At 62.5% G+C, this 114640-nt stretch carries 103 protein-coding genes and 1 pseudogene (1 of these 104 cut by a window edge); 38 read left to right on the forward strand and 66 right to left on the reverse strand.

Annotation, left to right across the window (positions count from 1 at the left end; genetic code table 11):
• Positions 1-74 precede the first annotated feature (74 nt).
• Complete coding sequence (locus tag F474_RS01280) at positions 75-905, forward strand: sugar phosphate isomerase/epimerase (protein WP_097086664.1); 831 nt, start codon at positions 75-77, stop codon at positions 903-905.
• 3 nt (positions 906-908) lie between these two features.
• Here the strand turns inward: F474_RS01280 and wrbA are convergent, their stop codons facing one another.
• The 3 genes from wrbA to F474_RS01295 form a co-directional block, all read right to left on the reverse strand.
• Positions 909-1511, reverse strand: coding sequence for an NAD(P)H:quinone oxidoreductase (gene wrbA / locus F474_RS01285; RefSeq protein WP_097086667.1), 603 nt, complete (start codon positions 1509-1511; stop codon positions 909-911).
• 170 nt (positions 1512-1681) lie between these two features.
• The gene (locus F474_RS01290) at positions 1682-2143 is read right to left on the reverse strand and encodes a PA2169 family four-helix-bundle protein (protein ID WP_097086669.1); all 462 of its coding nucleotides are present in this window, start codon (positions 2141-2143) and stop codon (positions 1682-1684) included.
• A gap of 104 nt (positions 2144-2247) precedes the next feature.
• Entirely contained in the window at positions 2248-3045 is a 798-nt protein-coding gene (locus F474_RS01295; RefSeq protein ID WP_097086671.1) for an SDR family NAD(P)-dependent oxidoreductase, read from the reverse strand.
• A 161-nt stretch (positions 3046-3206) separates the two neighbouring features.
• Here F474_RS01295 and F474_RS22595 point away from each other — a divergent pair, with 161 nt between their 5' ends.
• Entirely contained in the window at positions 3207-3353 is a 147-nt protein-coding gene (locus F474_RS22595) for a hypothetical protein (RefSeq protein ID WP_165830248.1), read from the forward strand.
• Positions 3354-3412: 59 nt separating this feature from the next.
• Here the strand turns inward: F474_RS22595 and F474_RS01300 are convergent, their stop codons facing one another.
• Positions 3413-4342, reverse strand: a complete 930-nt coding sequence (locus tag F474_RS01300; RefSeq protein WP_097086673.1) for a LysR substrate-binding domain-containing protein — start codon at positions 4340-4342, stop codon at positions 3413-3415.
• Positions 4343-4450: 108 nt separating this feature from the next.
• Between F474_RS01300 and F474_RS01305 the strand changes: the two genes are divergently transcribed.
• Together F474_RS01305 and F474_RS01310 are read left to right on the forward strand one after the other, a co-directional pair.
• Positions 4451-5950 (forward strand): sulfatase-like hydrolase/transferase, encoded by a 1500-nt coding sequence (locus F474_RS01305; protein ID WP_097086676.1) that lies wholly within the window; start codon positions 4451-4453, stop codon positions 5948-5950.
• Between the two features lie 47 nt (positions 5951-5997).
• A complete protein-coding gene (locus F474_RS01310) occupies positions 5998-7347 on the forward strand; it encodes an MFS transporter (RefSeq protein WP_097086677.1) in 1350 nt (449 codons plus the stop codon).
• Position 7348: 1 nt separating this feature from the next.
• Here F474_RS01310 and F474_RS01315 read toward each other — a convergent pair whose 3' ends face one another.
• Positions 7349-8152, reverse strand: a complete 804-nt coding sequence (locus F474_RS01315) for an OBAP family protein (RefSeq protein ID WP_371916164.1) — start codon at positions 8150-8152, stop codon at positions 7349-7351.
• Between the two features lie 287 nt (positions 8153-8439).
• On the opposite strand from F474_RS01315, the gene F474_RS01320 reads away from it, so the two are divergent.
• The 6 genes from F474_RS01320 to F474_RS01345 all read left to right on the forward strand — a co-directional run bounded on the left by F474_RS01320 (position 8440) and on the right by F474_RS01345 (position 15813).
• Complete coding sequence (locus F474_RS01320; RefSeq protein WP_097086679.1) at positions 8440-9867, forward strand: FAD-binding oxidoreductase; 1428 nt, start codon at positions 8440-8442, stop codon at positions 9865-9867.
• Positions 9868-9925: 58 nt separating this feature from the next.
• Positions 9926-11008 (forward strand): extracellular solute-binding protein, encoded by a 1083-nt coding sequence (locus F474_RS01325; protein WP_097086681.1) that lies wholly within the window; start codon positions 9926-9928, stop codon positions 11006-11008.
• 56 nt (positions 11009-11064) lie between these two features.
• Positions 11065-12165, forward strand: coding sequence for an ABC transporter ATP-binding protein (locus F474_RS01330; RefSeq protein WP_097086683.1), 1101 nt, complete (start codon positions 11065-11067; stop codon positions 12163-12165).
• Positions 12166-12169: 4 nt separating this feature from the next.
• A complete protein-coding gene (locus tag F474_RS01335) occupies positions 12170-13960 on the forward strand; it encodes an ABC transporter permease subunit (RefSeq protein ID WP_218191666.1) in 1791 nt (596 codons plus the stop codon).
• A gap of 22 nt (positions 13961-13982) precedes the next feature.
• Complete coding sequence (locus tag F474_RS01340) at positions 13983-14900, forward strand: dihydrodipicolinate synthase family protein (RefSeq protein ID WP_097086685.1); 918 nt, start codon at positions 13983-13985, stop codon at positions 14898-14900.
• Positions 14901-14988: 88 nt separating this feature from the next.
• The gene (locus F474_RS01345) at positions 14989-15813 is read left to right on the forward strand and encodes an IclR family transcriptional regulator (RefSeq protein WP_097086688.1); all 825 of its coding nucleotides are present in this window, start codon (positions 14989-14991) and stop codon (positions 15811-15813) included.
• Positions 15814-15840: 27 nt separating this feature from the next.
• On the opposite strand, the gene F474_RS01350 is transcribed toward F474_RS01345, so the two are convergent.
• From F474_RS01350 to F474_RS01360, 3 genes are all read right to left on the reverse strand, one after another.
• The gene (locus tag F474_RS01350) at positions 15841-17103 is read right to left on the reverse strand and encodes an amidohydrolase family protein (protein WP_097086690.1); all 1263 of its coding nucleotides are present in this window, start codon (positions 17101-17103) and stop codon (positions 15841-15843) included.
• Positions 17103-18410, reverse strand: coding sequence for an MFS transporter (locus F474_RS01355; protein ID WP_097086691.1), 1308 nt, complete (start codon positions 18408-18410; stop codon positions 17103-17105). The genes F474_RS01350 and F474_RS01355 overlap by 1 nt, the downstream gene beginning before the upstream one ends.
• Before the next feature lie 175 nt (positions 18411-18585).
• A complete protein-coding gene (locus F474_RS01360; protein WP_097086693.1) occupies positions 18586-19491 on the reverse strand; it encodes a LysR substrate-binding domain-containing protein in 906 nt (301 codons plus the stop codon).
• Between the two features lie 347 nt (positions 19492-19838).
• Here F474_RS01360 and F474_RS01365 point away from each other — a divergent pair, with 347 nt between their 5' ends.
• The 5 genes and pseudogenes from F474_RS01365 (at position 19839) to F474_RS01380 (ending at position 24708) form a co-directional block, all read left to right on the forward strand.
• Positions 19839-20207, forward strand: a complete 369-nt coding sequence (locus F474_RS01365; RefSeq protein ID WP_097086695.1) for a hypothetical protein — start codon at positions 19839-19841, stop codon at positions 20205-20207.
• A 171-nt stretch (positions 20208-20378) separates the two neighbouring features.
• Positions 20379-20888 (forward strand): annotated as a pseudogene (locus F474_RS23115) (MCP four helix bundle domain-containing protein); the annotation flags it as partial.
• A gap of 423 nt (positions 20889-21311) precedes the next feature.
• On the forward strand, positions 21312-22019 hold the full coding sequence (locus F474_RS23120) for a methyl-accepting chemotaxis protein (protein WP_371916167.1): 708 nt from the start codon (positions 21312-21314) through the stop codon (positions 22017-22019).
• Positions 22020-22130: 111 nt separating this feature from the next.
• Entirely contained in the window at positions 22131-22952 is an 822-nt protein-coding gene (locus tag F474_RS01375) for an NADPH-dependent oxidoreductase (RefSeq protein ID WP_097086701.1), read from the forward strand.
• 160 nt (positions 22953-23112) lie between these two features.
• Positions 23113-24708 (forward strand): ABC transporter substrate-binding protein, encoded by a 1596-nt coding sequence (locus F474_RS01380; protein ID WP_097086704.1) that lies wholly within the window; start codon positions 23113-23115, stop codon positions 24706-24708.
• Positions 24709-24751: 43 nt separating this feature from the next.
• Here F474_RS01380 and F474_RS01385 read toward each other — a convergent pair whose 3' ends face one another.
• From F474_RS01385 to F474_RS01395, 3 genes are all read right to left on the reverse strand, one after another.
• A complete protein-coding gene (locus F474_RS01385; protein ID WP_097086912.1) occupies positions 24752-25747 on the reverse strand; it encodes an aldo/keto reductase in 996 nt (331 codons plus the stop codon).
• A 94-nt stretch (positions 25748-25841) separates the two neighbouring features.
• Positions 25842-26768, reverse strand: coding sequence for a glyoxylate/hydroxypyruvate reductase A (locus tag F474_RS01390; RefSeq protein ID WP_097086706.1), 927 nt, complete (start codon positions 26766-26768; stop codon positions 25842-25844).
• A complete protein-coding gene (locus F474_RS01395; RefSeq protein ID WP_097086708.1) occupies positions 26765-27841 on the reverse strand; it encodes a tartrate dehydrogenase in 1077 nt (358 codons plus the stop codon). Before F474_RS01395 ends, F474_RS01390 begins: the two co-directional genes overlap by 4 nt.
• Positions 27842-27942: 101 nt before the next feature.
• Between F474_RS01395 and F474_RS01400 the strand changes: the two genes are divergently transcribed.
• The 3 genes from F474_RS01400 to F474_RS01410 all read left to right on the forward strand — a co-directional run bounded on the left by F474_RS01400 (position 27943) and on the right by F474_RS01410 (position 31851).
• Positions 27943-28854 carry a LysR family transcriptional regulator gene (locus F474_RS01400; protein ID WP_097086711.1) on the forward strand — a complete coding sequence of 304 codons (912 nt, stop codon included), beginning with the start codon at positions 27943-27945 and terminating at the stop codon, positions 28852-28854.
• Positions 28855-29111: 257 nt separating this feature from the next.
• Positions 29112-30149: an ABC transporter substrate-binding protein gene (locus F474_RS01405; protein ID WP_097086714.1), complete on the forward strand. Its 1038-nt coding sequence runs from the start codon at positions 29112-29114 to the stop codon at positions 30147-30149.
• Between the two features lie 10 nt (positions 30150-30159).
• Positions 30160-31851, forward strand: coding sequence for a GMC family oxidoreductase (locus F474_RS01410; RefSeq protein ID WP_097086716.1), 1692 nt, complete (start codon positions 30160-30162; stop codon positions 31849-31851).
• On the opposite strand, the gene F474_RS01415 is transcribed toward F474_RS01410, so the two are convergent.
• Positions 31839-33266: an aldehyde dehydrogenase family protein gene (locus tag F474_RS01415; protein WP_097086718.1), complete on the reverse strand. Its 1428-nt coding sequence runs from the start codon at positions 33264-33266 to the stop codon at positions 31839-31841. The genes F474_RS01410 and F474_RS01415 overlap by 13 nt on opposite strands.
• Before the next feature lie 97 nt (positions 33267-33363).
• Here F474_RS01415 and F474_RS01420 point away from each other — a divergent pair, with 97 nt between their 5' ends.
• The 4 genes from F474_RS01420 to F474_RS01435 all read left to right on the forward strand — a co-directional run bounded on the left by F474_RS01420 (position 33364) and on the right by F474_RS01435 (position 37192).
• Entirely contained in the window at positions 33364-34305 is a 942-nt protein-coding gene (locus tag F474_RS01420) for a LysR family transcriptional regulator (protein WP_097086720.1), read from the forward strand.
• Positions 34306-34440: 135 nt separating this feature from the next.
• The gene (locus tag F474_RS01425; RefSeq protein ID WP_097086721.1) at positions 34441-35145 is read left to right on the forward strand and encodes an HAD-IA family hydrolase; all 705 of its coding nucleotides are present in this window, start codon (positions 34441-34443) and stop codon (positions 35143-35145) included.
• Between the two features lie 59 nt (positions 35146-35204).
• Entirely contained in the window at positions 35205-36488 is a 1284-nt protein-coding gene (locus tag F474_RS01430; RefSeq protein WP_097086723.1) for an FAD-binding oxidoreductase, read from the forward strand.
• An 8-nt stretch (positions 36489-36496) separates the two neighbouring features.
• On the forward strand, positions 36497-37192 hold the full coding sequence (locus F474_RS01435; protein WP_097086726.1) for a cupin domain-containing protein: 696 nt from the start codon (positions 36497-36499) through the stop codon (positions 37190-37192).
• Between the two features lie 24 nt (positions 37193-37216).
• Here the strand turns inward: F474_RS01435 and F474_RS01440 are convergent, their stop codons facing one another.
• The 11 genes from F474_RS01440 to F474_RS01490 form a co-directional block, all read right to left on the reverse strand.
• Entirely contained in the window at positions 37217-37711 is a 495-nt protein-coding gene (locus F474_RS01440; protein ID WP_097086728.1) for an Lrp/AsnC family transcriptional regulator, read from the reverse strand.
• 35 nt (positions 37712-37746) lie between these two features.
• Entirely contained in the window at positions 37747-38433 is a 687-nt protein-coding gene (locus tag F474_RS01445) for a haloacid dehalogenase (RefSeq protein WP_097086731.1), read from the reverse strand.
• Positions 38434-38464: 31 nt separating this feature from the next.
• Positions 38465-39754 carry a 4-aminobutyrate--2-oxoglutarate transaminase gene (gabT, locus tag F474_RS01450; RefSeq protein WP_097086734.1) on the reverse strand — a complete coding sequence of 430 codons (1290 nt, stop codon included), beginning with the start codon at positions 39752-39754 and terminating at the stop codon, positions 38465-38467.
• Positions 39755-39784: 30 nt separating this feature from the next.
• A complete protein-coding gene (locus F474_RS01455) occupies positions 39785-40873 on the reverse strand; it encodes an ABC transporter ATP-binding protein (RefSeq protein ID WP_097086736.1) in 1089 nt (362 codons plus the stop codon).
• Positions 40874-40938: 65 nt separating this feature from the next.
• A complete protein-coding gene (locus F474_RS01460) occupies positions 40939-42402 on the reverse strand; it encodes an NAD-dependent succinate-semialdehyde dehydrogenase (protein WP_097086914.1) in 1464 nt (487 codons plus the stop codon).
• A 30-nt stretch (positions 42403-42432) separates the two neighbouring features.
• On the reverse strand, positions 42433-43221 hold the full coding sequence (locus F474_RS01465) for an ABC transporter permease (RefSeq protein ID WP_097086738.1): 789 nt from the start codon (positions 43219-43221) through the stop codon (positions 42433-42435).
• Position 43222: 1 nt separating this feature from the next.
• Positions 43223-44146 carry an ABC transporter permease gene (locus F474_RS01470; protein WP_097086742.1) on the reverse strand — a complete coding sequence of 308 codons (924 nt, stop codon included), beginning with the start codon at positions 44144-44146 and terminating at the stop codon, positions 43223-43225.
• A 28-nt stretch (positions 44147-44174) separates the two neighbouring features.
• A complete protein-coding gene (locus F474_RS01475; RefSeq protein ID WP_097086743.1) occupies positions 44175-45224 on the reverse strand; it encodes an ABC transporter substrate-binding protein in 1050 nt (349 codons plus the stop codon).
• Between the two features lie 205 nt (positions 45225-45429).
• Positions 45430-46746, reverse strand: coding sequence for an MFS transporter (locus F474_RS01480; RefSeq protein WP_097086745.1), 1317 nt, complete (start codon positions 46744-46746; stop codon positions 45430-45432).
• 70 nt (positions 46747-46816) lie between these two features.
• Positions 46817-47617: an IclR family transcriptional regulator gene (locus F474_RS01485; protein WP_097086747.1), complete on the reverse strand. Its 801-nt coding sequence runs from the start codon at positions 47615-47617 to the stop codon at positions 46817-46819.
• 117 nt (positions 47618-47734) lie between these two features.
• Entirely contained in the window at positions 47735-48142 is a 408-nt protein-coding gene (locus tag F474_RS01490) for a RidA family protein (protein WP_097086749.1), read from the reverse strand.
• 181 nt (positions 48143-48323) lie between these two features.
• Here F474_RS01490 and F474_RS01495 point away from each other — a divergent pair, with 181 nt between their 5' ends.
• From F474_RS01495 to hpaI, 4 genes are read left to right on the forward strand one after another with little or no spacing between them, the layout of a single operon-like run.
• Positions 48324-49211 (forward strand): amidohydrolase, encoded by an 888-nt coding sequence (locus F474_RS01495; protein ID WP_097086751.1) that lies wholly within the window; start codon positions 48324-48326, stop codon positions 49209-49211.
• Complete coding sequence (locus F474_RS01500) at positions 49208-50074, forward strand: fumarylacetoacetate hydrolase family protein (RefSeq protein WP_097086753.1); 867 nt, start codon at positions 49208-49210, stop codon at positions 50072-50074. The genes F474_RS01495 and F474_RS01500 overlap by 4 nt, the downstream gene beginning before the upstream one ends.
• Positions 50071-50889, forward strand: a complete 819-nt coding sequence (gene hpaH / locus F474_RS01505; RefSeq protein ID WP_097086755.1) for a 2-oxo-hept-4-ene-1,7-dioate hydratase — start codon at positions 50071-50073, stop codon at positions 50887-50889. The genes F474_RS01500 and hpaH overlap by 4 nt, the downstream gene beginning before the upstream one ends.
• Before the next feature lie 37 nt (positions 50890-50926).
• Positions 50927-51718: a 4-hydroxy-2-oxoheptanedioate aldolase gene (gene hpaI / locus F474_RS01510; RefSeq protein ID WP_305881874.1), complete on the forward strand. Its 792-nt coding sequence runs from the start codon at positions 50927-50929 to the stop codon at positions 51716-51718.
• A 55-nt stretch (positions 51719-51773) separates the two neighbouring features.
• Here hpaI and rbsD read toward each other — a convergent pair whose 3' ends face one another.
• The 9 genes from rbsD to F474_RS01555 form a co-directional block, all read right to left on the reverse strand.
• Positions 51774-52178, reverse strand: a complete 405-nt coding sequence (gene rbsD / locus F474_RS01515) for a D-ribose pyranase (protein WP_097086757.1) — start codon at positions 52176-52178, stop codon at positions 51774-51776.
• Complete coding sequence (gene rbsK, locus F474_RS01520) at positions 52175-53083, reverse strand: ribokinase (RefSeq protein WP_097086759.1); 909 nt, start codon at positions 53081-53083, stop codon at positions 52175-52177. The genes rbsD and rbsK overlap by 4 nt, the downstream gene beginning before the upstream one ends.
• Positions 53083-54132 carry a LacI family DNA-binding transcriptional regulator gene (locus F474_RS01525; protein ID WP_097086762.1) on the reverse strand — a complete coding sequence of 350 codons (1050 nt, stop codon included), beginning with the start codon at positions 54130-54132 and terminating at the stop codon, positions 53083-53085. Before F474_RS01525 ends, rbsK begins: the two co-directional genes overlap by 1 nt.
• 5 nt (positions 54133-54137) lie before the next feature.
• Entirely contained in the window at positions 54138-55118 is a 981-nt protein-coding gene (locus F474_RS01530; RefSeq protein ID WP_097086765.1) for an ABC transporter permease, read from the reverse strand.
• On the reverse strand, positions 55115-56665 hold the full coding sequence (locus F474_RS01535) for a sugar ABC transporter ATP-binding protein (RefSeq protein ID WP_097086768.1): 1551 nt from the start codon (positions 56663-56665) through the stop codon (positions 55115-55117). Before F474_RS01535 ends, F474_RS01530 begins: the two co-directional genes overlap by 4 nt.
• Complete coding sequence (locus tag F474_RS01540; RefSeq protein ID WP_097086770.1) at positions 56662-57621, reverse strand: sugar ABC transporter substrate-binding protein; 960 nt, start codon at positions 57619-57621, stop codon at positions 56662-56664. Before F474_RS01540 ends, F474_RS01535 begins: the two co-directional genes overlap by 4 nt.
• 189 nt (positions 57622-57810) lie before the next feature.
• On the reverse strand, positions 57811-59253 hold the full coding sequence (locus F474_RS01545) for a short-chain fatty acid transporter (RefSeq protein WP_097086773.1): 1443 nt from the start codon (positions 59251-59253) through the stop codon (positions 57811-57813).
• A gap of 59 nt (positions 59254-59312) precedes the next feature.
• On the reverse strand, positions 59313-60245 hold the full coding sequence (locus F474_RS01550) for an ornithine cyclodeaminase family protein (RefSeq protein WP_097086775.1): 933 nt from the start codon (positions 60243-60245) through the stop codon (positions 59313-59315).
• A gap of 12 nt (positions 60246-60257) precedes the next feature.
• Positions 60258-63665 (reverse strand): molybdopterin-dependent oxidoreductase, encoded by a 3408-nt coding sequence (locus F474_RS01555; protein WP_097086776.1) that lies wholly within the window; start codon positions 63663-63665, stop codon positions 60258-60260.
• 102 nt (positions 63666-63767) lie between these two features.
• On the opposite strand from F474_RS01555, the gene F474_RS01560 reads away from it, so the two are divergent.
• Positions 63768-64697, forward strand: coding sequence for a LysR family transcriptional regulator (locus F474_RS01560; protein ID WP_097086779.1), 930 nt, complete (start codon positions 63768-63770; stop codon positions 64695-64697).
• Between the two features lie 38 nt (positions 64698-64735).
• On the opposite strand, the gene F474_RS01565 is transcribed toward F474_RS01560, so the two are convergent.
• On the reverse strand, positions 64736-65623 hold the full coding sequence (locus tag F474_RS01565) for a LysR substrate-binding domain-containing protein (RefSeq protein ID WP_097086781.1): 888 nt from the start codon (positions 65621-65623) through the stop codon (positions 64736-64738).
• A 115-nt stretch (positions 65624-65738) separates the two neighbouring features.
• Between F474_RS01565 and F474_RS01570 the strand changes: the two genes are divergently transcribed.
• Positions 65739-66485, forward strand: a complete 747-nt coding sequence (locus F474_RS01570; RefSeq protein ID WP_097086784.1) for a sulfite exporter TauE/SafE family protein — start codon at positions 65739-65741, stop codon at positions 66483-66485.
• A 40-nt stretch (positions 66486-66525) separates the two neighbouring features.
• Here F474_RS01570 and F474_RS01575 read toward each other — a convergent pair whose 3' ends face one another.
• Positions 66526-67485 carry an AraC family transcriptional regulator gene (locus F474_RS01575; RefSeq protein WP_097086786.1) on the reverse strand — a complete coding sequence of 320 codons (960 nt, stop codon included), beginning with the start codon at positions 67483-67485 and terminating at the stop codon, positions 66526-66528.
• A 289-nt stretch (positions 67486-67774) separates the two neighbouring features.
• On the opposite strand from F474_RS01575, the gene F474_RS01580 reads away from it, so the two are divergent.
• Complete coding sequence (locus F474_RS01580) at positions 67775-69085, forward strand: sugar ABC transporter substrate-binding protein (RefSeq protein WP_097086789.1); 1311 nt, start codon at positions 67775-67777, stop codon at positions 69083-69085.
• Positions 69086-69124: 39 nt separating this feature from the next.
• Positions 69125-69898: an L-iditol 2-dehydrogenase gene (locus F474_RS01585; RefSeq protein WP_097086791.1), complete on the forward strand. Its 774-nt coding sequence runs from the start codon at positions 69125-69127 to the stop codon at positions 69896-69898.
• Between the two features lie 84 nt (positions 69899-69982).
• Here the strand turns inward: F474_RS01585 and F474_RS01590 are convergent, their stop codons facing one another.
• From F474_RS01590 to F474_RS01620, 7 genes are all read right to left on the reverse strand, one after another.
• Complete coding sequence (locus tag F474_RS01590; RefSeq protein WP_097086794.1) at positions 69983-70573, reverse strand: cupin domain-containing protein; 591 nt, start codon at positions 70571-70573, stop codon at positions 69983-69985.
• Between the two features lie 107 nt (positions 70574-70680).
• Positions 70681-71391 carry a DUF1989 domain-containing protein gene (locus F474_RS01595; protein WP_097086797.1) on the reverse strand — a complete coding sequence of 237 codons (711 nt, stop codon included), beginning with the start codon at positions 71389-71391 and terminating at the stop codon, positions 70681-70683.
• 19 nt (positions 71392-71410) lie between these two features.
• Positions 71411-72643 (reverse strand): M20 family metallo-hydrolase, encoded by a 1233-nt coding sequence (locus tag F474_RS01600; RefSeq protein WP_097086799.1) that lies wholly within the window; start codon positions 72641-72643, stop codon positions 71411-71413.
• Positions 72640-73446 (reverse strand): amino acid ABC transporter ATP-binding protein, encoded by an 807-nt coding sequence (locus tag F474_RS01605; protein WP_097086801.1) that lies wholly within the window; start codon positions 73444-73446, stop codon positions 72640-72642. The genes F474_RS01600 and F474_RS01605 overlap by 4 nt, the downstream gene beginning before the upstream one ends.
• Positions 73446-74096, reverse strand: a complete 651-nt coding sequence (locus F474_RS01610) for an amino acid ABC transporter permease (protein ID WP_097086803.1) — start codon at positions 74094-74096, stop codon at positions 73446-73448. Before F474_RS01610 ends, F474_RS01605 begins: the two co-directional genes overlap by 1 nt.
• The gene (locus F474_RS01615; RefSeq protein ID WP_097086805.1) at positions 74093-74752 is read right to left on the reverse strand and encodes an amino acid ABC transporter permease; all 660 of its coding nucleotides are present in this window, start codon (positions 74750-74752) and stop codon (positions 74093-74095) included. The genes F474_RS01610 and F474_RS01615 overlap by 4 nt, the downstream gene beginning before the upstream one ends.
• A 9-nt stretch (positions 74753-74761) precedes the next feature.
• Positions 74762-75610, reverse strand: a complete 849-nt coding sequence (locus F474_RS01620; protein ID WP_097086807.1) for a transporter substrate-binding domain-containing protein — start codon at positions 75608-75610, stop codon at positions 74762-74764.
• A 520-nt stretch (positions 75611-76130) separates the two neighbouring features.
• Between F474_RS01620 and codB the strand changes: the two genes are divergently transcribed.
• The 3 genes from codB to codA are packed head-to-tail and all read left to right on the forward strand — an operon-like array spanning position 76131 to position 79854.
• Positions 76131-77393, forward strand: coding sequence for a cytosine permease (gene codB / locus F474_RS01625; RefSeq protein ID WP_097086810.1), 1263 nt, complete (start codon positions 76131-76133; stop codon positions 77391-77393).
• On the forward strand, positions 77390-78607 hold the full coding sequence (locus F474_RS01630; protein ID WP_097086812.1) for a PucR family transcriptional regulator: 1218 nt from the start codon (positions 77390-77392) through the stop codon (positions 78605-78607). Before codB ends, F474_RS01630 begins: the two co-directional genes overlap by 4 nt.
• Positions 78608-78609: 2 nt before the next feature.
• A complete protein-coding gene (gene codA, locus F474_RS01635; RefSeq protein WP_097086814.1) occupies positions 78610-79854 on the forward strand; it encodes a cytosine deaminase in 1245 nt (414 codons plus the stop codon).
• A gap of 152 nt (positions 79855-80006) precedes the next feature.
• Here the strand turns inward: codA and F474_RS01640 are convergent, their stop codons facing one another.
• The 13 genes from F474_RS01640 to galB all read right to left on the reverse strand — a co-directional run bounded on the left by F474_RS01640 (position 80007) and on the right by galB (position 94078).
• Positions 80007-81392, reverse strand: coding sequence for a GntP family permease (locus tag F474_RS01640; protein ID WP_097086816.1), 1386 nt, complete (start codon positions 81390-81392; stop codon positions 80007-80009).
• Between the two features lie 468 nt (positions 81393-81860).
• The gene (locus F474_RS01645) at positions 81861-83012 is read right to left on the reverse strand and encodes an iron-containing alcohol dehydrogenase (RefSeq protein WP_097086818.1); all 1152 of its coding nucleotides are present in this window, start codon (positions 83010-83012) and stop codon (positions 81861-81863) included.
• Positions 83013-83025: 13 nt separating this feature from the next.
• Positions 83026-83628 (reverse strand): ANTAR domain-containing response regulator, encoded by a 603-nt coding sequence (locus F474_RS01650; RefSeq protein WP_097086820.1) that lies wholly within the window; start codon positions 83626-83628, stop codon positions 83026-83028.
• Positions 83629-83644: 16 nt separating this feature from the next.
• Positions 83645-84769: a transporter substrate-binding domain-containing protein gene (locus tag F474_RS01655; RefSeq protein WP_097086823.1), complete on the reverse strand. Its 1125-nt coding sequence runs from the start codon at positions 84767-84769 to the stop codon at positions 83645-83647.
• Complete coding sequence (locus F474_RS01660; RefSeq protein ID WP_097086825.1) at positions 84766-86280, reverse strand: amidase; 1515 nt, start codon at positions 86278-86280, stop codon at positions 84766-84768. The genes F474_RS01655 and F474_RS01660 overlap by 4 nt, the downstream gene beginning before the upstream one ends.
• Before the next feature lie 10 nt (positions 86281-86290).
• Positions 86291-86995: an ABC transporter ATP-binding protein gene (locus tag F474_RS01665; RefSeq protein ID WP_097086827.1), complete on the reverse strand. Its 705-nt coding sequence runs from the start codon at positions 86993-86995 to the stop codon at positions 86291-86293.
• Positions 86988-87710, reverse strand: coding sequence for an ATP-binding cassette domain-containing protein (locus F474_RS01670; RefSeq protein WP_097086829.1), 723 nt, complete (start codon positions 87708-87710; stop codon positions 86988-86990). The genes F474_RS01665 and F474_RS01670 overlap by 8 nt, the downstream gene beginning before the upstream one ends.
• A complete protein-coding gene (locus F474_RS01675; protein ID WP_097086831.1) occupies positions 87707-88732 on the reverse strand; it encodes a branched-chain amino acid ABC transporter permease in 1026 nt (341 codons plus the stop codon). Before F474_RS01675 ends, F474_RS01670 begins: the two co-directional genes overlap by 4 nt.
• Complete coding sequence (locus F474_RS01680) at positions 88732-89601, reverse strand: branched-chain amino acid ABC transporter permease (RefSeq protein WP_097086833.1); 870 nt, start codon at positions 89599-89601, stop codon at positions 88732-88734. Before F474_RS01680 ends, F474_RS01675 begins: the two co-directional genes overlap by 1 nt.
• A gap of 10 nt (positions 89602-89611) precedes the next feature.
• A complete protein-coding gene (locus F474_RS01685; RefSeq protein WP_256582770.1) occupies positions 89612-90844 on the reverse strand; it encodes an ABC transporter substrate-binding protein in 1233 nt (410 codons plus the stop codon).
• 667 nt (positions 90845-91511) lie between these two features.
• Positions 91512-92624, reverse strand: coding sequence for a 4-oxalomesaconate tautomerase (locus F474_RS01695; RefSeq protein ID WP_097086837.1), 1113 nt, complete (start codon positions 92622-92624; stop codon positions 91512-91514).
• A gap of 3 nt (positions 92625-92627) precedes the next feature.
• Positions 92628-93344, reverse strand: a complete 717-nt coding sequence (locus tag F474_RS01700) for a 4-carboxy-4-hydroxy-2-oxoadipate aldolase/oxaloacetate decarboxylase (RefSeq protein ID WP_097086839.1) — start codon at positions 93342-93344, stop codon at positions 92628-92630.
• Positions 93341-94078, reverse strand: a complete 738-nt coding sequence (gene galB / locus F474_RS01705; RefSeq protein ID WP_097086841.1) for a 4-oxalmesaconate hydratase — start codon at positions 94076-94078, stop codon at positions 93341-93343. Before galB ends, F474_RS01700 begins: the two co-directional genes overlap by 4 nt.
• 125 nt (positions 94079-94203) lie before the next feature.
• Here galB and F474_RS01710 point away from each other — a divergent pair, with 125 nt between their 5' ends.
• Positions 94204-95406: a LysR family transcriptional regulator gene (locus F474_RS01710; RefSeq protein WP_097086843.1), complete on the forward strand. Its 1203-nt coding sequence runs from the start codon at positions 94204-94206 to the stop codon at positions 95404-95406.
• Here F474_RS01710 and F474_RS01715 read toward each other — a convergent pair.
• From F474_RS01715 to F474_RS01735, 5 genes are all read right to left on the reverse strand, one after another.
• Positions 95403-96674 (reverse strand): gallate dioxygenase, encoded by a 1272-nt coding sequence (locus F474_RS01715; protein ID WP_097086846.1) that lies wholly within the window; start codon positions 96672-96674, stop codon positions 95403-95405. The two genes, F474_RS01710 and F474_RS01715, sit on opposite strands and share 4 nt — an antisense overlap.
• A gap of 57 nt (positions 96675-96731) precedes the next feature.
• Positions 96732-98072: an aromatic acid/H+ symport family MFS transporter gene (locus tag F474_RS01720; protein ID WP_097086848.1), complete on the reverse strand. Its 1341-nt coding sequence runs from the start codon at positions 98070-98072 to the stop codon at positions 96732-96734.
• A 141-nt stretch (positions 98073-98213) separates the two neighbouring features.
• On the reverse strand, positions 98214-99119 hold the full coding sequence (locus tag F474_RS01725) for an NAD(P)-dependent oxidoreductase (protein WP_097086850.1): 906 nt from the start codon (positions 99117-99119) through the stop codon (positions 98214-98216).
• Positions 99116-100420 carry a cation:dicarboxylate symporter family transporter gene (locus tag F474_RS01730; protein WP_097086852.1) on the reverse strand — a complete coding sequence of 435 codons (1305 nt, stop codon included), beginning with the start codon at positions 100418-100420 and terminating at the stop codon, positions 99116-99118. Before F474_RS01730 ends, F474_RS01725 begins: the two co-directional genes overlap by 4 nt.
• 70 nt (positions 100421-100490) lie before the next feature.
• Entirely contained in the window at positions 100491-101786 is a 1296-nt protein-coding gene (locus F474_RS01735; RefSeq protein WP_097086854.1) for an MFS transporter, read from the reverse strand.
• A gap of 224 nt (positions 101787-102010) precedes the next feature.
• Here F474_RS01735 and F474_RS01740 point away from each other — a divergent pair.
• A protein-coding gene (locus F474_RS01740) for an IS3 family transposase (RefSeq protein WP_116562216.1) occupies positions 102011-103161 on the forward strand; the annotation gives its coding sequence in 2 pieces (ribosomal slippage) (positions 102011-102245 and positions 102245-103161; 1152 coding nt in all).
• Positions 103162-103266: 105 nt separating this feature from the next.
• Here the strand turns inward: F474_RS01740 and F474_RS01745 are convergent.
• The 4 genes from F474_RS01745 to F474_RS22600 form a co-directional block, all read right to left on the reverse strand.
• Complete coding sequence (locus tag F474_RS01745; RefSeq protein ID WP_176510719.1) at positions 103267-105450, reverse strand: DEAD/DEAH box helicase; 2184 nt, start codon at positions 105448-105450, stop codon at positions 103267-103269.
• 43 nt (positions 105451-105493) lie between these two features.
• On the reverse strand, positions 105494-106789 hold the full coding sequence (locus F474_RS01750) for an ATP-binding protein (protein ID WP_017135672.1): 1296 nt from the start codon (positions 106787-106789) through the stop codon (positions 105494-105496).
• Positions 106786-109206: a TerB N-terminal domain-containing protein gene (locus tag F474_RS01755; RefSeq protein ID WP_097084243.1), complete on the reverse strand. Its 2421-nt coding sequence runs from the start codon at positions 109204-109206 to the stop codon at positions 106786-106788. The genes F474_RS01750 and F474_RS01755 overlap by 4 nt, the downstream gene beginning before the upstream one ends.
• Before the next feature lie 332 nt (positions 109207-109538).
• The gene (locus tag F474_RS22600) at positions 109539-109691 is read right to left on the reverse strand and encodes a hypothetical protein (RefSeq protein WP_165830249.1); all 153 of its coding nucleotides are present in this window, start codon (positions 109689-109691) and stop codon (positions 109539-109541) included.
• A 448-nt stretch (positions 109692-110139) separates the two neighbouring features.
• Here F474_RS22600 and F474_RS01760 point away from each other — a divergent pair, with 448 nt between their 5' ends.
• The gene (locus F474_RS01760) at positions 110140-111009 is read left to right on the forward strand and encodes an oxaloacetate decarboxylase (RefSeq protein WP_097084242.1); all 870 of its coding nucleotides are present in this window, start codon (positions 110140-110142) and stop codon (positions 111007-111009) included.
• 73 nt (positions 111010-111082) lie between these two features.
• Here F474_RS01760 and F474_RS01765 read toward each other — a convergent pair whose 3' ends face one another.
• Positions 111083-111649 (reverse strand): TetR/AcrR family transcriptional regulator, encoded by a 567-nt coding sequence (locus F474_RS01765; RefSeq protein ID WP_097084241.1) that lies wholly within the window; start codon positions 111647-111649, stop codon positions 111083-111085.
• Positions 111650-111696: 47 nt separating this feature from the next.
• On the opposite strand from F474_RS01765, the gene F474_RS01770 reads away from it, so the two are divergent.
• Positions 111697-112377, forward strand: a complete 681-nt coding sequence (locus F474_RS01770; protein WP_256577683.1) for a glutathione S-transferase family protein — start codon at positions 111697-111699, stop codon at positions 112375-112377.
• Here the strand turns inward: F474_RS01770 and F474_RS01775 are convergent.
• The gene (locus F474_RS01775) at positions 112364-112708 is read right to left on the reverse strand and encodes a gamma-glutamylcyclotransferase family protein (RefSeq protein ID WP_097084240.1); all 345 of its coding nucleotides are present in this window, start codon (positions 112706-112708) and stop codon (positions 112364-112366) included. The genes F474_RS01770 and F474_RS01775 overlap by 14 nt on opposite strands.
• Positions 112709-112819: 111 nt before the next feature.
• On the opposite strand from F474_RS01775, the gene F474_RS01780 reads away from it, so the two are divergent.
• On the forward strand, positions 112820-113497 hold the full coding sequence (locus tag F474_RS01780; protein ID WP_097084239.1) for a GNAT family N-acetyltransferase: 678 nt from the start codon (positions 112820-112822) through the stop codon (positions 113495-113497).
• A gap of 4 nt (positions 113498-113501) precedes the next feature.
• On the opposite strand, the gene F474_RS01785 is transcribed toward F474_RS01780, so the two are convergent.
• Positions 113502-114640, reverse strand: partial view of a protein-disulfide reductase DsbD gene (locus tag F474_RS01785; protein ID WP_097084238.1) — the 3' portion only. Its footprint extends 79 nt past the window's final position; only the last 1139 of its 1218 coding nucleotides appear in the window; its start codon lies off the right edge, out of view — the gene reads right to left on this strand; it ends in the stop codon at positions 113502-113504.

Genomic DNA, 114640 nt, shown 5'->3' on the forward strand with positions numbered 1-114640 from the left:
TCAAAAATTGAGGTTGAATAAATCCAGAACATTGTTCTAAATAAAAGACCGACCCCTTCATTCGAGTCCTTTGCATGACGTCTCGGGTTTTTTCATTGGCAGCCCTGACTGTGCTGGAGCTACCTCCGCCGCAGATGATCTTCGCCGCCGCACAGGCAGGCTACAGCCATGTGGGCCTGCGCCTGGAGCCGGCGACCGCCCAGGAGCATCATTTTCCACTGATGGCCAGCCGCACCTTGCGGTGCGAAACAGCCCAGGCGCTGCGTGACACCGGGGTGAAGGTGCTGGATGTCGAAATTCTTCGCTTGAAGCCCGAGACTGACGTGGCGTTTTTCGAGCCTTATCTAGAGGTGGGGGCCGAGCTGGGTGCCAGCGAACTGCTGGTGGCGGGCAACGATGCAGATCAGGCCCGCCTTACAGCTCGTTTTGCGCAGTTGTGCGAATTGGCCCGCGGTTACGGCATTTACCCCCATCTTGAGTTCATGCCCTGGACCGACGTACCTGACCTGGCCAACGCCTTGGAGGTGGTCGAAGCGGCGGCGCAGCCAAACGGCTGCATTCTGGTCGACGCCTTTCATTTCAACCGCTCGTGCTCTTCACTTGAGCTACTTGAGCGCGCTTGCAAGCAGGCGCCTGAGCGGTTCCGCTACCTGCAGCTCTGCGACGTGCTTGGGCCGGTGCCGGCCAGCATGGATGAAATCCTGCGACAGGCACGGCACGAACGGCGTTTTCCAGGCGACGGTGATTGTGATCTGCAGGGTTTGCTGGCGGCGTTACCGCCGGGCATTGCAATCAGTGTGGAGGCGCCAACGGTGCAGGCACCGCCGCTCACAGCTCAGCAGCGGGCGGCAGTGGGGCTGCAGAAAACACTTGAGGTATTAAGGCGTATCCCTTCGCCTGCCTGACCCTCAGGGGCGGGCCAGCTTCGCCACGATACCCGCTACGTGCGCACCCTGATGGCGGGCGATCTCCAACTCACGAGCATCGGGCTGGCGCGAGCCATCACCGCCTGCAAGGGTCGAAGCGCCGTAAGGGGTGCCGCCGCCGACTTGGGAGATATCGGCCAGCGCGGGGATGCTGTAGCCCAACGGTACGATGACCATGCCGTGGTGGGCGAGGGTGGTCCAGAACGAGGTAATGGTCATCTCCTGGCCGCCCCCGGTGCCGGTGGAAGTGAACACACTGGCCACCTTGCCCACCAGGGCGCCCTTGGCCCACAGCCCGCCGGTTTGGTCCAGGAAGGTACGCATCTGCCCCGCCATGTTGCCGAAGCGCGTAGGGGTGCCGAAGATGATCGCGTCGTAGTCGGCCAACTCTTGAGGCGATGCAACCGGGGCCTGCTGGTCCACCTTGCCGTGAGCCGCGCTGAAGGCGTCGGCAGGCATGGTCTCGGCCACGCGCTTGACCGTGACCTCGACGCCCTCAACGCTGCGCGCGCCTTCGGCGACGGTGTTGGCCAGGGTTTCTACATGGCCGTACATCGAATAGTAGAGAACGAGAACTTTAGCCATCGGTGTGCCTCCGCATCAAGGAAAGGGTACGGAGAAAGGACAGCCAGCCGGGGCTGGAAATTCCGTGAAGATAAAGGCGGGGTTCAACAGCTTTGATAAGAAGGGAAAGGGTTAGAGGCTTAGCGGGCGCTGGCGAGGCATGGCGCCCCGCGCAGTGCCTTAAGGTGATGTTATTTCGCGGCGCGGGCCTGATCGCGCAGGGCTTTGATCTGATCGTGGTTGCGCAGCACGCCGTCGTACTGCTTCTGGATCAAAGCGCGTACATCCGGGGTCAGGTGTTGGTTTTCCAAGGCCTTGGAGTAGCTCTTCTTGGCAACGTCTTCACCGCGCTCGGCTTCATTGAGCAGGGCTGCGTCGTCCTTGCCAGTAATTGCGGCCTTCAGGTCTACCCAGCGGCGGTGCAGGTCGGCGCCAACGCTGGTAGTGGTCTCCGGTTCGCCGCCAAGGCGGGTGACTACGGCTTGCAGCTCGACGGCTGCCGCAGCGGTGTCAGCCGCGCGGCTGCTGAAGACACTGCGCAGATGCTCGTTGTTGGTATGCTCAGCCAGATCTTTGAAGCCTGCTTCACCATCTTTGGAGGTTTCAATCAGGTCGTTCAGTACCTTGATGGTCTCTTTATGGATATCGGTCATAGCATGTTCTCCAGATGGACGGCCCGAGGGCCTTAAAGGCAGCCAAGTGTGGCGCGTCAACGCGCCTGAAAATTTAGGTGCCGCGGCGGGGCGGAAGGTTCAACTCAGTTCTGTACGCTCTGAACCGAGCCGCCATCGACCCTCAAATTGCTGCCGTTGATGAACGACGCCCGTGCCGACACCAGCAGCGCGATGGCCGCCGCGACTTCCTCGGGCTGGCCGCGCCGCTGCTGGACGATCCCGGGCCGTTCCTCTTCGAGAAAGCTCTTGACGGCCTCCTCGAAGCTCACACCCATGTCCTTGGCGCGTTTTTCCATCATGCCGTTGGTCATGCCGGTCTCGATGAAGGCCGGCGCCACTGTGTTGCAGAGCACGCCATGGCGCGCTTCTTTGTAGGAGAGGTTCTTGATGAAGGCACCGAGCCCCGCCTTGGCGACGTTGTACACCGCCTCCTCCCAGTAGGGCTGAACGGCGTTTTCCGAGGTGATGCATACCAGCCGCCCCCAGCCCCGCTCACGCATGGCAGGGATCGTGGCCCGAGCAACGCGCACGGCGCTGAAAAAATCGGTTTCCCAGGCTTCCAGGTAGTCAGCGTCAGTGAGCTCCAGTGGGTCGCCCTTGGCGCCGGTCACGCCAGCGGTATGCACGACGATATCGACGGCCCCGAAACGGGCCTCGGCTTTTTGCACCAAGGCATCGACTTCGGCTTGGCGGGTCATGTCTGCTGCCAGCATCAACACATCGCTGCCCAGGCCAGTGCAAGCGCTTTCAAGCGCGCCCTGCTCGAGGTCGGTGAGCACGAGCTTTACACCTTCCTCTGCCAGCAGCTGGGCGGTGGCCAAGCCAATACCGCCACTGGCGCCGGTGATCAATGCGACGCGGTCTTTCAAACCCAGATCCATGGTGCGAGCCTCTTGTCAGGTGGGTGGCAGATTGCCCTCCCTGTTGAGAGCCAAGCGACGATGTTGGTTTCATTTTTTGAGCACGCGCGCCACGTGGGCGGCTGAACAATTCGGCGGCCATAGCGCTCTGAGTCAATACCTGAGCACAGCGGAGAGTATCTATGAACCCTCGGACCGAAGGCCTGGAAGAGCAGGGGCCAAACCGTATTCCCTTCATCAATGACCCGGACAAGGCCAAGACCGAGCCCGAGCGCGACGAGGAGGTCAACCAAGAGCTGGAAGAGGAAGAGGAAGAGGGTGATCAGTAAGTTCGCGCCGTGCTCATGAGCGCGCAGTGACCTCCAGTACCTCGGTGCGCCGGCGTGCCCTACGCCTGCGCGCATGCCGCTGCGCCAGCTTCCCTCATGGCCGTTCGGCCAGCGCGCCAGGCCACTTCCACGAACCGTCGGATGAGTGCATTTTCCCGCTCGCAATGCCAGGCCAGTGCCATTTCTGCCTTGGGCATTGTGCCCGTCAAAGGGCGGAAGGCGACCTCGTGTGTGTTATGGCGAACCACAGAGGCAGGTAACAAGGTGATGCCCAGCCCCGCGCCCACCAAGCTGAGCATCGACGCCAGTTGGTTCACCTCCTGAACCACACGGGGTTCAATGCCATGCTTGGCGAAGACAGGGTCGAAGCGGCTGCGAATATAGCGGGCCTTCGGGGCGGAAGTGGCGATGAAGGGTTCGAGCGCCAACTGGGGCAGGTCGATCGACTCGCAGCCGGCCAGTGGGTGCCCGGCGGCCATTGCAACTACATAGGCTTCACTGCCCACCAGGCGAGTCCTGAGCCACTCAGGCTGGCGAACTGGCCTCATCAAGCCCACGTCGACGCGCCCGGTTTCGAGCGCTTCCAGTTGCTCGCCCGAGCTCATTTCCACCAGTGACAGCTGCACATCCGGATAGCGCTTGCGATAAGCAACCACGATGGGTGAAAGCACATTGAAAGGCGCCGCATCCACGTAGGCCACGGTCAGCCGGCCGACTTTACCTTCTTGGGCCAGGCGTGCATGCGCCACGGCGTTCTCTACGCTGGCAACGATGCTGCGTGCATGGGCGAGCAGCACCTGCCCGCCTTCGGAGAGCGCCACCGTGCGGCGAGTGCGGTCGAACAGCCTGACGTCAATCTGCCCCTCCAGCCTGGCAATCTGCTGGCTCAAGGCTGATTGGGTAATGCACAGGCGCTTGGCCGCTCGGCTGAATTGCAGCTCTTCAGCCAACACGATGAAGCTGTGCAGGTAGCGCAGGTCGAACCCCATGAACACGCTCACTTATTAGTAAATTTAATTTTTATAGTGGTATCGAGTAGCCACCCTATCAGTAAAGGGCGGTAGGTGCGCCCGCTATCCACTGCAAGGGGCAAACCGATGATTCCAACGCCTTCAGCCAACCAGCGACCCCACGTGCTGTTCATCAGTGTCGATCAGTGGCCTGGCCACCTGTTCGGCCACGCCGGCAACCGTGTGATCGAAACACCGACCATCGATGCCCTGGCCCGCATGGGAGTGCACTTCCCCAATGCCTTTGCCGAGTGCCCGATCTGCATTCCGGCACGGCGCAGCATGATGACCGGTACCTCGCCGCGTGTTCATGGTGACCGTATCTTCCAACCAGCACTGCCGATGCCGCCTTTGCCCACTCTGGGGGCGGTGTTCACCCAGGCCGGTTATCAGACCCAAGCCATCGGCAAGTTGCACGTGTACCCAACCCGGGACCGGATCGGCTTCGAGGAAGCCTGGATCGCCGAGGAGGGGCGCAGCAATCTGGGCGGCGTCGATGACTACGAACTGTTCCTGGCCGAGAACGGCCACCCTGGCGAGCAGTTTCTCCACGGCATGAGCAACAACGAATACAGTTGGCGCCCCTGGCATCTGGAGGAGCGGCTGCACGTTACCCATTGGACCACCCGCGCGGCCGCCACCAGCATCAAGCGCCGCGACCCCACGCGCCCAGGTCTCTGGCACGTTTCCTATACGCACCCGCACCCGCCGATTACGCCATTGCAAAGCTACCTGGATCGCTATCGCCACCGTGAGATGGATGGGCCGGTGCACAGCGCCTGGTCAGCCGACTCCCAGGCGCTGCCCCACGCGCTGAACGTTGCCAAGGGGCTATGGCCCACGCTACCCCCCGAGCAATACGCCGATATGCGCCGCGCCTTCTATGCGCAGTGCACCCACATCGATCATCAGCTGCGAATATTGATCGGTACATTGCGCGAAGAGGGGATCTTGAATGACACGATCATTCTGTTTACCGGCGATCACGGCGACCTGCTGGGCGACCACGGCTTGTTTGCCAAGCGCTACTTCTATCAGGGCAGCGCCCAGGTGCCCATGCTGTTGGTAGGCAGAGCCGGCGACCCGCTCACGCCTCCCGGGCGGGTTGACCACCGGCTGGTGGGGCTGCAGGACATCATGCCGACCCTGCTCGGATTGTGCGGGGTCGACATCCCGGACAGCTGTGAAGGCCTGAGCATGGTGGGTGAACGCAGCAGGCCCTACCTCTACGGTGAAGCGCTGGAAGGGCCGATGGCCTCCCGCATGATCACCGACGGTACCTACAAGCTGATCTGGTACCCCGCCGGCAACCATTTTCAGCTCTTCAACCTCGCCCAGGACCCGCGCGAGGCCCAGGACCTGAGCCAGGCGCCTGCCGAGCAAGAGCGGCTCGAATCACTGAAAAACCACCTGGCGGCCCAGTTGTATGGCTCCGACCTGCAATGGGTGGAGGGTGAGCGCCTGGTGGGGTGCGCTGCGGCGCCTCACGAACCGGGCGTCAACCGTGGCCTGTCTGGGCAGCGAGGGCTGCATTACCCACCGTTGGCGATAACGAGTAACCCGGGCCAGGTGGTCGGTTTCGGTTGATGGGCACCTTGCGGTGCGTGGACAACACTACAAAAAAGGTAAATAAAATGTCCCAGAAGTTTTCGAGCTCCGCCGACGGCAAGCCCGCCACCGCGCTGGCTGACAAGGCCTTCGGCAAAGTGGCGCTGCGCCTGTTGCCGTTGTTGGTGCTGTGCTATTTCTCGGCCTTTCTAGACCGCGTCAACGTTGGCTTCGCTGCGCTGACCATGCGCGAAAGCATCGGCCTTTCCGCCACCGCCTTCGGCGTGGGCAGCGGCATTTTCTTCATCGCCTATTTTCTGTTCGAAGTACCCAGCAACCTCATGCTCCACCGAGTCGGGGCGCGCCGCTGGATCGCCCGGATCATGATCTCGTGGGGCCTTTTGTCCGCAGCCACAGCCTTCGTCTGGGACGGCACCTCATTTTTGGTGCTGCGCTTTTTGCTGGGCGCAGCCGAGGCAGGGTTCTATCCGGGCATCATCTTTTACCTGACACAGTGGTTTCCGGATCGCAGGCGCGCGCAGATCATCGGCATCCTGCTGCTTTCCAACCCGCTGGCAACCATCGTCGGCGGGCCGGTCTCCGGGCTGCTGCTGTCGATGGGCCCACACCACGGGCTGGCCGACTGGCAGTGGTTGTTCATCATCGAAGCGATCCCGGCACTGGTGCTGGGGCTGGTAGTGCTGTTCAAGCTGCCGGATCGAATCGACAGCGTGAAATGGCTGAGCACCGAGGAGAAAGCCGCTGCGCGTGCGGCGCTGGATGAAGACGCTACCCGCCGGGAGGGGGGCGCCAGCGTTTCAGCGAAAGGGTTCTTCCTGCATCCCCATGTGTTGTGCCTGGCGCTGATTTTTTTTGGCATTTCAATGACCAACGCCACCGTGAATTTCTGGCTGCCGCAAATGATCCGTGGCTCGGGTTTTTCATTCACGGCCACCGGCTTCATCGCCGCGATACCCTACATCGGGGCGGTGGCAGCGTTGCTGGTCTGGGGCAAACGCTCCGACCGGCGCCAGGAGCGGGTCTTTCATGCATTGGCGCCCCTGGCCCTGGCAGTGGCCGGGCTGTTGATCACCGCGCTGATCGGAACACCGGTGGCGAATATCGCAGGCCTTACCATCGCCTCGATAGGGTTGTTCGCCGTGTTGCCGGTATTCTGGACGCTGCCGCCGCGCTTCATGGTGGGGGCAGCAGCGGCAGGGGGGATCGCCGTGATCAACTCCATCGGCAACCTCGGTGGGTTCTTTGGGCCTTCCTCGATGGGTTACATCAAGGACATGACAGGCAGTTTCTCCCTGGCGCTACTGCTCGATGTCGCGATGCTGGTGGTCAGCATGGTGACGCTGCTTGCCATGGCCAGGCTCATCCGGGGCCACCGGCCCGCCCAACAGCCGGCTGCTCAACCCGGCGAGCAATGAGCTACTGGCCGGTGGACCGGCTGTTGGTCGCGGGTGAAAGGGCCGGGGCTACCGGGTGGTGCGAAGGTGCCCCGGTTGGGTCCTGGATCTGGATGACCTGGCCATGGGCCCAGCCGTCGGCTGCGGGGTCGGCCGGCGGGATGGCGATATCGGCCCGCGCCGCACGGTTTTTTTCAGCATCCTGCCCAAACCGCAGGTTGCGCTGCGCGACCATGGCCGGGTCCGCCTGGCCATCGGCGATGAACCCCATCATCAGTTGAGGGACGCCCAAAGGCAGCGCCTTGTTCTGGTCGGTATGCCAGGTGTGCCAGGTTTTGCCATAGGTGTGGGCCAGCCGCTGCATCAGCGCATGCTCGGCAGGGGCGGGTATCCCGGGCGCGATCAATTGGCCGGACGACACCTCATAGCCATGGCTGTGCCACATGGGCTTTTCTGCGGCGGGTAATTGCGCAAAAAGGGTTTCGTCGATGATGTACTCAACGCCCATGAGCTTGGCGCTGCGCTGGTTGCCGTCGTAGATCACGCACTGAATCACATCTTCATTGAGAATCGAGCAGTAATGGTGGGCTTCCATCTGCAGGTGCGGGTGGCCGTTGTAGAAATGAAACCCATCCAGGTAGGCATTGAGGGCGTCGATGGGCGGCTTGGCCTGCAACGTCGCGGCACCGGCTTCCAATACCCGGGTAGACAGCGCCTCGGGCGCGCCGGGTGCACGCACGGGGGACTCAGTGGGGCCGCTGGCGCAGGCGCCCAGCAAACTGCAAAACAACGGGGCGCAGGCTTTGTGAAGCGGGGGCATCGGCATGGGTGATTCTCCAAGGGCAAAGGCAGATGACACGCACCTGAACCCATTCGATTGGGCGGATCGACCGCCGGCAGCCCCACGACGCCGAGCGACGGCCAAGCCTGTCGCTCTCGCGTCTGTACACCGGCTGGCTGCCAATGCCGCCACCACTGGTTTACAGCTTGGTAGAGCGCTGGCCCTGCATACCCGTGAGCGACACCGCTAGTCGAATCGCTTGCCAAGCCGTGCAAGCTGCCCATACGATAATTCCAATTACATTAATTGCAATGCGATTAATCGGAGAGCGCATGAGTCTTATCGCAGCGTTGCAAGCCGTGCTGGGCCCCAAGGGTTTGATCACCGACCACGACGCCATGGCGCCGATGCTCGAAGACTGGCGCGGGCGTTATCGCGGCGATGCGCTTTGCATCGCCCGGCCAGCGACCACCGAGCAGGTCTGCGAAGTCGTGCGCCTATGTGCGGCACAGCAAGTGCCAGTGCTGGCGCAGGGCGGCAATACCGGGCTGGTCGGTGGTTCGGTGCCGGCCGGGCAAGGGCCTGCACCTGTGATCATCAACCTGGAACGCATGCGCACGCTTCACCGCATTGACACGGTGAACAATTCCATCGAAGTGGATGCCGGCTGCGTGCTGGCCGCCGTCCAGGAAGCGGCCCGCGAGGCAGGCCGGCTTTACCCGGTAAGCCTCGGTGCCGAGGGCTCCTGCCAGGTGGGCGGCACCATCGCCACCAACGCCGGCGGTATCTCGGTGCTGCGTTATGGCAACACACGGGAAAACGTGCTGGGCCTTGAGGTAGTGCTGGCCGATGGCAGCCTGTGGTCGGAGCTGCGCGGCTTGCGCAAAGACAATACCGGCTACGACCTCAAGCACCTGTTCATCGGCTCCGAAGGCACGCTCGGGATCATCACCCGTGCCGTGCTCAAGTTGCATCCGCTGCCTACTGCCTCGGCAGTGGCTTGGGTAGGCGTGCAGACGGTAGGGCAGGCCACCGAGTTGCTGGTACAAGCGCGGCAGGCCTTTGGCCCGACCTTGTCTGCATTCGAGCTGATGAACCAGCTGCAACTGGACCTGGTGGTCGAGCACGTGCCTGATCGCCGTTCGCCGCTCTCCAGCGCCTTCCCCTGGCACGTACTGATCGAGGTGTCGGACATGCAGGGCGGCGCAGCGCTCGATGATGCGCTGACAGCCCTGCTCGAAAAGGCCTGTGAGCAGGGGCTGGTCGATGATGCCGCGCTGGCGGCCAACGACGCCCAGCGTCAGGCCCTCTGGGAGATTCGCCACAGCGTGTCGGAAGCGAACAAAAAAGCCGGGGTAGGCCTGACCACTGACTGCGCCGTGCCGGCCTCGGCAATCACCGAATTCGTAGAGCGCTCCACCGAAGCGATCGCAGCGCTCGCGCCGACTGCCCAGATCGTTGCCGTAGGGCACATGGGCGACGGCAACATCCATTTCATTCCCTTTTTTACCCACGCGGCGTGGCAGGCATTGCCGGACCAGGCTGCCATCGCCGTGGGCCTGCGCCGTGCAGTGAACGACATCGCCTTCTCCCTGCAAGGCACCTTCAGCGCCGAACACGGGGTTGGGCAAACCTCGTTGGGTGAGATGAGCCAATACAAATCCAGTGCCTCGCTCGCCTTGATGCGCGCCGTGAAAAAAGCGCTGGACCCTGCGGGGCTGTTCAACCCCGGCCGCCTTTTACCGCCTGAGCACAACTAACCATCACCACCGGGCAATCCGGCACACGCCGTGCGCTCGAGCAGAGAGGTCCAGGAACATGGGTAATATCAGCAGCAGTTTTTCCCGCAGGCACTTCATCAAGGCCAGCGCCATCGGCGCGGCCGCGCTGTCGACCGCCGGCATGTGGAACACCGCCCGGGCACAGGGCAAGCGCATCGTGGTGCGAGACGACGGCGGCATTTACACCAAAGCGTACGGTGAGGTGTTCTACAAGCCGTTCCAGGAAGCTACTGGTATCGAAGTGATCGGCGTGCAGGCCAACGCCGAGCCTACGGCGCAGATCCTCAGCATGGTCGACGCTGGTAGCTACACCTGGGACATGGCGAAAATCAGCCGCCCGGCCATTGAACTGCTGACCGCTGGCCCAAAGCGCTACCTGGAGCCACTGAACCTTGCCGGTGACCCGGCCGTCGCTGCGCTACCCAAGCAATACGTGCACGAATACGGTATCGGCACCAACGTGTACAGCACCGTGCTGGCCTATCGCACCGATGCCTTCAAGGGGCGTGCAGCCCCGGCCTCGTGGAAGGATTATTTCGACGTCGCGAACTTTCCCGGCCGCCGCGCCATCCGCCGGCACCCGTTCGACACCATCGAGCAAGCGCTGATGGCCGACGGCGTGCCTACCGGCCAGGTGTATCCCTGCGACCTGGACCGCGCTTTCAAGAAACTCGACCAGCTCAAGAAAGACATCTCGGTATTCTGGACCAGTGGCGCACAGGTCGAGCAGCTGCTGATTTCCGGCGAGGTGGACATGGTGCCCACCTGGGTATCACGCGCCCAGGCCGCCCAAAGCGCCGGGGCACCGGTGGGGATCGTCTGGGAACAGAACATCTGGGGCCTGGACAACTGGTCGATACTGGCCGGCACGCCCAATGCCGACCTTTGCCGGGAATTCATCAAATTCACCCTCGACCCGCAGCGGCAGGCCCAGCTGGTCAAGTATTTCCCCGCCGGCGTTACCCAGCCGGACGCCTTCAAGTACATCGACCCGGAAGTGGCCAAGCAGTGCCCCACCTATCCGGAGCACATCGCCTCAGGGCTGCCCATCGACGCCGCTTACTGGACCAAGCACCAGAGCGAAGCCCTGGACCGCTACAACGCCTGGCTGCTGTCCTGACCGTCGCGGCCCTTGGAACGGGGGCCACCTCTTCACTGTGTGCAAAGGGGCTGCCCATGCCTTCTTCGAGCTTGACGGTCAGGAACCTGGCCAAACGCTACGGCGATTTCGTCGCCCTCGCCAACACCGACCTGGAAGTCGCCGAGGGCGAATTCCTCACGCTGCTGGGGCCTTCGGGTTCGGGCAAGACCACCTTGCTGACCCTGGTCGCAGGGCTTGCACATCCCGATGAGGGCGAGGTGATGATCGGCGACAACGTCGTCACCTTCAGCGCCCCGCACTCGCGTGACATCGGTGTTGTGTTCCAGAACTACGCGCTGTTTCCCCACATGACGGTGCTGGAAAACATCGCCTTCCCGCTGAAGATGCGCCATGTGCCTGACGCTCAAGCGCAAGAGCAGGCGATGGCGGCGCTGAACATGATCAAGCTGCCGCACATCGCCCAGCGCTACCCCAAAGAGTTGTCCGGTGGCCAGCAGCAGCGGGTAGCACTGGCCCGCTGCATGGTTTACCGGCCAGCGATCATCCTGATGGACGAGCCGCTGGGGGCGCTGGACAAGAAGCTACGCGAGCACATGCAGTTGGAGATCAAGCGTATCCACCGCGAGCTGGGCACCACGATCATCTACGTGACCCACGATCAGGAAGAGGCGATGACGATGTCCGATCGCATCTGCCTGATGAACGCCGGCCAGATCGAGCAGTTGGGCACGCCCGATGAGCTGTATTTCCGCCCGCGCACGCTGTTCGCGGCGGATTTTCTCGGTGAATCGAACCTGTTGCCCGCCACCGTGGCAGCCGCAGGCAGTGAGCACGCCCAGGTGCGAGTCGGCAGCGCCCAGGTGAACCTGAACGTCGCCGCAGACCCACGGCTCACCGTGGGCCAGCCGCTGCACATCATGGTACGCCCGCAAAACGTGCGGCTTTTGCGCGCAGCCCCAGCCGACGGCCAGGCCCTGGCGGCGCGGGTCACCGATGTGATGGTGACCGGCAGCCTGACCAAGGTGTACCTGCAAGCCGCCGACAGCCAGTTGCCTGTGCTCGCTGCAGCCTTCGCCACCCGTGCCGAAGGCGAAAGCTATGCCATCGGTGACCCGGCGTGGCTGGCCTGGGAGGCATGTGATGCCGTCGCGATCATCGAACAGGCCGGAGGCTGAACCCATGAGCACTCTCGGCACCCAAGCGTCGAAGGCCACCGTGCGGCCGGCTCGCCGGCCGATGCCCGTCTGGGGCAAGCAGCTGTTGATGCTGCTGCCCTTGCTGACATTGTTGCTGGTGTTTCTGGTCTACCCGGTTGGCCGGCTGTTCTCGCTGAGCTTCTTCAACGCCGACGGCTTTACCCTGGCGGCCTACCAGCAGATTTTCTCCAGCAACCTGTACCTGACGGTACTGGGAATCACATTCAAAATCTCTGTCTACACCACCGTGCTGTCGGTGGTGCTCGGCTACCCGGTCGCCTACCTGATATCCAGCACGCCAGCGCCGTTCAAACAGCGGCTGGTGTTTCTGGTGCTGCTGTCGTTCTGGACCAGCTTTCTGGTGCGCGCCTTTGCCTGGGTGGTGATTCTGGGGCGTAACGGGGTGATCAACCAGAGCCTGATGGGGCTGGGTGTGATCGACACGCCGTTGAACCTGCTTTATGGCCTGGGCGCCACCGTGGCCGGGATGGTGCACGCCATGCTGCCGCTGGCGGTGATGACCATGCTGGCGGTCATGGAAAACATCGATCGTGGCTTGACCAAGGCAGCTTCCACCCTGGGCGCCAAACCCGGAACGGCCTTCTGGACAGTCTATTTTCCGCTCTCGGTACCAGGGGTGGCGGCGGCTACGATCATGGTGTTCATCACCTCCATCGGCTTTTTCATCGTGCCGGCGCTGTTGGGTGGGCGCCACGAAACCATGATCACGCAGCTGATCATCGATCAGGTACAGCAGACGCTGAATTGGCGGCTTGCCGGCGCTATCTCGGTGGTGCTGCTGGCCTTTGTACTGGTGGTGTTCGTCGCCTATGACCGCGTGTTCGGCTTTGCCTCGCTGACCGGCGAAAGCGCCGCCGGCCAAGCTCGGCGGGGTGGCCATGGGCGGCGCTTCGGTGGCCGGCTGCTGGCATTGGCCGGTGCGGTGAGTGACCGGTTGTGCGTGCTGCCGGGCACCAAGCGCAAGGTTTCTGCCAGCGCCCAAGGTGAGGGCTGGGCGCTGAAAGGGTTCGTCTGGACGGTACTGATTATGATCACCTTGCCGGCGCTGCTGATGGTGCCGATTTCGTTCAGTTCGGCAGGCCTGCAATGGCCGCCGTCCGGCATGACGCTGCAGTGGTACCAGGCCATGCTCGGCTCACCGGTGTGGTCGCAGGCACTGGTGCGCTCGCTCACCGTTGCCCTGGGCGCGGGTGTGCTGTCGATGGCCATCGGCGTTCCGGCGGCATTTTTGCTGGCCCGGGCGAACATTCGGGGCAAGACGGCACTGATGGTGTTTTTGCTCTCACCGATCATCGCGCCGCGCATCATCATCGCCCTGGGCCTGTTCTACATGTTCTCGGACCTCAAGCTGGTCGGTACCTCGCTGGGCCTGATCATCGGCCATTCGGTGGTGTGCGTGCCCTACGTGGTGATGACCATGGTGGCGGTGCTGCGCAATTACGATGTGCGCCTGGATGCCGCTGCGCAGAGCCTGGGGGCAAGCCCGGTGAGAACACTGCGCCACGTAACCCTGCCATTGCTGGGCGCGGGCATGTTTTCGGCGTTCCTGTTCGCCTTCGCCACCTCCTTCGATGAACTGACCATTGCGCTGTTTTCCTCCGGAGGCCTGAACGCCACCTTGCCCAAGCAATTCTGGGACGAAGTCACTTTGCAGGTTTCGCCGGTGATCGCGGCGGTATCCACCTGCCTGCTGCTGTTTATTTCTGTACTGATTTTCATCGCTGACAAGCTGCGGCAACGCGCTGCGGCCTGAGCCTTTTCCTGGAGTAAAGAACATGTTGAAAGCACAGGACCTCAAAGGGGTTCTCCCGGCCATCACCACCCATGTGCACGCCGATGACACCATCGACCTCGATGCCACCGCGGCCCTGTTCACCTGGCTGAAGGGGCAGGGCGTGGATGGGGTGATCCCACTGGGCGGCACGGGGGAATATGGCGCGCTGTCGCGACCGGTGCGCAACCGCTACGTCGAGCTGTGCGCGGCCCATGCAGAGGGCCAGATGCCGGTGATCCCGGGTGTGCTGGATACCGGCTATTACGACGCCCTGGCCGCTGGCAAGGATTTCGCCGCAGCCGGCGCCGACGGTCTGCTGGTGATCAACCCTTACTACACCAACCCCACTCAGCAAGGCATTCGCGACTACTACCTCAGGTACGCCGACGAGTCGCCGTTGCCGATCCTGATCTACGAGATTCCCTACCGCACGCGGATCGCCATCGATCCGCAGGTACTCATCGAACTCTCCGGCCACGAAAACATCATCGGCATGAAGGCTTGCAACACCGACATGTACCACTTTCTCAGGGTGGTGGCGGGCGTCGCGGATTCGTTTTCAGTGCTCAGCGGTGAAGACACACTGTTCCCGCTGCACATGGCCGCTGGGGCCAAGGGTGGAATCCTGGTGACCGCGAACCTGCTGCCCAACACTTGGCAGCGCATCTACCAACATGCCGTGGCGGGCGAGGTCAAGGAGGCGGTGGCATTGCACCGTAGGTTGATCCCGATGATGAACCTGGCGTTCTCCGAAACCAACCCGGGCCCGATGAAATCGGTGATGGAGTTGATCGGTGTGAACGCCCCGAAAATGCTTGCGCCGCTGCGCGAGCCGGGTTCGGAACTCAAACAGGCGCTGCTCGAGGAATACCGCACCCTGCTAGCAGGCACCGAGCGGCAAGCGCCTTCGGCCGCCTGAGCAACTCCTACGCCGGCCCTCAACCAGCGGTAGAAAAGCCCGGGGGCCGGTGCCACAATGCGCGTTTATCGTTTCAGGGGTACTGTCGATGGCTGACATTTCGCCAGTGGGTACGCCGCCGGCCGGCGGTAGCCAGGCCGAGGCCGGCCCCAAGGACTCGCCCTTGTTCATCGGCGCCGCTGAAAAGATTTTTCAGGTGCTGCATGCCTTCGATGGCAGCGGCCGGCAGATGCCGCTGTCGGAAATCGCCAAGCGCTCAGGGCTTGGCAGAAGCGCCGCGCAGCGGGTGGTCTATACCCTGGAAGTGTTGGGTTACCTGCGCCGCGTGCACAACAGCCGCGATTACTCCCTGACCGGGCGCTTCCTGCAGTTTTCCTACGATTACCTCAGCGTGCACGAAGTGCTGCAGAAGGCCGCGCCTTATCTGATCGGCCTGAGCGACACCCTTGGGGAAACCGTGAACCTGCAGGAGCTCGACGGCACCGAGGTGGTGTACATCGCCCGCTACCCTGGGCGGCGGGTGATGAACCTGGATTTCATGGTGGGCAGCCGTATCCCGGCGCTGTTCACCGCCTCCGGTACTGCGATGCTGGCGCGTTTGCCCGAGGCAATGCGCGAGCGGGTGATTCAGGGTACCGAGATGCGGGCCATTACCCCGCGAACCTGCACCGACCCGCAGCGGCTGCGCGAGCGGCTGCAGCGGGCAGCCGAAGCAGGCTATGCCTGCGTGGCGGGAGAGACAGTACTGGGTGACATCGCAGTGGCCTGCCCGATTCTCAACGAGCACGGCCTGCCGGTGGCGGCGGTGAACATTTCGGTGCCGGAAACCCGCTGGACCCGGGAGCGGGCCGAGCAGGAGCTGGTGCCCCACGTGGTCATGGCGGCGACGGCGATATCCACGCGCAAGTTCTGAGCGGCGCCGTCACGCGGTGCTTTCCGGTCAACCCGGCAGCACGTTTTTGATGACCTTGCCTGCTTGCAGGATCAGGTCCAGCCGCTCCCCTTGGCCCAGCAGGCAGTCGATGGCGCTGAGCGGGTCGCCATCGACCACCAGCACATCGGCCAAGGCGCCCGCAGCAATGCACCCCAGTTCGCCATCGCGCTCCAGGATATGCGCAGCCACCGAAGTGGCGCTGCGGATCGCTTCCAGGTTGCCCAGCACCTCAGCGCGGATCTTCAGCTCCCACGTCTGGTACTGGTGCATCTCTCCGAGCAGGTCCGAGCCATAACCCATCGGTACGCCGGCCTCGGCAAAGTGCAACAGGGCCTGGCGCCCGGCTTCGCGCACATCGGCGATCTTGGCCAACGACTCAGCCGGCAGGCCAAACTTCTCACCATGCTCGGCCAGCATCTCGTAAGTCACCTGGGTCGGCACTGCGATGGCGCCATGCTCGCGCATCAGCCGCGCGGTGTCGGCATCGGCCAGGTTGCCGTGCTCGATGGTGCGCACCCCGCACTCAACGGCCCGGCGAATGGCCCGCGGCGTGTAGGCGTGGGCCATGACGTAGGTATTGGCGGCCTGCGCTTCGTCGACGATGGCGCGGATCTCTGCCTCGCTGTATTGAGTGTTGGCGATAGGGTCGGTGGGCGAGGCGACGCCGCCGGAAGCCATGATCTTGATCTGGTGAGCGCCTTGCTGAATCTCTTCGCGAACCGCCAGGCGCACGTTATCGACCCCATCCACCACCCGGGCGATGGCGCCTGCCCTGAAGCAGCAGGTGCACGGCTCGGTAGCGAGCAGGGTGCCGCGCGCACGGAAGTCGCCGTGGCCCCCGGTTTGCGACAGCGCCTTGCCCGAGGCGAATATCCGCGGCCCGGCGATCAGGCCCAGGGCAATCGAGCGGGCCAGGGCCCAATCCGCGCCCCCTGCATCCCGAACCGTGGTAAAGCCGCGCTTGAGCATGGCCTCAAGGATCGGGATGGCGCGGTACATCACGATGGCGTTGGGCTGCAGGGCGTTGAGGCCCAGGTTGGCGTTGGAGGCCAGCACGTGGACATGGCAGTCGATCAGGCCGGGCATCACCGTACGGCCCTTCAGGTCGAGCACCTGCGCCCCCGGCTCGGGCGGCTGGCCTGCCGGGCGGACGGCCAGGATCCGCTCCCCTTGAATGACGACCTCCAGCCCCGGCCGCAATTGGCCCTTGTCCAGGTCCAGGACCTTGCCGTTGCGCAGAACAGTGATTGCCATGGCGGTGTCGTTCATCAGTGAGCCTCTTTGAGTACGGCGTGAAACGGGCCAGCAGTGTCCCGATAAAGCAGCGCGCCCGCGGTGCTGATGGCCGCTGCGATCATGATGTAGAAAGCCGGTGCCAGGTTGCTGCCGGTTGTGGCGATCAACCAGGTGATGGTGAAGGTGGCAAAGCCGCCGAACAGCGTCACGGCGAGGTTGTAGGCCACCGACAGGCCGGTGGACAGTACCCGTGCAGGCAGCAGTTCGCTGAACACCGCCAGGATCGAGCCAATGTAGCCGCTGATGCACAGCCCCAGGACCAGCTCGAACACCAGCAAGCTCCCCAGCCCTGGCAATACGTTGATCAGCCAGAACATGGGATACGCGCACAGGAAGATCGCCAACGCCGACCCCAGCAGCCAGGGCCTGCGCCCATATCGATCCGAGAGCCTGCCCACCACGGGCGTGGCGATGACCAGCACCAGCCCGCCCAGCAGCCCGGCGCTGAAGCCCACGTCGCTCGGCAGCTTGAGTACCCGCGTGGCGTAGGAGGGGATGTAGAACAGAATGGCGTAGGTACACACGGTCCACAGCACGATCAGCGAAAAGCTGATCAGCGTTTGCCGGGGATAATCTCGGGCCACCTCACGCAGCGGCGAATCGGGCGCCGGCTCGCCTCGATAGGCCGGCGTTTCATCCATCCGGTGGCGGATGTAGAAGCCCACCGGGCCGATCAGGCAGCCGATGACGAACGGCACGCGCCAGCCCCAGCTTTGCAGCGCCTCAGGGCTGAGCCAGGCTGAGAGCAGGGCACCCAGGCCGGCGCCGATCATTACCGCCAGGCCGATGCTTGATTGAATCCAGCTGGAATAGAAGCCTTTTTGCCCGGGCGGCGCATGCTCGGTGAGAAAGGCCGTGGCACTGCCCATTTCGCCGCCGGCCGAAAACCCCTGCAACAGGCGTGCGAACAGGATCAGCGCGGGTGCCGCCAGGCCGATCTGGGCGTAGCCTGGGGTGATGGCGATGATCAGCGTGCCCAGCGCCATCAGCAGAATGGTGGCTGACAGCGCCGCCTTCCGGCCGCGCTTATCGGAGTAGATCCCCAGAACGATGCCGCCCACCGGGCGCATCACGAAGCCGACGCCAAAGGTGGCCAGGGCCAGCAAGTAAGAGGTCAACTCATCGCCGGTGGGAAAGAACACCTTGGAAATGATGACCGAAAAGAAGCTATAGACAGTGAAGTCGAACCATTCCAGGCCATTGCCGATGACGGTTGCGATCACTGCACGGCGAGCGTGCTGATGGGCGCTGACGCGCGAGGAAACGGAGGTGGCACTCACAGCTTGAACTCCCACTTATGCAGGTGCGGGAAAACGCCCCGCGATCGAGTGAAAGGCAGTGACAGGGTGATTGGAGCCGGCCGGATCTGTCGCCCGGTGAGCCGAGCATAGGCCGGCGGGCTGTGAGGGATAAAACGCTATATGCGTGCATTTGCATGCGCTGAGCGCATGCAAGCTAGGCCTTCAGGGCTTCACTGGCCTCCACCAGCCACTGCTCGAACTGGCGTGCGGTTCGGCTCGGGAGCCGGTCGGCTGGCCGCAGCAGGTAATAGCCCCCAGCCCCATCCACCTGGCTGGCGCAAGCAGGCACCAACGCACCGCTTTTGAGCTGGGCGTCGATAAGCGGCGACCAACCCAGCACGATGCCATGGCCGGCGATGGCCAGGTCGATCAGGATCGGATAGAGGCTCACGGTAATTCGCCGGGGGTTGGCCGGGTACTCGACGCCTTGCAAGGAGAACCATTGGCTCCACGACAACCACTGCCGCTGCCCGTCTTCCACCATCAACAGACGCTCCTGGCCGATATCGCGCGCGCTGAGCCGCCGCCCTTGCAGGTACCCAGGCGAGCAATAGGCCCCGACTTTTTCCTGAAACAGCAGCCGCGCATCCAAGCCCTTGGGTGGGGCAGAACGCATGAAGTAGATACCCAGGTCAATTTCCGCACGCACAAGGGATTCGAGGCTGTCGACCACGCGCAAACGGGCGTCGACCTCGGCAGAACCCGCCACGAAGTCGGCCAGCATCGGCGCAAGCCATAGCCTTGCAACGCCGGAGGAGGAGGCGACCGTGAGGGTCTGTTCATGGGTGCGGGCCATGACCTGGGCCGTGGATTCGGCCAACTGCGTGAGCAGCCGCTGTACGTCGGCTGCGTAGTTCTGCCCAGCCACCGTCAATACGATGCGTTTGTGCTCGCGACGAAACAGCGCTCGCCCAAGAAATTCCTCCAACTGCGCCACCTGCCGGCTGACAGCGCTTTGCGTCAGGTGCAGCTCAACGGCTGCGCGGGAGAAGCTCGCATGACGCACAGTGGCCTCGAATGCAATCAGGTTGTGCAGGGGCGGAAGCGGCTCGATGCGCACGAGAGTGTTCCTTGAAAAGATGGACGCCGAAGAGTATCTGCACGAGGCGAGGTCGGGCCAGACCGTCATCAAACTGCCGGAAGGCGCCATCATTCAGGCACTGACTAACCGGATCCCAAAATCGCTCGGTTAGTGACGCCAGATATTTGATGCCGAAATGGGGCTTAACAATTGTTAAGTTCCACGAAAAGACAACCAAATGCCTTGAAATGAATTCAAAGGCTCAGATTACGCCAGTCGGGCGATCGCCTCTGTGGGGTCATCCTGACCCGAGGTGTTCCGCCCTTTGACACCCGCCGCTGGCCGCTCCTATAAAGCGCTCATCATTTTGAGGGGCAATCGACGATATGGACATCTACACACTCTTTCTCTCTACCGCCCTGAACCTGCATAAGGAGCTGCCCGTACGGGCAGGCCTGACGCTGGACGAATGCCGCACCGCCGCTTTCGCGGCCTTGCAGGAAAACGCCAACTTCGCGCGCTGCCGCCCGGCCGAGCCATTGGTAGGGCCGGTGTTCATTCGGTTGAGCAACGGGCGGACCTTTGAAACCATCCGCCAGCCAGGTGGCAAGGGCTACACCCTGCCTGCCGATCTGATGGCAGATGACCTGGCTCAGGTCTACGGCCAACTCGGAACGCCCTCCAGCGGTGTTCACAGCGAGGCCCATGTGGCTGGGCCGGCCAAAGTCGAGCTGACAGCGACAACTGCTCAGTAAGAGCAAGGTAGCCAGCCGACGCTGCTGCGATAGTGAAGCTCTATTGGCTTGCTTACGAATTTTAAGTGCGCAAACTGAAAGCTCTAGCCTATGATCAGGCGGAATGAAGTGATGGCTCAATAGCATCACTTAGGCCGCCTATCCCTCGCGGGCCCACTGCCGAGCTTTCTCATGAACACACCGCTTTCGCTGGCCAAGCGTATTGGCCTGAGTTTTACGGCCATTCTGGCACTGCTGGTCATCATTACCGCCATCGGTATCCAGCGCGTCAGTTTCATCGACGCCACGTTGAACGACGTCAGCCAGAATGCCGCCAAGGTGCAGCGCTACGCCATCAACTTCCGTGGTAGCGTGCACAACCGAGCCATTGCCATCCGTGACGCTGTGCTGGTAACCACCGACGCAGAACTCAAGCAGCACCTGGCTGAAGTCAAAAGCCTCGAAGCGGCCTATACCGAGTCGGCCACGCCCATGGACCAGTTGTTCGCCCATGCGCAGGTGACCTCTGAGGAGCGCCAGTTGCTTGTTGCGATCAAGGAGATCGAGCAGCGCACCCTGCAATCGACCCAGGCGCTGATCGCCCTGCGCACCGCAGGTGACATACCCGGTGCCCAAGCGTTGTTGCTGCGTCAGACCTCGGCCGATTACAGCGAGTGGCTCAAGCGCGTCAATGCCCTGATCGACTACGAAGAGGCCTCGATCAATGGGAAGTTGGGGCAGGTGCAAACGACCGCTAGCCAGTTCAGCACCTTGATGCTCGTTGCCACCGGCATAGCCCTGGTGCTGAGCATTCTCCTGAGCGTGGTCATCATTCGGTTCGTCAAGTCGACGCTGGGCGCAGAGCCTACCGAAGTGGCCACGGCAATAGAGCGGCTGGCGGCCGGTGACCTCCGGCAAACCATCCTGACGGCGTACCCCAACAGCGTGATGGGCGTTTTGAAGAACGCATTGAGCCACCTGGCCGAGACCATCGAGCAAGTGCGCAGCGCTGCCCGGGAGGTCAACCACTCCTCCAGCCAGCTGTCTTCGACCTCCGCCGCCAACAATGACCATATCAGCCTGCAGACCCGCGAGGCGGAACAGGTCGCCGCCGCCATCACTCAAATGGCGGCCACCGTCAACGAAGTCTCCGGCTACGCCGCTCAAGCGGCCGACGCCTCGCGATTGGCCGATGCTGAAGTCGAAAGCGGTAACCGCCTGGTTGCAGGCACCACCCACGCCATCGAACAACTGGCCGATGCCCTGGTACAGACCACCGGTACCGTCGAGCAGGTGTCTCATCACAGCGAGCAGATCGAATCGGTGATCGAGGTGATCAATTCCATCGCCGCGCAAACCAACCTGCTGGCGCTGAACGCGGCGATCGAAGCGGCAAGGGCAGGGGAGCACGGCCGTGGCTTTGCCGTGGTCGCCGACGAGGTACGGTCGCTTGCCAACCGTACGCAACAGTCGACCGAAGAAATCCGCGAGATGATCAGCACCTTGCAATCGGGGACCGAAACGGCGGCACAGACCATGCGCAGCAGCTGCGAACTGGTCACCCAAACAGTGGAAAAAACCCGCAATGCCCAGCAAGCCCTGGCCCGGATCAGCGAGCAGGTGGGCGCCATCACCCATATGAACGCCCAGATCGCCAGCGCAGCGGTTCAGCAAACCTCGGTGGCCGATGACGTGGCGCAGAACATCAACCGCATCCATGAGTCCACTGTGCAATCGGCGACCGGGTCCCGGGATGTTGCCTCTGCCAGCACCGAACTGACTCAACTGGCGGACCGGCTCACACAGAAGGTGGCGTTTTTCGATGCTGCCTAAGGGGTAGAACAGCAGTGAAACGGCGGCTCGCTGAGGCACATGAAATCTTTTACCCCAGCTATATCGGGGGAGCTCGATTTGCTAGCCTCGGTCTCTTTCCGGAGATCGCACATGACCGCTACCGCCCAGGCCAGGCTGGCCGCCCGCTACGGCGCCGCTGATGGCCCTGCTCTCGAGCAGTGGAACCAGACCCTCGATCAACTGCTCGACCATCGCAGCGTGCGCGCCTTCGCCGACACCCCCTTACCGCCGGGCACCCTCGAATCGCTGATCGCAGCGGCGCAGTCAGCCTCCTCTTCCTCCAACCTGCAGGTCTGGAGCGTCGTGGCGGTCGAGGACGCCGAGCGCAAGCAGCGGCTCTCGGCGCTGGCCGGCAACCAGGCCTACATTCACCAGGCACCGCTGTTTATGGTCTGGCTGGCCGACCTCTCGCGAGCCTCCCGGGTCGCCCAGCAGCGCGGCGTGGCCCTGGAGGCGCTGCCGTACCTCGAAAGCCTGCTGCTCGGTACCATCGACGCCGCGTTGGCAGCCCAAAACGCGGTCGTCGCGCTGGAGTCGCTTGGCCTGGGCAGCGTCTACATCGGCGCCATCCGCAATGACATCGAAGGCGTCGCCCGTGAGCTGAAGTTGCCGCCACAGGTGTATCCAGTGTTCGGGTTGTGCGTCGGCCATCCCTCGGCCCAGCGACCGGCCAAGGTCAAGCCGCGGTTGCCGCAGCGCGCCGTGCTCCACCGGGAAACCTACTGCACCACCGACGAACCCGAGGCGCTGGCCCAGTATGACGAGCGGTTGGGCGCGTTTTATCAACGAGAGGGCATGAAGGCGTCCGGATGGTCGGAACAGGTGGTCACACGGCTGCAATCGGTTGCCAACCTGCATGGGCGGGAGCGGCTGGTGGAACAATTGAAGCGGCTGGGGTTCGGTTTGCGCTGAGGCGAAGGCATAGCGAGGGCCGCGGTAGCGTGACATCAGAGGGCCTATTCCCCGGTGGCAATGGCGCAAGCCCCGCAGGCGTGAACCGCAGCGCTGCAAAGCAGGTCGTAACTGCTAACCTGACGCCCAGCCACCCACCGTTTACAGTAAGGAACCCTCTATGCAGCGCCGTTCAACCGCCGTTGTATTAGCTGCCGCATTGCTCGGCGCCGCGCCGTTGGCCCACGCCGCCAGCACGCTGGTGTATTGCTCCGAAGCCAGCCCCGCCGGCTTCGACCCGGCGCAATACACCTCTGGCACCGAATTCGACGCCTCGGCTGAAACCGTTTTCAACCGCCTGGTGCAGTTCAAGCGTGGCGGCACCACGCTGGAGCCTGGGCTGGCCGAGCGTTGGGACGTCAGCGCCGACGGCAAGGTGTACACCTTTCATCTGCGCGAAGGGGTGAAGTTTCATACCACCGCTTACTTCAAGCCCACCCGCGACTTCAACGCCGACGACGTACTGTTCACCTTCAACCGCATGCGCGACCCTCAACAGCCGTTTCGCAAGGCGTACCCGGCCGAGTTCCCGTACTTCACCGACATGGGCCTGGATCAGAACATCGCCAGCCTCAGCAAGGCCGACGACCACACGGTGGTGTTTACGCTCAAGCAGCCTGATGCCGCATTTGCCGCCGACCTGGCGATGAGCTTTGCCTCGGTTCAGTCTGCCGAGTACGCCGCGCAGCTGTTGGCCGCCGGCAAGCCGGAGCAGCTCAACCAGCAGCCGATCGGAACCGGCCCGTTCGTGTTCCGCCGTTACCAGAAGGATGCGGTGATCCGTTTCGATGGCAACCGCCAGTACTGGAAGCCCGAAGAGGTGAAGCTCGACCACCTGGTGTTCGCCATCACCCCTGACGCCGCGACCCGGTTGCAGAAGCTCAAGACCGGGGAGTGCCAGGTCAGCGGCTATGCCCGGCCGGTCGACCTGGCCGAGGTGAAGAAAGACCCGAATCTGAAGGTGTTGGAGCAACCGGGCTTCAACGTAGGCTTTCTGGCCTATAACACCGAGCACCCGCCGCTGAACGACGCCCGTGTGCGCCAGGCGCTGGACATGGCCATCAATAAGCAGGCGGTGGTCGACACGGTGTTCCAGGGGGCGGGGCAGGTGGCGCAGAACGTGATTCCGCCCAACCAGTGGTCTTACGATAAACGCATCAAGGGCGCCCCTTACGACCCTGAGAAGGCCAAGCAGCTGCTCGCCGCTGCCGGTGTTAAGCCGGGCACCCAGATCGACCTGTGGGCGATGACCGTACAGCGGGCTTCGAACCCCAATGCGAGGCTGTCAGCGCAGATGATTCAGCAGGACTGGGCAAAGGTGGGTATCAAGGCCAGGATCGTCAGCTACGAATGGGGCGAGTACATCAAGCGGGCCAAGGCCGGTGAGCACGACGTTCTGACCTACGGCTGGACCGGCGATAACGGCGACCCCGACAACTGGTTAGGCGTGCTCTACAGCTGTGCTGCGGTAGGTGGCAGCAACTACGCGCGCTGGTGCGACAAAGCCTACGATGCGCTGATCGAGAAAGCCAAGCTCAGCGCCGACCGTAATGAGCGCACCCGGCTCTATGAACAAGCGCAGCAGATCATCCGTGAGCAGATGCCGGTCAGCCCAATGGCGCACTCGGTGGTGTCGCAACCGATGCGCAAGAATGTCGAAGGGTTCATGATCAATCCATTCGGCGTCACCGGCTTCTATGGGGTGAGCCTTAAATAGTGCCCACCCAACCAGGCGCCTTGGGGCGCCCTGGTTGGGTATTTCAGGAAAAACCCGTCACCGGATGGGGCACGTAAGGCGCCTCCAGGCGCTCGACCTCTTGCTCACTGAGCACCACTTCCAGCGCCGCGATGGCATCGCTGAGCTGAGCGGGTTTCGAGGCGCCCACGATCGGTGCCGACACCCCTTGCTTGCCCAATACCCACGCCAGTGCCACCTGTGCCATAGGCAGGCCCCTTTCATGGGCTATCTGCTCGACCACATCGATCACACGCCCGTCCTCGGCCTCCGTGCCCTTATAGAAAGACTGCCCTGAGATATCGGTTTTCGTGCGTTGTGTCTGCTGGCCCTTGGGCCGGGTCAGCCGCCCCCGTGCCATCGGAGACCATGGCATCAGCCCGACGCCTTGATCGCGGCACAGCGGGATCATTTCGCGCTCTTCTTCGCGGTAGAGCAGGTTGAGGTAATTCTGCATCGAGACGAATCGGCTCCAGCCGTTCAACTGCGCGACGTGCTGCGCCTTGGCGAACTGCCAGGCATGCATCGACGATGCGCCAATGTAGCGCGCCTTGCCAGCCCTCACCACATCGTGCAGCGCCTCCATGGTTTCTTCGATAGGCGTGTGATAGTCCCAGCGGTGAATCTGGTAAAGGTCGACGTAATCGGTGCCCAGGCGCGTCAGGCTGGCATCGATATTGGCCATGATGGCTTTGCGCGACAGGCCTTTTTCGTTGGGCTGGGTCGAGCCTTCCCACATGTTGGCCGGGTAGAAGACCTTGGTGGCAATGACGATTTCCTCGCGCCGGGCAAACTCCTTGAGCAGCTTGCCCACGATGGTTTCCGAGGTGCCGGCCGAGTAGCTGTTGGCGGTGTCGAAGAAGTTGATGCCTTGCTCCACCGCGTGCCTGATGATGGGGCGGCTTTCAGCTTCGCCCAAGGTCCAGGGGTGAGTACCGGCATCGGGCTCGCCAAAGGTCATGCAGCCCAGGCACAAGGGGGAAATGTCCAGGCCGGTGGAGCCTAGCTTGACGTAATTCATGGCGTGTTCCTCATCGATCCGGAGCGGTTGGGGGTTGGACAGCGGCACAGGCCTCATGCTCATCCCGATGGGGCAGGCCTTGATCGCGGCAAGCTCAATACCCGGCGTTGCGATCAGCCACACCCAGCATCGGCTCACCTGCCAAGTGCCGGCGCAGGTTGGCCAGCAGCAGGGCGAAGGCGTCTTCAGGCGCGGTCATCGCACCGATGTGCGGCGTCAGCCAGATTCGCTCATCTTCCCAGAACGGATGCTCGGGCGGAGCTGGCTCTTGGCCGAGCACGTCCAGCACGGCGTGTTGCAGCTGGCCGCTGTCCAGCGCCCTGAGCAGGGCGGGCTCGTCGAGGTGGCCGCCACGCCCCAGGTTGACCAGGCAGGCGCCGCGAGGCAGGGCAGCGAACAGCTCATCGCTGAGCATGCCGCGTGTGGCCTCGGTCAATGGCAACAGGCAGACCAGAATGTCGCATTGGCCGAGAAAGGCCGCTAGCTGCTGCGCGCCTGCGTAACAACGCACGCCATTGAGCTGCCGGGTGCTTCGGGCCCAGCCCAGCAACTCGAACCCGAATGGCCTCAGGCGCAGTGCTGCGGCCTGGCCCATCTGCCCAAGCCCCATCAAACCTACCCGCCGCTGCCGCGCGGGGCGTGCGGGCTCCGGCAGCCACTGCCGGCCCCGTTGCTGGCGCAGGTACTGCGGCAACTGGCGGTGCAGGCACAGCACCGCCATGCACAGGTATTGGGCCACTGCCTCGGCAATGTTCGGGTCGAGCATGCGCACCAGTTGCACCTGGGCGGGCAGGGCGGCCAAGGGCAGTTGGTCGACCCCGGCAGAGGTGGCGAACAGCACCTGAAGGTTGGGCAAGGCGCGGATGAGCTCCGGGGTCGTTACCCAGGCCAGCAGCCAGCGCACGTCCTCTGGCGGGCCAATGTCCGGCCAGCGGCGTACCGGAATGTCCGGGGCATGCTCGGCGAACAAGGCCATCCAACGCGCACCGCGCTCGCCCTCGACATGAACCAGCAGCGTCATTGCAAGGCCTGGGCAATCGCGGCCCCTAACGCCTCGGTGGTGCCGGTGCCGCCGATGTCACGGGTCAGCGGCGCTTGCTCCGGGCCTTGGGCGAGCACCGCTTCGATCGCGCGCAGCACCTCGGCCCCGGCTTCAGGGTGGCCCAGATGGTCCAGCATCATCGCCCCACACCAGATCTGCCCGATGGGGTTGGCGATGCCGCGGCCGGCGATGTCTGGCGCCGAGCCGTGCACCGGCTCGAACAAGCTGGGGAAGGTGCGCTCGGGGTTGATGTTCGCCGAAGGGGCGATGCCGATGGTGCCGGTGCAGGCCGGCCCGAGGTCGGAGAGGATATCGCCGAACAGGTTGCTCGCCACGACCACGTCGAACCAGTCCGGGTGCAGCACGAAGTTCGCCGTGAGGATATCGATGTGGTACTTGTCGACCTTCACCTCGGGATACTGGCCGTGCATGGCGGCCACGCGCTCATCCCAATAGGGCATGGTGATTGCGATGCCGTTGGATTTGGTCGCCGAGGTCAGGTGCTTTTTCGGCCGGCTCTGAGCCAGCTCGTAGGCGAACTTCAGGATGCGGTCCACGCCCACGCGGGTCATCACCGTTTCCTGGATCACCACCTCACGCTCGGTGCCTGGGAACATGCGCCCACCGACGCTTGAGTATTCGCCCTCGGTGTTTTCCCGCACCACCCAGAAGTCGATATCCCCGGGTTTGCGCCCGGCCAACGGCGCCTTGACCCCGGGCATGAGCCGGCAGGGGCGCAGGTTCACATACTGGTCGAAGGCCCGGCGAAATTGCAGCAGCGACTCCCAGAGTGATACATGGTCCGGCACTACCTCTGGCCAGCCCACTGCGCCGAAGAAGATCGCGTCGTAGCCCTTGAGGGTGTCGAACCAGTCATCCGGCATCATCTTGCCGTGTGCCAGCCAGTAATCGGCGCTGGCGAAATCGAACCAGTCCCACTGCAGCTGCACCCCATGCTTGCGGGCAGCCGCTTCGATCACTCGCACACCCTCGGGCATCACTTCTTTGCCGATGCCGTCTCCCGGAATCACGGCGATCTTGTACTGGTTCATGGCGGCTCCGCTTGAGTGATTGGAGCTTGAGTATAGGTACAACTTCCGTATTCAATAATGGGCCTGCTGGTTAACCCATTGTTAGATTCGAGTAAACAATCGTGAGCGCAATCGATGACCTGAGTTTCTTCCAGCAGGTGGCAACCCACGCCAGCCTGACCGAGGTGGCCCGGCAGTTGGGGCTGTCGCTGCCGGCGGTTAGCAAGCGCCTGAGCCAGTTGGAGGCACGGCTGGGGGCGCAGCTGGTGCAGCGTACGACCCGCCGGTTGTCACTGACTGCCGAAGGCACGCTGTACCTGGAGGGCGGGCGGCCGATCCTGCGCCAGCTCGAAGCCCTTGAGAATGCCCTCGACCGTCGCCACGCCGAGCTGCACGGGCGCCTGAGAATCAACGCCACCCTGGGCTTCGGCCGCCGTCATCTGGCGGCGGTAGTGTCGAGCTTTGCCCGGCTGCACCCGGCACTTGAACTGCAGCTGGAGCTTTCAAGCGAGCCGCTGGGTTTTGCCGACGACCGCTTCGACCTGGCGGTGTGTATGGGCCCGCCCCCGGACTCGCGCCTGGTAGCCGTACGCTTGCTCGACAACCCCCGCGTGCTCTGCGCGGCGCCAGCCTACCTAGAGCGCCATCGCGCACCGCAGCAGCCTCAAGACCTGGCCCGGCATAACTGCATCGTGCTGCGCCAGTTTGGCAGTGACTATGCCCTGTGGCGTTTCGAGCACGGTGGCCAGGCATACACGCACAAGGTGAGCGGCACCTTGGCCAGCAACGATGGCGAAGTGGCAGTGGGCCTTGCGCTGGACGGCCACGGCCTGCTGCTGCGCTCACGCTGGGACGTGCACGAGCATCTGCAAAGCGGCCGCCTGGTGGAGGTGATGCCCCAGTACACCCCGCCCCCTGCGCATATCCACGCCGTTTACCCCCACAGCCGCCATGTGCCACGGCGTATCGGCCTGTTCGTGACGCACCTGAAGACCATGCTGGCCGAGCGCTTGCCGTATGCCGCCCTGACCTGAAGTTGGGTAGCGCGCTGCACGCCGTGCAGCCGGGCGCGCGCCCTGGATGCAAGCAAATCCGAGCCGAGCCTGATCAAGCGGTGCACCACCGAGGCAATGCCCAGGCAATACCTTGAGGTTATGCCAGCTCTGACTATTGGTGTGTTGTGCAGCGCAGCAGCGCTCGGTTAACGTCCAGCAACGACCGGGCCGCCTCGAAGAAGAGCCCGGGCGGCAAGGCCCTGACAAACCTGCCATAACTCAGAGGATGGTGTGCCATGAAACGCTTGCCCCGCGCCGCAGTGCTCATGTTGTCGTGTCTTTCCACCGCCGTAGTGCCTGCTGCCTACGCCGGGCAGATCACCTTCGTCTCCCAAGGGGGCAGCTATCAGCAGGCCCAGACCCAGGCTATCCTCGACCCCGCCGCCAAACGCCTGGGCATCACCATCGCCCAGGACAGCGCTCCCGACGCCTGGCCCATCGTCAAGGCCCAGGCCGAAGCGGGCAAAACCGTATGGGACGTGATCGACACGCCAACATCCAACTGCATCCGGGGTGGCCGCGAAGGGCTGATCGAGCCACTGGACATGAGCAAGCTCCCTAACGCACAGTCGATTCCCGAGCAGTACCGCACACAGTGGTCGGTGCCTTATGAGTTCTATTCCTCGGTGCTGGCCTACAACACCAAGACCCTGAAAAAAGTGCCACAGAGCTGGGCTGACTTCTGGAACGTCAAAGACTTCCCCGGCTCACGTGCCCTGCGTAACGACCCGATGGGTACCCTGGAAGCAGCACTGCTTTCGGACGGGGTGCCTCCTGACAAGCTCTACCCGCTGGACGTAGACCGCGCCTACAAACGCCTTGAGCAGATCAAGCCCAACATCAGCGTGTGGTGGACCTCAGGCGGGCAATCAGCGCAGCTGCTGGCCGACGGCGAGGTCGACATGCTGATGATGTGGAACGGCCGGGTAAGCGCCGTGCAGAAGGAAAACCCTGACGTTGCCTTCACTTACAACCAGGGCATCTTGCAGAACACCCAACTGTGCATCGTCAAGAACGCGCCAAACATGGCCGACGCCCTGCGCTTCGTCAACGAAGCGATGGCGCCGGACCTGCAAGCCAACTTGCCCAAGTACATCGATTACGGGCCAGGCAACCCGGCGGCCTTCAGCACCGGCAGCATCAGCGCCGAGCGCGCCAAGGAACTGCCCAGCTCACCGGAAAACGCTGCACGCCAGGCCCTGCTGTCGGAACAATGGTGGGCGTCGCCGGCCGGTATCGCAGCCAAGGACCGCTGGCTGAAGTTCGTGCAGTGAGAAAACGCCGATGATCGACTACCTGATCCTCGGTGGCGGCTCGGCCGGCTGCGTGCTCGCCGCGCGCCTGAGTGAACAAGCCGGCAAACGCGTATGCCTGGTCGAGGCCGGGCGCGACATCAGCGCCGCGACCATGCCGGCCGAGGTGCGCAGCCGCTACCCCGGCCGCGCCTACCTGGACCCACGCAACCTCTGGCAGCGCCTGGTCGCCACCTACGGCGCCAGCCTGCAGAAACCGCGCCGCTACGAGCAGGCGCGCCTGCTCGGCGGCGGCTCGGCGATCAACGCCTTGATGACCAACCGCGGCGCCCCGGCCGACTACGACGAATGGGAGCGCCTGGGCGCCGTTGGCTGGAACTGGCAGGCGTGCCTGCCGTACTTCATCAAGCTTGAGCACGACACTGACCTTGCCGGCCCTTTGCACGGCCGGCAAGGCCCCTTGCGTATCCGCCGCACCCCGCCCGAGCGGCTGTCGCCCTTCGTGCAAGGGGTGATGGCAGCCTTGGCACGGCGCGGGCACTCGATTCGCGCTGATCAGAACGGCCCCTGGGAAGACGGTGTGTTCGTGGGTGCCATCGGTGTGAGCGAGCAGGGCGAGCGCATCCCCACGTCGGTGTGCTATCTCACCGACACCGTACGGCAACGCCCTAACCTGGAGGTGCGCACTGGCTGGCAGGCTGACCGAGTGCTGTTCGACGGTAGCCGCGCCAGGGGTGCCGTGCTGGTCAACGAGCGGGGTGAAACTCAGCAGCTTCAGGGCCGGGAAGTGATCCTGTGCGCCGGGGCCATCCATAGCCCTGCCATCCTGATGCGCAGCGGCGTCGGCCCACGTGCAATGCTCGAAGGCTTGGGTATCGAGGTGGTTGCCGCCCGTGAAGGGGTAGGCGCCCGATTGATGGAGCACCCCTCGATCGCGGTCAGCACAGTGCTCAGCCGCCGTGGGCGAACTGCCCACCCCGCCGAGCACCACGAACAGGCGGTATGGCGCTATTCCTCGGGCTTGCCCGGGATCGGCCCGGGCGACATGCATGGGGCGATTCTGTCGCGCTCGGGTTGGCACTCGGTGGGCTACCGAATGGGCACTGTGTTCTTCTGGGTGAACAAATCATGCTCACAGGGGCAGGTGCGCCTGGCCTCGGCGAGCCCTCTGGTGGAACCGGAGGTGGACTTCGCCATGCTCAGCGACGAGCGCGACCTGCAGCGCCTGATGCAAGCGCTGCGCTACGGTGCTCAAGTGCTTCAGGCAGAGGAACTGGCACCGCTGCGAAGCGTGGTGTTCCCGGCCAGTTATTCCCCACGCGTGGCCAAGGTGGCGCAACCGGGCCTGATGAACGCGCTGGCGCGTGGTGCGCTCAGCGTGTTGCTGGATATCGCAGGGCCCCTTCGGGGTGGGTTGGTCCGGCGGGTGATCACTCAAGGGGCCGAGCTGCGCACCTTACTAAGCGACGACAGCGCATTGGCGCAGTTCGTGCGGCGCAATGTCGGTGGCACCTGGCACGCCAGCTGTACCTGCGCCATGGGTGCAACCGATGACCCGACAGCCGTCACCGACTCGGCCGGGCGCGTGATCGGCACTCAGGGGCTGCGAGTGTGCGACGCCTCGCTGATGCCCAGCATTCCATGCGCCAATCTCAACGTGCCGACGATCATGATTGCCGAGCGCATCGCAGCGATGATCGCCGGCACCGATCAGCCGCGATAGCCGACGATGGCCTTGGTTTCGAGGAAGGCTTCCAGCCCCCACTCTGCGTATTCACGGCCGTTGCCCGACTGCTTGTAGCCGCCGAAGGGCGCCATGGGGTCCCAGTTGGGGTGGTTGATGTACACACTGCCCACCCTCAACTGTGCGGCCACTTCCCGGGCGCGCTCAAGGCTTGCCGATTGCACGTAGCCGGCCAGGCCAAAAGGGCTGGCATTGGCGATGCGTACGGCTTGGGCCTCATCCTGGTAAGGCATGATCACCAGCACCGGGCCGAATATTTCTTCCTCGGCCACCGCCATCCCAGGGGTGACCCCGGCAAATACCGTGGGCTGCACGTAGAACCCTCGATCCAACCCCGCAGGGCGCCCCAGCCCGCCGCATACCAGCTGCGCACCCGAGGCCAGGCCGCTTTCTATCATCCGCTGGATGTGCTCGAACTGTCGGCGATTGATGACCGGCCCCAGCACAGTGCCCGCCTGCTCAGGCGGCCCGACACGCTGGTCGAGCGCAGCGCGCCGTGCAATCGCCACCGCCCGTTCGTGGGCGGTAGCCGGCACTAGCATACGGGTGGGGGCATTGCAGGATTGCCCGCTGTTGCTGAAGCAGGCCTGGACACCTGCCACCACCGCGCGCTCGAGGTCCGCATCGTCGAGCAGGATGTTGGCAGACTTGCCCCCCAGCTCCTGATGCACGCGCTTGACCGTGGGTGCCGCCAGCCGTGCCACTTCGATGCCGGCGCGGGTTGAGCCGGTAATCGACACCATGTCGACCTCTGGGTGCGCGGCAAGCGCCGCGCCGGCGCTGGGGCCGTCGCCGTTGATCAGGTTGAACACCCCCGGCGGCACGCCGGCTTCGTGCATCACTTCAGCAAACAGCAAGGCATTGAGCGGCGCCACTTCGCTGGGCTTGAGCACCAAGGTGCAGCCGGCAGCCAATGCCGGCGCTACCTTGCACACCAGCTGGTTGATCGGCCAGTTCCACGGCGTGATCAAGCCCACCACGCCAACGGGTTCCGATACCACCTCGGTGCTGCCCCGCGGCTGGCTGAAGCGAAAGGTCGGCAGCACCTGAAGCAGGGCTTGAAGATGGCGCACGCCAATCCCGGCCTGCCACTGGTGAGCCAGAGCGCGAGGCGCGCCGACCTCCTGCATGATCAGCTCGCCGAACTCATGCTGGCGGCGCTGAAAGATCGCCAGGATGCGCTCGAGCAAGGCAATGCGTTCTGCCAGGGGCGTTCGGGCAAAGCCATCGAAAGCAGCGCGTGCTGCCATTACGGCCCGGGAAACGTCAGCCTCGTTGGCCAGGGCGATCTCGGCCAACGGCGCTTCGGTGGCTGGGTTGATGACGGGGGCGCGCGCCAGGCTGATGGGCGCGACCCATTGGCCACCGATATAGAAGTTCAGGGCGTTGTGCATCGGGCTGTTCCTGAGCGAGGGCGATGGCTGGCAGGATAGGAGCGCACCCACGTACGCAGCAATTTACTAATAGTTGTGCCAGGCATAAACTCAGGTCATGGCTACCCTACGACGCAAGCTCCCCAGTTCAAGCTCACTGTTCGTGTTCGAGGCAGCGGCACGCTGCGGCAGTTTCACCCGCGCAGCAAACGAGTTGTGCGTCAGCCAACCCGCCGTCAGCCGGATGCTATCGCGCTTGGAGCAGCACTTGGGGGTGGCGCTGTTCGAACGCACCCGAGCCGGTGCGCGGCTTACGGAAGAGGGCGAGCTGCTGTTCGCCAGGGTGCAGGAAGGTTTTGCCACCATCGAAACGGCCATCGATGAACTCTCGGTGCGCGCCACCGGGCTGGAAACGGTCACGCTGTCGCTGTCCACCGCCTTCACCACCCATTGGCTGATGCCACGCATGAGCCTGTTCAACCAGTGCTTTCCACAGGTCGACCTGCGCTTTCAACTGATGGCCGGGCGCATCGGCGGGCCGTTGGTGGATGTCGACCTGGGGATGCGTTATTTGCTGCCCGAGGCCGTTCAGCCCGGGGATCTCAAGCTGATGCCGGAGCTCACGGTGCCGGTGTTCACCCCGGCCTACCGCGATGCACAGCGTGCCAGCGGGCAGCCCCCCACGCTGATCCGCATGGACAACCAGGGCCGTGACTGGGCCACCGGCCTGAGCCTTGCGGGCAAGCCGGAGAACACCCTGGTATTTACCGACTACGCCGTAGTGGTACAGGCGGCGTTGCTCGGTCAAGGCGTTGCGCTGGGTTGGCTGAACGTGGTCGCCCATAGCCTGGCGAAGGGTGAACTGTTACCTGCGGCCACACCTGTTACCTGTGCGCCTCGCTACTGTTGCCTGGTCAGCCCAGCCAATCGGCCGCTTCGCCCACTGGTGGCACAGGTGCGCGACTGGATCGCCGAGCAGTTGCAGCAGGAACTGCTGCAGGTGCAGCAAATTTACCCTGAACTCGGTGTCGCCCAGGCACTGGCCAGGGGCTCGGCGTAACCCTCTGCTGGCGTGCGGGTAAAAACAGCAGGTTATGCCCCCCAGGCTGATGCAAACGAAACAATCGATGGTTGCACCGGGCCGATAATGGCTTCGCCCAAGGGGGTATTCCTCAGCCTACTCGCGGAGCGCGTTATGTCATTCAAGCAATTCAAGGCCCTGACCTTTGACGTGGTCGGCACCCTGATCGATTTCGAAGCTGGCATCCTCAACCATGTGCGCAAGGTCGGTGGCGCCGCCGCCAACGCCTGCAGTGACGACGACATTCTCAAAGCCTACCGGGTGACGCGCGCCGCCACCGACTCGGGCTGGTGGCCAGACGATCTGGAGCGCTGCTACCACTTGATGGCTGCCGAGCTGAAACTGCCCGACAGCGCCGAGTTCGCCCGGGGCCTGGCGCTGTCGGTCGAGCAGTTCCCGGCGTTTCCCGATTCGGTCGAAGCGCTCAAGCGCCTGCGCAAGCACTTCAAGCTGGTGGCCACCACCAACTCGCGCATCTGGGCGTTGAACCACATGGCCCGCACCCTCGATGAACCGTTCGATGTGCGCGTAACGGTCGATGACGTGCGTTTCGAGAAGCCTGACCCGCAATTCTTCGCCTACACCCGTGGGGTGCTGGCCACGCAGGGCGTCGTGTTCGAGCAGATCCTGCACGTTGCGCAAAGCCAATACCACGATATCGGTGTGGCCATGCGCCTCGGGTACCAGACCTGCTGGATCGAACGCCGGCACAACCAGAAGGGCAGCGGCGGGACGCTGGAGTCGGAGCACACCAAACCGCACTATCACTTCACCTCGTTGGCGCAATTGGCCGACGCGGTAGAGGCCGAGCTCGGCTGACCCCTTCACCGCCCCGCCAGCCGGGGCGGCCCCTTATTCAGGCTGGCCGGAGGCTGCCCATGGCAGTGAACAGTTTATGGGCGGCCACCGCCCAGGCCGCACCACCGCTCGCGCCGCTCGCCGGCGAGCGGCAGTGCGACGTGGCAATCATCGGCGCCGGCTATACCGGCTTGAGCGCTGCCTGGCACATCGCCCAGAGCGGGCGTGAGCCCTTGTTGCTGGAAGCCAACGAACTGGGGTTCGGTGCCAGCGGGCGTAACGGCGGGGTGGTGTCGCCGAAGTTTCGCGTCGGCTTTTCCGCGGCCATGGCGCGGCATGGCCGGGAGGCCGCGCTGCACCTGTATCACACCGGCCACGCCGCTGTTGATGGCTTGGCCCAGCTGATCGACGAGCTGGGGCTGGACCAGGCGGCCTTGCACCTGGGCGGGCATATCGCGGCGGCGCACACCCCGCGGGCGCTGGCTGGCCTACAGGCTACTGCCGACTGGGTCAAACGAGAAACCGGCAGTGCTTCGGTGCGGTTGATCGACGCCGAGCAAGTGCGCGAGCTCACCGGCGCCACATTGTTTCACGGTGGGCTGCTCACCCCTCATGCCGGCGGGCTGCACCCGCTCAATTTCACGCGTGGCCTGGCCTGGCGCCTGCACCAGCGGGGCGTGGGCATCTATGTGGGCAGCCCGGCGCTGGCGGTGCGGGAGGAGGGTGGGCGGTTCAGCGTGCAGACGCCGGGCGGGCACGTCAGCGCACGCCAAGTGATTTACGCCACCAATGGCTACAGCGACCAGACCCCGGTGACCGCCAGCCTGCATCGGCGGCTGATCCCGTTTCGCAGCGCAATCATCGCCACCGAGCCCTTGGCGCCAGCGCTTTTGGCGAGCCTGATGCCCGGTGGCCAGGTGTGCGGCGACACCAAGCGCATGCTGCGCTGGTTCCGCGTGGTCGGCGACCGGTTGATCTTCGGCGGCCGCGGCGCCTTCGGCCAGCAGGATTCGGCCCAGGCCTTCGACACGTTGCAGCGCAGCATGGTCCAGGTGTTTCCGCAGTTGGCGAGCGTAGCGATCGGGTTCCGCTGGTCGGGGCTGGTGGCAATGACCCTGGACTACCTGCCCCACGCCGGTGAGCTCGCCCCGAATCAGTATTACGCCGTGGGCTACAACGGCGGCGGGGTGGCCATGTCGACGTGGATGGGGGCGCAGCTGGCTGCGATGAGCGCCGGCGAACCGGTGCAGCTCGGCCTACTGGCCGGAAAGGGGTTCAATCCCATCCCGCTGCACGGTTTGCGCGCCCCTGGCGTGCGCCTGGCGGCAGGTTGGCAACAACTGCTCGATGCCGTCGGGCGCTAGAGGTGAGCATGGTCCAATTGCTGCATTACCCCTTGTCGAGTGCCCAGCCCTGCGCCGCGGTGGCGAGCCCCTGGCCCAGCGGCCCGCTGGCCGAAGGCCGCACCTGGCATGCCGCGCAGGCCCAAGAGGGCTGGGGCGCGGGGCGCTGTACGGTCGCTGAGCAGGGCGCAGCCCGAGCCTGGCCATGGTGTGAGGTGGGGGTGGCCGTGGCGGGTGAACTGGTGCTGGGTTTCCAGGGCCGGGAGCTTAGCCTCAACGCCGGCGACGCCTTCGTCATCCCCTGTGGTGCGGCGGTGCAATGGCAGGCTCGCGGGGGGTTTGAGTACGCCTTCATGGCCGTGATGGCACCGCCAGAGCCGGCGCGCGCTCCGTTCAAGCTCGACCTCTCGGCTTCGCTTGAGCCCTGCTCGCCGCCGCCGGCCGATGTGCTGCTGGGGCCTGCCCCCGAGGCCTGGAGCCTGCCGCTGTACGAAGCAGGGGCACTGCGCGTGGGCCTCTGGCAATGCGAGGCATACGCCCGGCGCCAGATGCGCCCGGCCTATACCGAGCTGATGTACCTGCTCGAAGGGGGCGTGCAACTGACGCCCGAGCAGGGCGCGCCGGCGCACGTGGAAGCGGGTGAGGTGGTCGTCGCCCCGGCGGGGCTCGCCAATGCCTGGGTGAGTGAGCGGGCTGTGCGCAAGGTCTACTGCATCTGGGGCTAGGGCGCGCAGCCCCTCTGGGGCTGGCTATCCGGCCGTGCGCACCAGGCTGCGCAACGGGATCGCACTTTTGACCACTGGCGACTTGATCACGATATAACTGAAGTATTTCTCGATGCCGATGTTGCGGTCCAGGATCGACTCCATCAGCTCTTGATAATGCTGGATGCTGCTGCACATGAAGCGCACCAGGTAGTCGTAGCCGCCACTGATCAGGTGGCATTCGAGCACCTCGTCAATGCTGCGGATGCTCGATTCGAACTTCACGAAATCATTGCGCTTGTGATCGCTCAAGGTGATCTCGGTGAACACGGTTACCGAGTTGGCGAACTTGGCCAGGTTCACATGGGCCTCGTAGCCGCTGATGTAGCCGGCTGCTTCCAGGCGCTTGACCCTCTGCAGGCAAGGGCTGGGCGAAAGGCCAACCGCTTCGGCGAGGCTGACGTTGGTCATGCGCCCGTCCTTTTGCAACTGCACCAGAATGTTCAGGTCGATACGGTCGAGTCTTGCTGCGGCATCCATCGTGGTTCCTCGCAAATCGGTCGTTATCACAGCCTTCAGGCGCGCAGCGCCCGTTGATGCGCCTGGGCAAGGTCAGCCAGGCTTGCGTACTCGCAGCGTTTGCCATCGAGCGCCTGGGGCGAATGATTCCAGGGCTGGGCCAGCCCCCGGCTGAGTACGCACACCGGGAAGTCCACGCGCTGCGCCCAAGGATCATCGCGCGCCTGGCTACGCACCGGCAGCAGCTCCGCCCGGCGCAGCCCCAAGCGTGCCAATGCGGCCTCCAGCTCAGCATGCCAGGCATCGTCGGCGAGGCTGACGACCGCGTCGAACGATGCTGTCAGCCGCAAACTCCAGGCCTCGGTGTCCATGGCCAGCGGCGGGGCGATCAGTACCAGCCGGTAGAACTTGGCCAAGTACTGCAGCGCACCGGGCGCGTCTTCGAACATCGGCCAGGCTGCCGTGGAGCTACCAAAGGCCACAGTGGCGTCCCAATCCGGTATCAGATGCAATTGCTGCGCCAGCTGCTGGTACAACCGGCCGTGCAAGGCTGATGCAGTGGTGATGGCCGGGTCCGCGCGCAGGGCTGAGGCCAGCGCGTAATAGGCACCCAGCAGTTGCTCATCGCTCAGCGCCTGGCCAGCCTGCACCGCCAGGGGGCGCAAGCCTTCGAGGATGCCTCGTTCGCGATCTACCAGGGTGCCGATGGCCAGCCCCAATGCTTTGTACTGCGTGACTTTCATCCTTGGCTCCGGTGGCGCTGCAGCGGCGTTGTCAGCAGGTGCTGGCCAGTGCCTCGGCCAGCATGCCGAGGGCTTCATCCAGTTGCGCCTCGGTGGTTACCAGCGGCGCCAAAAAGCGCACGACGTTGCGCTGCACGCCGCATTTGATCACCAGCAGCCCGGCGGCGCGCGCAGCGTCGATCACCGCCTGTGCAAGGGCGGCATCGGGCGCACCGCTGCCGTCACCTGTGACCATTTCAATCGCCTGCATGAAGCCCAGCCCCCGTACCTGGCCGATACGCGGATGCCGAGCCTGCAAAGCCAACAGGCCAGCCTGCAAGCGCACAGCCAAGCGCTCGCCTTGGGCGAGCAGGTCGGTGTGTTCGAACAGCTCCAGCACCGCCAGCGCGGCGGCGCAGGCTACGGCATTGCCGCCGTAGGTTCCGCCGAGCCCCCCGGGCAAGGGCGCATCCATGATGTCGGCGCGGCCCACCACGCCGGAGAGTGGCATGCCGCCGGCCAGGCTCTTGGCCACCGTGACCAGGTCGGGCTGGATACCCGCATGCTGGAAGCCGAACATCTTGCCGGTACGGCCGAAGCCTGCTTGGATCTCGTCGAGGATCAACACGATGCCATGGCGCGTACACCGTTCGCGCAGGCCCTGAAGAAACGCCGCCGGCGCAGGCAGGAAGCCGCCGTCGCCCTGCACGGGCTCCACCAGGATCGCCGCCACCCGGTCCGCAGCCACGTCGGTGGCGAACAGCTCATCGAGCTCGGCCAGGGCCTGCTCGGCACTGATGCCTCGGTAAGCATTGGGGTACACCGAGTGATAGATCTCCGCCGGGAACGGGCCAAAGTTCTGCTTGTAGGGTTGGCTCATGCCGGTCAACGTCACACCCAGCAGGGTGCGGCCATGAAAGCCCCCGCGAAAGGAGATCACCGCCGGGCGGCCGGTATGGCCGCGGGCAATCTTGATGGCGTTCTCCACCGCTTCGGCGCCTGAGGTGAACAGCACGCTCTTGTAATGCTCACCGGCGCCGATCAGGGCATTGAGCCGGGCTGCCAGCTCGATGTAGTTCTCATAGGCCACAACCTGGAAGCTGGCGTGGCTTATCTCCCCAGCCTGGCGCCGAACCGCCTCGACCACCGCCGGGTGGCTGTGCCCGGTGTTGAGCACGCCGATGCCGCCGACGAAATCCAGGTAGCGCGTGCCGTCCACGTCCCACAGTTCGGCCCCTTGGGCACGCGCTGCCACCACTGGGTGGGCGGTGACGATGCCGCGCGACACGTGTTGGTCGCGCAGCGCGAGCAGGCGTTGGGTGTGGTTGATTGCGTGATTCATCGGTCTCTCCAGGTCAAGGGCACGCAGGGCTCAGGCGCCGGCACGCGGTACCACGATGGTGTCTTCGGGGTGCAGGCGCATCAGCAGCGGCGACCCGATCGGGGGTAGGCTGGCGTTGCCTTCGTGATGGCTGGCCTGGCGCAGGCTCACCGTGGGGCCGTTCTCCAGCTCCACGAACACCCGCAGGCTTTCGCCTTGAAAGACGATGTCGGCCACTTTGCCACGCAGGCGGTTCCATTCGGGGCCGGCGGCGGGGTTGTCCAGCAGCAGCTTTTCAGACTGCAAGGCAAGGAACAGCTCGCCGGCAGCCGGCACCGGGCGGCTGGTGCGCAGCGCCACGCCGCCCAGGTGCAGGCCGTCGCTGCCCTGGCGCTGCAGTGGCACCAGGGTGCTTTCACCGATGAAGCTGGCGACGAAATCGTCCGCCGGATGATCGTGCAGCCGGCGCGGCGTATCGACCTGCACCAATTGGCCGCCGCGCATGATCGCGATGCGGTCGCTCATGGTCAGCGCCTCGCGCTGGTCATGGGTGACGTAGATCATGGTCGCGCCCAGGCGCTTGTGCAGGGCCCGCAGCTCAATTTGCATGGTTTCGCGCAGCTGCTTGTCAAGGGCCGAGAGCGGCTCGTCCATAAGAATCAGCTTGGGTTCGAACACGATTGCCCGGGCCAGGGCCACGCGCTGGCGCTGCCCCCCGGAGAGCGCCGCGATGGGCCGCTGTTCGTAGCCACTGAGCTCGACCGTGGCCAACGCCTGGCGCACTCGGTCGGCACTGCGCGCCGCGCTTTCACCGCGGGCACGAAGCGGAAACGCAACGTTCTCGCCCACTGTCATGTGCGGGAACAGCGCGTAGTTCTGGAACACCACGCCGATCTCGCGTTTGTGCGGCGGCATCAGGGTGACGTCTCGTTCACCGAACAGGATGCGCCCGGAGCTGACGCGGATGAAACCGCCAAGGATGCTGAGCAGCGTGGTCTTGCCCGAGCCAGAGGGGCCGAGCAGCGACATGAATTCACCCGCTTCGACCTTGAGGTCGACGTTGTTCAACGCCTTGAGGCTGCCGTAATGCTTGCACACCTGCTCGACGGTGACAGATTCGAAACCCTGGGTGAGGCCCATGGTGGATCTCCTGCGATTAGATGGGTGAAAAATCAAAATGGCTACCTGCTTGGCCGGTGAGGCCCTCAGGCGCCCAACCCGCCGATGTGCCAGGCCTTGACCTCGAGAAACTCGTCCAGCCCATATTTGGAACCCTCACGGCCTGTGCCGGACTGCTTCATGCCCCCGAACGGCGCAACTTCCATGGAGATCACCCCGGTGTTGAGCCCGACCATGCCGAACTCCAGCCGCTCGCCTACTCGCCAGGCGCGGCGCATATCCTGGGTGAAGTAGTAGGCCCCAAGCCCATAGGGGGTGGCATTGGCCAGGGCGATGGCCTCGGCTTCATCGTCGAACGGGAACAACGGCGCCACGGGCCCGAAAGTTTCTTCGTTGGCCAGCAGCATGGCGGCGCTGGCGTTGCCCAATATGGTGGGTTGCACGTACAGGCCGTCGTTGGCCGGCAGCCCGCCGCTGAGCACCTCGGCCCCCTTGGCCACGGCATCGCCGATGTGCCGGGCCACCTTGGCCACCGCCGCGGCGTTGATCAACGGGCCGAGGGTGACCCCTTCGGCCATGCCGTCGCCGACCTTCAGCTCAGCCACCGCCTCGGCCAGGCGCGCAGCGAAGCGCGGGTAGATGCCGCGCTGCACCAGGATGCGATTGGCACACACGCAGGTTTGCCCGGCATTGCGGAACTTGCTCTGCATCACCCCGGCGATGGCCAGCTCAAGGTCTGCATCGTCGAACACGATGAACGGCGCATTGCCGCCCAACTCCAGGCTCAGGCGTTTGACCGTCGCGGCGCACTGGCTCATCAGCAGCTGGCCCACCTTGGTCGAGCCGGTGAACGACAGCTTGCGCACACCGGGGCTGCTCGCCAGGGGCGTGCCGACGCCGGCCGGCAAACCGGTGAGCACGTTGAACACCCCGGCCGGGATGCCGGCGCGTTCGGCCAGCACCGCCAGGGCCAGTGCCGAGAGCGGGGTGAGCTCCGAGGGCTTGACCAGCACCGTACAACCCGCCGCCAGGGCCGGCGCGCACTTACGGGTAATCATCGCGATGGGAAAATTCCACGGCGTGATGGCCGCCACCACCCCCACTGGCTGCTTGAGCACCAGGATGCGCCGGTCGGCGGCCGGCGACGGAATGGTGTCGCCGTAGATGCGCCGCGCCTCCTCGGCAAACCATTTGACGAAGCTGGCGCCGTAGGCGACCTCGCCCTGGGCTTCGGCCAACGGCTTGCCCTGTTCGGCGGTCATGATCAGCGCCAGGTCGTTCTGGTTGGCCATGATCAGTTCGTACCAGGCGTAAAGCAGCCTGGCGCGCTCGGCCGCCGGCACCTCCCGCCAGCGGGCGAAAGCGGCCTCAGCGGCGGCAATGGCACGCTCGGTCTGTGCCGGCTGCAGGGCCGGTACCCCAGCGACTCGGCTGCCGTCGGCAGGGTTGAGCACATCCAGGGTGGCGCCGTCGTCGGCGGTGATCCATTGGCCGTCGGCGTAGGCGCGCTCAACCAGCAGGGAAGGGTCTTGCAACAGGGTTTTCAACATGGTCTGGGCCTTGGCAATCAATGGGGGCGTTCAGCGCTGTTTCTGCCGGCCGGCAAGCATTACCAGCAGCAATGAAGCCAGGATCAGCATCGAGCTGATGGCGGCGATGGTCGGGTCGATCTCGTCGCGCAGGGCCGTGAACATGCGCTTGGGCAGGGTCTGGTTGTCGCCGCCGGAAATGAACAGCGCCACCACGGTTTCATCCAGCGAGGTGATGAAGGCGAACAGCGTGGCGGAGATGACGCTGGGCTTGATCTGCGGCAGGGTTACGGCCATGAAGGCTCGAAAGCGATTCATGCCCAGGCTGCGAGCGACCATTTCCTGGGCCATGTCGAAATTACGCAGGCCCGCCAGCAGGGCGATGATCACGTAGGGCAGGGCGAGCATCACATGGGCCAGCACCAGCCCGGTCAGGGTGCTGATCAAGCTGGCGCGGGCATAGACGAAGAACACCCCGGCGGCGATCAGGATGATCGGCACCATCATGGGCAGCAGCAGAATGATCTGCAGCGTGCGCACAAAACGCAGGGTGGAGTTGTTGATCGCATAGGCCGCTGCCATGCCCATCGGCAGGCTGACCAACGTGGTCGCGACGGCGGTGATCAGGCTGGTGCGCGCCGCCGACATCCACTCGGCGCTGTTGAAGAACGCCTCGTACCAGCGCAGCGACCAGGCCTTGGGCGGAAACTGCAGAAAGCGCGCGTCGGAGAACGACATCGGGATCACGATCAGCACCGGCACGATCAGGTACAACAGGATCGCCGCCACCAGCAGGATGAACAGCACGCGCCCGGGGCGCAGGTAGGTCGGGATGTTCATGTCAGCGCGCACCCAGGATACGTTCGATCGGGATGACCTTGTTGATGGCCCAGAAGATCAGGAACACCACCAGCAGCAGCACCAGGCCTACCGCGCTGGCAGCGCCCCAGGCGTTGTAGAGCTCGACATTGCGCTGCACCAGCATCGACACCAGCACCGTGCGCCCGCCACCGAGCAACTCGGGGGTGATGAAGAACCCCAGGCAGATCACAAACACCAGGATCGAGCCGGCCATGATCCCGGGTGCCGCCATGGGCAGAAATACCCGGCGGAAGGTGTAGAACGGCCTGGCACCCAGGCTTTGCGAGGCTTGCAGCAGGTCCTGGGGAATCTTCTTCATCACCGAATACAACGGCAGCACCATGAACGGCAGCATCACGTGCAGCGTGCCGATCACAGTGCCTGTGACGTTGTGCATCAGCGTCAGCGGCTGGTCGATCAGGCCCAGGTCCATCAGCGTCTGGTTCACCAGCCCGCGCCGTTGCAGCAGCACCAGCCAGGCGTAGGCACGCACCAGCACGCTGGTCCAGAACGGGATGATCACGCAGGCCAGGATCAGGTTGGCCCAGAAGCCGTGCAGGCGGGAAGCGGCATAGGCCACCGGGAAGCCCAACAGAATCGCCAGCACGGTGACGATGAAGCTGATCTTGAAGGTCAGTGCGAAGGTGTCCCAGTAGATCGCTTCCTGGAAGATGCGCAGGTAGTTGGCCAGCGACCAGCCCTGTTCGGTCTGCACCGACTGCACGGCCAGCCAGCACATGGGCACGATCAGCAACAGCGCCACCACCAGCAGGGCCGGCAGCAGCAACAGCAACAGGGTCAGGTGTTCGCGGCGTTCCTCGCGCGCCAGGGCTCGGGCCTGCCCGTCATGCGGGGCGGTGTTGCGGGCCTGGGGCGCGGCGCTGGCGGAATAGGCGTTGGGCATGGCTGCCTCCAGTGGAAAGGTGAGCGGGTTACTTGGCCTGCACGAAGGTCAGCCAGCGCCGCTCGGCCTGCTCACCGGCGTCAGAGGCCCACCACTGAGCCGAGAGCAGTGCCTGGCGGGCCATGTTCTGCGGCGAGGAGGGCAGCTGTGCGGCGCGCTCGGCGGAGATGCTGCCGGTGTCGAAGGCCTTGGGGTTGAGCGGCCCGTAGTCGATGATCTGCGGCAGCGCGGCCTGCAATTTGGCGCTGATGGCTTCGTTGACGAATTTCATTGCTGCCTCTCGGTGCGGGGTGCCTTTGAGCACGCACAGCGAGTTGGTTTCCAGCACGCCCTGGTTGTAATCGAAGGCAACCGGCGCGCCATCGGCTTGCACCGCCGTGATGCGGCCGTTCCAGGCTTGAATCATGTCCACTTCGCCATCAGCGATCAGTTGCGCCGACTGGCCGCCTGAGGTCCACCAGGTCTGGATGTGCGGCTTGATCTGCTCAAGCTTGCGAAATGCTCGGTCGACATCGAGCGGGTAGAGCTTGTCTGGCGCCACGCCGTCGGCCATCAGGGCGATCTCAAGCGTCGGCCGTGGCAGGTTGCGCAGCGAGCGGGCGCCGGGGAAGGCCTGGGTGTTCCAGAAGTCGGCCCAGGTCTTGGGCGCCGGATGGCCCTTGGCGTCGGTGCGATAGGCCAGCACCGTGGAGTAGCTGATGTAGCCGACGCTGTAATCGTCACGCAGCTGGGGCGGCAGTTGCGCGGCGTTGGGCACCAGGGCCGGGTCGAGCTTTTCGAAAAGCCCTTCTTTTTCGCCGCGCAGGCAGTCACCGGTGGGCAGGTCCACCACATCCCAGGTGACCTTCTTGCTTTCGACCTGGGTCTTGATGATCGGGTAGGCCTTCGGTGAGCTGTCCTGGCGCAGGTCGATCTTCAGCGCCTTGGCTGCCGGCAGCAGAATCGCCTCGCTCTGCGCTTGCTGATACGCCCCGCCCTGAGACACGAACGTCAGCTCTTCGGCCTCGGCCACAGCATGAACAGTGCCCAACAGGGCGGCTCCGGCGCAGATCAAGCGTGTGCGGTAGGGTAGCGGCATCGTGGGGGTCACTCCAGCCAGAAAGGGTCGGGCGGGCCGCAGCCATCAAGGCCACGGGGCTGCAGTCAACTGTACCGAGGCTGGGGAGAACGGCGCGGCTGAAGATAGGGGCCAGGGGAGAATTAAATGGGGAATATCGGGGGTGGGGCGGCAGGATGTGCGGTGGGGGTTCGGGCACATCCTGCGGCGGCGGGCGATGCCAGGGTCAGGCTTTTGCCGACTGGCGCTTGAGCAGGATCACCCCGGCCGCCAGCACCATGCAGGTGCTGAGCAGGTAGATGCCTGCCGAGTAGTGCCCAGTGGCGCCCTTCGACCAGCCGATGACGGCCGGCCCCACCATGCCGGCGACGTTGGCCAGTGCGCTGATTGCGGCGATGCCGACTACTGCTTGCTGCCTGCTCATCACCGAGGCGGGAATACTCCAGAACACTGGCATCGCGCCATAGGTGAAAAACGCAGCGAACACCAAGGTGTAATACGCGCCGAACCCGGCCGTGAGCTGAGAAGCGATCAAGCCATAGGCCAGGGCGCCGATCACCAGCGCGCCGGCCACAAAAGCCCGCCGGCGCTGATAGCGGTCTGACAGCCAGCCCAGCATGATCATGCCCAGCGCTCCCACCGCGTACAGGCCGGCCGAATACAGGGCGATGCTGCCGGTGGTGCCGCCAATGGCGTCCTTGATAAGGGAGGGCGCCCAGTAATTGAGCACCACCATCGACATCACGATCGCAAAATACACAAAGCTCAGCGCCAGCGTGACGGGCGAGCGCACAATGGCCAGGGCCTTGCTGGAATGAGCGCCCTGGGCCGGGCCGGCGGGGGCTTGGGCCAGGGCTTGGATCAGTACGGTTTTTTCGGTATCGCTCAGAAAGCTTGCAGTGGCGGGTTTGTCAGCCAATACGAACCAGGCCAGCGCGCCCAGCACCACGGTAATGCCGCCCTCGATGATGAACATCCACTTCCAGCCGCTCAGGCCCTGCCAGCCATCGAAGGCAACCATCAGGTAGCTCGACAACGGGCTGCCGATCACCCCGGCCACGGGTATGCCCAGGGTGAACCAGGCGGTGATCCGCCCACGCCGGGCCGCCGGAAACCAGTAGCTGAGGTAGAGAATCATGCCCGGCAAAAAGCCGGCCTCGGCGATGCCCAACAGCACGCGTGCCAGATAGAACCCTTCGACGCTGCTCACCAGCATGAAGCCGGCCGTGACCAGCCCCCAGAGCACCATGATCCGGGTGAGCGTGATGCGCGCGCCGAAGCGTTCCAGCATCAGATTGCTGGGCACCTCGAACAGGATGTACCCGATGAAGAACAGCGATGCACCCAGGCCGTATTGCGCAGCACTGAGCCCGATCTCTGCGCTGAACTCCAGGTGCGCGATGGCCACGTTGGAGCGGTCGATGTTGCACAGCACATAGCAGATGAACAGAAACGGCAGGATTCGCCAGGCCACGCGGTTGAGTACGGCGCCCTGGGTAGGGGCGGCCGAGCCTGCGAGCTGAGTGTGTACGTTGGCGCGCATATCGAGGGTTCCTCTTGTTATTGGAATGGGAACAGGCAGAGGGTGCGGCGCCGCAGGCCACAGTAGGCGGCTACACGCCCAGTGCCGAAAGCCGCTTGCTGATCAAGGCTGCCTGCCCGGCCAGCACCGCTGCGGTGTGCGCAACCTTCCCGGGCGGCAGGTTACTGGCCACGGCGGCCACGCTCAGCGCCGCGACGATCTCGCCTGAGGGCCCAAGCACTGGCACCGAAAGCGCTGCGGTGCCATGCGTGACGCCCTGCTCGGCATAGACAAAGCCCTGTGCCCTGGCGGCCGAAACTCTGGCTTTGATCTCAGGCGCCGTGAGGTGGCAGGCCTGCAAGCGGGCGTGATCCATCTCCAGAAGCTCGTCGATTTCGCTATCGGCCATCGCGCAGAGCAACACCACCCCGGCCACTCCGACCCCCAACGGCCGGCGCGTACCGACATCGATGGACATCACCTTGATAGGGAAGCTGCCCAATTGCCGGTCGAGGCAGACCGAATCCCGGCCGTGGCGCACGGTGATGAAGGCGGTATCGCCCAAGGTGTCGCTCAACACCTGAAGATGCGGCTCGGCGAGTTTGCGCAGCGGCAAGCGAGAAGGGCGTGCCAGCGCCAGCATCGAAATTTCAGCCCCCACCCGGTAACGGCGGGTTGCGGGGTCTTGCTCGACGGCGTGCTCATCGGCCAAGGCCCTGAGTAGCCGGTGCACGGTCGGGCGCGACAGCCCGGTATGGCGCACCACATCGATCAGGCGCATGCCATGCTCCTGGCCCAGGGCAAGAACCCTCATGATCTGAAAGGCACGGGCCAGTGATCGGGTGGTGGCGGCGCTTTCGCCGGTTAGCGTGGGTAGGTCCTGGGGGCTCATGGGTGCCTCGGCGGTGGGGGCAATGCCGATTCGGCCTGCGCTGGATGCTCATACTGGTAGGGCGCCGCACGCACCGCCAGCGGTTTACGCTGTATTTGTTCCATAGGGTGGAATCTTTCAGGCCTTTTCGCGCTTTGCGTTTTCCATGACCCAGGCGGTGAACTCGCACTGGATGAGGAACTTCGAAGGGGTCGCTGCCTGAAGGGCGTGGCGGGCCGGGCGGCTCTTGGCGTCGGGAAAGAGCTTGAGCCATTGCTCGTTGAGCGGCCCGCGCTGCTCGCGATCCTGTAGCCATACGGTCATCTTCACCACGTCGTCGGGGGTTGCCCCAGCGGCCTGGAGAATCGCCTGCACGTGGGTAAATACATGACGGCACTGCGTGTCGAGGTCGGCGGGCAACTCGCCGGTGGCCGGGTCATTGCCGTTGATGACACCTGACATCAACAGCGGGCCACGGCGGCAAGCCGCCGGGATCGGGTTGGCATGGGCAAACTGCTGCAAATAGATCGCGTGTCGGTTGGGCATGTCGGGCTCCGCAGGGTTGGCTCAGGAGGGGGTGGCCCTATTGTTGGCGGGCGCGCAGGGCGGCCCACAAGCACCAGCGCCGATAAAAGTCCATGCTGCGGAATGAATTGCAAAGGCTGTGTTGTTGAGGGCCAGGTGGCTTCTTACAGTCCAGGCAAGCCCCACCACACGAGCCGCCCCCATGCCAGACTACCTCGCCTTCGACCCCCATCCGCGCCCGCCGGCACCCTTGCCGCCGGGCCTGGCCTGCGACAGCCAATTCCACGTGTTCGGCGACCCGAGCCAATACCCCATCCAACCCGGCGCGGTCTACAGCATGCCTTCGGCCACCTGGGAGGTGGCGCGCGAGCTGCACCGTACCCTGGGCATAGAACGCGGCGTGGTGGTGCAGGCGACCACCTACGGCGCAGACCATCGCGTCGTGCTGGATGCCCTGGAAGGCCTGAATGCCGGGGCAAGCAACAAGCGCTACGTCGGCTGTGCGAACGCGGCGGTGCTGCTGGAGGGCAGCGATGCCTACCTTCAACAACTCAACGACGCCGGGGTAAGGGGTGCGCGCTTCAGCCGGGCAGGGCTGGGGATCAGCTTTGCCCCCAAAGAACTCGACCGTGCACTGGCCCGCATAGCCGAGCTGGGCTGGTATGTGAAAGTGCAGCCCTCGGCCGAGGGCATCGCCGAGCAGCTAAAAGACTTCGAACACCTGAAGCTGGCGGTGGTGCTCGACCACATGGGGCGCGCCAACCCGGCATTAGGGCTGAGCGACCCGAGCCTGGACCGGGTATTGGGCCTGCTCAAGGAAGGCAATTTCTGGGTGATGCTTTCACTGTCGGAAAAAATCTCCAGAACGGGCCCGCCCTGGGATGACGTGATTCCCCTGGCGCAGACCTTGATAGATGCGGCGCCGGACCGCTGCATCTGGGGCAGTGATTGGCCGCACCCGATCTCGCTGAAGCAGCCGCCCAATGAAGGGCTGCTGATGGAGCTGCTGTACCGCTTCGCGCCCGATGCCGCCGCCCTGGAGCGCATCCTGGTGACCAACCCCGCCCGGCTTTTTGGATTTTGCTCATGAAACTGATTACCTACACCCATGAGGGTGCAAGCAAATGGGGCGCGGTCGTAGGCGACGGCGTGATCGACCTGGGCACGCACCTGGCCGATATCGATGGCGTCGCAGGGCTGCTGGGGGCTGGCGCTCAGCTGTTGGCCGCCGCTCGCTCAAGGGTTGAGTGCAGCGCCGCGGACTACCCGCTATCGGCGGTAACGCTGCAGCGGCCGATACCCCAGCCGCGCAAGATCTTCTGCATCGGTGTGAACTACGCCCAGCGCAACGCCGAATACAAGGACGGCAGCGACCTGCCGAAATACCCCAGCATCTTCATGCGCGTGCCGGATTCCTTCTCTGCCCCCGACCAGGCCTTGCTGCAACCCCACGAGTCGCAGCAGCTCGACTACGAAGGGGAGATCGGCATCGTCATCGGCCAGGGTGGCCGCCGCATCCCGCCGGCCCAGGCGTTGGCGCACATCGGCGGGCTTACCTGCGTGAACGAGGGCACGATTCGCGACTGGGTGCACCACGCCAAATTCAACGTAACCCAGGGCAAGAACTTCCACCGCTCCGGGTCATACGGCCCCTGGGTGGTCACCGCCGACGAGTTTCCCGACGGTTACGCCGGCCTGCACCTGAGCACTCGCGTCAATGGCGAGCTGCGCCAGCAGGATACAACCGCCAGGCTGATGTTCGATTTCGCCCAGCTCATCGCCTACCTCTCCACGTTCACAACGCTTGAAACCGGTGACCTGATCGTGACCGGCACACCCACCGGGGCCGGGATCCGGTTCGACCCGCCACGCTTCCTGCGGCCAGGCGATGTGGTCGAGGTCGAGGTGGCCGGCGTCGGCTGCCTGCGTAACCGCGTGGAGGCTGAGCAATGACGCCCGCGCTGACCCCCGAACAGACCACCATGGCAGCGAGACAACTGGCCGACGCCGAGCACAGCCGCCAACAGTGCCGGCAGTTTTCGCTGCAGTACCCGGCCATGAACCTGCTCGATGCCTACCGCATTCAAAGTGCCTGGGTGGAGCAGCAATGCGCCGCCGGGCGCAAGGTCAAAGGCCACAAGATCGGGCTGACCTCCAAAGCCATGCGCCGCGCGGTGGGCATCGACGAGCCTGACTACGGGGTGCTGCTGGACAGCATGTTCTACGAAGATGGCGCTCGGATCCCGACCGAGCGGTTCATCGAGCTGAAAATCGAGGCCGAGCTGGCGTTCGTGCTGCGCAAACCCTTGGCGGGCCCGGCCTGCACCCTGTTCGACGTGTTGGACGCTACCGCCTACATCACCCCGGCACTGGAACTGCTCGATGCCCGCATCCAGCGCAGAGACGGGGAAACAGGCCGCATGCGCGGGGTGCTGGACACCATCAGCGACAACGCCGCCAACGCAGCAATCATCCTCGGCGGCAGGCCATTCAAACCGGACGCCTTTGCGGCCGACGTGCGCAGAATCGGGGCCATCGTCAGCAAGAACGGCGAGGTAGAAGAGACGGGCCTGGCCGCTGGGGTGCTCAACCACCCCGCCAACGGCGTGGCCTGGCTGGCCAACCGGCTGCACCGGCATGGCGTCACGCTCGAACCCGGCCAGGTGATTCTGGCGGGCTCATTCATACGCCCGGTGGATGTGGCCAAGGGCGACACCATCGTGGCGGACTACGGCGAGTTCGGCACGGTCGCCTGCCATTTCGCCTGAGCCGACGGTGCACTGGGCCGTGCAAAGGAGCATCACTGTGATAAACGCATTCAAACGTCGCTTGCTCGCGCAGGAGGTTCAATATGGCCTCTGGCTCGGGTTGGCAGACGCCTACTGCGCCGAGCTGGCGGCTAACGCCGGGTTCGACTGGCTGCTGATCGACGGCGAGCACGCCCCCAACGACCTGCGCAGCACCCTCGGCCAGCTGCAGGCCATCGCGCCCTATGCCGCGCAGCCCATCGTTCGGCCGGTATGCGGCGATGCGGCGCTGATCAAGCAGCTACTGGACCTCGGTGCCCAGACGCTGCTGGTGCCGATGGTAGAAACGGCTGACCAGGCCAAGGCCCTGGTGCGAGCAGTAAGGTACCCCCCGGCCGGCATTCGTGGGATGGGCAGCGGGCTGGCGCGGGCCTCGCGCTGGAACAGCGTGGAGGGCTACGTGCACCAGGCCGATGAGCAGATCTGCCTGCTGGTGCAAGTGGAGAGCCTGGAGGGCCTGGCGAATTTGGAGCTGATCGCAGCGGTGGAGGGCGTCGATGGCGTGTTCATCGGGCCTGCGGATTTATCCGCGGCCATGGGCTACCGAGGCAACCCCGGGCACCCTGCCGTGGTGAGTGCGATCGACGACGCCATCGGCCAGATTGTGAAGGCAGGGAAGGCGGCAGGGGTGTTGACAGCGGACGAAGGGTTGGCCAAACGGTACAGGGCGCTTGGGGCAACGTTCGTTGCGGTAGGGGTGGATACCGCCGTGTTGATGCGCGGCCTGAAAGGGTTGATCGGGCAGTTCCGAGCCGAGGGGGAGGCGGGCGGCACTGGGGCCGGTTATTGAAGGCCTGCTGCGCCCGCCCTTGACTTTCAAGGCCACGGCCGCAGTAGGCCCGCCATCAGAACGTCACCCCCGCCACCAGGGCGATATTGCTGTAGGGCTGGCACTCCCCCGTGCGCACCTGCACCCGGGCCTCCTTGCACAGCGCCTTGAGCGCCACGTGGCTCACCCGCGTGCGCTCACCGAGCACGCCTGCGCTGTGCAGCGCCTCAAGGGTGGCGAGGCCGGGCGGGGCCGCGATAAAAGTTTCTTCGGCAACCACATGGCTTTCGACCTGCATCTCTGCCAACACCACCTGCACGGTCGTGGCGAAATCCGGTACGCCAGGGGTCAGGGCCAGGTCGATGCAGGGTGTGCCGGGCGGTACCGGCATACCGGCGTCACCGATCACCAGCACGTCACCGTGGCCAAGGCGGGCGATAGCGGCGGACAGCGCCGCGTTCAACAGCGGGGTCTTTTTCATTCGGGCAGCTCGTGGCGGTAGGGAATCGAAGGTTGCGCGCCTGCGCGGGTGACTGCCAGGCCTGCGGCCCGTTGGCCGAGGCCGATCGCCTGCGCCAACGGGCGGCCTTCGGCCAGGCCGACGGCGAAGCCGCCGAGGAAGGTGTCGCCGGCGGCGGTAGTATCGACGGCGCGAGTGGGCTTGGCAGGGTAATGCTCATAGCCTTCGGGCCCGGCATAGAGCACCCCTTGTTCGCCCAGGGTGATCAGCACGCGCGCCACGCCCAGGCCGCGCAGGTGCTCTGCAGCGTGCCGGGCGCTGGCCGGGCAGTGCACGGGCAAGCCGGTGAGCAGGCTGGCTTCGGATTCGTTAGGCACCAGGTAATCGACCAGCCCGTACCAGTGGCTGGGCAGCGGGCCGGTGGCCGGGGCAGGGTTGAGGATCAGCGCAGCGCCTTGGTCGCGGGTGCGCTGCAGCGTTGCCTCCACCGTGGCCATAGGCACCTCGAGCTGGGTGATGACCACCTTGGCCTCGGCCAGCAGGGCGGCGTGCTCGGCCAACTGTGCCGGGCGCAGTTCGGCATTGCTGCCGGCGACGATCACGATGGTGTTGCGGCCTTGGTCGTCCACCAGGATGGAGGCGATACCGGTCGGCACGCCTTCGGCGGTGGCCACTGCCGTGCAATCGATGCCCTCGGCCAGCAGGCCGCTGCGCAGTGCATCGCCATAGGCGTCGCTGCCCAGGCACCCGACCATCGCCACCTGCGCGCCGAGCCGCGCGGCGGCCACCGCCTGGTTGGCCCCCTTGCCGCCGGCGGCCGTGGTGAAACCGTGGCCGGCGAGGGTTTCACCGGCGGCTGGCAAGCGCGGGGTCTGCACCACCAGGTCCATGTTCAAGCTGCCCACTACCACAACGCTTGCGCCCATCATTGCTCACCTTCAACAACATGCCTTGCGGCTGTATGGGGCTCAGCACCGTTGGAAAACGCTGGCCCGCTGGTTTCCCGCTGTACCACCTGGGGTGGCAGCGACTGGTGCCCGACACTGAGCTCGGGGTTACGAATACGCGCCAATAGCCGCGCAGCGGCGCGCTCGCCCAGTTGGCCGATCGCCTGGCCGACCGTTGTGAGTGCCGGGTAGAGGTAACGGCTGACCTCGATGTCGTCGAACCCCACCACCGACAATTGCGCCGGCACACGCAGCCCTTGCTCGGCCGCCGCGCGCAGCACGCCGATGGCCAACATGTCGTTACCGGCGAAAATCGCCGAGGGCGGCTGCGGGGCCGCCAGCAGGCTGTGCGCGGCGGCATGCCCTGCGGGCGCGGTGAAGGCGCAGGCCACCACCGGCAGCGCCGGCACCTGCGCCTCGACCAGTGCGCGCTGGTAGCCTGCGGCGCGCAAGCGGGCCGCCTCGGTGGTAGCCGGCCCGGCGATGCAGGCAATCCGTTGGTGGCCGAGTGCCAATAGGTGCCGGGTAGCCAGATAGCCGCCTTGTTCGTGGTCGACCTGCACACGGTCGGCCAGCACCCCTTCCAGAGGGCGGTCGACCAGCACCAGGGGCACCTTGAGCGGCGCCAGTGCCTGGGCAAGGCGCGGGTCGCTGTCCACCGTGGCCACGATCAACCCGTCGATGCGCCGTTCCAGCAGCACGCGCAGGTAGCGCAGCTGCTTGTCGATGTCGTCATCGGAGTTGCAGAGGATCAGGCTGTAGCCGTTTTGCTCGGCGTGATCTTCCACCCCGCGGGCCAGCTCGGCGAAGTAGGGGTTGCTGACGTTGGGCAAGAGCATGCCCAGGGTGCCGGTGGCCTGCGCCCGCAACGAACGCGCCACGCCGCTGGGCACGTAGCCCAGCTCGGCGATGGCGGCTTCGACCTTGCTGCGCACTGCATCGCTGACCGGCCGCGTGCCGTTCACCACGTGTGACACCGTGGTGTAGGAGATGCCTGCGCGCGCGGCGACGTCCTTGATGGTGGCCACTGTGCTTACCCTTTGCGCTTGGCGCGGTAGCTGCGGTAGGTGTCGAGCACCACGGCTACCACGATCACCGCCCCGGTGATGATGCGCTTGGTCGGCTCCGAGGCGCCGACCTGGGCGAGCCCGGCTGCCAGCACCGAAATGATCAGCACGCCGAAGAACGTGCTGATGACCGAACCGCGCCCACCCATCAGGCTGGTGCCACCGATCACCACCGCGGCGATCACCTGCAGCTCCATGCCGGCGCCGGCATTCGGGTCGGCGGCTTCGAGCCGAGAGATCTGGAACAGTGCCGCCAGGCCCGCCAGCGCGCCCATCAACGCGAACACCATCACCTTGTAGGGTTTGGGGTTGATCCCGGCCAGGCGCACCGCTTCTTCGTTGGTGCCGATCGCCACCAGGTAGCGCCCGAATACGGTACGGGTCAGCAGCAGGTGCGCGAGCACGATCACCGCCAGGGCGATGACGAACGAAGGCGAGACACCGGCCGCCCAAGGCGTGGACAGCCAAGCGTAGGCGTCACCAATGTAAGCGGTACGCGAATCGGTAAGCTGGTAGGCCAGGCCTCGGGCCATTTCCAGCACGCCCAGCGACACGATGAACGAAGGGATGCCCCAGGCAACCGTGATTGTGCCGGTGACCGTACCGGCCAGAGCGGCGCACGCCATGCCCAGCAACGCGGCGGGCACAATGCCCCAGCCCAGCCCCAGGGTCGCCACGCTCACCACGGCGGCAGCCAGCGCGAGCACCGAGCCTACCGACAGGTCGATGCCGCCGATGATCAACACGAGCGTCATGCCGACAGCCAGCACCATCAGGTCAGGGATCTGGTTGGCCAGCGTGGTAAAGGTGGCATAGGACAGGAAGTGGCTGCTCAGCGAGGCGAACAGCACCACCATCGCAAGCAAGGCGCCGGCCAGGCCCACATAGGTGCCCAGGCCTTGGCGGGTGCCACTGCGGGTGGCGGGTGAAACGATCGGGGTACTCATTGGGGCAGTTCCTGTAGGGGCGGGGTGGCCTCGCCGAGCAAGGCTTCACGGGCGCGGTAGCCGGCAAAGGCGGCAGCCAGTAGGCTGTCCTGGCTCCAGCTGTCGCGGCTGAAGGTATCGACCAGCCGGCCGGCCGACATCACGCCGATGCGATCGCAGATCAGCATCAGCTCGCGCAGGTCACTGGACACCACTACCAAGGCCTTGCCTTGGCGCGCCAGTTCGCCGAGCAAGGCGTAGATTTCGAATTTGGCACCGACGTCGATGCCGCGCGTGGGTTCGTCGAACAGCAGCACGGTGCAGTCGCGTTCCAGCCAGCGACCGATCACCACCTTTTGCTGGTTACCGCCAGACAGCTCGTCTACCCGCTGCTGCGGCCCTTGGCAACGGATGCGCATGGCGGCGATCTGGCGCTGCGCCAGGCCGTCTTCGGCGGCTGCGTGCATCACGCCGTGGCGCGACACCCGGGGCATGTTGCCCAAGGCCAGGTTGGCGCCGATCGACTGGCTCAGCAGTAGCCCTTCGCCCTTGCGGTCTTCAGTGATCAGCGCAATACCCTGGCGAACCGCCTCTGCCGGGGAACCGATCACCACCGGCACGGCGGGGTCGCCCAGCAGCACCTGGCCGCTGTCGGCGCGGTCGGCCCCGTAGATCAGGCGCAGCAACTCAGTGCGACCGGCACCGATCAGCCCGGAAATGCCGAATATCTCGCCGGCGCGGACGCTGAACGACACGTCGTCGACCTTGCCGCGCCGGCTGAGGTTGCGCACCTGCAGCCGTGGTGCGCCCAGCGGGCGGGCCCCCAGGTCGATGGCGTCACCGACTTCGCGGCCCACCATCAGGGTGACCAGTTCGTCACTGCTGTAGCGGCCGATGGGCTCTATCGCTACCAGGCAGCCGTCGCGCAGCACCGCCACGCGCTGGGCGACCCGCGCCAGCTCTTCGAGGCGGTGGGAGATGTACACGATGGCCACGCCCCGCGCGCGCAGGCGCTCGATCTGCTCGAACAGCAGCTCCACTTCCCGGTGGGTGAGCATGGCGGTGGGTTCGTCGAGCACCAGCACGCGGCAGTCGCCGATCAGGTTACGGGCGATTTCAACCATCTGCTGATGGCCAACGCCCAGGGCCGCCACGGGGGTGTCCGGGTCTACGGCCTCCAGCCCGACCTGCGCCATGGCCTGGCGAGCCAGGTTGCGCAGCCGGCCCCGGGAGATCCAGCCGGCGCGGTGGGGCAGGCGGTCGAGGAAGAGGTTTTCCGCCACGCTCAGGGTGGGCAGTAGGTTGAGCTCCTGCAGCACCATGCGCACCCCCAGCTGCTCGGCCCTGCGCCGGTTGGCAGGGGCATAGGGCTCGCCCAGCAGCTCAAGGCTGCCGGTGGTGGGTTGCTCCAGGCCGCAGAAAATCTTCGACAAGGTGCTTTTGCCTGCGCCGTTTTCGCCGGTCAGGGCCAGCACCTCGCCGGGGTGCAGCTCAAGGTCCACACCGCCCAGCACGGGCTGGGCGTAGGTTTTGCCGATCCCGCGGGCGGTCAGTACCGCGCCGCTCATGGCTGGGTCACGAGTTCAACGGGGGTTTCGATCACGCCGTCTTTGGCATCGACCGGCTCACCCTTGATCAGCTTGAGGGCCGCTTCGATACCGAACACCGCTTGTTTGGCGGCGTATTGGTCTGCCGTGGCCAGCACGCGGCCGTCCTTTAGCATCGGTTTGATGGCATTGATGTTGTCGTAGCCCACCACCTTGACCTGGCCTTGCTTGCCTGCAGCGCGCACTGCCGACACCGCACCCAGCGCCATGCTGTCGTTGCCCGCCAGCAGGGCTTTGAGGTCGGGGTATTCGTTGAGCATGGCCGCTGCCACGGCATTGCCTTTGTCGATTTCCCAGTTGCCCGACTGCACCCCGACGATCTTCATCCCGGCCTGATCCATCGCCGCCTTGAAACCAGCAGTACGTTGCTGGGCGTTGGTGGTGGTCGATACCCCTTCGATGATGCCGACCTGGTCGCCGGCTTTGAGCGACGTCTTGGCCAGGTAGTCACCCACCAGCTGGGCGCCTTTACGGTTGTCCGGGCCTACGAAGGGGATGTCCAGGCCTTTGCTGCGCACCACCGCAGGGTCGAGCCGGTTATCGATGTTCACGACCTTGATGCCCGCGTCGGCAGCCTTTTTAAGTACCGGCACCAGTGCTTTGGAATCGGCCGGTGCGATCACCAGCGCGTTCACCTGTTCGACGATCATCTGCTCGACGATACGGATCTGCGCCGAGGTGTCGGTTTCATCCTTGATGCCGTTGGCGATCAGGCTGAAATCGCCTGGGTGCGCCGCCTGGTAATCCTTGGCGCCGTTTTCCATGGTGCGGAAAAATTCATTGGCCAGCGATTTCATGACCAAGGCGACCTTGGGTTTTTCGGGCTCGGCGGCGTGGCTGGCGGAAAGCGGGAGCAGGGCGCTGGCTGCGCTGAAGGCAAGCGCGGTGAACAGACGGGCAGGGCGTGAACCGTACATGATGATGACTCCGGTATTGTCGTTATTTGGAGCCCGCAAACGTTTGCGAGTTGAGAAACTATGGGTCAAGGGCAGGGGGTTGTCAATTCGGGCGGGAGAGCGCGGCGCGGCTGCAGTGACCAGTAGGCGGGGGGTGAAGAATCGAGCCCCGGTGGCGCAGCACCCGGGGCTCATAGGGCGGATTTCAGCTCAGGGCATCTGCGGCGGCAAGTAGTCCAGGGTCATCGAGAAGAACCAGAGCATGAACAACACCAACGGCAGGTGAACGATCAGCTGTGTGAAGGTGAACCCCACGACGTCCCGCGCCTTGATCCCCAGAACACCCAGCAGCGGGAGCATCCAGAACGGGTTGATCAGGTTAGGCAGCGCCTCGGCGGCGTTATAGACCTGCACCGTCCAGCCCAGATGCACCTGGAGCTGGTTGGCGGCCTGCATCACATAGGGGGCTTCGATAATCCACTTGCCGCCACCGGACGGGATGATGAACCCGAGGAACGCCGAATACAGGCCCATCACCACCGCGAAATTTTCCTTGCTCGCGATCGAGACGAACGCTTCGGCGATGTGGTGGGAGAGGGTAGCGCCGTCACTGCCTGCTGCCTTGGTCATGATGAACGCTATCGCGCCGTACAGCGGGAACTGGATCAGCACGCCGGCGATCGAGGGCACCGAGCGTGCTACCGCGCGCAAAAAGCGCTTGGGCCGCCAGCTCAACAGCATGCCCACGAGCAGGAACAGCAAGTTGTAGGTGTTGAGATTGGAGATCGCATAGATCGGGTCTTTGCTGGTGAACTCGCCCACTGCCCAGGCCGCACCGATCGCCACCGTCACCAGGGTCAGCAACGGGCTGTATTCCAGCCATTCGCCGGGGCGCTTCCTGGGTTCCAGGTCATCGCACGCCTCTGATAAATCGATGCCCATGTCCTGGGCCGTTTTTGCGCGCTCCGGCGAGGGCGTGGAAGCCCAGGCAACCAGCAGCGACACAACGGTTATGACCAAGGCCATGGCGAGCGACTGCCACAGAAAAATGGTCTGGGAGAAGGGGATCACGCCGGTGATGTCGAGAAGGGATTTGGGCAGGCTCGCGGGGTTTGCCTGGATTTGCGCCGCTGCCGAGCTCAGGCCCAAGGCCCAGGTTGCACCCAGCCCCAGGTAAGCGGCGGCACTGGCCGCGCGATAGTCCATGCGTAACGACTCCCGGCGCGCGATCGCCCTGACCAGCAGGCTGCTGAAGATCATGCTGATAGCCCAGTTGAACATTGAGCACGACATGCTCACGAACGCCACGAAAGTCACCGCCCCCCGCGCGGTAGTGGGCCATGCAGCCAGCCGGGTAATCAGCCGGGATGCAGGCGGTGAGACGGCCACCACGTACCCGGAGATAGCGACGACGGCCATTTGCATGGTGAACGGGATCAAGCTCCAGTAACCGTCGCCGAACGCACTGGCGACAGCGCGTACGGAGGCACCGCACGCCAGTGCACCCAGCGCGACGATGATCACCGCGAGCGTGGCGAATACATAGGAGTCAGGAAACCAACGTTCCGACCAATTGGAAACGCTGACTGCAATTCGTTCGAACACCCCGGAACGCTGAGCGGGGACGCTGTTTTGAAGCACGTTGCCTTGCATGGCTGTCTTCCTCTTCTGATGGGCTGGACAGGCAGGAAAAATGAAACCTTGTGTTTTTCTTATGGGTGCTTCGAGTAAACGAGCTGGGCAGCGGCCAAGTCTTCGAGGGCTGTACCTACCGCTTTGAACACGGTGATGCCCTGCGCATCGGTACGGCCGGGGTGCTTGCCCTGGCACAGCGCCGCCAGGTCAGCTCTGACCTGATCTTGCCCAAACACCCCTGCGGCTATCGGGTCGAGCAGATCGCCAGCCTTCATCAGTGCTTCAGGGGTGTCGACGAACACCTGCGTGCCCTTGAAGCAATCGTCGTCAGCTTCTCTCATCTGCGGGGTGAAGCCCCCGATCAGGTCCAGATGGGTGCCTTCGCGCAGCCAGGCGCGCTTGATCAGCGGCGCAGTCGATAAGGTCGCGCAGCTCACGATGTCCGCCTGGCCGCAGGCAGCTTCCAGGCTATCGACGACATGGGCGTCGAACCCCTCGCGGGCCAGCCGCGCGCTCAAGGCATGGGCGCTTTGCAGGTTGATGTCCCAAACCATTACCCGGCCTAGCGAGCGCACGGTGGCGTAGGCCTCTGCCAACAAGCTGCCCACTCGGCCGGCACCGACCACCAGCAGGTTGCGGGCGTCGGGCCGGGCGAGCATGGCCCCGGCCAATGCTGAGGCCGCCGCTGTACGCCGGGAGGTGATCTCGTTACCGTCGATCAATGCCAACGGCGCGCCGTTGGTCGCGTCGTAGAGCATGTAGGTGGAGTGCAGCCCGGGCTGCTGGCGCTGGGCATTGCCGGGATAAACCGATACCGTCTTGATCCCGAAGAATTCAGCGTTCCAAGCCGGCATCAACAGCAGGTTGGCACTTTCGCCTACCGCTGAAGACAAGTCGTGAATATGCCGGAAGGGCACCTGAGCCGGCCTTACGAATGCCTCATGCAAGGCCTCGATAAGGGGCCCGAACGCCAAGGCGGAGCGGGTGTGTTGAGCATCGAAAATCTGCATCGGCATTCTCCATCAAGCATCCAGCGTGAGCACGCTGGTAGGGACCGCCTGGCAAGCCAGGCAGGTGTCATGGGTATCCGGCGCCTGGCCATGCAGGTGAACCACCGAACCATTCCTGATACGCACTGCACAGCTCTCGCATTGCCCGACCCTGCAACCGCTGGGCAGGCTCACCCCCAGCCGTTCGGCAAAGCCAAGCAGCGGGCCGTCCGAGGAAGTCCAGGTCTGGGAGATGCCCGAACGTGCGAATGTCACCTCATAGGCCTGGCCCGGGGCGATCGCGGCAACTGGCGGCGAGCGGAAGGCTTCGAACTGAATGTCGAGCCGGGGGACGCCGGCCGCGATGAGGTCGGCCGTGATGGCTTTCATCATGGCCATCGCGCCACAGAGGTAGATCAACGGGCGGCGCTTGAGCAGCGCGGCGGGGATCAGCGATGCATCGATCCGGCCTTTCTGGTCGTAGGCCTGGCCCTGCACATCCGTTGGCCGTGGCTGGCTGTACAGGTTGACGATCCGCAGCTCAGGCAGCTGGCGCTGCAGCGCTGCCAGGCGCCCCCTGAATGCGTGGCTGGCGCCGTCACGATTGCCGTAAAGCAGCAGCATCGGCGGATGTGGCTCCTCCCGCGCAAGGGATTCGAGCAGGTTCAGAAACGGCGTAATGCCGATCCCCGATGCAATCAGCACCAGCGGGCGCGTGCCGTGAGTCGGCAAGATGAAATTGCCGCCCGGCATGCTCGCCTCGATTCGGTCGCCGACCTTCAGCACACGATGGACGTGCCCGGACATGAGCCCCTCGACGGCCCCACCTGATTCATCGATGCCCTTGGCATGGCGGATGGCGACACTGTAGCCCCGGCGTGCAGGCACTTTCGCAGGCCCGATCAGGGAGTAAGCACGCCGCAGTACGCCTTGCGCGGTCGGCACCTGGAGGGAAATATGCTGGCCCGGGAAAAAATCCGGCACATACCCCGGCTCAGCCGCCTCGATGTGCACTGTCATCACATCCTCCACCTCACGCTGCAGCGCCGTGACGGTAAAGGTTCGCACGCCCGCCCAGCGGCGCAACGCCTGATCCACCCCGGGATCGCGCACCACCTGGCAGCTATGAGCGCGCAGAGGAGAAGACCCGCTGACTGGGTCTTGTCGCACCCCATCGAACAGCGCATTGAGGTTGCTCCCGCCACTGGCGATGGGTAATTCGGCCTGCCCCATGGGCTCGCAGCGCTGCCACCAGCCGTATTCGCCAACGACCACTGCCGGGTGCAGATGGGGCGCGATGCGGGCAATGAAGCGGGCTTGTGCGGTCGGGGTGCTCAGCAGCACGGGGTCGCCGTCATCGATGCCACGCGCCTGGGCGAGATGCGCCGATATCTCCAGCACTGGCTGCAGTGCTTTCTTGCGCAGCGACCCCAGGCTGCGATGCTGGCTATGGCAAAAGTAACCGTTTTTGGCTGAGCTCAGGATCAATGGATAACGTGGGTCCATCGCCACCTCGTCACTGCCCGCCGGGGCCTGGGGCACAGGCGGGTAGCCATGGGCGAGCAGTCGCTCGCTGTACAGCTCGACCAGCCCGGTGGGGGTCTTGAAGCCCTGAGTGCGGGGTTTCGACGAGAACCCCTGCTCCTGATTCTGGGTGGGCACGGCGATGCCCTCGGGCCTGGCGCGCAGCTGCCCGACCGTGAGGCCGCTCGGCGCCAGAAGATGATTCCAGCCCGCCTCAACCGAGCCGCCGAAGAACTGATCGCTCATGCCCAAGCGCTGGGCGAGGTCGATCACCAGGTCGTAGTCGGAACGAGACTCGCCCTGGCTGGGCACCATCTGCTGGCGCAATTGCACCCACTGCTCGGCGCGTTCGCTGATCTCAAAGCCAACGCGCAGGCCCTCGCGCTCCCAAGGCGTATTCACCGGAAGAAAGATGTCGGCATACCGCGCACTAGGAGACTCGAACAGATCACAGTGCACATAGAAATCCAGTTGCTGGAGCGCCGCCCGGCCAAGGTGCGTTTCCGGTTGCGACACCAGCAGGTTGGTGCCGAACGCCATGAGGGTACGGACAGCGTAAGGCTTATGCTCGACGATTGCGGTGTACAGATCGCGCGCGGTGACCCAGCCTTGGCTGGGCGGCCCAAGGGGGCGGTCGGCGATGCCCAAGGCCTTGGCCAGTTGCTCGGGGGCCAGCAGATCGAATGTGCTGATCGGATGAGTAGGAACCTTACCGTATTGCCGGTTGCCCCCGCGTTTGTCGAAGCTGCCTGTCAAGGCATAGAGGCAGGCCAGCGCACGATCGATTTGCGTGGCGTTGGCCTGTTGCCCCACCCCCGACCAAGCATGAAAGGCAACACGCTTCGCGGCGCCGAGCAACGCCGCCGCTTTGCGAAGCGCCGGCTCACTGACCCCCGCCAGCCGTTCGACTTTCCCTGGGCAATACTCGCTACACGCCTTTGCATAAAGCGAAAACGCCGGCTCGCAGCGCAGCCGTATCCCGTCGACCGTCGTGACCGCCTGCGCGGTATACAGCTCGGCGGCGGCCAAGTCTTCAGCGGTGGCACTGGCCGACGGAACCGGTTTCCCGCCCACCCACAGCAAGGGTTCGTCGCCGGGCAGGCCCAGGTCTTTGCTGCGCAGGAAACGCCCATTGTCACTGCGAACGAGCAATGGGGCATTGCTGTGCTGACGTACGAACGCCTCATCGAAGCTTGCGTTCTCGATCAGCAGGTTGGCCAGCCCCATCGCCAACGCCAGGTCCTGGCCGGGCTTGACCTGTAGCCAGCTGGCCGCCTGGCCAGCCAGCGCCGTTTGCCGTGGGTCGGCCACGATCAGCCTGGCACCGCCGGCAATACCCGCCCCGATGGCCTCCGCCTGAGCGAGCCAGGTGTTGGTCGGGTTATGCCCCCACAGCAGGATCACATCAGCATTTCGGTAATCCGCAGCGGCCATGCCGCACCCGAAGGTGAAGGCATGGGCGTGGTCTTTGTGCCAGTTGCAGATCTCGGTGGCGTAGCAGGTGTTGGGGCTGCCAAACAAGCGAATGAAGCGCTCGATCCAGTCGATGCTGTCAGAGAGAGGAGTGCCGCTGGGGGTTGTGACGGCGAAACCTACAGACTCCGCACCGCTCTGCGCCTTGGCCGCCCCTAGCCGCTGGGCGACTTCATCGAGCGCCTCCTCCCAGCTGATCACCTGCCAACCCGGATCCGGATGAGATTTTGGCTGCGTGCGGCGCATCGGCTGCAGGATACGATCAGCGCTGTACACCAGCTCCGGAGCCGCCTTGCCCTTCAGGCACATGGCTTTGCCGGTAGGGTGTGAAGGGTCAGGCTGCACCGAGATCAGCCGGCCGTTTTCCACACGGTTCAGCGTGCCGCAGCGGGAGCGGCAGAGCGTGCAATAACCCGGTTTGTCCAACTCCGATGCATTCGCCATCTTTCAACGACCGGTAGTTCCAATGAGGATGGCCCGATGGTATTACTGGCGAACTCGCCATTGAAAATTCAATGATTCGCTGCCTAGGTATCGGATAAATCGATGCTCCCATCGACCCGCCAGCTTCAGCACTTCATCGCCATCGCCGAAACCGGGCAGGTCTCGAAAGCGGCATTGCTGTGCCATGTCACTCAGTCCTCGATGACAGCGTCGCTGAAAAACCTCGAGGAACAACTCGGCGCAAGCCTGTTCACCCGCCACCATGGCGGCGTGCGGCTGACGGAAGAAGGCGTGCGTTTCCTGCGGCATGCCCAGAAGGTCAATGCGGCATTGCGAGAAGCGGTTTTCTCGGTGTCGGAGCGGCCGTCGTATGCAACCGGGCCGCTGTCGATGGCCGTCACGGAAACCATTTCCGCGTATGTGCTGGCACCGTTGATGGTGAGCTTGAAGCAGCGCTTTGACCACTTGGAATTGAACGTGGTCGAGCTCAGCCGCGAAAAGATCGTGCAGAAGCTGTTGGCCAATGAACTGGACCTGGCCATTGTGCTGGCTTCGAACCTGGCCCCCAGCGAGCTGCAGTGCCAAACCCTGGTGCGGTCGCCCAGGCACCTGTGGGGGCACCCGGACCACCCCCTGATGAGCATGGACCGGGTCACGCTGAGCCAGCTCGCCGATCACGCCTATGTGCTGCTGGATATGGACGACCACGTCACCACGGTTGAGAAGTATTGGGCCGAGGCGGGGCTTCGGCTCACACCTCATTACCGCACCACATCGATCGAAGCGGTCAGAAGCCTGGTCGCCAGTGGCTACGGCGTGGCCGTCCTGTCTGACCTGGTGTACAAACCCTGGTCACTGGATGGCCAGCGCATCATGCGCCGCCCCCTGGCCGATCCGGTGCCTTCGATGGATGTAGGCCTGGCATGGGCCAAGGCCAGGGCGCAGGCACCAGCATTCTTCGAGCTCAAATCATTTCTGGAAAAGTGGTTCAAATCATCGGGTGAACACCCGGGGTTCCGAGCCGGGCCGTGACGGCGTCGTTGGGCTTCGGCGCCTCGGCGACACCGCCCCTACGGCTCCATTGCCAGATGCGCAAGCAGGCTACGCACAGGGGTAGACAGCTCGGCCCAGCTGCGCACGCACACACAAAGGTCTCGTTTTGCCCAAGCATCGCTCAGAGCGCGCACGCGTAGCGCGTGGCGCCGCTTGTAGCGCTTGGCGATGGCTGCGGGAACGATGGCAACGCCCACGCCGTGCGCGACCATTTCGCATACCCCTTCGAAACCGCCCATCCGGATTCGGATGTCCAGTGGGTGGCCCGCCAGCAGGGCATGCTGGTCGATATGATCTTGAAGCGCGCTCCCCGGGCGAAGGCCTACGAAAGGCAGGCCGAGCACCTCTGCAAATGCCACTTGCCGACGTGCGGCGCCCATGGCCGCATCGCAGGCGATCAGCACCAAGTGATCCTGGGCGACCACCTGCAACTGGACACCTTGCGCCTGCACGGCACTGGATACGACCCCGGCCTCCACCAAGCCGGCCGCCACCGCTCGAACGATGTCGGTGCTCGTGCGTTCTTTTATCTCCACGCGCACCTGGGGGCGCTGGGCCAACCAGGGGGCCAGGCGTTTGGGCAGGAACTCCACAATCGCCGCTGTGTTGGCGTAGAGATGAACAGTGCCTCGCGCCCCCTTGGCGTAATCGCCCAGCTCAGTCTTCAGTGCCTCCTGCTGCCTGAGGATCAGGCGGGCGTGGTGCGCAAGGGCTTCGCCAGCTTGCGTGGTGGTCACCCCTCGGGCCCGACGCTCCAGCAGCACCACCCCTGTCGACGTTTCGATGTTTCGAAGGCGTTCGCTTGCCGAGGCCAGCGCGAGGTTGGCCCTCTGGGCGCCGGCAGTGATGCTTCCAGCGTCCACGATGCACAGAAACAGCTGGAGATCTGCTAAGTCCAGACGCATGGTTCACCTTGACCTGCCTTCGGATCAGCCGAAGGCTCGCGTGGGTTTTCCGGATTGTGCATCGGCCCTTGGCGCGATTCAATCGCACCTTCCAGGTTCAGCCAGGCCCGCCCCCATGCATGATCCGATTTTCTACACGCTCGTGCTCATTGGCACCTTCCTCGCTGCCGGGCTGGTCAAAGGTGTGACTGGGATGGGGCTGCCCACCGTGGCCATGGGGCTGCTTGGCACGGTCATGTCACCGGCCGCCGCCGCGGCAGTGCTGTTGGTGCCTTCGTTGGTGACCAACCTGTGGCAGCTGTTCAATGGGCCCTCTACAGTGCGCCTGGTGCGCAGGCTGTGGCCAATGATGCTCTGTATCGCCTTGGGAACAACCGGCGGGTCAGCGCTGTTGGTTGCGGCAAACCCTGCCTGGTCGGGGTTCGGTTTGGGCTCGGCCTTGATCGTTTATGCCGCCTACGCCTTGATGGGGCCCAGCTTGACGGTTTCGTGCCGTGCAGAGAAATGGCTGTCGCCGCTGGTGGGAGGGCTTACCGGAATCGTGACGGGGGCGACCGGGGTGTTCGTCATGCCCGCCGTGCCTTACCTGGGGGCGCTGAGCCTGAGCAGGGATGAGCTGGTTCAAGCGCTCGGGCTGTCGTTCACCGTGTCCACGGTGGCGCTGGCGCTTGGGTTGTTTGGCAACGATGCCTTCAGCATTGCGCAGGTTGGAGTGTCTAGCCTTGCCATAGTCCCGGCACTGGTCGGAATGTGGCTGGGGCAGCGGGTGAGGGCGCGCATCAGCCCGGCAGGCTTCAGGCTGTGTTTTCTGGCTCTGCTGCTGGTGGTCGGGGTCGAGCTGGTTTGCCGGCCGTTTACGTGACGCAGCTTCAAGCCCTGAAACAATGTGTGGCGGCCGCCCGTCACGTCTCTGAAAGGCCTGCCGAACACAGCCACCCCGGATGTACCTCGCCGCGATGCAAACCGGTGGGCGCCACCGTGCGTCGGTAGTCGCTGGGCGTCTGGTTCATTTCATGCCGGAAGTGCCGGTTGAAGTTGGAGACGTTCTCGTAGCCGACCTGGAAACAGATCTCGGTAACCGAGAGCCGAGTCTGCCCAAGGAGGCGGCAGGCGCGCTGGATGCGCAGCTTGCGCATCAGGTCAATGAACCCGTGGCCAGTGGTTCGTTTGAAAAAGCGCGAAAAACCGGCCTCGCTCATTCCAACCCGCTCGGCTATGACCGAGAGCCGCAGATCAGACGTGAGCTCATCGATCAAGTAAGCCAACGCCAGGTTGATGCGCTCAGAACTGCGGGCATCGAGTGACGGCGAATAGCACGGGCTGGCCAGTACGCGCAGGTCACGCTCAGGGGCTTGCGCCAGTGTGCTGAGCAACTCCAGAAACCGTATCAACCGCTGCAAACCTTGGGCCTGGCCAATGCTTTCCAAAAGCAGCGCGGCTTGCCTGGCTGTCGCGCCAATGAACTCGAGGCCCCGCTGCGCCTGGGCGAACAAGGAGCCCAAGGCCGACAGCTCAGGCAATATCTCCTGGACCCTGAGCAGCGCCGCGCCATCGAACTGCAAAACCACATCACGGCCAGCGATGCGCTCACCAGGTGCTAGGTCCCCCATCCAGTCGTGGGGCAGGCCGGGGCCTATGAGCGCGACATGCCCGGCAGTGAAAGGGCCGATGTAGTCTCCAGCCAATAGCTTGCCGCTGCCTTGCCGAATCAGATGGATTTCGTACTCCGGATGATGATTCCAACGAGCGAGCGGGTAGGGGTAGTCATGCTCATACCAACGAAAACTTTGATCAGGGCCCTGCAAGATGACCTCGAGATCAGCGGGCCGGTGCTCGAATACAGCAGCGCGATTGTCAGGCATCGATTGCCCCTTTTTTATGAGTTGTCGGGCGGCATTGCCCCCACGATACGTTCATTCCCCTGAGGATCGATAGCCCATTCACTGTGCCGGATCACTCCGCGAGCATCGCCCGCCGGGGGCGCCTGCGCCATCAAAAAAGTATCGACGCCGCGTTCGCCATTGATTTGAGCCTCCATTTTCAATGGTGATCTAATCGGCCCATGCATTGGCTGCGGTGCGAGTAGCCCCTGCGGGCGATGTTCGACAACAACAATAAGCACTCTGGCCCTACGGCTGGGGGGAGAACCTGATGAACCTCACCAACGCGGTGATTCTGTGCGCGGGCCTGTCATTCACCCTTGCTGGCCAGGCTGCGCAGACGATCACGATCGCAACGGTCAATAACGGCGACATGATCCGCATGCAGCGGCTGGCCAGCCTCTTCGAGCAGCAGCATCCCGACATCAAACTCGATTGGGTCGTACTTGAGGAAAACGTGCTGCGCCAACGGCTGACCACCGACATTGCTACCCAGGGCGGCCAGTTCGACGTATTGACCATTGGCACCTACGAAACGCCGCTGTGGGGCGCCAAACACTGGCTGGAGCCCATGACAGACCTTCCGCCAGCCTACGACGAAGACGATATCTTCCCCTCCGTGCGCCAGGGTCTCTCCGTCAACGGCACGCTCTACGCATTACCGTTCTACGGTGAAAGTACCGTGACCTACTACCGCAAAGACTTGTTCGAAGCCGCCGGCCTGGCGATGCCTGAAAAGCCCACCTGGACGCAGTTGGGCGCGTTCGCTGCCAAGCTCAACGACCCTTCCAGGGGACAGTACGGCATGTGCCTGCGCGGGAAGGCCGGCTGGGGCGAGAACATGGCTTTGCTGAGCACCCTGGCGAACGCCTTCGGTGCGCGCTGGTTCGATGAGAAATGGCACCCTGAGCTTGATAGTGCCCAGTGGAAGGCCGCCGCCACCTTCTACGTGAACACGCTGAAGAACTACGGCCCCCCGGGCGTTTCCAGCAATGGTTTCAATGAAACCCTGGCGCTGTTCAACAGCGGAAAATGCGCGATCTGGGTCGATGCCAGCGTGGCGGGCTCTTTCACCACCGACCCGGCCCAAAGCCAGGTTGCCGACAGTGTGGGCTTCGCAGCTGCGCCAACCCAGGTCACGGACAAAGGCTCGTCGTGGCTGTACGCATGGTCACTGGCGATTCCTGCCACCTCCCGGCACAAGGAGGCCGCCAAAGCTTTCATTACCTGGGCGACCTCCAAGCAATACATCCAGCTGGTCAGCGACAAGGACGGCATCACCCATGTGCCACCTGGGACGCGTATTTCGACCTATAGCGATGCCTACGTGAAAGCCGCCCCGTTCGCCGAAGTCACCCTGCAAATGATGAAGCATGCCGATCCGTCCCAACCATCGGCCAAGCCGGTTCCCTACGTGGGTATCCAATACGTCGTGATACCGGAGTTCCAGTCGATCGGTACCTCTGTAGGCAAGTTGTTCTCAGCGGCGCTGACCGGCCAGATGTCGGTGGATCAGGCCCTGGCCAGCGCGCAAGCCACCACCGAACGTGAAATGAAGCGGGCGGGTTACCCCAAACCGTAGTTGGGCCACCCCACCGCTGCCTAACCAGAGGTAGATGCCATGAAACGTCTAGAAGGAAAAAGCGCGCTGATCACCGGCTCGGCGCGGGGTATAGGGCGCTCGTTCGCTCAAGCCTACATTCGGGAGGGCGCGACAGTCGCTGTGGCCGATATCGACCTCACACGCGCCCAGGCCACTGCTTCGCAGCTGGGGGAGCACGCTTATGCTGTGGAGATGGACGTCACCGACCAAGGCTCCATCGAGGCTGCGATTGCAACGGTGGTTGGCCGCGCTGGCAAGCTCGATATCCTGGTCAACAACGCCGCGTTGTTCGACCTTGCGCCGATTACGGAAATCACCCGGCAGAGCTATGACAGGCTGTTCTCCATCAACGTAGGTGGAACGCTGTTCACGCTTCAGGCCGCTGCCAAGCAAATGATTGCCCAGGGCCATGGCGGAAAGATCATCAATATGGCCAGCCAGGCTGGCCGCCGCGGTGAAGCCTTGGTTGCCGTCTACTGTGCGACCAAGGCGGCCGTGATCAGCCTGACTCAGTCGGCAGGGCTGAACCTTATCTCGCACAAAATCAACGTGAATGCGATCGCGCCCGGTGTCGTGGACGGGGAGCATTGGGACGGCGTCGATGCGCTGTTCGCAAAGCACGAAAACCTTCCATTGGGGGAGAAGAAACGGCTCGTAGGGCTCCAGGTGCCATTCGGGCGGATGGGAACAGCCGAGGATCTGGTGGGCATGGCGATTTTCCTGGCAGGCCCGGAAAGCGATTACGTCGTTGCGCAGACATACAACGTCGATGGCGGTAATTGGATGAGTTGAAAGAGGCTGGGGCAAAGAAGGCGGCCAACCCGGCGCCGGGCCGACGCCGGGCCGACGCCGCAGGCAAGCCTATGGCCAGGATATTCAGAAGGTAGCGGGTGTGTTCACCCACAAGATCCGAGCTTCTACATCGCCATTGTTGCGGTAGCCGTGGGGAACGCTGCTGGAGAAATGGAAGGAATCCCCGGGTTTGAGACTGTAGGTGGTATTGCCTATGGTCAGATCGATGTGGCCTTCGATCACGTAACCCATTTCTTCCCCTGCGTGCTCAATCAACTCGCTGACCATGCCTGGCGTCACGATGTAGATATCGCCCTGCAACAGGCCGCCTTTATGGGGGTGGGTAATGCGTTCCAGGTCGATATAGCCCTCTTTCTTGCCATGCGCGAAGCGGCTCACTTGCCGTTTGCCTGCCCGCAGCACCGGTTCATCCGAGGCCCATTGCTCCGAAGTCAGCTCCGACACATTGCTGCCTACCGCCCCGGCCAGCCGGTGAAGCATCGCCAGCGAGGGCGAAGCCGCTTCGTTTTCGAGTTTGGAGATCAGGCTCTCAGAGCACCCTGCAGCTTCGGCCACTTGTTTGAGCGTCAACCCTGCGACCTTGCGCGCATGGCGAAGTCGCAGGCCGAGATTGGGCAAGCCGTTGGTGTGCTGGGCTTTGACGTGCTTGGACATGCGGTTCCTGTGTGGCATGCAGTCGAGAGGCCCACCGCCGTAGCGGTGGATTTGAAGCGATACGCATCCTATGCAGCTGCGTCAGGATCGTCCAGTACGCCGGTGGCTTAATGAGTGACGCAGAACTGGACATCCACCGGGTTGAGATTGTTGATCGGCACGATGTCCTGCGGGCAGGCGGACATTACAACGACGCAATCCATCGCGGCTTGGATGTCCACATAGTCTCCGGGTGCCGATACGGGGGCAAGCCAGGCGATGCTGTTGTCGGCACGTACCGGGATGTTCATCCAGAGGTTGAAGGGTTGCGGCACTTCCCGCGCGCGCAAGCCGATGGCGTGCAAGGCCAGGCGCATGTTGTCCGCACAGCTGTCGTGATAGCCGCTCACGCCCAGGTTGGTGTAGCGGTGCAGATCACAGGCGGCTATCAGCGTGTCGTGAATGCCTGGAGAGGTGTCGGCCAACAAGGTCGCGATGGTCCGTCGGCGGTTGCTGAAGAGTTCGTCGCCAGGCTTGGGAATGATCCGGTCGATATGCGCGCGAGCATGCTCCATGGACAGGAATTCGCTCAGATCATCGCTATTGAACACCCAGGTATCGCACACCTGGCTGCCATGGGTGTTGATGATCCGAATGGTCTGCCCGGCTTTGAGCCTCACCGCGCGCCCGCTGCGTGCTGCAACGGTATAGGTTTGGCCAGGCACGGGGGTCCCATCGGCAGACACCGGCGTGCTCAGGGTGTCGTTGGTACCCAGCCAATCGCCGTTGTCAGCATGGCAGCAGGCCGGATAGTCGTGGGCGTCTGTGGTGTGTGACATGGTGCTTTCCTTACGTAGGTCAGGCTTGGTCGGCCAGTTGAACGAGGCTCCAGGCTAAGGCACGAGCGCCCGCCAGAAGGTGTTGGGGTTCGGTGTGTTCCAAGGGGTTGTGGCTGACGCCATCGCGGCTTGGTACGAACAGCATGGCGGTAGGGCAATGGCTGGCCAGGTACATGGCATCGTGGAAGGCACCCGAGCGGATCGACTGGCTGGCCATGCCGGTGGCGGCACAGGCTTGCTCGAGTACGTCGATCACGGCCGGGTCGAACGCCGTGGGCGCATGGCTGAACAGGGGTTCGAGCTCAGCCCCTTCCGGCAGGCATGTCACCAGCTCTGCATCGAACGCCTCCAGCACGGCAGCATCGGCATGGCGGAAATCGATACTGAAGCAGGCTTGGCCCGCGATGGTGTTGATCGAATTGGGCGTGACCTGCCACCGGCCAAACGTCAGGCGTCTGTCAGCGCCGGCCAGGCGCTGGGCGAGGGCGTCGATGCGCACCAGGCAGGCGGTGGCCGCCAACAGCGCATCACGACGCAAGGGCATAGGGGTGGTGCCGGCATGAGCCGGCGCTCCGTGGCAGCGCACCTGGTACCAGCGCACGCCCTGGATTCCGCTGACGACCCCAAGGGGGTTACCTGCTTGTTCCAGAACCGGGCCTTGCTCGATGTGCAGTTCGACGAAGGCATGAGCTTGGACAGTCGACCGCAGCGGGAGGTGGGCAAAGCGATGAGCGTGAGCATCGAGCGCCTGGCCGAAGCTCACCCCGTCGGCATCTTGGCACCGCCGATAACCAGCCAGCCGGGTAGGGTCAACGTAAGCACTGGAGCCCATCGCCCCGGGGCTGAAGCGGCTGCCTTCTTCGTTGGTCCAAACCACCAGTTCGATTGGCCGACGGGTACGCACCCCGGTTGCGGCCAAGGCTTGAAGGCATTCCAACCCGGCCATCACGCCATAGCAGCCGTCAAGGCGCCCGCCTGAAGGCTGGGTATCAATGTGGCTGCCGGTCATCACCGGCGCAAGCTCACTGTCGCCGTCGTAGCGAATGAACAGGTTGGCGCAGGGGTCGGTCCACACCCGGCAACCCAATTGGCGCGCCTGGCCGATCAGCCAGGCCCGGGCGTCGAAGTCATGCTCGGAAAGCGCTTGGCGGTTCATTGCACCGCCTTCCAGGCCGCCATAAGTCGCTAGCTGGGCAAGGCGTTGTAACAGCCGCGCCCCGGATACTGCGTCGATTACTCGCTGGGTATTCATTGGCGTGCCTCCGCTCGGGGCGTGAGGCTGCGGTTGAACCAGGGTTTGAGAAATTGCGCGAGGCGGCCCGTGCCCGGATTGTTGAACAGGCAACCCGGGGCGCCCGCTTCGACGATGCTTCCGGCTTCCATGAATATCACCTGGTTCGAGATCTGTGCGGCGAAACTCATTTCGTGGGTGACCATGACCATGGTCATGCCGTCCATAGCCAAGCCACGAATCACCTGCAATACCTCCTCGACCAGCTCAGGGTCCAGTGCCGAGGTTGGCTCATCGAGCAGCATCAGCCGTGGCTTGACGGCCAGTGCCCGGGCAATGCCGACTCGCTGCTGCTGGCCGCCAGACAGGCGTGACGGATAACTTTCGGCCTTGGCCGCAAGGCCTACACGGGCCAGGGCATCATCGGCCAAGCGACGTGCCTCGTATTTGCCCAAGCGCTTGCCCAGTACCAGCGGCGCCATGACGTTCTCGCGCACACTCATGTGTGGCCACAGGTTGAACTGCTGAAATACCATCGATACCGGCCTGCGCACTTCAGCGATCGCGGCATCGCTGTCTTGGTGAGCAGGGCCGCGCTCCGGTCCGCTGTAGCCCAGCAGCTGGCCATCGATCCAGATTTCGCCCTCGTCGTAGGCTTCCAAGAAGTTCATGCAGCGCAGGGCTGTGGTTTTGCCCGATCCCGAGGGCCCGATCAGCGAGACGATTTCGCCCGGTTGCACCTTCAGATTGAAATCACTTAGCACGCGGTGGCTACCGTAGGACTTGCCGACACCGCGCAGTTCCAGCAAAGCAAGGGTACTCATCAACTGAGCCTCGTGTGACGGCTCGCACGTTGCGCCAGCCCACGGGTCACTGCGCTCACCATGAGCGTGAGCAGCCAGTAGCCCAGTACCAGCAGGGCATAGGGAACGACATACGAGAAGGTAGTGGAAACGATCTGCCCGGTGATCATGGTCAGCTCAGGCACTGTGATGATGGAGGTGACCGCACTCTCTTTAATGGTCAGGATCACTTGGTTACCCAGTAATGGCAGTGTGAAGGTCAAGGCTTGGGGCGCCTGGATGTGCCAGAACGCCTGGCGACGTGACAACCCATGCACCCTGGCGGCTTCCAACTGGCCAGTGGGTACGCTCGCCCAACCGGCGCGCAACAACTCCGCGAAATAGGCCGCGCTGTACAGGCCCAATGACAAGACACTGGCAGAGACTGCGTCGAGGGTAAGGCCCAGCAACGGTAAGCCGAAATACACCAGCATCAGTTGCGCCAGGAAAGGGGTGCCACGAACCAACCACACGTACGCCCGGTAAGGCCAGCGCAACGCCGGCGATACCAGGCACAGCGCATTGAGAACGAAGCCCAGGCACAGGCCGGCCAGCGCCGCACTCAGGCTCACACCCAGGGTCATCAGCAACGCTTGGCCGAACTCGGGAAGGTAGCTCATCCAGGGCGTCATACTGCACGCTCCTGCCAATGGCGCTCGAGTACCTTGGCGAGGGCCACCAGCAAGGTGGTCAACACCAGATAGAACAGCGCCGAGAACAAGTACACCTCGAGCGGGCGGTAGGTCTGGGAAACCAGTTGCTGGCTCACCCGCATCAAGTCGGTGATGGAGATCACCGACACCACCGCCGACACCTTGATGACGTCGATCAATTCCGAGACCAGCGCAGGCAGGGTCAGGCGCAATACCTGGGGGAGTTGGACATACACAAGGGTGCGCCTTTTGCCCAGGCTGAACACTGCGGCGGCCTCCAGTTGGCCTGCCGGGATCGCAGCGAAACCACTGCGCAGAATCTGCGACTGGTAGGCTGCGGTATTCAACGCAAGCGCAAGGGTTGCCGCCCACAGGGGCGGCACATCCAGCCCCAGGCCAGACGGCAGGTAGTAGAGCAACAGTAGCTGTGCCAGCACCGGGGTGCCGCGAAAAAAGCTCACGTATACCCGAGCAAATGCTCTCGAGGCTCGGCTACGGCTGCTTCCCATCAAGTAAACCAATACCCCCCAAACGAAGCCCACTACCATGGCCATGATGCATAGCCCCAGGGTCGTGAGCGCGCCGTCGAGCAGGGCTGGCCAATACAAGGCCGCGCGTGCGCCGAAGTCAGTCATGGTGGTCACTCAGATAGTCGGCACGGGCATGGCATCGGAGGGGACTTTCATGACGAAGCCAAACCATTTGGTCTGCAGCTTTTCCAGCGTGCCATCGGCAGCAGCCTGCGCAATGCCATCGCTGAACAACTTGACCAGGGTGGCGCTGTCGGCGTCCTTGCGACCGACCCAACCAAAATAAGTAGTAGGGCCGACCATCTCCGGCAAGGTGGCGAACAGGCCTGGGCGCGACTTGATCAGCGGGCCGAGGTTCGACAACGACTGCGCTACGCCGTCCAGGCGGCCAGCAGCGAGGTCGGCATAAGCCTCATCGAAACTGACGTATTGCTTGATAGCCTTCAGACCAGGCTGGCCCTGGGCTCTGAGCTTCTGGTCGTACCCTTGGAGTATTGCCAACTGACCGGAGCCTGATTGAGACCCTACGACCTTCCCGTTCAGGTCGGAAAGCGACTCGATTGCGGTGTCGTCGGCACGTTTGAGCAGCGCTACTGTGGATTCAGCAATAGGTACGGTGAAGGCAAACTGTTCGAAGCGTGCTTTGTTCACCGTCACGGATGTGACCACGAAATCAAACTTTCCGCTGTCCAGGCCGGGCAGAATGCCCTGAAACGGCAAGTCGAGCTGCTTGACTTTCACCCCAGGCAGCGAGCGGGCCATAACCTCGTGCATCAGGTCGGCTCCGTAGCCGACGATCTGGCCGTTTTCCACGAACTCGAACGGAGGAAAGCGCGCCTCGGTGGCGATTACGATTTCCTTTTTTTCCTGGATGCGTTGCAGCAAATCACTGGGCTGGGCGGCTGCAACGGTGCAGAAGCCGGCTAAACAAAGTGACAGGGCTTTCAGAAGGCGATTTTTCATGGCTATGTCTCTCTATGAAAGCATTTGAATTTTATTCAAGCTACTTGAACATAAATACAACAGCATGAAACGTGCCACAGCACCTGGCGCCGTGAATTGGCCAAAAATCGGGAACTGAGAGGCGCGCCGTGCCCAGCTTTGGCGCAGCGGCCCAGGTGTGGGCGTGGTAGCGGTGCAGTTTCGGCGCTCAGGCGCAGGGGCGACCGGTGGCCTCTGGCGCCACTGGCTGGCCGCTGGCTCGCTGCGTCATGCCCCAGGCTCAAGGAGCGAGCGATACCAGCCAGGGCCGAGCTATCCCCAGATGGAACTGAACCCTAATGGTGCGCCCCTGGAATCAGACAGTGCATTTGGGTACAGCCTTAACCGCTTAAAACGGGTGAAACCGTGCAATATGCACAGGTTTGAATGTCAGCGAAGTCCTGTTTTTTTCTATTTAAAGCCTTTCGCAAAAGCGGCCTGTGAATTGCTCTCTGGTGGATGCGCTTGGTTACCTACCCACTGCATCCAACGGGAGAAGAAAATGAGTTCACCTGGTGATTTCCCTTTGAGCGAGGCACCTGCCTGCGCCAGGAAAGGATTGCTATCCATTTCCATGGTGCTGTTCAGCTTCACGTTCTTTACCGGCACCATGTTCGCGGGCGGCAAGCTGGGGATGGCGTTCCCCTTCGCCGATATGCTGTGGATAGCGGCCATTGGCAACGGGCTATTGGCGCTCTACGCGGCAGGGCTGGCGTTCATTGCATCGCGCAGTGGTTTGAACACCGTGCTGATGGGGCGTTTCTGCTTCGGCGAGGCGGGCAGCCGGTTGTCCGACTTTCTTCTTGGCTTCGCCGAGCTGGGCTGGTACGCCTGGGGTACAGCGACCATCGCCATCGTGCTGGTGAAGCTGCTTGGCTTGGCCGACAGCCTGAGCACGCCGTTGATGGTGGCGTTCGGTTTAGGCTTCAGCGTCACCGCCATCGTCGGCTACAAGGGGCTGGATGTGCTGTCTCGGGTGTCGGTACCCCTGATGTTCGCGCTGTTGATGGTATCGATGTACATCGCCACCGGGCACGCTGGCGGTTTCAAGGGCCTGGCCGCTGTCATTCCCCATGAAACAATGACATTTTCCGCGGCCGTGACCATGGTGTTCGGTACGTTCGCCAGTGGCGCTACCCAAGCGACCAACTGGACACGGCTGTCGCGCACAGGCCGCATCGCGATCGTCGCAAGCGTCGTCAGCTTCCTGGTCGGCAACGGCCTGATGGTGGTGGCTGGCGCTTGGTGTGCCATGGTGTATCAGCAAGCCGATATCGTTGAAGTGCTGGTCCTCCAGGGGTTGTCGTTCGCGGCAGTGATCATGTTGTGCCTGAATCTCTGGACCATCCAGGGCCCGACTATCTACAACGTCTCAGCCGCGGCCTGCCATTTGTTACGCAGCGAACGCCGCCGAACCATGACGCTGATCGCCGCTGGCATCGGGGTATTGCTCGCCATCGGGGGCATGTACGAGATGCTCATTCCATTCCTGGTGCTGCTGGGCTCGATCATACCGCCCGTTGGGGGAGTGATCATGGCGGACTTCTGGTATCGCCATGGCGGCAACTATCCGTTGTTGGCTACAGCCCGTTTGCCCCGGTACAACTTCAAAGGCCTGACGGCCTATGGCGTCGGCGCCGTAGTGGCTTATTGCTCACCTTGGGTGGCACCACTGGTTGGCATTCTCGTCGCGGCCGGGTGCTATGTCGTGCTGCTGCAGCTGAGCGATCGCCACGCCACGGCCACACTGCAGGGGGAACAGTGAGCCTTACCCTGGCACAGATCCTCAAGCTACCCGGGCTGGAAGAAATGGCTGTGCGAGCGGGGGCCGACAAGTTGTATCGCCGTGTGCGCTGGCCTTACGTAGCCGAAAACGAGGGGATCGCCGAATGGGTGGTCGGTGGTGAGCTGGTGTTCATCACCGGCATCAACCATGCTCGTGATGAGGCGAACCTGTTGAGCCTGGTCGAAGACGGTGTGGCAGTGGGGATCGCCGGCCTGGTGATCCTTACCGGCGGAACGTTCATCCACCGCATCCCGCCTGCGGTGGTGAACAGGGCAGAGGCATTGGGCCTGCCGCTGATCGAGCAGCCTTATCTGCTGAAAATGGTCGTGGTCACCCACGCCATTGGCACCGCCCTGGTTCACATGGACCATGCGCGCCACTCGCAACATGACATTCTTGGCCAACTGTTGAGCGGCGACTACCCAAGCCTGGCCATTGCACGCCAACGCGCCGAGCACGCGCAGCTGCCCATCGAGCGGCCACGGCGGTTACTGGTACTGCGCTTGTCATCGGTGAATGCGCTGTTCGAACACTGCGCCCCAGCCGTAGCAGAGCAGCGCCTTCAGAACATAAGGCAGAAGGTCCAGCACGCACTGGAAGCTTGGAGCCAGGCATTGCCCGACCCTCTGCCGGTGGTACCCCTGGGCGATCTATTCATCCTGCTATTGCCCGAGCACGATACGCTGGGTGCCGAGCTATCGGCGCTTCACCAGGCGCTGCGTCCCTTGATAGAAGGCCTGAGTCTGTTCATGGGCCTGGCAAGCCGAGCCGAGGATTGCAGCCGATATCGCCACGCGCTGAAGGAGGCCCGCCAGGCACTGAACGTCGCCGAAAGCCTCAGGCCCGCAACGGGCTATTGCGACTTCACCGAGCTGGGCGTGCTGCGCTTGCTGCAGGCCATCGATGATCGCTCGGTGATCGACCATTTCGTCCAGCAGACCCTCGGCGCACTGATTGAGCCTTCCCGCAAGCATGCGTTCGTTCTGATCCGGACGCTCGATGCCTTGCTTCGGGAGAACGGTAACGCGCTCAAGGCCTCGGCCCGTCTGGGCGTGCATCGCAACACGCTCAACCAGCGTATCCAGCGCATTGAGCAACAGACCCAACAGAAGCTGGATGATCCTGTTTTTCGCATGAATGCCTCGGTCGCGCTCTTGATATGGCGCATGACCGAGATCCCCACCAAGGAGTGACCATGAATATCATCAACGCGCGCCTGCGCGGTAAACCGGGCCTTCACCGCATCGAAATGGAGGGCTCACGCATAAGCGCCATCGTGGCCCAAGCGCAGCCAATGCAGGCAAGCCTGCCGGCTGAGTTGGACGCCGGCCAGAATCTGGTCACAGCGCCTTTCGTCGAACCGCATATCCACCTGGACGCCACGCTGACCGCAGGTGAGCCCAACTGGAACATGAGCGGCACACTGTTCGAGGGCATCGAACGCTGGGCCGAGCGCAAGGCGCTGGTGACCCATCAGGACACTAAAAGCCGAGCGCGGAAAACCATCGACATGTTGGTGGACAATGGTATCCAGCATGTTCGCACGCACGTGGACGTGACCGACCCCTCGTTCGCCGCGCTGCGTGCGATGCTGGAAGTACGCGACGAAAGCCGCCACCTGATCGACCTGCAAATCGTCGCCTTTCCACAAGAAGGTATCGAGTCATTCAAAAATGGCCGGGCTCTGATGACAGAAGCCGTGGCAATGGGCGCCGATGTAGTGGGTGGGATCCCGCACTTTGAAAACACTCGCGAGCAAGGGGTGACCTCGGTGAAGTTCCTGATGGATCTGGCCGAACGCACGGGTTGCCTGGTGGATGTGCACTGCGATGAAACCGATGATGCGCAGTCACGCTTTCTCGAAGTTCTCGCCGAGGAGGCCAGGGTGCGTGAAATGGGTGAGCGTGTCACGGCCAGCCATACGGTAGCGATGGGGTCCTACGATAATGCCTATTGCTACAAACTGTTCCGGTTACTCAAGCAATCCAGGATCAACTTCGTTTCTTGCCCCACCGAAAGTATCCATCTGCAAGGCCGATTCGACGGTTACCCGAAGCGGCGTGGGCTGACGCGAGTGGCTGAGATCGATCGAGCTGGAATGAACATCTGCTTCGGCCAGGATTCGATCGTTGACCCATGGTATCCGCTGGGCAACGGCAACATCCTGCGCATCCTGGAGGCGGGCCTGCATATCTGCCACATGCTGGGTTATGAAGACTTGCAGCGGGCACTGGATCTGATCACAGACAACAGCGCACGTACGTTGCAGCTGGGCGACAGGTACGGCTTGGAGGTGGGGCGCCCGGCTAACCTTCTGATTCTCTCCGCCGCCGATGACTACGAGATGATTCGCAGCCAAGGCCAGGTGCTGACTTCCATCCGTGACGGCAAGCTGCTCATGCAGCGCAGCCCGGCCCAGGTCACGCGATTCCCGGCTTGAAGGGTGTAAGGGCCCCACCAAAGGCCTCGCCAGCAAGCCCGCGCTAGCGGAGCAACGCGGGCAGGGCGGGGCCAGCTGAACAGTGGTGCGGGCAGCGGGCACAGGCCTCACTGCCCGATCGCTGTGGCACGCTTTCAGGTGCGCATTGAGCGTCAGCTCACCGCCACAAAAGCGTTGAGGATCAGAACCACGATCAGCCCGACGACCGCCACGATGGATTGGACCACCGAGATGGTCTTGGTCGCTTCTCCCATACTCATCCCGAAGGACTCTTTCACCATCCAAAAGCCGGCGTGGTTTGCATAGTTGAAGAACAACGAACCGCAGCCGATCGACAGCGCAAGCAGCGGCAGGTTGAGGCTGGGGTCAGCACCTGCAAGCGGTGCCAGCAAGCCTGCGGCGCCTACGATACCCACTGTGGCGGAACCGGTAGATACCGAGAGCAGCATCGCGATCAGCCACCCCAGGATGAGGGGAGGAAAGGCAGACTGTTGCGTCAGGTGCACGATGGCATCCCCCACCTTGGCGCTGGTCAACAGCTCCTGAAAGGCTCCGCCCCCGGCAATGATCATGATGATCGAAGCGATCGGCTTAAGGCTTTTGCCCAGGCCATCGCGCAATTTCTCGGCATCGCCGCCTCGGCCGAGCATCAGGGCGGCCCCAGCAAACAGCACGCCCAGCAGCATCGCAATGAGAGGGTTGCCCAGGAAACTGGCCACTTTCAAGATTGCATCGCCCTTGGGCAGCACCATTTCAGCGACGGCATGAACCAGCATCAGGATGGCCGGCATCAATGCGGCGAATACACCAAGCCATACGCTGGGGCGAGTGCGGTCATCACTTTTCTCAGCCAGGGTGAACTGGTCCAGCAACGCTTGGTCCGGGCGAGTGCTCATCCGCGGCGAAATGAATGCACCGTACAGCGGCCCGCCCAGGATCATGGCGGGTATGGCCGCAAGGAACCCATAGAGCATCGTTGGCCCCACTGCCGTCTTTAGGGCCGCAATGGCCGTCAGAGGGCCCGGGTGGGGTGGAACCATACCGTGCATGGCCGCCAGTGCCGAGATGACCGGAACACCTACATAGACATACGCCGAACCCTTGAATCGAGACTGGCTCTCCAGTTTTCGCGCGACGCTGAATATCAGCGGAAGCATGATCACCAAACCGACCTCGAAGAACATCGGAATGCCAATGACAAACGCCACGGCCATCATCGCCCAAGGGATCATGCGATCAGGGGTACGCTTGAGGATCACTTCGGCGATTTGTTCGGTCACGCCTGCGTCGGCCAGAATCTTGCCCAGCATCGCCCCCAGAGCGATAACGACGCCAACGGCGCCCAGCGTCTTGCCGGCACCGGTGATCAAGTGCGAAACGATACCTTCGGGCTCCATACCGGTGGCAAAGCCTACACCGACGGAAACGACCAGCAGCGCCAATAGCGGGTGCATCTTCAGGCGCGACACGATCAGGGCAACGAGTACCAGCACGCTGACCAGCGCGGTCAACAGCAGCTGGATATCTAAGGGGGTCATGATTCTTATCCTTATGAGTTAAGTGCCTGGCAACCCGAGGCTAGTGGGCTCTACGGCGTTTTGAACAGGGTGCAACCAAACGCTTGCTGATATCGGTAGGGCACGCAGCTTTGGGTTACTGAACGCTGATGTGCTCACTACAAACGAAAGGGGAGCAGGTGGGGGGCGGTAGGTACCTGACTGTGTGCGGGAGCCGCACCCGATCACGGCGATGGAGGCGCCAGAGGCGTAGTACAAGGAGGCGTACCATTGACCGATTCACCTTTTTATATGGTCATCTATATGAATCTCGCGAAAGTATTTGCCGGCATGCGGGAGCGTGTCAAGGGGAGACTGGGCCAGTGGCAAGCTACTGGCCGTCGCACTTTGAAGTGGCGGTACGCGGCGCAGTCGATGCGGTTGTGTGTAAAGGGAGGAGGGCGGGTCACTGACCTGTGACGCGCCCCCGGAAACCGCAGCGCCGACCGCTCAATACGCCGCGGTATAAATCGCCAGCGCGTCTGCCTCAAGCACCGGCCGTGGGTTGTTGACCAGCAGCCGCTGCTGCTGCATTGCGCTGCGGGCAAGCTCGGGCAAGCTCTCCCGGGTGACCCCGGCGTCGCGCAAACGCATGGGCAGCCCGACCGCCTCATGCAGGCGGTGCAGCTCCTCGATCAGTTGCGCGGCGGCGTCACCCGGCAGTAGCCGCTTACCTAACACGCAGGGTGCGAGCTCGGCATAGAGGGAATGGGCCTGCGGCAGATTGAAGGCCAGCACCGAGTTAAGCACCAGCGCATTGGACAACCCGTGGGGCAGGTGGAAGGTGATGCCCAGTGGGTAAGCCAGTGCATGCACCGCTGCGACCGGCGCGTTGGCGAACGCCTGGCCGGCCAGGCAGGCGCCCAACAGCATGGCCTGGCGTGCTTCAAGGTCCTGCGGTTCGCGCACGGCACGCTCCAGATGGGCGCTGAGCAGGCGCAGGGCCTCTCGAGCCAGCAGGTCGGAGATTGGGTTCTTACGCAGTTTGCTGGTGTAGGCCTCAATGGCGTGCACCATCGCATCGATGCCCGTGGCGGCGGTGACGGGGCCGGGCAGGCCGACGGTCAATTGGGCGTCGAGGATCGCCAGGTCAGGCAGCAGTTGCTGGGAGACCACGCCGGATTTACCCGTGGCGGTAGTGACGATGGAAATCGGCGTGACTTCAGACCCCGTCCCGGCTGTAGTGGGCACTTGAATCAACGGTAGGCGTACACCGCTGGCCTGATTGACGCCGTAGATGTCGCTCAAACTCTGGCGTTGCGCGGGGTGGGCCAGGTAGGCCACGAGCTTGGCGGTGTCCATGGAGCTGCCGCCGCCAAAGCCGACGATCAGGTCGGCGCCCATTGCCCGTGCCTGTTCAGTGGCCGCCAGCACCAACTCTTCGGCCGGGTCGGCGAGCACGTCGCTGTACACCTGAAGGTTGACCCCGGCAGCGCTGAAGCCGGGCAAGATCGACTCCAGCAGGTTGTGGCGCAGGATACCTGCGTCGGTGACCAACAATACGTTGCGCGCACCACGGGCGGCGCACTCTTGAGCCAGTTGGGCGGCCGCGCCGCTCGCGCAGATCAAATGAGCAGTGGTGCTGAAATTGAATGCTTGCATGAACAACCTCTGATTATTCTGTTTGAGGGGGCAGGCCGGCGTCGATGATCGTCTGGGCCACGGCTTCCATGCTCGTGCGGCTGGCCATGGCATCGCGCTGCAGGCGCCGGTGGGCATCGTTTTCGCCGATGCGGTGGCGTGCCATGAGCAGGGCCTTGGCCATGGAGATCTTCGACACCGCCGGCTGCCGGGTCTGTAATTTGCGTAATTGCGCCAGCATGTCGATGCGCGCACGCCAGGCAGCGCGGGCCATCAGTAACTGGGTCAACAAACCAAATGGCCGCAGCGGGCGCTCGATCACGGCCGCTGGCTGGGTTTCGAGCACCAGTTGCAGCATCGAGGGGTTCTCATAGCCCACCACGGCAATGATCGGCGGCGCCTGCTCGCTCAGGCCTTCCACCAGCGTCTGGGTATTCAGGCGCTGGCTGAGTTCCACAGCGAGCAGTACCACATCGGTGTGCGCCGGCAGCTGCGCAGGCACCGGCCAGCATTGCTCGACGATGCAGCCGATACGCTGCAGCTGGTCGAGCACCACGCGCGCCTCGGCATCCACCGGGTGAATCACCAGCACGCGCAGGCCCTTGAGCTCGCGCAACAGTGAAGGTGCCTGGGTCATCTTGCACTCCCACTGTTCATGGCCGCACATCCAGCTGGTAATCGACCATATAAGGGCTGGGCTTCACCGGCTGTTCGCTTTGCACCATCAGCTCGAAACGGCGCTGGTGGTCCAGGCGCGCGATGCGAGGCCACAGCCAGGTGTGCTGGGTGTCCGGGTCGATCTCCACACGCCCCTGGGGTGCAGCGAACTGCGCCCCCGCCAAGGCCTTGCGCAGCGCTTCGATGGACGAGCCCTCGGCACGGCGCGCGGCCTCGGCGAACAGATGCACCTGAAAGTACGCGGCCTCGCCGCCGGCCGTCAGCGGCGCCGCGTCACCGAAGCGCGCCCGGTAACGGGCGACGAAGGCCTGGCTGGCAGGGGTGGCCAGGGTGGAGAACCACGGCGCCGCCGATACATGCCCCTCGGCTTCCTCATCGCTCATGTGCAGCACATCGACCTCGTTGGTCGCAAGGCTGACGATGGGCATGCGTGCCGGGTCGAAGCCGGCCTGGCGGTACGCACGGTGCAGGGCCGGGATATCACTGCCAACGATGGTCGAGTAGATCGCATCCGGCGCCGTGGCACGCGCCCGTTGCATCATCCGTTCGAAATCTTCGGCGGTGGCGTGGAACGGCAGGTAGATCTCATCCACCACTTCGCCACCGGCCTGCTCGAACAGCTCACGCATGATGCGGTTGGACTCGAACGGGTATACGTAGGAGCCCCCGACAAACAGCACGCGGTTACCGAAATGCGCCAGTACGTACTGCGCCAGCTGCACGGAGTTCTGGTTGGGCGCTGAGCCGGTGTAGTAACACCAGGGGGAGTATTCGAACCCCTCGTAGAGCGTGGGGTAGAACAGCAGCCGGCGGCGGCTTTCGACCACCGGCAACACCGCTTTTCGGGCGCTGGACATGTGGGTGCCGAACAGCACCTGCACCTGATGTTCGTCACACAGGCGCACGGCGCTGTCGCGGTAGTCCGAGGGTTCCGCACCGGGGTGGCCGTCCACCGGCACCAGTGGCCGCCCATGGATGCCGCCGGCAGCGTTGACTTCGGCTATCGCCAGGTGGGTGGCGTTGGCCTGGGTGGTTTCCGAGGCAGCGGTCAGGCTCGTCTCGGAAAACAGCAAACCGACCTTGTAGTCAGAGGCACTCATGAAATCAGGCTTTCCCAGTCGATATGTTGTTCAAAAGCGTGCGCGACCTGGTACAGCGTGGCTTCGTCGTAGTCCCGCGCAATCAGCATCATGCCCACTGGCAGGCCACTGGCAAGCCCACACGGGAGGGACAGGGCAGGGTGGCCGGTAACGTCGAAGGGCGCGGTGTTCGCATTCATCTCCAGGGCCCGCTGCACCCACTCGCTGGGTGAAGCATCTGCCGCCGGCAATCTCGGCGCCTTGAGCGGCACGGTGGGCATCAGCAAGACGTCGAAGTCCTGCAATTGCTGGTCGTAGGCCGCACGCAGTTGGCGTGCGGCGTTCTGGGCCTTGGCGTAGTACTGGCCGCCAAAACGCGCATAGGCGTATTCACCGGCCAGCAGGCAGGTTTTCAGGTCGTGCGGGAATTGCCCAGCCTGAGCCTGCCAACCCTGCTGGGCGTTCATCAGGCTCTCTACGTACAGGCCTTTCCAGTTCGAGCCGTAATTGTAGCCTTGCAGCAATTGGGTGGTGCCCTCCACCGCGATGGGCGTCCAGATCGCGTGGCCCAAGGCGTGCAGCGGTATCGAGATGTCCTGCACCTGTGCCCCGAGGCCTTCGAACAATGCGGCGGCACGGCGCACGGCGGCGTCTACATCACCTTCACTGTTGGCATGCCCGAAGCCTTCTCGCACCACACCGATGCGCAGGCCCTTGCAGCCTTTGCCCAATGCCTGGGTGTAGGCGTGGGTCGGCACGACGCGGTCCTGCCGGGGGTCAAGGCCATCGGCCCCGGCCAGCACTTCGAGCAGCAGGGCGTTGTCGGCGAGGTTGGCGCTCATGATGCCAGCGTGGTCCAGGGTCATCTCGATGGGCATGATCCCGGTGTAGGGGATCAGGCCATGGGTCGGTTTCATGCCGTAGATACCGGAGTAGGCCGCCGGAATGCGCACCGAACCGCCCTGGTCGGTGCCGATGCCCAGGTCCACTTCGCCGGCCGCGATCAGCGCCGCGCAGCCCGACGACGAACCGCCGGTGGAATGCCCCGGATTACGCGGGTTATGGACCGCACCCGTGGCGTTGGTATGGCTGCTGCCCGACACACAGAAGAACTCGCAGTGGGCCTTGCCCAGAATCTGCCCGGCAGCATCCAACACACGGGTGGCGACGGTGGCGTCGATGTCGGGCACGTAGCCGCGCAGGGTCGAGGCACCGTTCATCATCGGCACGCCGGCCAGGCAGATATTGTCCTTGAGTGCTACACGCTTGCCGGCCAACTTGCCGGTGGCCGCGCCCTGAACCTCGGTGCGTACGTACCAGGCGTTGTAGGGGTTGTGCTGCGGCACCTCGCCAGGCCCGCGGGGGTAGCGAGGTGGCTGCGGCGGGCTGGTAATCTCATCCAGGCGGTCGTAGTCCTGCCAAACGGCTTCGAGGATGTTGGCGTATTCGTGGAGCAGCGGCTCGGCCATTTGCAGGCCGAGGCTGTGGCCGACCTCGGTGAGATCAGCCAGGGTAGGGCGTTGAATAGACATGGCAGGTTCCTTATGCATGAAAGCCCATGAAGCGCTCCGCGATCGCCTCGGCACTGGTATCGGCCGGCTCGACCTCGTCTGTCAGTTGGCCGTTTTCGATGATCAGAATGCGCTGTGAAAGGGCACTGAGAAATTCGATGTCCTGTTCCACCAGGATCACCCCCAGGTTCTGTTCCACGCGCAGGCGCTGCAGGGTTTCAATGATTTCGTCGCAGATCGATGGCTGGATGCCTTCAGTGGGCTCGTCCAGCAGGATGACGTTCGGTTGCCCGCACAGGCAGCGGGCCAGGGCCAGCAATTGCTGCTCCCCGCCCGACAACGCCCCACCGGGCTGGTCGAGCAGGCGGTGCAGGCGCGGGAAGTACGCGAGAATGCGCTCGATGGTGGCATCGGCTGCGGCGAAGTCCTTCACGCAACCCATGCGCAAATTTTCCCGTACGCTCAGGTAGGGGAAAATCTGCCGCCCCTGCGGCACATAGCCGATACCGGCGCGGGCGCGTTGGTGGGCGGCGGCCTTGGTCAGGTCTTGGCCGGCAAAATGCAGGCTGCCGGCCATGGCGGGGATTTCGCCCATCAACGCGCGCAGCAGGGTGGTTTTGCCCATGCCATTGCGGCCCAGCACACCGACGCAGGTGTTGTCGGCACAGCGCAGGTGGATGTCTCGCAACACGGGAATACGCCCATAACCGGCGGACAAACCGATGACTTCAAGCATGCTTGATCTCCTGCTTGCCCAAGTACGCTTCGCGTACAGCCGGGTCTTGGGTCACTTCGGCAAAGCTGCCCTGAGCCAGGATCGCGCCTTGGTTGAATACGGTGACGGTGCCTGCGATCAGGCGGATGAATTCCATGTCGTGCTCGACCACCACGACAGTGCTGTGGGCGTTGATTTCCTTGATCAGCGCGGCGGTCTTGCGCACTTCCTGGTAGGTCATGCCGGCGGCGGGCTCGTCCAGCAGTACCAGCTCCGGGCGCGAGGCGAGGATCATGCCCAGTTCCACCCATTGGCGTTGGCCGTGCGCCAGGTCGCCCACCAGGCGCGAGCGCAAGCCAACCAGGCCGATGCGCTCCAGGGTTTGCTCGGCGGTGGTGCGGGCTTGGCTGGGTGCTTGCCGGCGGCTGGCGGCCAGGCGCAGGTTTTCCAGCACGTCCAGGCCGTCGAAGACGCTCGGCGCCTGGGTCTTGATACCGATCCCGAGCCGCGCCACCTGGTGCGGTGCCAATCCTGAAATACGCTGCCCCTTGAAGTGGCAGACGCCGCGCGTAGGCTTGAGTTGGCCACTGAGCATTTTGAAGAAGGTGCTTTTGCCGGCGCCGTTGGGGCCGATCAGGCAACGCAGCTCGCCGCGCTCAAGGTTGAAATCCACCGCCTTGACCGCGTGAACGCCACCGAAGCTGACGCCCAGGCCTTGGGTTTGCAACAGGCTCATAGTGCGCGCTCCTGTGCAGGTGCCGGTTGTGGGCGGCGTTGGAACCCCCGTGCTATCCAACCGGTCAAGGTCGGCAGCAAGCCACGGGGCAGCAACATCACGAATGCCAGCAGAATCAGGCCGAGCACAAAACCGCTGTCGACATGCTGCTGCTCACCGAGGCGCGCCATCAGCGCCTGGATGCCGATGCACGCCAGGATCGGCCCGAACAGGGTCCCACGGCCACCGACGATGACCCAGATGATGATCTGCGCCGATTGCGCCAGCCCGAACACACCCGGGCTGACAAAGGCGCCCCAGTTGGCGAACAGGCAACCGGCAAGCCCGGCAATGCCGCCGCCCAGGCTGAACACGATCAATTTGTGCAAGCGCGTGTCATAGCCGAGCAAACCGGCGCGCTGTTCGTTCTCACGGATGGCAACCACCACTTTGCCGAAGCGGCTGGCCAGTAGCGCGCGCAGCCCCAGGTAGCAGAGGATCAACGCCGCGCCGATTACCTGGAACAGGGTTTCCGGGTCCAGCACGCGCTCAGGGTCGAATGGCATGTTGAGCGTGGGAATCGCCGGAATGCCGTTGAACCCGCCAAGCAGCGCGCTGCCGATGTGGTATTCAGCGCCTGAGGTTGAGTTCATCACGTTGAACAGGATCAGCGTGACCGCCAGCGTGATCACCCCCAGGTACACGTCGCTGATGCCGCCATAGAACATGAAATAACCCATGGCAGCGGCGAGCAAGGCGGGCACCGCGATGGCCAGCAGCACCGGCCAGGTGCTGTCGCCGATGTTCAGCACGCCGATGGCATATGCATAGGCCCCCAGGCCGAAAAACGCCGCCTGGCCAAAACACAGGATGCCGCCAAAGCCCCAGATGAACGCCAGGCTCAAGGCGAGCAGCGCCATCACCAGGTAGATGGTCAGAGACAGCAAGCTGAACAGGTCCAGCCACTGCGGCAGGACCGCTACCAGAAGCGCGGCCACGACGCTGCCGAGCACCGGTAACAGGGTGCGGGTATCAACAGGCATCAGAACGCCCTCCGAAAGAATCGACCGGTAATGCCCTGGGGCAATACACGAATCAGCACAATGGCCGCCAGCAGCAACGCCACTTCACCGAACACCGGGGTGCTGAAGAACGTCACTAGCTGGCTGATCACGCCGAAGCCACCGGCAGCAGTGAGGGTGCCGGTGATCACTGCGCTCCCGCCGCCGATCACGGTGATGAAAGCCTTGGCGATATAGCTGGCGCCCAGGGTTGGAATCACCCCGGTGAGCGGCGCCAGCACGGCACCGCCCAGGCCCGCGAGCGCTGCGCCCAGGCCAAAGGTCAGGCTGTAGATGCGCCCCGGGTTGGCCCCCAGCGCCGCGGCCATCTTGGCGTTCTGCATGGTGGCGCGGGCGCACAGGCCGAAATGGGTAAACCGCAGCAGCGCCCACATCCCCAGCAGCACGGCCACCGCCACGGCGATCACGAACAGGCCGTAGCCACTGGTTTGATAAGCGCCCACGGTGATGCCCGGTAGCGGTGAGCTGATACCCACCGTGGTGTTGCCGAACAGCATAGTGGCGGCTCCGGTCAGTGCCAGGCTCAGGCCCCAGGTGGCGAGCATGGTGTCGATCATCCGGCCATACAGGTGCCGCACCAGCAGGCGCTCCACCAGCATGCCAAACAGGCCCACGCTCAAGGGGGCCAACACCAGGATCGAAATCCAGATCGGTACGTGCAGGTTATGGGTGGCAAGCACGGCGACGTAACCGCCGAGCATCATGAATTCACCGTGGGCGAGGTTGATGATTTTCATCATCCCGAACACCACCGACAGGCCAATGCTCAACAGCACCAGCGTGGCGATGGCGCCCACGATTTGCAGGGAAAAAATGGCGGCCCAATCCATGTCGGCCTCCTTACAGCGCGATGCTGTATTGTTTGGCGTCGCGCGGGTTCTTCACCAGGTCGCAGACTGCGGCGGTGTCGGAAGGCGCCTGCTGGGCGAAGCTTTCGACCACCTCCAGGCGGCGATCGCGAACTTCGGCGATGTGCACATCGAGCACACAGTGGTGGGTCGCCGGGTCAATGCTGACCTTGCCGCTGGGCATGTCCAGGCTGATGCCTTTTTCCAGCGCCTCGGTCACGGCCATGCGGTCTACGGTGCCGGCCTGGCGTACACCCTCGGCCCACAGCATCATGCCTTGGTAAGCACCCATGGCCAGCTCGGTGATGTACGGATAGTCCGCGCCGAAGCGCTTGTGGAAGCGCTCTACGAACGCCTGGTTCTGCGCCGTGGCCAGTTCCTGCACATAGTTCTGGCAGATCAGGATGCCGTTGCACTCCTCAGGCGACAGCACGATATGCTCGTTACCCCCGGCGAAGGTGGTGGAAGCGATCGGCAGCTTGCCGGTCATGCCTGCGGCTTTCCATTGGCGATAGAACGACATGTGCGCCCCACCCACCAGCGCCGACCAGACGAAGTCCGGCTTGGCTTCCTGGATCTTCGAGATGGTCGCGCCGAAGTTGGTCACATCCAGAGGGAAGAACTCGATGCCAACGCTCTCGCCGCCCGCTTGCTCGACGTACTTCTTCACCCAGGCGGTGACGATCTGCCCGTAGTTGTAGTCTGCCGCAACGATGTAAACCTTTTTGCCCCACTTCTTGGTGACATGGGATACCAGCTTCTCTACGGTCTGGCCGGGAGTGACACCGGTGCCGAAGAAATTGCGGTCACACACACCGCCTTCGTATTGGTTGTTATAGAAATAGAGCGTCTTGTAACGGTCCAGCACTGGACGCACCACTTCCCGCGATGCAGACGTGATACCGGCGTGCACCACCGCTGCGCGATCCTTCAGTGCTGCCTGCTGGGCGTATTGTGCGTACAGCTGCATGTTCGACTGGGTGTCGTATTTGATCAGGTTCAACGGGCGGCCGAGCAGGCCGCCGGCACCGTTGAGCTCCTCGACAGCGAAGGTCAAAGCGTCGACGATGGGTTTGCCGTAGATGTCGAGGCCACCGGAGCTGTCGTACAGCGAGGCGACATTGATCGCGCCGTCGGCGGCAAACGCCGAGAAACTCTTGAGGCTCAAGGTGGACAATGCCGCTGCGGAAATTGCAGACGTGCGCAGGAAAGTTCGACGATTCATAGCCATTCGGAAGACTCCTGAAACCGGACCTGGCATCCAACACGCCCCGAACAGGCCAGAAGCCAGGCTGGCACGGCACGAGGGGCGGCGAGGAATGGGGAAGGTCTGGAAGAAATGCAGGCGGGGAAGGGGGCCTGCTTTCATTTACCGACGGCGCTGTCGGCTGGATATGTGAGTCGCTTCACTTGGAGACGCCAACCGCATCGTTGGGGTTGGGTCGCCCATCCGCAGAAGATGGGGGAAACGAAAACCGCTAGGTGCGGTGCTCACGGGGCAGCAATTTCTAGGCCACAAAACCTATGCTTATGATTTATAGGACTATTTTTACAACCTAGCTTCTTCGCCCTGGCATCAAGGGTTGCGATGTGGGTAGTAATGAAGCACTCCGTGCCCAGGTTTTGGGCACGGGTGACATCCAGCCCAGGCGCGCTGCGCCTCGATGCCGGGAGCTGGGCGTCATGACCTGGGAGGTAACCGCTTTGGGTCAGCTCTCAGACATTTCCGCCAGCGTCGAACAGACCAAAACCATTCGGGAGATAGCAGACCAGGGGAGGGGTGCCGGGAAATCCGTCGTTGGCGGAGTTACGGTAAGGAAACTGAATCTTTTGGGCAATTCATCAGTGTTGGGGGAGGGTGACTGCCCACAGGGGTGTTACGCAGCGTTGGATCAGATCGACGCTGGTTCAACGGTTTCATTCGCAAATGCAGTACTGAACACCGATTGGCGCACGTACACATGGCCATCAAACAACAATCGAGCGGTTCTCACCAGTCCGCAACCAGCGAGCTGGCCGTTGTCCAGACGCAAGCGCACACTAAATTCGCCCGTTGGGTGTTCGACCGACAGCTGCTGCTCGTCCTGATCGTTCGTGCAAGCCATTGCCTCAGCAACCGTGCCCTTGATCAGGCAGGCGGACGCAACGCTGACAGCGCCGAACACGCCGATGGAAACATGACATTTATGCGGGATGAAGCTGCGGCTACTGATGGCGCCTCCGGCAACGGGAGGCGCTATCAGGACCATTTTAGGGACTGTACGCAGAGTAACATCACCCAGGTTCATCTGGATGCCAGCCTCCAGCCGAATAACCTCGATGCGGCGTTTCAGATCGGCGTTGGCGTCCAGGGCTGCACAGGTTTCATAGCCAGTACAGCCCAAATCGGCTGCACGGATGAGCACTACAGGCATGCCATTGTCGATGCAAGTAACCTGAACGCCGCCCAACCGATCAGCAGGGTTACCGGTGGGCAGCAGTGCCCCACAGCTTGAACCCGCAATATCGTCAAACTCGACAACGACCGGCGCTGCTGTCCCCGGAACGCCATCGATCCTGATCTCGCCGTCGTAGTTCACAGCATCGTCTTGCGTTTGAATGATCGCGGTTGCCGTCTGCCCTGTGTTTTCCATGAAAATTCTGACCGCAGTCCGTTCTCCTTGAATGGCCATCAGCCCGCGCTCGATGGCAAATGGGCCCACGCCGGAAAGAATGTTGCCGCAGTTTTGCCCGTAATCGACGCGTGCCTCCCCCACAGCCACCTGGGCGAACAAATAGTCGACGTCCACACCGGGACGACGGGAGCGACGGATGATCGCCACTTTGCTTGTTAACGAATCAGCACCGCCAATCCCATCGATCTGCCGGACGTCAGGTGAACCCATGGCAGCCAGCAGCACCTGGTCACGCACTTGTGCGTCAGCCGGCAAATCGTCTGCCAGGAAGTAAGCGCCCTTGGAGGTGCCGCCACGAATCAGCATGCAGGGGATACGGGCTTGAGCCATGAATCAATCCTCCAGTTGCTCAACATTGTCGAAATACTTGAGGCCTTTCTCCGCCAGCTTTTCACGCATGTTATAGATATCGAGCCCTAGCTCACCTGCGGCCAGGCGCAGACGTTTTTGCTCCTCGAGGTCGGCTCGTTTGCGGCTGCTCTCCACGACACGCTGCAATTGCTCCCGGCGTACGATGACCACACCGTCATCATCCGCCAGCACCACGTCACCTGGATTGACCAGTTGCCCGGCGCAGACCACGGGAATGTTCACCGACCCCAGCGTTTCCTTGATCGTTCCCTGTGCGTGGACGGATCGAGACCAGACGTGGAAGCCCATTTCACGCAATGTTCGGGTATCTCGAACACCTCCATCGATGATCAAACCACGAACACCGCGAGCCTGAAGCGAGGTTGCGAGAAGATCTCCGAAGAAACCGTCGGTGCAGGGTGAACTTGGCGTCACGACCAGCACGTCCCCGGGCGTGCATTGCTCAACGGCCACATGGAACATCCAGTTATCGCCGGGAGCGACGAGCACCGTGACGGCCGATCCGCTCATGGCGATATCGTGCTGAACCGGGCGAATCTCTGACGCAAGGAGGCCTTTGCGGCCCTGCGCTTCGTGAACCGTAGCCACACCATAGCGAGTGAGCTCATCTATAAGCGTCGCGTCGCCTCGCTCGATGTTACGCACGACTATGCCAGTCTTGCCTACCAGATTGCTCATCCCAGGCTCTCCGTGACACGGGGGAAGATGCTTTGATAACCCTCACCGTAGATGATGTCTTTGGCAGCCGTGATGCCGATGTTGCGCTTGGCTTGCACGCCACGCTGTAACGCCACCCGGGTGTAGTACTCCCAGAGGTGCTCCTGGCCGGCCATGCACTGGATCGCAGCGTATTTCTTGCCCCACACCGACGTGATATCCAGCAGCACATCGGGCTTCCACTCGCATTGCTCTGGCTGGTGCGGCTCAAAACTGTAGACGGGAGGAGCGCCTACGATTTTCTCGCCGGGCTTGTAGCCTTCAGCCTGGGCAATGATCCGCGCTTCCTGGGCCAGATGGATCGCCAGCGGATGATCGTAGTTGTAAGGGTCTTTGAGCGAGTGACTCAAGACAAACTCCGGCTGTACCTTGCGAAACACATCGGCCAGGCGGAACAGGGTGTCAGTATCGGCTCGCATCGGGTAGTCGCCGATGTCGAAGAACTCGACGCTAGCACCCAGAATGTCAGCTGCCGCTTGCGCTTCTTCGCGTCGTGCGGCCTTGACCTTGCTCTCCGTCATCTCGCCTTTGCGCCAAAGCTTCGCGGATTCGCCTCGTTCGCCAAACGACAAGCACACGATGTGCATGGCGTAACCTTGTGAAGCGTGCAGCGCGATGGCTCCACCGGCGCGCCAGACGAAGTCTGCGGAGTGGGCGCTGACAACCAGCGCGGATTTTTGCAATGGGCTGTTCATGACGGGGCAGGCTCCCTTATTGGTTTCTACCGATGCTGACAGGCTTGCCAAGAAGGGACTAATGCGTAAGGCTGGTGTACCCATACGTTTTCTTTATTGGGAATTCTTAAAGCAGTGAGGCGGCGATGCCTGAGATAGCGCTTCCACATTTGATGCAGATCCGTGCGTTCATTCGCATCGCCGACGAGGGAAGCGTGTCGCGGGCATCCGATGGATTGCTCCGTGCGCAATCGGTGGTGACTCGCGCGATCCGCGATCTCGAACAAAGCCTCACCGTTCCGCTGTTTGAACGGCACGCCAGCGGCATGCTGCTCACCCCCTATGGCAAAGCCATTCTGCCTCGGGCGCGAAGGGTCATGGTCGAACTCGAATCAATTCCCACGATGATCGGCCATGCGCCTCATGAACCGTTGTATCTTCTGAACACCCGCCGCCTGCAGATTTTTGTGAAGTTATGCGAAACACAGCACATGCAGACGGTCGCACGGTCGTTTAATCTCACGCAGCCTGCCATCAGCGCTGCACTGAAAATACTCGAGAACGGCGCGGGTAAGCCTTTGTTCGAAAGAACCGCGAGAGGCCTTCGACCCACACGAGCGAGTACTGAGATCCTCTATCCGATACGCCGGGCGTTGAACGATTTGCGCCATATTCGGGCTGATGTAGCAATGATCAAGGGCTCGCTGCAAGGCTTGGTCACTGTGGGAGCGCTGCCTTTGGGACGCACACGCATTCTACCGCAGGCTTTCGTGCGGCTGCTGGTCGACCATCCCGGGGTTCGAATCGCCACGAACGAAAGTCCCTTCAACTTGCTGGCATTAGAATTACGCGCCGGAGATGTGGATTTCGTCTTTGGAGCGCTGCGAGGGCAGGATTACGCGAGCGACTTATTCGGCGAAAAATTGATTACCGAGGAGATGGTTATCCTCGCTGGCCGCGGTCACCCTTGGCTGGGCCGTGCCGTTACCCTTGATGATCTTGCCAGCGCGAGATTGGTGCTTCCACGCGCCGACACCCCTGCCAGGCTATTGCTGGAAACCCATTTCGCTGGACTCGGACGTAAAGCACCGGAGCCCGTCGTGGAGACGGGCGATATGGCGATTATCAGGGGGCTGCTTATGCGCTCGGACATGCTGGCGATCGTTTCAGAACACCAGTTGGAATACGAGATTGCTTCGGGTGAACTTCAACGGCTGGATCTAAAATTGCAGGACACTCACCGTTCCATTGGGCTTATATACCGAACCAATGGCCTGCATTCTCCCGCCGCCGAAGCGCTCATCAAAAAAATCCGTGAAGTCACCCAAGAGGTCCTGGAAGGGGGTTAGGTCGCGATGGCGGGCTGCCGCCCGGCCACCGAGTAAGTAACCTGCTGATTGCGGGTTTTCTGGAACTCCTCCAGGGACATGCCCTTCATCGCTGAATAAATGTGCAGATTTGATACACCAACGACAGCGCCGAGCTTCTCCAGCAAAAAGAAAATCACGCCGTATTGAATCAAACCGCGCCAATCTCGAGCTTGAAGCAATTGCTGCTCTTCTTCCGTTAATTGATGCTCGTCAAACAATAGCTGAGGATCCCGCAGGAATTGCGCGCGCCAGGACGGATCGATGAGGTTGTGAAGGAACCGATTGAGTCGATAAGCCTGGTGGCTGCGTTCCAGAGTGAACGGGTAAGTGCCCTCGAGCTTTTCCACGCCTGCCAATTGATGGTTGATGTGAGCGCGATGACGCTGCAGGACGTCAACCGGGACGTCACGAGACCGGTTTTCCAGAAGCAGCGTCGCAATCCCTGTCATTGACGGCAAATAGTAATCTTTATGCAGAACATGGACGTTGGCCGACAAGGCGCCGCGCATAATAAGCCACGTAATGACCTCCGAACCTTCCATGCCGCCTAACGTGGCGTATTCGGCCAGTGTGATTTCGGTGAGACGCTCGGGATCGTTAACAAACAGATCGACAAATTGCTCGTCCCATTCAGGGTTATTGAAACCGCAGCGTTCACCGTGCACCTGATGCGAAACGCCACCCGTTGCCACTATCGCGACGTCCAAGTCGTCAGGGTAGCTTTCTATGGCGCGCCGCAGTGCCTTCCCAAGGTTGTAACACCTCTTTGCTGACGGTATCGGAAACTGCAGCACGCCCACTTGCAGAGGCACCACGTCTACAGGCCAACCTTCTTTGAAAGGCATGAGCGCGGACATAGGCGAAAACAGACCGTGGTCGACTGGCTTGTCGCGAAAGAATGACATGTCGAATTCGTCTGCCATCAGACTGTTGCCGATGTGTCGCGACAATGCAGAATGACCGCCGATTGCCGGAAGGTCGCGCTTGCCACCGCCTTCGTCAGCAACTTCGTAGCGCTCGTCCACCCCCAGTGCGAAAGCGGAGTAGTGATCGAAGAAAAATGATGTGACGTGATCGTTGAAGATGTAAAAAAGCACGTCGGGCTTTTTGTCAGCCAACCAGTTTTTGATGGGCTTGAAGCTTTCAAAAATGGGCGCCCATGCTGCCTCTTCCTGCTTGTCATGATCGACGGCGAAGCCGATGGTCGGCGTATGTGAGACGGCTAATCCGCCGATTATTCGAGCCATGTCAGGCCTCCATGATTAAACGTTGGTACCGAGCGCGTTTTGCGCGCTCGACAGTTGTTAATGGCCAAGTTGAGCGTTCAACTGCCCCATGTTGGCTTTAGGGCCTGCCATGATCGAGATAGCGGCCAGCATCGATGGAATGCCGAGCACGGCGAAAATCACATTCATGGGTAGCCCCAGACTCAACAGAGCGCCGCCGCTCATCGAGGCAAGGATGCCCCCGGTACGTCCGATGCCCAGCATCCAGCTCACGCCAGTGGCGCGAAAGTCGGTTGGGTACTGTCCCGGCGCAAAAGCGTTGAGCCCGGTCTGAGCCCCGTTGATACAGAATCCGGCTGCGAATACCAGCACGCCCAAAGCAGTGGTTCCGACTTCGACAAAACCGAGGGCAAAGATGCACAGCGCACCGCTGATATAGGCCAGGGCGATCATCGCTTTTGGGTTGAATCGATCCATCGCGGCACCGACCAGTACGATGCCGATCAGCCCACCAAACTGAAACATAGCGGTGATGATGGCCGCGCGCTCAAGGCTGACGCCAGCATCTTTGATCAAGGTCGGCATCCAGCCAGTCAACAGGTAGATGACCACCAGCCCCATGAAATAGGTGCACCACAAGCTCAGGGTGCGACCCCGATATTGGGGTTCAAAAAGGCGCTGCACCTTGTTTCCCGCTTTCTGGGTGATGGCAGCCGTTGTGGCAAATATCACGTTGTCGGGGAAGCAGCCTCCCATGCGTCGTAGCACAGACATGACCCGACGCCGTGGAAATCCGCGATTGATCATCAGGTCAACCGATTCAGGTAGCAGGAGGTAGAGAACCGGCAGCAGCAACAGTGGCAAAACTCCCCCCAGTAATAACACGGCGTGCCAACCCAGTTGCGGCACCATCCACGCAGAAATGAACCCCCCTGATGCCGACCCCAGGCCGAAGCCCATGAACATCAATGTAATAAGCAAACCTCGCAAGCGCTGGGGGATGTACTCCGACAAAAGCGTCGTACTGTTCGGCATTGCCGCGCCCAAACCTAGTCCGGTCAGAAAACGTAATGTTGCCAACCCCATCGGCGAACTGGCGGCTGCACTAAGCGCACTGAAAATACCAAAGGCAGCCACGGACAAGAGCAGTACACGTCGACGCCCGAAACGGTCTGAATAAGGGCCCGATACAAGTGCACCTACCGCCAGCCCAACCATTGCCGCTGCCATGATCGGCCCGAAGGCGGCCCGGGAAATATTCCAGTCCTGGATGACCGCTGGCGCGATGAAACCCATGATCGCGGCATCTAGCCCGTCAAATGTAACAATAAGGAAGCACAGCAGCAGAATCAGCCACTGATAGGGTGTAACAGAGCGTCCATCGATCCATTGTTTGATGTCCACGGCAGAGCTGTTCATGGATTTACCTTTTTATTATTGAGGCCTGAATCAGCGAGGCCGGCCCGGGCTTGCGTTTCAAGCCAAAGCTTAAATTAAACGCGGCCAGGCTTCGTCTGTGAACTGTTTAAACAGAGATCCCTTTTATTTATTGGATAACTTCTAGCGCCCCGCATGTGGGTACAGCGAGTCCACCAGGAACTGCCAGTTGAAAGGGTCTTGATAACCGATTTCCCGGTCCGCCATCGCGTCGACCAATCCTCGCTGCGTAGCGACGATTGCCTGGCTCATTGTGGGTGTTACCCCGACATCTGCGGCCGTCTTGGCGACTTCTTCCATTTCTTCGGCGCGCCTGCGCCCATGTTCTGCAACGCGGCTAATCAGATAGTGCGGTTGTGCCGCATTCCACCCCATGCCAGGGAAGCTCTTGTGCAGTGATGCCAGCACCATTTCTTCGGCATTGTATTGCCGCGCCGTTGAAAGGCACTCAGTGGTCAGTGCCTCAAGGCCCTTGATCATGATGCTGCGGCACATCTTGATCGCCGATGCCACCCCGATGCTATCGGCGACGACCCGAACATTAAAACCCAGAGGCTCAAGCCACCGGGCCAGCGCGGCAGCCTCTGTACCACCCAGCAAAATAGGCGTTTGCAGCCGCTGTGGCGGGACTGGAGCCATCACGGCCGCATCTATGTAATGGGCGCCGCAAGCTCTCAGTGCAGCTTGAGCGGCTTGCTTGGTGGCAGGGGCAACGGAGTTAATGTCCATGAACAGCTGGCCTGGCTGTAGCGCCTTTGCGAGCTCGGTGGCAACCGATAAAGCGGATCCGGCCGTCACTGCCGAAATCACCAGTTGAACATTCTGAACAGCTTCGACAGCTGATTCACAGGCTTCGACATTCGCTCTCTGCGCCTTGGTTTTGAAAGCATCACGTCGGGCCTCTTCGTTGAATAGACGGTCATAAATCTGCACCGATACGCCCGTCGCAGCTAGGTCCTGGCCGATGATCCCACCGGCCTCGCCAAAGCCAATTACGGCTACGCGTTGTAGTGAATTGCTCGTTGTCATTTTGGCGTTTCCTCAAGGGGCCGGGGGGCAACTTCAGATAAGGGATGATCGGTGGCCAGGCAGGCGTTGAAGCGCTGTTGGTCGAAGAGCTTTTCCCATCGGCAGATCACGAACACAGCGACGCTATTGCCGATGACATTGGTGGTCGATGTGGCAATGGCCAAGACGCGATCAATGCCGAAGAGCAGGCCGAGCGAGCCAAGCGGTAAAATCCGCACCGACTCCAGGGTCGCTGCCAGCTTGATGACAGCACCACCTGCTGCGCCGGCGCCGCCTTTGGAGGTCAGCAACATCACCGCGAGCAAGCTCAGTTGCTGCTCCCACGTCAACGCGGTATCGGTTGCCTGAGCCAGAAATCCCAAGCCACAAGCCATGTAAAGGCACGCGCCATCAATGTTAAAGCTGTAGCCGGCCGGCAGAACGAAGCCGACAACCGCCTCATCGCAACCTGCCTGGGTCAGCTTGGTGACCAGCTTGGGGAACGCTGCTTCACTAGAAGCAGTGCCCATGGCGATGACAGCTTCCTCTTTTATGACTCGAAGTATCTGGAGGATCGAAAAGCCGGCCATAGCCGCCACACTGCCCAGAATCAAGAAGATGAAAATCATGACGCTGGCGTAGTACGTGAGGATGTAACGGAGCAAATACAGCAGCGTTTCAGAGCCGAAGCTGCCTACAGCAGCCGTCATGGCCCCGAAAGCGCCAAGAGGGGAGAGCCGCATGATGTAGGCCAACAACTTGAACGTGACGGTCTGACCTTCATTCAGCAGACGCATTCCGACCCAGTCCGGCTTGGCACACCGTGCGAGCGCGACTCCAACCAGCACCGATACGAACAGCACCGGCAAAATGTCGCCCTCCACGAAAGCAGAAGCCAACGTCTTGGGAATTATGGAGAGGAGAAAGTGCTCCAGGCTGAAGCCGCCGTTGGACATGGCGGCATTGACCGTGGCGGCTTGGCCTGCGGCGAGGCTATTCCCCATATGCGCATGCAATCCGTCACCAGGCCGGACCAGCGATACCACGGTAAAACCTACCACCATCGCAAGACTACTGACCACTTCAAAGTAGACCAGCGTCTTGATGCCAATCCTTCCCAGCCGGCGAAAATCGCCAATGTGGGCGATGCCGTGCACGACGGTAAAAAAGATGATAGGGCCGAGAAGCATTTTCAGAAGCGCGATGAAGGCTGTCCCAAAAGGCTTCATCTTCATTGCGATTTCGGGAGCCAGCAGACCGAGTGCAATGGCTAACGCCATTGCGATGAGGACTTGTATGTAGAGCTTTGCGAGTAGTTTCATGGCTCTCTCGACAGTTATTTTTGTTGTCGAGAGAAAGGGTGGCACGACCGGCCACCCTGGGATAATGCGTTCAGCTTGTACTGCTATACCTTTCGCTTATGCCGCTGCTGTTATGGGGCGAATCTGGCGCTGCGGCATCCACAGCCGTCAAGTCTGCTCCTGTGGCATCTGGCAGGCACAGCGCGGCCAAAAGGCCGATCAGGTACGAGCCGATCGCGAACGAGCCCATGGCCACCGGCAAGCTCATGTGCACAGATCCAAAACCGACCGCAGCCGGCATGATGGACCCGAAGCCACGACCGAAGCTGGTGCAGAATCCGGCACCGTTGGCGCGCAGGCGAGTGGGATAAAGCTCAGAGAACGCCAACGGTAGACCGGAAGCCAATCCCCCTTGAAACGCGCCCAGGAGTAGTCCCAGCGCCAGGATGATACTCATGGGGATATCAGCGAACATGTACACGGATACCACCAGCGCCTGACACACTAAAAACAGTATGAACGCGCGACCCCGGCCAATGCGATCACTGAGCAGGCCGTAAACGAAGGGGCCGATCAGTGAGCCGATGATGTTCACGGCCAAATAGCCCGATGTCGAAGCGATCGGCAGGTTTAACACCGTGCGCATATACGTCGGTAGCCAGGTGATCATGATGTAAGCACCACCAAAAATGCCGCTGGCAAGCATAGTGCTGATGATCGTGACTCGCCGATGTTCAGCAGCAAAGATGGCTTTGACATCTATATCTTTGCTGTTTTTGCGACTTTGATTGAAGGCGGCGGACTCGGGTACCAGCCGACGGATGAACCAGATCAGCAGGGCGGGAAGCAGGCCAATGGCAAAGAAAGCGCGCCAGGCAATGTTGTCCGGCAAGAAATTGAATAATACCGGCATGGTGGCCAGAGAGATCGCATAGCCGACGGCATATCCACTCTGCACCGAGGCGGCGACGCGCCCACGCAAAGCGGGTTTTATCGCCTCGCTGATTAACACCGCTCCGACGACTGCTTCACCGCCGTATCCAATACCTTGTAAGAAACGGACCGGCAAAAAACTCCAGAAGCCTGTACAGAAAGCGCCCATGCACGTGAACACTGCTACCCAAAGCACCGTGGCTTGCATCACTTTGATCCGACCGTAGCGGTCGGCCAACATGCCCGCGCCCCATCCGCCCAAAGCGCTGCCAATAAGTGAAACGGATCCCAACAGACCAGCGTCCGACTTGCTCAGGCTGAGCAGTGTCATCAATACCGGCATCATCAACGCGAAAATCGTCGCGTCCATGGAGTCGAGAGTGAAACCACCGAAACACGCCCAGTAGGTACGTTTCTCGGTGGACGTTAGATCGGAATACCAACCCAGTCGCATGTGTCGATCCTTGTTGTTTTATGACAATGAGACCGAGGCTACACGGTGGCGGTTGTGAACAAGACCTGATTGCTTTATCGAGCAGGCGCTTTTTTTTATAGGACAGCGCTGACCATGGTCGTGCTTGTGCAACTTCGTCATAAGCGCTACGTCACGACCGGTGAATCGCCCCGGGTTTCATAGACACCTTCAAGCCTCATAATGAGGCCCAAATAGGAGGTGCCATGAGTCGTCAGCGTTACCCCGAAGAATTCAAAATCGAAGCGGTCAAGCAAGTGACCGACAAACGCAAACCTGTCGCCGACGTTGCCCAGCGCCTGGGCATGTCCGTTCACAGCCTCTATGCCTGGATAAAGCTCTACAGCAAACCTCAAGAGCTGCGTCAGCAAGACGATGACCAGCAAGTCGAGCTGCGTCAGCTTCGCGCCGAACTCAAGCGTGTGACTGAAGAACGAGATATCTTAAAAAAGGCCGCCGCGTACTTTGCCAAGGAGTGCGGCTGAAGTACGCCTTCATCAAGAAGCACTCGATTGATTACCCGGTGCGGCGCCTTTGCCAAACCCTCAAGGTGCACCCCAGCGGCTACTATGCCTGGCTGGTCGAGCCTCAATCTGCCCGAGCGAAAGAAGATCAACGTCTGCTTGGCTTGATCAAACACGCTTGGCTGGAAAGCGGAGGTGTATACGGCTACCGCAAAATTCACGATGACCTGCGTGAGCTGGGAGAGGCATGCGGACGAAATCGAGTCGGGCGCTTGATGCAGGTGGAGGGGCTGCGTTCGCAAACAGGTTACCGGCGGCGCCCAGGGTTTTACGGTGGAAAGCCAACAGCGGCCTCGCCCAACCACCTCGCGCGGCAGTTCAAGGTCAGTGAGCCGAACAAGGTTTGGGTGACAGATATCACTTACATCCGCACCTATGAAGGATGGCTCTACCTAGCGGTAGTGCTGGATCTGTTCTCACGCCAAGTAATTGGTTGGTCAATGAAACCAAGGATGTGCAGCGACCTGGCTATCGACGCAATGTTGATGGCTGTGTGGCGACGCAAGCCACAGCAGCAAGTGATGCTTGACTCAGATCAAGGTAGTCAGTTCAGTAGCTCAGATTGGCAAAGCTTCTTGAAGGCTAACAATGTGATCAGCAGCATGAGCCGGCGGGGAAACTGCCACGACAATGCCGTAGCCGAGAGCTTTTTCCAGCTTTTGAAGCGGGAGCGAATCCGACGAAAGATCTACACAACGCGTGAAGAAGCCCAAAGTGATATTTTCGATTACATCGAGATGTTCTATAACCCTAAACGCCGACACAGCAGTGCTATGCAGCTGTCTCCAGTAGAGTATGAGAAACTCTATTTTCTGAGCTTGGGGAGTGTCTAGAAAACCCGGGGCGATTCAGTAGTGGGAAGCTGAGTTGCTGCAGAAGCTTTCCAATTTCGATGCCGATCTCGAAAAATGGGCGTCGGAATGAGAATAGTGCTATCGCTATTCCTCTCTCTGCGGCTCCAGTGTAAGGAGTCGAGCTGTGGTGACCGCGGCTTGGAGATCAAGATGGCTTGAGGCGAACGACTTCATGAGGAGCGGGCGAGGAAGGGCCCAATCCCATTTCTCTCGGATCATGTTTTCAACATTTTCCAAAATCGGCTCTACGTTCGAGATGTCCATTTGACCGACCACGCGCAACGCTCGCAATGTGTCCTCCGCGCCGAATGCAACTTCCAGGAATAGCCCGGTGTTTTCACACTGAATGCCCACATGCCTGAGCAACAAGGCCAGCGCATCGTTGGTGTAATCCCCTCGCCAGGTTGCCACATGGCTTACGCTGGCAGAGCCAATTATCGCCGCGTCACCCAACCCGAGAGCCCGGAAGTTACTCCGAGCCTCGTCCAGGAGAGCTTGAGCGTGTTTGTCCAGGAAGGGACAGGACGTGGTTTCCACCAACACGTTTCGCATTTCAAGCCTGACACGATCATCCACCTGGGCACCAAGCCCATCAAACTGAGGAGGCTCGCCGCCCCGAGCCGGCGTGACCACTATCACCTTCGCTTCAAGGTCGACATCCTGAACCTGCCAACGCCTTCCACCGAAGATGATGCGCTGTCCCTTGGTCAGGGGTTTGCTGACGGGCAGCGAGCCAAGTGGCTTCCCATCCCGGAGCAAACGAAACTCTTCATCGCTTGTGAAGGCGGTGTAGAACTCATAGTGGTTGATCAACCGCTCCCCGAGTTCGCCTGGTAGCAGAAGCCCTGAGCTGTCTTGGACGATCAATTCCTTCTCACCCATACCCTTGAGCAAAGCCAGGAAATCAGGCTTGGTTACGCTCGCAAAACTGCCGCTTGCTATGAGATTTCCCCATAATTGCGCCGCCGAGGCACCGCCGAGCTGAGCAATCGAAGACAAACACTGCTGCACCAGTGTCGAGGCGTGTAGGCCTCCCGACCGAGGCGGCTCAAACCATCCACTGATCAGCAAGCGGATCATAGCGACCGTTTGGACAAGGCCCTCACGTAATTGATCGGAGAGATCCGACTTAACTGTTAAAGGGCGCTCCCGGCAGTATGCCCTGAGCATCGCAGGCTCACCGGGTCGACGACCAGAGCGGCCAAGCCGTTGCCTGAGACTTGCCACAGAGGGTGGACAGCCGATCTGAGCGACCGTCCTGATACTACCGATGTCTATACCCAGTTCCAGGGTGGTAGTGCATACGGCAGAAGCTGGAGGATCTCCCGCTTTCAACGCCCGCTCGGCATCCTGGCGTAGCTCCTTGGATAAGCTACCGTGATGCGGCCAGAACTCGTTCGGTACACCATCGTTTTCGCATAGTGAGCGCAGACGGTCGGCAAACCATTCAACCTCTTGGCGTCTGTTGGGGAAGATCAGGTTGTTATGCCCCCTCAGCACCTTGTACAGGTGACCTGCGATAGCCACTTTGGTACCTGAGGTGTCTTCCTTCTCTGCGCCTTCATCTGTTGACGCATTCCCCGAGTGCTCCACCACCAGCTGCTGCATGGGCTGCTCAATGTAGCCGCGCACCTGTACCTGGAGCTCTTGGCCAGAGGACTTTGACTCAATAACCGTGATGCCATCCGGGCACACTGGCCTCAGGAACTTGCGGGCCAGCGACATCTCCCCAAGCGTCGCCGAAAGCCCTACACGAGGCAGCGTTCTACCCACGACAATTTCAACCCGTTGCATGAGCGATTGCAGCTGCTTTCCACGCTCACTTCCGATGAAGGCATGAAGCTCATCGACGACGATGTAGCGAAGGTTCTGAAAAGCCCCAGCTAAGCTTGAGCCTCTGTTTACGAATAGAGCTTCTAGGGACTCCGGAGTGATCAGCAAGATGCCCTCAGGCGATTTCAAAAACCGTTGTTTCTTGCTTGCTGCCACATCGCCATGCCAAGCAACGGCGGGCAGTTCGAGCCTCTCACATAACCGGCTAAGCCTGTCCCACTGGTCATTGATCAGCGCCTTGAGCGGGCTGATATACAGCACCGCGCCTGCTGGCTCACTGTTGTTGAGCAGGTTGGTCAGGATCGGCAGGAATGCGGCCTCTGTTTTACCTGCGGCAGTGGACGCTGCAATGATCACATCGCGATCGGCGCCCACCAATGCCGGTACCGCCCACTCCTGCGCATCACGCAGAGACGTCCACCCCTGTGACCAGATCCATTGCTGAACCTCCGGGTGTAAACGCTCGAACGAAGAAGAGTCAGAGCTTGAAGCTAGCGAGCTCATCGTCGGCCTCAACTTCTAGATCTTGCTGCCCGGCCTCATCCTTGGTCAGCTCCACGGCCCCCAATAAGGTTCGCCAATCTGCGGTAGGGTTTTGCTCGATCACCGCGAGCAAGTTGATGAAAGCCGTAATGGTCGTGCGCGGCGTCCGGAAATATGCCTCGCCCAAGCGCTGATTGCAGTGCGCCATGAAAGCGGGGATGGCTTCATCCGGCAGCAAAAACTTCTCAGGCTCACCGTAGGCGTATACGTTGCGCAGCTTCTGCAAAAGCACGTAGAAGTCTTCAGGTGTCAGGCTGCTGAGTCGAATGACAGGCCCAGAAAGGTCGACCAGGCCAGACTTAGCAAAGCTGTTTTCAGCGAGGCGGGATTGCAGGGCAGGGTAGCTGTAGAGCCCCCGACGAGTGTCCATCAGAAACTCTGGTGTGCCGCCCAATACAAAACCCAGGCCTTCAGCGGAACCTTGCAACGAATCGTTGAGGATGCGCAGAATCTGTTCGTAATTGGCGTTACGGGCCTGGGTGTTTGCCAGTTTGTACAGGTTGACCAGTTCATCCAGGCATACCATCAAGCCGCCGAAACCAGCCAGGCGTACGAATCGTGACAGCAATTTCAGCTGGTCGTAGACAGAAGCATCATCGACGATCGTCCGCACGCCCAGCGCAGCGCGGGCGTCAGTCTTGGTGGAGAATTCCCCGCGTAGCCAACGAATGGCGTCAGCCTTGAGCTGCTCGTTACCTTCCTCGAAGCCGCGGCAGTAGGCGGCAATGACGTCGGCAAAATCATACCCATTGACCATCTCGGTGAGCTCTGCCAGGTACTCACGAATGACCGCCTCACTCTCGACACCTTTGGTCTTGGCTTCCGTCTTAGCCTGGGAGATGAACTTCTCAACGATACCCTGCAGAGCGCCGCCTTCTGGCTTGGTGCGGGTGGCCATGTTTTTAGCCAGCTCCGAGTAAAGCGAGCGCGCTTGGCCACCTGAAGCGTGAAGGCGGCGGTCTGGATTCAAATCGGCGTGCATGGTGACAAGCTTGCGCTCCATGGCGATGCCGCGCACCAGGTTTAGGAAGAAGGTTTTGCCGGCGCCGTACTCGCCAACGACGACGCGAAAAGCCGAGCCGCCATCCGCAAGACGATCCACATCTTTGAGCAGCGAATCGAGTTCACCCGCTCGACCTACCTGGATGAGATGCTGCCCAACACGGGGCACTACGCCCGCACGAAGCGATTGAATGACCGCGTCGCGATCCTTGGCTCGTATCTTACTCATAGGGCTAGCTCATCCAGAATGTCGGGGTTGATTTCGATGGGATCATCACCTTCGGTCACGGGCATGTCGAACAGCTCAAACGCTGTGTCGTTGATCCGCTCCAAGGCGCCATCCAGCATCAGTTCCATATCACTGGCTGCGTCTTCCAGCTCGGCACGGCTCCACTCAGACCGTGACACCAGAAGTCGAAGGAACGCAGAATGCTCGACGTCCAAGCCATGTACGGTAGCAAGCTGTTCGGCGCTACTTTCTTCCTGCCGTTGGGGCGCCTCGAGCTCCAGGGCGCTAGGCGTCTCAGTCAGCGATTCTTCATTGAAGACGCTGGCCAGGAGTGCCGACACTTCTGCTGTTTCTTGTTGCAAGCGAGCGACCTTGTCCATGTCCAGTGCAAAGCCAGAGCCAGTGCTTTCTGATGTCTGTGTCGCAGTGGCCAGCGCAGCATTCGCAGTCAGTGCCTCCACTCCATGGGAGGGACGAACAGCTGCACTGTGGAGGTCGCTGTAGACGAACTGCGGATCGAGGGCGAGCGACTTGTATACGCGCTCAAGGAACTTAACTTCCTGTGGCGTCACCTCGCCATCCGCTTGTGCCAGGTGGGCCAGGAAGCTTGCAATTTTCCGCTTGGCCTCGATCGTCAGCGGCTCAAGCTTCTTCTTGAGGCTTGCCAATGTCGGCGGTTGCTTCAGTTGAATCTGGAGGTGCGCCTTCAAGCGTTTTCGATGCGCGACGCAGAGGTGATCCCATGAGTCAATGTGGCCGGACAGCAGACTCACCTCTTCTAGCGAGGTGTCACCGTCTGCCGCAGCCACTGCACTGGCCAGGTCTAAAGTCACTGCTGCAGCGCTGTAAGCATCGGTCGACCGAAGAGTGCCTTCATCAGAGTCCGCTGCGAACAGGGCGATGGTGTCTTCTGCCTTGGGCGTACGGCTGCCAGAAAGCACATCGGGCTCTAATCCGATCCGCTTGCTTTCCAAGGCCCGGGCGAGTGCCACGACTTTGTCGCGGGAAAGCGCGCCGGCGGATTTGAAACGGCCTGCCAGCTCAGCGAAACTCATACAGATAGCTTCGCCGCCGACGCGTTGTGCCAACTGTTCGAGTTCGGCTTTTGCTTCAGCAGGCCAGAGTTCTGTTGGCAACTGCAGGATGGCTTCCAGACTATCTTTAGCGTCTGGGTTGCGCCCTAGATATCGACTGTAAGCGTCTAGAACGGTGGTGCATTCCTCCACTATAACCTGCAGCTTGTTACGCGTTCCTGAGGTTGCGGCGACATCGGGGAGGTCGCCCACGGCTGCTGCCGGGATGTTCAATCCGGAAGAAGCAGGGCGATAGGCAATCTTCAGCTTGGTCTTGTTCTGAAGCAGCACAATGCCGTTGGGATAACGTTTTGCGAATTCGTTTTTGAAGAGTGCTGCGAATTGCTCAGGACAACGGGTCACAGGTGTACGCCTGGAAATGTTGGGCTCTGCGAGCGCCCAGGCCAATGCCCAGCTCGGATTGAGAGGGTATTTATCCACGGCCATCTGGCCCAGCGCGACGCGCAGCGACATGGACAGCTCGTACCCATCTGCGGCACTGGCGGTGGGTTCACTCATATAGCTTTGAGGTTGAACAGAACCCGCGTCGATATGGGCGAGAAAGCGGGTAGCGTAGCCGCGGAAAGAATGGTTTTCCCCGTAGAGACCAAGCAAGCGCTCGACCTCGGCCTTGATGGCAGGGATCTCTGCCTTAGCCTGAGGATCGCTCGGTGCATCGATCAGCGCGCGGCGTTCAAGCCCGTAAAAAAACAGGAACACGTATCCCGCATCCGCAGGCTGGCGGCGACCTCCCGCCAACCATTGCAGGTACGCTCGCCGCGCCTCAGGCGTGATGCTTCGGTAACTTGGCCAATAGGGCATCTGCCGCTCGGTAAGGCTCATGGGTGAGCGTGCGATTCGAAGCGTGGCATCAATCAGGGACGGTTCAGTCTGACCGAACTGGGTTGCCCGCTCGGAGATGTAGAGCATTCCACCCGGGATAGCCAATCCGGCCACGGTGATGGACTCACCTTCTGCAAGCCAGCGAACCCCCATGGGCTTTGCACTTGGCTTTGGAATGGCGTAGCTCTGACTATCGCTGGACGAACCGACTTGGACAGTATGGAAATCTCGCTCGCGGGTACCGGTGCCGAACTGGACGTTGAGACTGGGGGAGGTTGCCTGTCGAGATTCAGCGGCGATCTCCGCAACAATGTCATCCTCAGGCGCGTAGAGCTTTGCCTGGGTGGCGCGTCTGACGGCCCATACCAACGCACCTATGCCCAAGATAACTCCAAGGGCGATCCACGCTTGCTTTGGAACCTGCGCCAAAAGGGCAACAACGAATAACAAGGCGTACAGAGCGATCGGCCCGCCGCCGCTCCCTTTGCGCTTCCGTGGCATATGAGTATTCCGTACAGTTAGTAATGGCCAGATGACATTCTTACGGATTTTACGAGGCGGGCCAAGCGGAACAGACGACGGGAGCGCTGGGCGAGATTACTTAAACGGATCCCCAACAGAGCCATCTGCTTACATGGCTATGTCAGGGCTGTGTTGCGGGAGGTGAAGGGATCGCGGCGCGGCTCTTGATACGCCCAATTTTCAGTGAGGCCATCATCTTGGTAGTGTCTCGCGATGGGTGATTAAACCCAAGAGTACACATGTACTCCTTCGCACCTCAGGCGCCTCAACTGGTCTATTGAGGCAGCTTTCGACTACGTCTCTTCTGCACTTCAAATAGCGTCTTGCAAAGCAGCGATCAGCGCCTCCAAAGCCTCAGCCAGGCGGGCGTCTTCACGGGCATCGCCGCTTTCGGGAACAAACTCTTGGCAGTGCCGTAGCAGTGCGTCTCGGTCGTTACAATTCAGATCAAGTTGAATATGCATGTTCGAAAATCCCTAGATGGTTGAACTGCAGCCCGACCCCTGGCGCGCAAGCACGCTTTGGTCGAATATTGCGCGCCGATTGGAAGCGAGGAGGACAGGGCATTGAAGGTTGAGCAGGAAGCGCAGGTGTGGTTGTACGCCGCTGAGCACTATCGTGATTCTCGTGGGTGATGCAGTCGCCAGCTACCGCCGTAAACCGGGCCTGGACAGTTTGACTCGCATCTACAAGATTAATCAGTGGGGGTCACAGCTTTAGCAGGCAAATTATGGTTTACGGGGGCAGGTGACAATGGCATCTATTACCTACGACACGCAATTTAACATAATACACATTACACGACATATCCTGTAACACCCATGGCAGTCAGCCACTGCTCACGCTAAAATGCGCCTTCCTTAAAAACGCCAAAGACCGCGGCTCCTGCAATGGCCGTGGTGAGGAACAACGATGTCCAGACTCTCCCATCACGATTTGCGTAACTCGTTTCGCCACCTTCTCCAGTCAGATGCCTGCTACCAGACAGCTTCGGTCTTCGATCCGATGTCAGCACGCATCGCCGGCGACCTCGGGTTTGAAGTAGGCATTCTGGGAGGCTCGGTCGCCTCGCTGCAGGTACTCGCCGCGCCCGACTTCGCCTTGATTACCTTGAGCGAATTCACTGAGCAGGCAACTCGCATCGGCCGTGTGGCGCAGCTGCCGTTCATTGCCGATGCCGACCATGGTTACGGCAATGCCCTGAACGTGATGCGCACTGTGCAGGAGCTGGAGCGTGCCGGTGTGGCCGCGCTGACCATCGAAGACACATTGCTGCCGGCCCAGTTTGGCCGTAAGTCCACCGACCTGATCAGCATCGAGGAAGGCGTCGGCAAGGTCCGCGCTGCGCTCGAAGCACGTGATGACAAGGCTCTTTCTATCATTGCGCGCACCAATGCCGGTGTTATCTCCGACCAGGAAGTTGCGCTGCGTGCCAGGGCTTACCAGGACGCCGGTGCTGATGGCATCTGCGTGGTAGGCGTGCGTGATTTCGACCATCTTGAAGCAATTTCGCAGCACATCAGCGTGCCGTTGATGCTGGTGACTTACGGTAACCAGAACCTCACCGATCAAGAGCGCCTGGCCAGCCTGGGTGTGCGTATTATCGTGGCTGGCCACGGTGCGTATTTCGCCTCGATCAAGGCCACTTACGACAGCCTGCGTGCCCAGCGCAACGTCACCCGTAGCACTCAGGACCTCACTGCCAGCGAGCTGACCCATACGTACACCATGCCTGACGAGTACGTGAGCTGGGCGCGAGAGTTCATGAACGTTCGCGACTGACTGCGCTTCAGGTTGCTCCAGCGCCACCGCAACGGTGCGCAGGGCAACCTGAATTCATCTCCCCCGGCCGAAGTCAGTCGCCACCCTCCTCGCTTATCAAAGCTAGCCCCCCGGCCCTGCAGGCTGCCAGCAGCTCCTCCACCAAGCCGTCGTCTTCCAGCGACCGCGCCAATGCCACACCGCCAATCAGCATCACCGCCATCTGCAGCGCCTGGGCGCGATTGCCGGTGGCCGAAGCAGCCTCAATACGCTCGACGAACTGGCTGAAACTGCGGGTGTAGCTGTTTCTGACAGCACGGTCCTGATGGGCCATATCAGTCGCCATGAAGGCCAGCGGGCAACGCAGGGTTTGGCCACTGACGTGCTCGGGACGCAAATACGCCTGCACCAGGGCGCCGAGGCCCGCATCGCTGAGTGCGTCGAGCCGGGTGCCTCCGCACTGTGCAGCGTGGGCAATGGCTTCGTCGAGCAACTCGGCCTTGGTGCGAAAATGGTGATAAAAAGCCCCTCGAGTCAAACCGGCATCAGCCATCAGCATGTCGATGTTGACGGCATCAAAACCTTGCAAGGCAAACAACCGTGCGGCGCTATCAAGGATGCGGCGGCGAGTTTGCAGCTTCTGATCTTCGGGCCAGGCCATGGAAGGCTCCAGAATATGTTCTTGAACAGATGGTCAGGTACGAGAGCATGCCAGCCTTCATCCTCAACAGCGAGTTCGCGATGACTTTGCACATTCTTGGCCCCGGTTACAGTTCCCTGGTGCGCAGCGTACGCCTTTACTGCCTGGAGAAAGGCTTGCAGGCCAGCTTCGGCATGCACCTGGGCGGCACGCCCGTCGCCCTGCGCAGCCCTGAACATCTGAGGCTGCAGCCCCTCGGGCAAGTGCCGGTGCTTCTGCACGGCGAGCAGGTGGTGTTCGAAACGGCAGTCATCTGCCGCTACCTGGATCAGGCGTTCCCGGAAACTTCGCTCACGCCCGTTGATGCGCGGGCCGCGTTGGAGGTTGCCCAATGGGCAAGCGCCGTCTCAAGCACCGTGGATGCGCGAGTGATACGGCGTTACCTGCTACGGATCGCTGGCCCCAAGGGAGGTTCGGCCATTACCCCGGAAGAGTTGGCTCAGGCCCAGGCCGAGGTGGAGTTCACCCTGGCGGCGGTCGCTCACCAACTGGGTGAAAAGCCATTTCTGTGCGGCGAGGCGTTCACGTTGGCAGACGCCCTCCTCGCGCCGATGCTCGACTATCTTGAGCGCACTCCCGGTGCGGGCTGGCTGGCAAGGCATGAGCCGCTAGGGGCTTATTTGCAGCGGTTAAAGGCTCGCCCTTCGGGCCAGCAAGTGCTGGTGGCGCCAGATTTTACTGCGCCCTGACATACACCCAGGCCTGCGCGCCCGACGCCAGTGCGGCGCTAACCCGCTGGTAATCCGCCACTTCATAACCATCGGCTGCGGCCAGCTCCTGGGCGGTGATTTCGAACACCGTGCCAGGTACCTGGTCGGTTGCCACGCCGCTGTAGCTGACAATGGGATGGTGGGTCTGGCCGCTCTGCTGCAATACCAGGGGGTCGGTGATTTCTACCCAGCCCTGGCGATAGCCGACCAATGCATCAGGCTGCCCAGCCAGCCGCCGCCCAAAGTTGGCCAGTTGCACCGCTTCGTCTTGTAGGGTGCCGTAGGAAAACAGCAAAACCGTATCGCTCATCCAAATGCTCCGCTGGCAAAAGCGCACAAGCCTAGCACCTAGAACGCGGGCCGGCATGCGCCTGGCACCGAGTGCGGTATGATGCGCGCCTCAGTTTCACGACGAGCCGCCATGTTCAGCCTCAGCCATTGGGCCAGCCCGCCTCCCGAACCTCTCGCCAGCCAGGTACAGCAGCTGGCGATTGACCACCTCACATTGCTCAGCCCCTCGGCCCTGCAGCCTAGTAACCCGCTATACCCGCTTTATCAGTACGGCCTGGGCCTGGAAGTGCATCGCTATCTGCAGGCCATGGGTGGTGAGGCCCTCAGGGTAGAGCTGTTGCTGGCACTGGATGACACCGACCCCGAGCAGGTGCTGGGCTTTGCATTGTATCTGCCGGCACAGGATGCCCCCGAGGCGTGTGCCCTACTCTACCTAGCCGTGCGGCCAAGCCATCGCGACCAAGGCATTGGCCGGGCGTTGCTGAACGCAGCCACGGCGCGCTACCCGCACGTCGAAGCAGCTTGTGCCCTGCCCTGCGTCGATTGGTTCCAGGCCCAAGGCTGGCACATCCTCGGTGCGTTGGGCCCGCAGGTGCTTGTGGGCACTCGGGCGCAACGCACCGCCGGCTGGTTCGAGCGGCTCGACGTTGCCCCGATCTATCGCACGCTCGAGGTACAGCAGATCCACGCCTACCTGCTCAACCAACACGGCCGCAAGGCCATGCAGGAGGCTGAGAAGCAGCGCGATTACCGACTCGACCAACTGGAGCGCCAGGCCGCTCAGCGGGCGCGGCCGATCCTGCACTAAGGTATCAGTGGCTGGCCGCAGCCCTTTCCAGCGCTGCGACCACGGTAGTGACGGTCAGCACCTGAGGCAGCACTTGCGGCTCCCCGCCGTCGGCCGGGTACAGTACGTACAACGGCAGGCCGCCCTGCCCGAACTGGTTGATCGCGTCGTCGACATCTGCGTTGAACTGGGTGGAGTCGGCGATCAGGTAATGCGTACCGGTGCGCGCCATGGCCTGCTTGACCGCATCCTGTGAAAGCGCCACGCGCTCGTTGACCTGGCAGGTTACGCACCAGGCCGCGGTGAAATTCACGAAGATCGGATGACCCTTGCCACGCTCAGCCGCAACGGCCTGCGGGCTCCAGGTGCCACGGGCGACTTCAGTGGTAGCCGGGGTGGCGGTTGTGCGCGGTAGGCTGCCCAACGGTAGCGCCAGGGCAAGCACGACCAACCCGGCCATGGCCGAAAGCGACCAATGGCGCATCCCCAGCAGTTGCCGGCGCTGAGCGCGGCCGTGCAACCAGGCAGCAAAGCCCACTGCGACTGCAGCCCCCAGCAGGCTTCCCAATGCACCGTCGCCAGCCTGCAAGGCCAATACCCACGCCAGCCAAGCCGCCGCACCCAGCATAGGGAAGGCCAGCACCTGCTTGAACGTGGCCATCCACGGCCCTGGTCGCGGCAGCACACGCGCAAGCCCCGGGGCCCAGGCAAGCAGCGTGAAGGGCGCGGCAAACCCCAGCGCCAATGCACCGAACACCACCATGGCCTGCGCAGCCGGTTGCACCAGCGCGTAACCCAGGGCACCAGCCATGAACGGCGCGCTGCATGGCGTGGCAACTACGATCGCCAGTGCGCCGGTCAGGGCAGCCCCTAGTGGCCCGGCCCGGTCAGGTGCAGCGCCACCCAGGCGCTGGGCTGCAAGGCCAACCTCGAAAACCCCGAACAGGTTCAACGCAGCAGCCAGCATTACCAAGGCGAGCAAGGCGACCACCAACGGTGACTGAAGCTGGAAACCCCATCCGGCCGCCACACCCGCTGCGCGGATCGCCAGCAGCATTCCCCCCAGCGCCAGCATGGTCAGCACTACCCCTGCCAGAAACGCCAGGCCCTCCACACGAGCCTGGCGGCGATGGTGCACGTGCCGCACTAGGCCCAGGGCCTTAA

The sequence above is a fragment of the Pseudomonas sp. URIL14HWK12:I12 genome, from assembly GCF_003097135.1.
Taxonomy (GTDB): Bacteria; Pseudomonadota; Gammaproteobacteria; order Pseudomonadales; family Pseudomonadaceae; genus Aquipseudomonas.

Excerpts from the sequence above, each read along its gene's own strand:
- F474_RS01280 (WP_097086664.1), top strand. The coding sequence starts at position 75 with ATGACGTCTCGGGTTTTTTCATTGGCAGCCCTGACTGTGCTGGAGCTA.
- wrbA (WP_097086667.1), bottom strand. The coding sequence starts at position 1,511 with ATGGCTAAAGTTCTCGTTCTCTACTATTCGATGTACGGCCATGTAGAA.
- F474_RS01290 (WP_097086669.1), bottom strand. The coding sequence starts at position 2,143 with ATGACCGATATCCATAAAGAGACCATCAAGGTACTGAACGACCTGATT.
- F474_RS01295 (WP_097086671.1), bottom strand. The coding sequence starts at position 3,045 with ATGGATCTGGGTTTGAAAGACCGCGTCGCATTGATCACCGGCGCCAGT.
- F474_RS22595 (WP_165830248.1), top strand. The coding sequence starts at position 3,207 with ATGAACCCTCGGACCGAAGGCCTGGAAGAGCAGGGGCCAAACCGTATT.
- F474_RS01300 (WP_097086673.1), bottom strand. The coding sequence starts at position 4,342 with ATGGGGTTCGACCTGCGCTACCTGCACAGCTTCATCGTGTTGGCTGAA.
- F474_RS01305 (WP_097086676.1), top strand. The coding sequence starts at position 4,451 with ATGATTCCAACGCCTTCAGCCAACCAGCGACCCCACGTGCTGTTCATC.
- F474_RS01310 (WP_097086677.1), top strand. The coding sequence starts at position 5,998 with ATGTCCCAGAAGTTTTCGAGCTCCGCCGACGGCAAGCCCGCCACCGCG.
- F474_RS01315 (WP_371916164.1), bottom strand. The coding sequence starts at position 8,152 with ATGCCGATGCCCCCGCTTCACAAAGCCTGCGCCCCGTTGTTTTGCAGT.
- F474_RS01320 (WP_097086679.1), top strand. The coding sequence starts at position 8,440 with ATGAGTCTTATCGCAGCGTTGCAAGCCGTGCTGGGCCCCAAGGGTTTG.
- F474_RS01325 (WP_097086681.1), top strand. The coding sequence starts at position 9,926 with ATGGGTAATATCAGCAGCAGTTTTTCCCGCAGGCACTTCATCAAGGCC.
- F474_RS01330 (WP_097086683.1), top strand. The coding sequence starts at position 11,065 with ATGCCTTCTTCGAGCTTGACGGTCAGGAACCTGGCCAAACGCTACGGC.
- F474_RS01335 (WP_218191666.1), top strand. The coding sequence starts at position 12,170 with ATGAGCACTCTCGGCACCCAAGCGTCGAAGGCCACCGTGCGGCCGGCT.
- F474_RS01340 (WP_097086685.1), top strand. The coding sequence starts at position 13,983 with ATGTTGAAAGCACAGGACCTCAAAGGGGTTCTCCCGGCCATCACCACC.
- F474_RS01345 (WP_097086688.1), top strand. The coding sequence starts at position 14,989 with ATGGCTGACATTTCGCCAGTGGGTACGCCGCCGGCCGGCGGTAGCCAG.
- F474_RS01350 (WP_097086690.1), bottom strand. The coding sequence starts at position 17,103 with ATGAACGACACCGCCATGGCAATCACTGTTCTGCGCAACGGCAAGGTC.
- F474_RS01365 (WP_097086695.1), top strand. The coding sequence starts at position 19,839 with ATGGACATCTACACACTCTTTCTCTCTACCGCCCTGAACCTGCATAAG.
- F474_RS23120 (WP_371916167.1), top strand. The coding sequence starts at position 21,312 with ATGGCGGCCACCGTCAACGAAGTCTCCGGCTACGCCGCTCAAGCGGCC.
- F474_RS01375 (WP_097086701.1), top strand. The coding sequence starts at position 22,131 with ATGACCGCTACCGCCCAGGCCAGGCTGGCCGCCCGCTACGGCGCCGCT.
- F474_RS01380 (WP_097086704.1), top strand. The coding sequence starts at position 23,113 with ATGCAGCGCCGTTCAACCGCCGTTGTATTAGCTGCCGCATTGCTCGGC.
- F474_RS01385 (WP_097086912.1), bottom strand. The coding sequence starts at position 25,747 with ATGAATTACGTCAAGCTAGGCTCCACCGGCCTGGACATTTCCCCCTTG.
- F474_RS01390 (WP_097086706.1), bottom strand. The coding sequence starts at position 26,768 with ATGACGCTGCTGGTTCATGTCGAGGGCGAGCGCGGTGCGCGTTGGATG.
- F474_RS01395 (WP_097086708.1), bottom strand. The coding sequence starts at position 27,841 with ATGAACCAGTACAAGATCGCCGTGATTCCGGGAGACGGCATCGGCAAA.
- F474_RS01405 (WP_097086714.1), top strand. The coding sequence starts at position 29,112 with ATGAAACGCTTGCCCCGCGCCGCAGTGCTCATGTTGTCGTGTCTTTCC.
- F474_RS01410 (WP_097086716.1), top strand. The coding sequence starts at position 30,160 with ATGATCGACTACCTGATCCTCGGTGGCGGCTCGGCCGGCTGCGTGCTC.
- F474_RS01415 (WP_097086718.1), bottom strand. The coding sequence starts at position 33,266 with ATGCACAACGCCCTGAACTTCTATATCGGTGGCCAATGGGTCGCGCCC.
- F474_RS01420 (WP_097086720.1), top strand. The coding sequence starts at position 33,364 with ATGGCTACCCTACGACGCAAGCTCCCCAGTTCAAGCTCACTGTTCGTG.
- F474_RS01425 (WP_097086721.1), top strand. The coding sequence starts at position 34,441 with ATGTCATTCAAGCAATTCAAGGCCCTGACCTTTGACGTGGTCGGCACC.
- F474_RS01430 (WP_097086723.1), top strand. The coding sequence starts at position 35,205 with ATGGCAGTGAACAGTTTATGGGCGGCCACCGCCCAGGCCGCACCACCG.
- F474_RS01435 (WP_097086726.1), top strand. The coding sequence starts at position 36,497 with ATGGTCCAATTGCTGCATTACCCCTTGTCGAGTGCCCAGCCCTGCGCC.
- F474_RS01440 (WP_097086728.1), bottom strand. The coding sequence starts at position 37,711 with ATGGATGCCGCAGCAAGACTCGACCGTATCGACCTGAACATTCTGGTG.
- F474_RS01445 (WP_097086731.1), bottom strand. The coding sequence starts at position 38,433 with ATGAAAGTCACGCAGTACAAAGCATTGGGGCTGGCCATCGGCACCCTG.
- gabT (WP_097086734.1), bottom strand. The coding sequence starts at position 39,754 with ATGAATCACGCAATCAACCACACCCAACGCCTGCTCGCGCTGCGCGAC.
- F474_RS01455 (WP_097086736.1), bottom strand. The coding sequence starts at position 40,873 with ATGGGCCTCACCCAGGGTTTCGAATCTGTCACCGTCGAGCAGGTGTGC.
- F474_RS01460 (WP_097086914.1), bottom strand. The coding sequence starts at position 42,402 with ATGTTGAAAACCCTGTTGCAAGACCCTTCCCTGCTGGTTGAGCGCGCC.
- F474_RS01465 (WP_097086738.1), bottom strand. The coding sequence starts at position 43,221 with ATGAACATCCCGACCTACCTGCGCCCCGGGCGCGTGCTGTTCATCCTG.
- F474_RS01470 (WP_097086742.1), bottom strand. The coding sequence starts at position 44,146 with ATGCCCAACGCCTATTCCGCCAGCGCCGCGCCCCAGGCCCGCAACACC.
- F474_RS01475 (WP_097086743.1), bottom strand. The coding sequence starts at position 45,224 with ATGCCGCTACCCTACCGCACACGCTTGATCTGCGCCGGAGCCGCCCTG.
- F474_RS01480 (WP_097086745.1), bottom strand. The coding sequence starts at position 46,746 with ATGCGCGCCAACGTACACACTCAGCTCGCAGGCTCGGCCGCCCCTACC.
- F474_RS01485 (WP_097086747.1), bottom strand. The coding sequence starts at position 47,617 with ATGAGCCCCCAGGACCTACCCACGCTAACCGGCGAAAGCGCCGCCACC.
- F474_RS01490 (WP_097086749.1), bottom strand. The coding sequence starts at position 48,142 with ATGCCCAACCGACACGCGATCTATTTGCAGCAGTTTGCCCATGCCAAC.
- F474_RS01495 (WP_097086751.1), top strand. The coding sequence starts at position 48,324 with ATGCCAGACTACCTCGCCTTCGACCCCCATCCGCGCCCGCCGGCACCC.
- F474_RS01500 (WP_097086753.1), top strand. The coding sequence starts at position 49,208 with ATGAAACTGATTACCTACACCCATGAGGGTGCAAGCAAATGGGGCGCG.
- hpaH (WP_097086755.1), top strand. The coding sequence starts at position 50,071 with ATGACGCCCGCGCTGACCCCCGAACAGACCACCATGGCAGCGAGACAA.
- rbsD (WP_097086757.1), bottom strand. The coding sequence starts at position 52,178 with ATGAAAAAGACCCCGCTGTTGAACGCGGCGCTGTCCGCCGCTATCGCC.
- rbsK (WP_097086759.1), bottom strand. The coding sequence starts at position 53,083 with ATGGGCGCAAGCGTTGTGGTAGTGGGCAGCTTGAACATGGACCTGGTG.
- F474_RS01530 (WP_097086765.1), bottom strand. The coding sequence starts at position 55,118 with ATGAGTACCCCGATCGTTTCACCCGCCACCCGCAGTGGCACCCGCCAA.
- F474_RS01535 (WP_097086768.1), bottom strand. The coding sequence starts at position 56,665 with ATGAGCGGCGCGGTACTGACCGCCCGCGGGATCGGCAAAACCTACGCC.
- F474_RS01540 (WP_097086770.1), bottom strand. The coding sequence starts at position 57,621 with ATGTACGGTTCACGCCCTGCCCGTCTGTTCACCGCGCTTGCCTTCAGC.
- F474_RS01545 (WP_097086773.1), bottom strand. The coding sequence starts at position 59,253 with ATGCAAGGCAACGTGCTTCAAAACAGCGTCCCCGCTCAGCGTTCCGGG.
- F474_RS01550 (WP_097086775.1), bottom strand. The coding sequence starts at position 60,245 with ATGCAGATTTTCGATGCTCAACACACCCGCTCCGCCTTGGCGTTCGGG.
- F474_RS01555 (WP_097086776.1), bottom strand. The coding sequence starts at position 63,665 with ATGGCGAATGCATCGGAGTTGGACAAACCGGGTTATTGCACGCTCTGC.
- F474_RS01560 (WP_097086779.1), top strand. The coding sequence starts at position 63,768 with ATGCTCCCATCGACCCGCCAGCTTCAGCACTTCATCGCCATCGCCGAA.
- F474_RS01565 (WP_097086781.1), bottom strand. The coding sequence starts at position 65,623 with ATGCGTCTGGACTTAGCAGATCTCCAGCTGTTTCTGTGCATCGTGGAC.
- F474_RS01570 (WP_097086784.1), top strand. The coding sequence starts at position 65,739 with ATGCATGATCCGATTTTCTACACGCTCGTGCTCATTGGCACCTTCCTC.
- F474_RS01575 (WP_097086786.1), bottom strand. The coding sequence starts at position 67,485 with ATGCCTGACAATCGCGCTGCTGTATTCGAGCACCGGCCCGCTGATCTC.
- F474_RS01580 (WP_097086789.1), top strand. The coding sequence starts at position 67,775 with ATGAACCTCACCAACGCGGTGATTCTGTGCGCGGGCCTGTCATTCACC.
- F474_RS01585 (WP_097086791.1), top strand. The coding sequence starts at position 69,125 with ATGAAACGTCTAGAAGGAAAAAGCGCGCTGATCACCGGCTCGGCGCGG.
- F474_RS01590 (WP_097086794.1), bottom strand. The coding sequence starts at position 70,573 with ATGTCCAAGCACGTCAAAGCCCAGCACACCAACGGCTTGCCCAATCTC.
- F474_RS01595 (WP_097086797.1), bottom strand. The coding sequence starts at position 71,391 with ATGTCACACACCACAGACGCCCACGACTATCCGGCCTGCTGCCATGCT.
- F474_RS01600 (WP_097086799.1), bottom strand. The coding sequence starts at position 72,643 with ATGAATACCCAGCGAGTAATCGACGCAGTATCCGGGGCGCGGCTGTTA.
- F474_RS01605 (WP_097086801.1), bottom strand. The coding sequence starts at position 73,446 with ATGAGTACCCTTGCTTTGCTGGAACTGCGCGGTGTCGGCAAGTCCTAC.
- F474_RS01610 (WP_097086803.1), bottom strand. The coding sequence starts at position 74,096 with ATGACGCCCTGGATGAGCTACCTTCCCGAGTTCGGCCAAGCGTTGCTG.
- F474_RS01615 (WP_097086805.1), bottom strand. The coding sequence starts at position 74,752 with ATGACTGACTTCGGCGCACGCGCGGCCTTGTATTGGCCAGCCCTGCTC.
- F474_RS01620 (WP_097086807.1), bottom strand. The coding sequence starts at position 75,610 with ATGAAAAATCGCCTTCTGAAAGCCCTGTCACTTTGTTTAGCCGGCTTC.
- codB (WP_097086810.1), top strand. The coding sequence starts at position 76,131 with ATGAGTTCACCTGGTGATTTCCCTTTGAGCGAGGCACCTGCCTGCGCC.
- codA (WP_097086814.1), top strand. The coding sequence starts at position 78,610 with ATGAATATCATCAACGCGCGCCTGCGCGGTAAACCGGGCCTTCACCGC.
- F474_RS01640 (WP_097086816.1), bottom strand. The coding sequence starts at position 81,392 with ATGACCCCCTTAGATATCCAGCTGCTGTTGACCGCGCTGGTCAGCGTG.
- F474_RS01645 (WP_097086818.1), bottom strand. The coding sequence starts at position 83,012 with ATGCAAGCATTCAATTTCAGCACCACTGCTCATTTGATCTGCGCGAGC.
- F474_RS01650 (WP_097086820.1), bottom strand. The coding sequence starts at position 83,628 with ATGACCCAGGCACCTTCACTGTTGCGCGAGCTCAAGGGCCTGCGCGTG.
- F474_RS01655 (WP_097086823.1), bottom strand. The coding sequence starts at position 84,769 with ATGAGTGCCTCTGACTACAAGGTCGGTTTGCTGTTTTCCGAGACGAGC.
- F474_RS01660 (WP_097086825.1), bottom strand. The coding sequence starts at position 86,280 with ATGTCTATTCAACGCCCTACCCTGGCTGATCTCACCGAGGTCGGCCAC.
- F474_RS01665 (WP_097086827.1), bottom strand. The coding sequence starts at position 86,995 with ATGCTTGAAGTCATCGGTTTGTCCGCCGGTTATGGGCGTATTCCCGTG.
- F474_RS01670 (WP_097086829.1), bottom strand. The coding sequence starts at position 87,710 with ATGAGCCTGTTGCAAACCCAAGGCCTGGGCGTCAGCTTCGGTGGCGTT.
- F474_RS01675 (WP_097086831.1), bottom strand. The coding sequence starts at position 88,732 with ATGCCTGTTGATACCCGCACCCTGTTACCGGTGCTCGGCAGCGTCGTG.
- F474_RS01680 (WP_097086833.1), bottom strand. The coding sequence starts at position 89,601 with ATGGATTGGGCCGCCATTTTTTCCCTGCAAATCGTGGGCGCCATCGCC.
- F474_RS01685 (WP_256582770.1), bottom strand. The coding sequence starts at position 90,844 with ATGAATCGTCGAACTTTCCTGCGCACGTCTGCAATTTCCGCAGCGGCA.
- F474_RS01695 (WP_097086837.1), bottom strand. The coding sequence starts at position 92,624 with ATGGCTCAAGCCCGTATCCCCTGCATGCTGATTCGTGGCGGCACCTCC.
- F474_RS01700 (WP_097086839.1), bottom strand. The coding sequence starts at position 93,344 with ATGAGCAATCTGGTAGGCAAGACTGGCATAGTCGTGCGTAACATCGAG.
- galB (WP_097086841.1), bottom strand. The coding sequence starts at position 94,078 with ATGAACAGCCCATTGCAAAAATCCGCGCTGGTTGTCAGCGCCCACTCC.
- F474_RS01710 (WP_097086843.1), top strand. The coding sequence starts at position 94,204 with ATGCCTGAGATAGCGCTTCCACATTTGATGCAGATCCGTGCGTTCATT.
- F474_RS01715 (WP_097086846.1), bottom strand. The coding sequence starts at position 96,674 with ATGGCTCGAATAATCGGCGGATTAGCCGTCTCACATACGCCGACCATC.
- F474_RS01720 (WP_097086848.1), bottom strand. The coding sequence starts at position 98,072 with ATGAACAGCTCTGCCGTGGACATCAAACAATGGATCGATGGACGCTCT.
- F474_RS01725 (WP_097086850.1), bottom strand. The coding sequence starts at position 99,119 with ATGACAACGAGCAATTCACTACAACGCGTAGCCGTAATTGGCTTTGGC.
- F474_RS01730 (WP_097086852.1), bottom strand. The coding sequence starts at position 100,420 with ATGAAACTACTCGCAAAGCTCTACATACAAGTCCTCATCGCAATGGCG.
- F474_RS01735 (WP_097086854.1), bottom strand. The coding sequence starts at position 101,786 with ATGCGACTGGGTTGGTATTCCGATCTAACGTCCACCGAGAAACGTACC.
- F474_RS01750 (WP_017135672.1), bottom strand. The coding sequence starts at position 106,789 with ATGAGTAAGATACGAGCCAAGGATCGCGACGCGGTCATTCAATCGCTT.
- F474_RS01755 (WP_097084243.1), bottom strand. The coding sequence starts at position 109,206 with ATGCCACGGAAGCGCAAAGGGAGCGGCGGCGGGCCGATCGCTCTGTAC.
- F474_RS22600 (WP_165830249.1), bottom strand. The coding sequence starts at position 109,691 with ATGCATATTCAACTTGATCTGAATTGTAACGACCGAGACGCACTGCTA.
- F474_RS01760 (WP_097084242.1), top strand. The coding sequence starts at position 110,140 with ATGTCCAGACTCTCCCATCACGATTTGCGTAACTCGTTTCGCCACCTT.
- F474_RS01765 (WP_097084241.1), bottom strand. The coding sequence starts at position 111,649 with ATGGCCTGGCCCGAAGATCAGAAGCTGCAAACTCGCCGCCGCATCCTT.
- F474_RS01770 (WP_256577683.1), top strand. The coding sequence starts at position 111,697 with ATGCCAGCCTTCATCCTCAACAGCGAGTTCGCGATGACTTTGCACATT.
- F474_RS01775 (WP_097084240.1), bottom strand. The coding sequence starts at position 112,708 with ATGAGCGATACGGTTTTGCTGTTTTCCTACGGCACCCTACAAGACGAA.
- F474_RS01780 (WP_097084239.1), top strand. The coding sequence starts at position 112,820 with ATGTTCAGCCTCAGCCATTGGGCCAGCCCGCCTCCCGAACCTCTCGCC.